The organism is Geminicoccus harenae (assembly GCF_019800005.1).
GTDB lineage: Bacteria > Pseudomonadota > Alphaproteobacteria > Geminicoccales > Geminicoccaceae > Geminicoccus > Geminicoccus harenae.
On sequence record NZ_JABGCL010000012.1, the window covers coordinates 1 to 113,269 of the forward strand.

Below are 113,269 nucleotides of genomic sequence, written 5' to 3' on the forward strand. Positions count from 1 at the left end.
CAGGGCGAACGCGACGGGCCGGCCACGATCATCGGCCAGGCAATGAACCTTCGACGTGCGGCCGCCGCGCGCGCGGCCGATCGCCTGGCACCATTCACCCCCTTGCCGCCAGAAGCGGAGCGATGGGCTTTGACGTAGGTGCTGTCGAGCGCAAGCTCGGCCGGGATGGTTCCCGTGCTGGCCATGCGCTGGAACAGGCGCTGCCACAGGCCACGCCGCGACCATCGGTTGTAGCGGTTGTAGATGGTCGTGGCGGGGCCGTAGTCTGGCGGCACATCCCGCCAACGGCAGCCAGTCTTGAGCACGTGCAGGATCCCGCTGATCACCCGCCGGTCGTCGACCCTGGGCCGTCCCGGCCGGCCATGGGGCAGATGCGGCTCGATCCGCGCCCAGGCCGCGTCCGACAGCCAGTACAGATGTGCCATCCGCCATACCCTCCTCAGCCTGCGTCCCTGATCAGCCGACTAAAAGCCATGAAGCTGCAGAAGGTTGTTTGAGTTCCCTACCTATGGGCCCATGCCTGCATGACGGTAGGTACGAACTCCGCCAGGCTCGGGACCGGGCCGAGATCGCCGCCGCCCAGACGCTGCGCTACCGGGTATTCATGGAAGAAGGCGGGGCCATGGCCGATATGGCGAGGCGGTCGCTGCGGCGGGACATCGACCGGCTCGAGGCGTATTGCGACCACCTGATCGTGATCGACCGTGCCGCATCCGGCCAGATCGGTCCGCCGTGCTCGGCAACTATTGGCTCCTGAGAACAGGGCACCCAGCCCCGGGGATCAGCTGCGGCCAAGCGGTAGGGCGACGCCTGCGTCGCCCATTGCAGAATGGGCAGCATGGCATCCAGCGGCGTCGCCGAGCGGCTCAGGAGGTTCATGACCACGAAGACCTGGGTGCGAGCAGGCCGAACTCATGTGTCGGAAGATATTGAAGCGGCCGGGCAGCGATGCCTGCCCCGCACCGACGCCGGCTCTGGTATGACATGTGCATGGTGAACGGGTGCCGGACGAGTGGCAGCCAGACCATGGCAGCCTGACGGTCGGAAGCCGGCGCAACTTGCGGCGGACGGGCACAGGCAGGACAGGGAGCAGGTCTCATGCGCATCCGGGTCGGCTACGAGATGGCCTACGACTTCCCGCAGCCCACCCCGATGATCTTGATGCTGCATGTCCACTGGTCGAGGGTTGGAGACCTCGAGATGCCGGACCATCTGATCACGCGGCCATCGATCCCGCTGCACGGCTATCGGGACAGCTTCGGCAACTGGTGCAGCCGGCTGGTGGCGCCCGCCGGCAGCGTCCATTTCTCCACGTCCGCTGTGATCCGTGATCGCGGGCAGGCCGATCCGCTCGACCAGGATGCCATCCAGCACGCGGTGGAGGATCTGCCGGACGACACCATCATGTTCCTGCTGGGCAGCCGCTACTGCGACACCGATCTTCTGTTCGACGAGGCGTGGCGCCTGTTCGGCCAGACCCGGCCCGGCTGGGCGCGCGTGCAGGCGATCTGCGACTTCGTCCACGACCACATCACGTTCGGCTACCCGCACGCACGGCCGACCCGGACCGCCCATGACGCTTTTCGAGAGAAAGTCGGGGTGTGTCGCGATTATGCCCATCTCGCGGTCACCTTCTGCCGCTGCATGAACATCCCGGCCCGCTACTGCACCGGCTACATCAGCGACATCAGCCTGCCGCCACCCCATGCGCCCATGGACTTCGCCGCCTGGATCGAGGTGTTCCTGGGCGGGCGCTGGCACGTGTTCGACCCGCGCAACAATGCGCCCCGGATCGGCCGGATCCTGATCGCGCGGGGCCGCGACGCCGCCGACGTGCCGCTGACCCACACGTTCGGCCCGGGCAGGCTCACCCGCTTCGAAGTGGTGACCGACGAGATCCCGGACTGACCATCGCCGGCCCATCCGCCGGTTGACCGGGGCGCGCGCCAGTGCCTAGTTGCCGCTCAAGACAAGCGGCGAGCGGGGAGGCAGCCGGGCATGGACCGGGATCAGCTCATCCGGCGCCACGTCAGCGTGATGGGGTTCCGCCGGGCCGCGATGCGTGCGCTGCCGCGGCCGATGTTCGACTTCACCGATGGCGGGGCCGAGGACGAGATCACGCTTCGGCGCAACGAGGCGGCGTTCCACGAGCCGGCACTCCTGCCCCGGCCGCTGCAGGGCGTGGCGGACCGGGACTTGTCGGTCGAGCTGTTCGGCAAGACGCTCGCCATGCCGGTCATGATCGGCCCGACCGGGCTCTCTGGGATGCTGTGGCCGGACGGCGAGCTCGAATCGCATCGCGCTGCCACCGCCGCCGGCACCGCGTTCTGCCTGAGCCATGCCTCGACCGTGCCGCTCGAGGCGCTGCCGAAGACCGGCAACCGCTGGATGCAGGTGTTCGTCTACAAGGACCGCGGCTTCACCCGCTCGCTGGCCGACCGGGCGCAGGAGGCCGGCTACGACGCGCTGGTGCTCACGATCGACAACCAGACGCTCGGCCAGCGCGAGCGTGACGTACGCAACGGCTTCTCGATCCCGCCCAAGCTGCTGGTCAAGGTGATGGCGGCGATGGCGATCCGGCCGAGCTGGCTGTGGCGGATGCGCGAGCGGCGCGACTTCACCTTCGCCAACTACACCGGGATCGAGGGCGGGGCGGACCGCAACACGCTGGCCGGGCGGATGAACGCGCTGCTCGACCCGACCATGTCCTGGGCTGATGTCGCGATGCTGCGCCGGCACTGGCCGGGCCCGCTGATCCTCAAGGGCATCCTCCACCCCGCCGACATCCAGCTCGCGGTGGATCACGGCGTGGACGGGGTGATCGTGTCCAACCATGGCGGCCGCCAGCTCGACCGCGCCGCGGCCGGGCTGGATGCGCTGCCGGCGATCGCTGCGGCCGCCAAGGGTCGGCTCAAGGTACTGCTGGACGGTGGGATACGCCGCGGCGTGGACGTGCTGATCGCCAAGGCGATGGGGGCGGATGCCTGCCTGATCGCCCGGCCGCAGCTCTGGGGGCTGGCGGTGGCCGGCGAGACCGGGGTGGCGGCGGTGCTGGAGATCCTGCGCCGCGACCTCGACCGCGCCTTGTGCCTGTGCGGCGTCACCCGGTTCGTCGATGCCGACGCCGACCTCCTGGCCCCCGGCATTGTTCCTCCCAACCTGCCCAAGGCGATTGCCGCATGATCGACGAAGCCCCGATCCTCACCGTGGCCAGGAGCTTCGAGCGCCCGCCAGCCGAACTGGTGGAGCAGCTCTCCGGGATGCTGACCAGCCAGATCGTGGACGCCATGGGCGGCAGCGGCGCGCTGGACTGGCGGATCAAGCCGATCGTGCCGGGCCAGGACCGGTTCTGCGGCGTGGCCCGCACCTCCGACTGCGGCCCGTGCGACAACTTGGCCCTGATGGCGTCGATCGCTGACTGCCGGCCGGGCGACGTGCTGGTGACCGCCACCGCCGGCTACGAGAAGGCGGCGGTGACCGGCGACCTGACCCTCGGCATGGCCCACAACCAGGGCGTGGTCGGCTTCGTCACCGACGGGATGGTGCGCGACCTGGAAGGCATCCGCGACGTCGGCCTGCCCTGCTTCGCCAGGGGCCTGGTACCCAACTCGCCGGCGCGCAGCGGCCCCGGCACGGTGGACCTGCCGATCGTGCTGGGCGACGTGGTGGTGCGCTCCGGCGACGTGATCGTGGGCGACCCGGACGGGGTGGTGATCGTGCCGCGGGAACGGCTGGCCCAAGTGGTCGAGGCGCTGGCCCAGGTGCGCGCGGCGGAGGCCGAGACCCTGCAGAAGGTGCAAGGCGGCCTGACCGTGTTCCCGTTCATGGCGGAATTGCTGGCGAGCGGACGGGTGCGCCGGGTCTGATCCCGGCACCCTTTCAGCCGACGAGCAGCACCACGGCCGGCAGGACCAGCAGGGCCAGCACCGACTGCGCCACGATCAGGCCGGCCATCAGCTCCGCATCGGCGCCCAGCTGCCTTGCCAGGAGGTAAGAGGCGGGTGCCGTGGGCAGGGCGAAGAACAAGGTGATCGCCCCGGTCACCACCGGCTCCAGGCCGAACAGCCTGGCCTGCCCGTAGGCCAGGGCCGGCAGCAGCAGGAACTTGGCGAACGCGGTGGACGCGAGCGCTGCCGGGCGGGGCAGGGCGCTCGGGGCGAGTGCCAGGGCGGCGCCCACCACGATCAGCCCGCAGACGATGCCGGCCTGGCCCAGCATCGCCAGGGTGCGCTCAACCGGCGCGAACAGGTCCAGGCCGCTCGCCTTCCAGGCCAAGCCCGCGGCCGATGCCTGGATCAGCGGGTTGCGGGCCAGCTCGGTGCCGAGCTGGCGCAGGCTCGGCCGCGCCTTGCCGGCATGGGCCAGCAGCACGACCACGCTCACCGTGTTGGCGACGATCACCGCGAAGGTGGACACCATCGCACCGGCAGCGAGGCCGATCGGGCCGAACAGCGGCAGGAGCAGCGAGAAGCCCAGGAAGTTGTTGAAGCGCATCGATGCCTGGACATGCGGCCCCACCTCGGCCGCCGGCACGGCCGCATGGCGGCACCATGCGAGCATGGCGAAGGTAGTGAGCAGGATCGAGCTCGCGGTGAGCAGGAGCAGCGGCAGGACCGCGGCGCCGGGCACGGCCGAGGATGCGAGGTTCTGGAACAGGAGGGCCGGCAGGAACACGTGATAGGCGATCCGTTCCAGGCCGCTGCGCAGGCCAGCATCGATCCGCCCGCTGCGCTGGCCGAGATAGCCGCCCAGGATCAGCAGCAGCACCGGCACGAACGCGTACAGGACCTCGCCGGTCCGCCCCACGCCGGTCAGCCCTGGGCCTGCATCCCCTTCAGCTTCTGCTCCCAGGCCCAAGCATGGGCGATGATCGTCTCCAGGTCGTCGAACTGCGGCCGGAAGCCCAACACCTCGCGAATCTTCCGCCCGTCCGCCACCAGCCGGGCCGGATCGCCTGGCCGCCGCGGCCCCTCGCCCACCGGGAAGTCGACCCCGGTCACCCGCTGGCAGGTGTCCAGCACTTCCTGAACGCTGAAGCCCCGGCCATAGCCGCAATTGAGCGCCATCGACGCCCCGCCGTCCAACAGGTGGCGCAGGGCATCGACATGCGCCCGGGCCAGGTCGGTCACATGAACATAGTCGCGGATGCAGGTGCCATCCGGGGTCGGATAGTCCCGCCCGTGGATCGCCATCTTCTCGCGCAGCCCCGCCGCGGTCATGCAGGCGAGCTTGACCAGATGGCCGTTGTCCGGGGTCGCCTCGCCGATCTCGCCCTCAGGATCGGCCCCGGCCACGTTGAAGTAGCGCAAGGCCAGCCAGTTCCCGCCGGACGCCGCCATCAGGTCGGCCAGCATTCGCTCGGCCATCAGCTTGGAGGCGCCGTAGGGGTTGATGGGGCTGAGCGGTGCCGTCTCGGGGATCGGGTGGAGGTCCGGCTCGCCATAGACCGCGGCGGTGGAGGAGAACACCACCTTGCGGATGCCGTGGCGGACCGCGCACTCGAACAGGTTGAGCGCCGCCAGCGTGTTGTTGCGGTAATACTTGGCTGGATCGCGAACGCTCTCGCCCACCCAGATATGGGCGGCCATGTGCACGATCGCGGCGAACTTCCCGTCCGCCAGCAGACCCTCTACCGCCACCCGGTCGCCGACATCGGCCACCACCAGCTCGTCCGGCCGCACCGCCCAACGGTGTCCGGCATAGAGATTGTCCAGCGCCACCGGCGCGAAGCCCGCCCGGCGCAACTCCTTGACCACGTGGCTGCCGATATAGCCGGCACCGCCGGTCACCAGGACGCGCGTTACCTCGGTCGTCACCCGAACCCCCCCAAGCCTCACAGGCCACAGCCTCACGTTCCATAGTGCAGCGCCGGCCGCTCCGCGAGGGGCAGCGCCCGCCGCGGTTGCGGTTCAGCCCATCGATGCTCCGGCTGCGGCGAATCGCAGCCGGCAGGACATGGACGGCTGTCGAGGCTGGCCGCTATCATCGAAGGAGCCGAACCCGCGAGTCGATGGAGCCGGAGAGCCCGCAGCCGATGACCACGCCGATCCTGTCCGTCGCGAACCTGTCGACCTCGTTCCGGATGGAGCATGAATGGCGCACCGTGGTGCGTCAGGCCTCGTTCGACGTGGCGCCGGGCGAGACGGTGGCGATCGTGGGCGAATCCGGCTCGGGCAAGAGCGTCACCGCGCTCTCGATCATGCGGCTGATCCCGAAGATCGCCGGACGGATCGAGGGCAGCGTGAAGCTGGCTGGGCGCGAACTCCTGACCCTGCCCGAGCGGGAGATGCGGCAGATCCGCGGCGACGAGATCGCCATGATCTTCCAGGAGCCGATGACCAGCCTGAACCCGGTGCTGACCATCGGCTTCCAGATCGCCGAGGCGCTGGTCCAGCACCGCGGCATGTCGCGCGCCCAGGCCGAGGCGGAAACCGTGCGGCTCCTGGAGAAGGTCCGGATCCCCGCGGCCAGGTCGCGCTTCCACGAATACCCGCACCGCTTCTCCGGCGGGATGCGCCAGCGGGCGATGATCGCGATGGCGCTGGCCTGCCAGCCCAAGCTGCTGATCGCCGACGAGCCCACCACCGCCCTGGACGTCACCATCCAGGCGCAGATCCTGCAGCTCATCAAGGAGCTGCAGGACGAGAACGGCATGGCGGTCCTGTTCATCACCCATGACATGGGCGTGGTGGCCGAGATCGCCGACCGCACGGTGGTGATGTTCCGCGGCGAGATGGTGGAGGCGGGGCCGACCACCGAGATCTTCGCCCGCCCGCAACGGCCCTATACCCGTGCCCTCCTGTCGGCCGTGCCCAAGCTCGGTTCGATGGAAGGGCGGCCCCGGCCGATGCGCTTTCCCACGGTCGACATCACGACCGGCGAGTCGGACGTGCCGGGCGAGGCCGCCGACACGGTGGCGGCCGGCGCGCGCCCGGTGCTCGAGGTGGGCGGCCTGGTTACCCGCTTCGACATCCGCACCGGCCTGTTCGGCAGGGTCACCGGCCGGGTGCATGCGGTCGAGAACGTGTCCTTCGACCTGAAGGCGGGGGAGACCCTGGCGCTGGTCGGCGAATCGGGCTGCGGCAAGTCCACCACCGGCCGCTCGATCATGCGCCTGATCGAGCCGCTGGAAGGCTCGATCCTGGTGGACGGGCAAGACGTGCGCCGGATGGACAGGAGCGGGCTGCGCCTGATGCGCCGCTCGATGCAGATGATCTTCCAGGACCCGTTTTCCAGCCTGAACCCGCGCCGCAGCGTCGGCGCCTCGATCGCAGCACCACTGCTGGCGCACGGGTTGGCGAGCCGCGCGCAGGCCGAGGCGAAGGTCGCGGACCTGCTGCGCCAGGTGGGGCTGACCCCCGACATGGCGAGCCGCCTGCCGCACGAGTTCTCGGGCGGCCAGCGGCAGCGGGTCTGCATCGCCCGGGCGCTGGCGCTGGAGCCCAAGGTGATCGTAGCCGACGAATCGGTTTCCGCGCTGGACGTCTCGATCAAGGCGCAGGTGATCAACCTGATGCTCGACCTGCAGGCCCGCTACGGCCTGGCCTACCTGTTCATCTCCCACGACATGGCGGTGGTGGAGCGGGTGAGCCATCGCGTGGCCGTGATGTATCTGGGCGAGATCGTCGAGATCGGCCCGCGCGCCGCGGTGTTCGGCGACCCGCGCCATCCCTACACGCGCAAGCTCCTGGCGGCCGTGCCGGTGGCGGACCCGGCCAGGCGCGGCGAGCGGCGCGAGGTCTCCCAGGACGAGATCAAGAGCCCGGTCCGCCCGCCGGACTACGAGCCGCCGCACCGGACCTATCAGGAAGTGTCGCCCGGCCACGTCGTCCAGGTCTGGGGCGAGGAATGGGAGCAGCCGGCGGCGGCACGCCGGGCCGCGTGATCCGGGACTTGCCTTGCCGCCTCGCTGTCGCGACATCAGGACGGTTGCGACGGGCTTTGGCGAGGAGGTCGGCCGGTGAATATCGGGCAGGCGGCGGAGCGGTCGGGGCTGCCGGCCAAGACGATCCGCTACTACGAGCAGATCGGGCTGATCGATCCGCCGGCCAGGCGGAGCAGCAACTATCGCGATTATGACGAGACCGACGTCCAGACGCTGCTGTTCATCCAGCGCGCCCGCTCGCTGGGCTTCTCGATCGACGACTGCCGTGACCTGCTGGCCCTTTACCGCGCCCGCGACCGCAGTGCCGCCGAGGTGAAGGCGCTGGCGCTGACCAGGATCGGCCAGATTGACAGCAAGATCGGCGAGCTCATGTCGATCCGGGCCACCCTGTCGGCCCTGGCCGACCGCTGCGCCGGCGACGACCGCCAGGAATGCGCGATCCTGGCGGATCTCTCGCGGGCCGGCTGATCCGGCCAGGCATTCCGGTCGGACGATCCGGGTGCGCCTGGCGAGGGTGCGCAAGTAACATATCAAGCGAAGTTCGATATCCGGAAAGATGATCCCCTTGCAAATGCACAGAATATTCTGTGCAATTACATAAGTTAATCAGTGATAATATTGCAGCATTCGCTCGGCCGAGTTCTGCGGCTGAGTGGAAAGTCTATCATGGGGAAGAAATCTCATGTGGAGTCGCTGAACAACGCCTCCAAAGGGAGCAATGCCATGGTCCGCGCAGCAGGAATCCGCACCGCAGGTGTCTGCCTGATGCTGAGCATGATCGCGCCGGCCGCCTATGCGCAGTCAGGCTCCGCGGCCCAGCCCATGACTGAGGGCGGTGGCGGGATCACGGCGGAGCAGAGCGTCTATCAGGTCTTCTTCCCGCTCGGCAGCGCCGAGCTCGACAGCGAGGCGATGTCGACGATCGCCGCCGCCGCAAACTGGTACAAGCTGGGCGGAGCACCCAGCATCTCCGTGACCGGCCATACCGACACGACCGGCGGTGCTGCGATCAACGAGGAAGTGTCCCAGCGCCGCGCGCAGGCCGTCGCCGATGCGCTGGTCGGCTTCGGCGTGTCCGAAGCCGCGATCACCCAGAATGCCGTTGGCCAGAACGACCTGCTCGTGCCGACGGGCGAGGGCGTCGCCGAGCGGGAGAACCGTCGCGTCGAGATCAGGCTGGAGCCGGCGCAGCCGGAGGAGCAGCCGGTAGCCGAGGCTTCCCCACCCATGGCCGAGACCGGACCGGTCGAGGAAGTCGCCGATGTCGTCCGCCGCGGCAAGTTCGGCATCGGGTTCTACTACGGCGCCAACCTGCTCGACGAGGGTGACGCTTCCGGCCAGGACACGCGCCATGTCACGCATCTGCTCGGCCTGAACCTCACCTTCGACTACCTGCTGCTCGACTGGCTGAACCTGTCGCTGGAGCAGGCCGGCTTCTACAATGTCGACACGGACGACGACGGTATCGGCGGCCGGACCGCGGCGGGCCTCGACTTCGTGTTCCCCGTGAGCGAAGGCGGCTTCGGCACGATCACGAGCTTCCTGCCCTATGTCGGCGTGAATCTGGGCGGCATCTACGGCAAGGGCCTGGAAGACGATTTCTTCTGGGGGCCGGAGATCGGCCTGAACCTCGGCCCGATCCAGGCGAAGATCGCCTATGACGTGCCCTTCGACCGCGACTTCGACGAGGGCATCATCTCCACGACGATCGGCGTCGGCATCCCGTTCTAGCTAAATCCTGGCTGGAGGCCGGCGGCGGACGATCCCCGCCGGCTGTCCCGTCACGGGCCGAAGCGGAGCTTCAGGCCGCCCAGTGCCCCGAAGTCGACCTCGACCTCGTCGCCGGGCTCGATCGGCACCGGCACCATGCAGGTGCCGGTGGTGACCATCTGCCCGGCCTTGAGCGTGATCCCCTGCCGGGACAATTCATTGGCGAGCCAGGTGAGGGCTGCGAGCGGGTCGCCCAGCACGTTGGCGCCGAGCCCGGTGCGCTCCAGGCGGACCTCCCCGTCGCGCCGGACCGTGGCAGTGGGCGCGAATGCGACGAGGTCCAGCCTGCGCCAGTCGGCAGAGGCCGCGGCGCCATGGGCGAACTGGTGGGCGCAGGCATTGTCGGCGAGCAACTGGGCCTCGCCCGCGGTGGCGAAATCCTCGAAGCGCGAATCGGGGACCTCGATCGCCGGATGAAGGCTGCCGATCGCCGCCAGCACCTCGTCCGGCCGGTAGTCGGCCGGGCGGGGCGGCAGGTCCTCGGCCATGCGGAAGGCGAACTCGGGCTCGGCCACCTTCATCTCGTTGCCGAGGAGCGAGACGGTCGTGCCGGGCGCCAGCACGCGCTCCTGAAGGATGCGCCCGGCCAGCGGCCCGTCCACCCCGATATGGGCCTGGCCGGCCAAGCTGGTGGCGGCGATCTTCCAGCCGAACAGCGGCGACGCGCTGCGCTCCTCCAGATGGGCCTGTACCGCATAGCCGTCCGCCCGGGTCTTGGGCAGCATCTCGTCCGGGATCGCGGGCAGCTTCCAGCCCTCCTGCCAGCAGCGGAACAGGAGGTCGGATGCGGCCCTGGTGCTGGCATCGGCGGTCATGAGCGCTTCCTTGCTGTTGTCGCCGCTGGCGGCTTGCGCGGCCGAACCTACGTGCTTTCCTGCCCGAGGTGGAGCGCCCGCGGCGGGAAGGACATGGCGATGTGGATCGGCCCGGCCCGGCCGGAGCAGCGGCAGGCGGTGGTGGAGCTGTGGCAGGCAGCCGGGCTCACCGTCCCGCACAACGACCCGGTGGCCGATTTCGACCAGGCGCGTGGCCGTGAAGGCTCCGACGTCCTGGTGGGCATGTTGGGCGCGCGGCTGGCGGGGGCGGTGATGGTCGGCCATGACGGCCACCGCGGCTGGCTCTATTACCTGGCGGTAGCGCCGGAACTGCGCGGCCGGGGCCATGGCCGTGCCCTGGTCGCCGCGGCCGAGGCCTGGCTCGCCGGGCACGGGATCCGCAAGGTCCAGCTCATGGTCCGCGCGGATAACCGGGCGGTCTGCGGCTTCTATGCCCGGATCGGCTATGCCGAAGCGCCGGTGACGACCCTGGCGAAGTGGCTCGATCCGCCCGGCTGAGCAGGGCATGGGTGCAGGCCGCGCTTGCGCCCACGGGACCCGTTGTGCCATCGCCGCATCTCGCGGTGCCGCTGGCGCATCGCATGCGGTTATCGAAGGACAAGCGAGGCGATGAGGACGGATGGTCGGCTGGCGGATGCGCTGCGGCCGGTGGTGATCGAGATGGGCGTGAACCGGCACGCGGAAGGCTCCTGCATCGTGTCGTTCGGCCATACGCGGGTGCTGTGCACGGCCACCGTGGAGGAGCGCGTTCCGCCCTTCCTGCGCAATACCGGCAAGGGCTGGGTGACCGCCGAGTACGCGATGCTGCCGCGCTCGACCCATTCCCGCTCCCAGCGCGAGGTCGCCAAGGGCCGGCAGAGCGGGCGGACCATGGAGATCCAGCGGCTGATCGGCCGCTCGCTGCGCGCCGTCACCCTGCTGGACCATCTGGGCGAGCGGCAGATCGTGGTCGACTGCGATGTGCTGCAGGCCGATGGCGGCACCCGCACCGCCTCCATCACCGGCGCCTATGTCGCCCTGCACGAGGCGCTGCAGAAGCTGGTCGCGAAGGGCGACCTGAAGCGGCTGCCGCTGCGCGAGCCGGTGGCCGCCGTGTCCTGCGGCCTGGTCAAGGGCGAGGCCCTGCTCGACCTCGACTACAGCGAGGACAACGGTGCCGAGGCCGATGCCAATTTCGTGCTCACCCGCTCGGGCAAGATCGTCGAGATGCAGGTGACCGCCGAGGAGGCACCCCTGGAGCCGGCCCAGATCCAGGCCATGCAGCGCTTGGCCGAGAGCGGGGTGACGCGGCTGGTCGAGCGGCAGCTGGCCGCCCTGGCCGAGGCCGGCTTCGCATGAGCCGGCGCCTCCTCGAGCCCAAGCTGGTAGTGGCGACCCACAACCAGGGCAAGCTGAAGGAGCTGCGCAGCCTCCTGGGCGACCATCCGGTGGAGCTGGTGAGTGCGGGCGAGCTCGGCCTGCCGGAGCCGGCCGAGACGGAGACGAGCTTTGCCGGCAATGCCCGGATCAAGGCGCACGCCGCGGCCAAGGCCAGCGGCCTGCCGGCCCTGGCTGACGACAGCGGTATCGCCTGTCGCGGCCTGGACGGTGCGCCCGGCGTCTGGTCGGCAGACTGGGCAGCCCCGGACAAGGACTTCACCCAGGCGATGGCGCGGGTCGTGCGTGAGCTGGAAGCACGCTTCGGCAGCTGGGACGCAGCCGACCGGCAGGCCGCCTTCGTGAGCTGCCTCTGCCTTGCCTGGCCGGATGGCCATGAGGAACTGGTCCAGGCCGAGGTCGCCGGCACGCTAGTAGCCAGCCCGCGCGGCACTGGCGGCTTCGGCTACGATCCCATCTTCGTACCCGACGGCGAGAGCCGGACGTTCGGCGAGATGACACCTGCCGAGAAGAATGCGCTCAGCCACCGCACCCGTGCCTTCCGCCTGCTGAAGGAGCGCTGCTTCTAGCGCGCCGGTGACCAGTCCGCCCGCCGGGCTGTTCCTCCGCCCGGCCCCTGCCGACCCGGGCCTCGTGCGCCTGCGTACCGCACTCGGCCGAGCACTCGCCACCGTGCCCGGGGCGCGCTTTGCCAGCCTGTTCCTGGATGCGCCGGCCGCCATCGCCGCGCCCGCGGTGGCGGCGCTGCGGGCGCAACTGAACGGGGGCGGCTGGCTCGTACCCGATGTCGAGGTGACCTGGCATGGCCCGACGGCCTCCCCGGCAGCGCTGAGGGCCCTGGGCGTCACCCGCCGATCCCTGCCGGGGCCGCCGAGCCTGCGGGGCGCCAGGCCCGTCATGAAGCTCGCAATCGAGCTCAGCCAGGCGGATCTCCGGCACCCGCCTGACGATGCCTGGATGCGGCGGATGCTGGCGGCCGGTGTGGTCCATCTGGGACTGAGCGGCAGCGGGCTCCCGGCTGCCTCCGTGGCGCTTCTGGACCGGCTCCTGCGCGCCCACGGGTTCTGCCGCTACGAGACCCTGCACTGGGCGCGGCCCGGCCACGAGGCACGCTGGCTCCTGGATGCACGACAGGGCCGGGCGATCATGGGGCTTGGGCCGGGCGCCTATGGCCGTTGGCCGGATGCGGTCGGCTGGCGCTGGTGGCGCTCGAGCGGGGCCGCAGCCTGGTGCCGCGCGGTGGATCGGGGCGGGGACGGGCGCGGCCGCCTGCACCGGCTGACGGCAGAGGAGCGGGCGCAGGAAAGATTGATCGACGGGTTGCGCCTGGCCGAGGGCATCATGCCTGCCGCAATCGAGGCGGAGACCGGCCTCCTGCGCTCCGCCTGGCTGGACGAGGATGCGCTGGCCCGGCTGCGTGCCTCAGGCCGGCTTCATGACCTGGACGGCCGGCTGATTGCCGCCGATCCGAGCGACGCCGACGCGCTGGCCCTGGACCTGCTGCGCTGACCCGCCGGATCGGCGCGAAGCAACTCTTGCCCGATCGCGCTCGTCCCGGCATACAGGCCTCGGAACGGGGCCGTAGCTCAGCTGGGAGAGCGCGACGTTTGCACCGTCGAGGTCGTCGGTTCGATCCCGATCGGCTCCACCAGTTCCTCCGCCAGGCCCGCAGGGCTGGCCTCACTGCATCGTCAGGTTCGTGATCGCGAACATAGCCTTGCTGGCCGGTCGTGCGCCGCCCAGATGCTCCGGTAAGCCCGGTCGATCCGGACCGGGGCAGAGGAGGGCAGTCATGGCGGACACCATCAGCACCGAAGCCATCCGCAGGGAGCTGGAGCAGCAGATCGGCGAGTTGCGCCGCGAGGTCGGCCGGCTTGCCCGGTCGGTGTCGAGCCGTGGCGAGACGGCGCTCGACGAGCTGCGCGGCTCGGCCGAGGACGCCTATGAGGAGGCGTCGGAGCGGGCGCGCAAGGCGGCACGCCGGGTGCGGAAGGAGGCCCGGTTCGTGGGCGAGACGGCGCGCGAGCATCCCGGTGCCGCCGCCACCGTCCTGTCGTCGGCAGGCTTGGTGGGCTTCGTCCTGGGCTTCATCGCGAGCCAGATCCTGGCCGGCGAATCCCGCCGCTGAAGGCAAAGGCGGCGGTTCAGGCCGCCTCCAGCAGCCGTGCGGCGCGGACGGTGGCCGGGCCCGGCTGGCCGGTCCCGATCGGCTGGCCGTCCAGGGACAGGAGCGGGCGGACACCGATCAGGCAGTTGGTCAGGAAGGCCTCGTCCGCGGCCAGGAGCTCGTCGCGGCGCAGCGGCCGCTCCTCGACCGGCAGGGCGGCCAGCAGCCGACCGCGGGTGATACCCGGCAGCACGCCGCTGGCGAGGTCGGGGGTGCGAAACGTCCCGTCCTTCACGAGAAACAGGTTGGCGCTGGTGGCGCAGGCGAGATCGCCCTGCGTGTTGAGCAGGATCGCCTCGTTGGCGCCGGCGGCCAGAGCCGCCCGCAGGCATAGGATCTGGTCGAGGCAGCCCAGCGTCTTCATGCGTGACAAGGGTGAGCGCTCGTTGCGCGGGATGGCGGCAGTCGCGGCGTTGGCGGGAGCTGGCGCGGCGCCGGCCATGGGGAGGGCGCGTAGCAGGAGCATCGGCCGGCAGGGCTCGGGCGGAAGCAGGCCGCGCGGGCCGGCTCCGCGGGTCAGGGTCAGGCGGACGGCGCCATCGGCCAGCCCGGCTCTTGCCAGCACATCACGGGCCGCCCGGTCCAGTTCTGCCAGATCATAGGGCAGCGGGATGCCCAGCTCACCGGCACTGGCCGCGAGCCGTGCCGCGTGAAGGTGGAGCAGGGGGACCTTGCCGCCGCTCGCCCGCATCGTCTCGAACAGGCCGTCGCCCAGCAGCAGGCCCCGGTCCGCTGGGTCGATCCACGCTTCCTGCACCGGGCGGAGCCGGCCGTCCTGCCAAAGCCAGTCCATGGCCGGCTCCCTCCTGTCGCTTCCCGCATCTAGCCGCTCCCGGCCGGCAAAAAAAGAACCCCGGGTCCGAGGACCCGGGGCGAACGCGCGCTAGTCGAACGGGAAAGGGTTCAGGCGCCGAACCAGTTGGACGAGATCCCGGTCTGGTTCAGGACCGTCAGCAGATGGTTCTGCCCGAGGTCGATCACGGTGTTGCCGTCGATCACGGTCGCGTTGGCGACCGCACTGGCGACGGTGGCGCCACCGCGCAGGATGATCTGGTCGGCGCCGACCTGGAAGTCGGTGATGACGTCACGCTCGCCGCCGACGCGCAGGACGATGAACTGGTCGGCACCAGCGCCGCCGGTCATGGTGTCGTTGCCCCACTGGCCCCAGATCATGTCGTCGCCTTCGCCACCGTTCAGGATGTCGTCACCGACCCCGCTCGTCAGGCGATCATTGCCGGCACCGCCAAGGAGCGTGTCGTTGCCGGTCTTGCCGTCCACGATGTCGTTGCCGTTGCCGCCCTCGACCGTGTCGTCGCCCAGGCCGCCATAGAGCCGGTCGTCGCCGTCGCCGCCGAAGAGCTGGTCGTTGCCGAGTGCGCCGAACACGAGGTCGTTGCCGAACTCGCCGCGGACGATGTCGTCGCCGGCACCGCCGGTGATGGTGTCGTCGCCGGTGGCGGTGCCGAAGCTGTCGTCGCCCCAGATGATGTCGTTGCCGGTGCCGCCGTCGATATTGTCGTTGTCGGCACCGCCACGGATCAGGTCGTCGCCGTCGCCGCCGGTCAGCCGGTCGTTGCCGGCATCGCCATAGAGCTTGTCGTGGCCGGCCGCCCCGGCCAGCACGTCGTTGCCGTCGCCGCCGCGCATGAAGTCGTGGCCGTTGCCGCCCATCAGCACGTCGTTGCCGAGTTGGCCGCTCAGCACGTCGTTGCCGTCCATGCCGCGCAGGATGTCGTCGCCGTCGAAGCCGTAGAGGGTGTCGTTGCCGGCACCACCCTCGATCGTGTCCCGGCCCGACCCGCCGAACAGCCGATCATTGCCGATCCCACCGCTGATGAAATCGTCGCCGGTGCCGCCGTTGATGACGTCGTCGCCGTCCTCGCCATAGAGGAAGTCGAAACCGTCGTGACCCCAAATCTGGTCGTTGCCGAGCCCGCCACGGATCTCGTCGCTGCCGTTCGTGCCATGCAGCTCGTCGTCGAGGTCGGAGCCGGGAATGAGATTCGCCATGAAAATGTCCTCGGAGCGTCTTGGTGCTCACGAGGTTACTAAAACATTAAAAAACGGCAACTTCAAGCAACGGTTCTGCGAATATCATGATACGTCGATCAACCAAAAAGCAACCAATTCAAGAGGGTTAACGCCTGGGAGCCCGCCGGCCGCGCCGGCCACATCGTGCGGCTACGTCATGAACCTGTCATGTCGTCGGCCGCCGCACCACCCGCCTTCAGCCGCGCCAGCAGGCTGGCCACCGTCTGGCCCAGCACAGGATGGCGCCAGTTGGGCCTGATGCGGGCCAGCGGCCCCAGCACGAAGTCGCGCTCGTGCATGCGTGGATGGGGAAGGGTCAGGCCCGGCAGGTCCACCACCTCCTCGCCCAGTAGGATCAGGTCCAGGTCGATCACCCGCGGCTGCCAGGGCAGGGCTCCGGGATCGCGCACCCGGCCGAGCGCCCGCTCGATCTCCAGGAGCCTGGCCAGGATCTCCTCGGCCGGCAGCTCGGTCGCGGCGACCAGGACCCCATTCAGGTAGGGCGGGTGCTCCCGCACCGGGTCGTCGGGATGGACCAGTGCCGGCGTCTCGATCCAGCCGGAAGCCGCCAGGATCGGCCCGATCCGTACGGCGATCCGATCCAGCGCCTGGTCCAGCGCGCGGCGGCTGCCGCCGAGATTGCCGCCAAGCGCGATTGCTGCTTCCACGAAAGGCTCTCCGGCAGGGGATGCCGCCACCTGCCGGCAGCGGCGGCCGGCGTCAACGGCCGGGCCGTCGGTCACGCAAGCACAGCAGTACCGTTTCCGGCACCTTGCGCGGCGAATTCATCATGCCGCCCATGGTTCATCCTCCGCATCCCGCTACATCCCCTCCATCCGATCACGACGCCGAGAGCGCCATGGACTTTCTGGCCATCCTTTCCGATCCCGCCGCCTGGGCATCGCTCGCAGCGCTGACCGCGCTGGAGATCGTGCTGGGCATCGACAACCTGATCTTCCTGTCGATCGTCGCCAGCCGACTGCCGGTGCACCAGCAGAACGCCGCACGGCGGATCGGCCTGTCGCTCGCCCTGCTGATGCGCCTGGCGCTGCTCGCCAGCATCGCCTGGATCGTCAGCCTGACCCAGCCGATCTTCTCGGTCGGCGAGTTCGACGTCTCCTGGCGGGACATCATCATGCTGGTCGGCGGCCTGTTCCTGCTGGCCAAGGGCACGCTCGAGATCCATCACACCATGGAGGAGCAGCACAAGGAGGGCACCAAGGCCGGCAGCACCTTCACGGCCGCCATCATCCAGATCGTGCTGCTGGACATCGTGTTCTCCCTGGATTCCGTCATCACCGCCGTGGGCATGGCGGAACACCTCTCCGTCATGGTCACCGCCGTGATCATCTCGATGATCGTGATGCTGGTCGCCGCCCAGCCGGTGGGCGACTTCGTCAACCGCCACCCGACCGTGAAGATGCTGGCACTGGCCTTCCTGGTGCTGGTCGGGACCATGCTGGTCGCCGAGGGTTTCCACTTCCACGTGCCCAAGGGCTACATCTACTTCGCGATCGCCTTCTCGGCGGGCGTCGAGGCATTGAACCTGCTGGCGCGCAGGAGGCGGCTGGCCAAGGCGCACTGACGCCGCAACAGCACCGACCGTTCAGGAGCGGGCCCGCACAGGTCTTGCTCCTGAACGAATCATGTAGGATAGTTTACCCTTCTTTCATTCGTGCTCAGGTGCGACCGAAAGAAGGGATGCTTCCATGGCCAGCATCAACGGTACCGGCCGCGCCGACATCCTGTCCGGCACGCCGCAAGCGGACGTCATCTGGGCCGGGAGCGGCGACGACCAGGTGAGCGGCCGGGCCGGCCATGACCGGCTCTACGGTCAGGCCGGCGCCGATCGTATTCGTGGCGGCGACGGCAACGACCGGATCGGCGGCGGCTTCGGTGACGACCGGCTGTTCGGCGATGGCGGCGACGGCAACGATCTCCTGAACGGCAATTCCGGCGACGACGTGCTGCGCGGCGGCGCTGGTGCCGACGTCCTGGACGGTGGTGCCGGCAACGACCTGGTCTATGGCGGGCCCGGGCTCGACCGGCTGCTCGGTGGTCCCGGGATCGACACCGTGTCGTTCGCGGAAGAAACGCACGGGATGCACATCAATGTCTGCTACCGGTTCGCGGCCGACGGCAATCCGGAGGCAGGGTCGGTCCATTCCGAGGAAATGGTCGGCTTCGAGCGGATCCGGGGCAGCGCCTTCGACGATACGATCTCGGTCCTCATGAACGAGGAGCTCGACCGGGTGTTCACCCCGTTCGCCCTGTTCGGCCTCGACGGGGACGACGTCATCAACGGCGCGCATGGCGGCGACGAGATCGAGGGAAATGGCGGCAATGACTCGCTCAGCGGCTATGTCGGCAACGACCGGGTCGATGGCGGTGCCGGCGACGATCATGTCAATGGCGGTGCCGGGGCCGGTGACGACCGGCTGACAGGCGGTGCGGGAAGCGACGTGCTGTACTACGGCGCGATCTGGGCCCAGGAGGGGAGCCGGACCGGCTCGGACATCGTCACCGATTTCACCAAGGGGCCGGATCGCCTCTATCTCACCGTCGACGTCGAGGACATCTGGGGCGAAGGCACGGCTCCCGGGATCCATTGGCAGAACCGCGAACTGTTCGACGTGCTGGATACCAACCAGGACGACCGGCTGAACGGGCTGGACCAGTTCCTGGACAGCAGGATCGTCGAGGGTGTGCGCAGTCTCCAGATCGACGTCGCCGGTCTCATCGATGCCAACCTCGACGATGCGCACGTGATGAAGGGCATGTCCGACAACGACCGGCTGACGCTCCTGGGCGTGGACCATCTCGTCCTGCAGGATATGTGGAGCCGATAGACCGGCGGCGGACGGCCGTGCCAGGACACTGCCGGCACTGCCCGGATCCATGGGCGATGCAGTGGTAGCCTAATCTCGTTGACAGCGAGATTGAGAGAAAAGAGCATCATCAATTCCCTGCGCTACTTGACGAGGCGAGTCGATGAAGCTCAGTTCCGGAAACAGTATTTCACCTTACTTCATTGCTCTGGTGGGCGTAGTCTTTGCCTTGTTTCTCAGCACGCCGGCCTGGAGCGTCGGAGAGGACCCGCGCCACAACCCGCTGATGCAGGACCGGCCGTCCGCCTACGTCACTGAAGCCGACGTCCATCACGTCTTCGTCCGGGGGCGCAGCAACCATCTGCTGCACTGGTGGCGCACCGCCGGGAAATGGCAGCGCGAGGACCTGGGCGGCGACATCATCTCCGGCCCCACCGCCTATGACACCGGCAACAACAACGCCAACGCCTATGCGTTCGGGCGCAACGGTGATCTCATGCACTGGCGGCGCTCGGGCGGCCGCTGGCTGGTCCGCAACCTGGGCGGCGACCCGGGCGGACCGCCGACCTCCTACGGCACCCCCAACCACAACGTGTATGTCCACACCCGCCAGGGGCGACTCTGGCACTGGTGGTTCACCAATGGCGGTTGGCACCAGGAGGACCTGGGCAAGCAACTGGTCAGCGCCCCGTCCGCCTATGCCGTGGGCAATGTCCACCATGTCTACGGGCGAGCGTCCACCAGCAACATCCTGCACTGGTGGAAGTCCGGCGGGACATGGCGCCGCGAGGACCTGGGCGGTGCGATCGTCAATCCTCCGTCCGCCTATTCCGATGGCGCCAGCCATCACGTCTATGCCCAGACGCTGAACGGCCGTCTCTGGCACTGGTGGAACAGCGGCGGCGGCTGGCGGCATGAGGAGATCGGCAAGGGCGTCATCGGTGGCCCGGCCGCCTATCTCGTCGGCAGCACCCCGCATGTCCTCGTGCGTGGCTCCGGCAACCGCCTGGTGCACTGGTGGAAGTCGGGCAATAGCTGGCGCAAGGAGGATGCCGGCAGCGGCCTGATCGGCAACCTGACCGCCTATGCCGGCCGGGACGGCGCCGCCCATGTCTATGCGCGCGGGCCCAAGGACCATCTCTGGCACTGGACCAACGAGACGGGGCGCTGGCGCCAGGAAGACCTGGGCCCCGGCCCGGGCTGCCGGTTCGTTGGCTGCGGCCTGCTCCTGCCGGCACTGTCGAACGGCAAGATCCCGCCATAGCCCCCGCCCCGGCGAAGGGTGCTTCACCGTCCATCCCGGCTCCCCTATGGTTCCACCCATTCGGGCGAAGGCCGGATCGGGAGGCGGGAACGATGAAGACGGTGCGTCTGACCATGGCGCAGGCCCTGGTGCGCTGGCTGACCAGCCAGCACACGGAGATCGACGGCAAGACCGAGCCCTTGTTTCCCGGCCTGTTCGCCATTTTCGGTCATGGCAACGTCACCTGCCTGTCCGAGGCGCTGCAGGAGGTGCAGGACGTCCTGCCGACCTGGCGCGGCCAGAACGAGCAGGCCATGGCGCTGGCCGCGATCGGCTTCAACAAGGCGAGAAAGCGCCGGCAGATCATGATCGCCGCCAGCTCGATCGGGCCGGGTGCGACCAACATGGTCACCGCCGCCGCGGTGGCGCACACCAACCGCCTGCCGCTCCTGCTGCTGTCCGGCGACTATTATGTCAGCCGCCTGCCCGACCCGGTCCTCCAGCAGGTCGAGCATTTCGGCGACCCGACCCTGTCGGTGAACGACGCCTTCAAGCCGGTGGTGCGCTACTGGGACCGGATCACCCGGCCGGAGCAGATCATCCAGTCCCTGCCGCAGGCGCTCGGCATGATGCTGGACCCCGCCGATTGCGGTCCGGCCTTCCTGGGCCTGTGCCAGGACACCCAGGGCGAGGCGTTCGACTACCCCGAGCGGTTCTTCGAGCCGACCCTCCACCACATCCCGAAGCCGCGCGCCGACCTCCGGCAGATCGAGGCGGCGGTAGCACTGCTGAAGACCGCCAAGAAGCCGATGATCATCGCGGGCGGCGGGGTCCGCTATGCCGATGCCGAGGAGCTGCTCGCGGCGTTCGCGCAGCGGCACGGCATCCCGGTCACCGAGACCCTGAACGGCCGCACCGTGCTCCTGCACGACGACCCGGTGAACTGCGGCCCGGTCGGGATCATGGGCTCCTCCTCGGCCAACCATCTGGCCGCGGAAGCGGACGTAGTGCTGGCGATCGGCACCCGGCTCCAGGACTTCACCACCGGCTCCTGGACGCTGTTCCCGCATGATGCCCGGTTCATCGGGATCAACACCGCGCGCTTCGACGCGCGCAAGCATATGAGCCTGCCGGTGGTGGGCGACGCCGCGGTGACGCTCGAGGAGATGGGCCGGGCACTGGGCGACTGGCGGGCACCGGAGAGCTGGCTGCAGCAGGGCAAGGCCTGGTACAGCGAATGGAACAGCTATATCGACCGCCGCTCCGGGCCGACCAATGCCGAGACCACCACCTATGCCCAGGTCGTGGGTGCGGTGAACCGGCTGGCCGACGAGCGCGACCTGGCGCTGACCGCGGCAGGCGGGATGCCGGGCGAGCTGGAGATGAACTGGCGCGCCAAGGGCATCGGCACCTTCGACTGCGAGTTCGGCTTTTCCTGCATGGGCTACGAGGTGGCGGGCGGCTGGGGTGCCGCCATGGCCGACCCGTCGCGCGACGTGTTCGTGATGGTGGGCGACGGCTCCTACCTGCTCATGAACTCCGACATCTATTCGTCGGTGCTGACCGGCCACAAGCTGATCGTGGTGGTCTGCGACAATGGCGGGTTTGCCGTGATCGACCGGCTGCAGACCAGCAAGGGCCAGCCCAGCTTCAACAACCTGATCGAGCAGGGCACCCGGGTGAAGGAGGCGTTCCGGGTGGATTTCGCCAAGCATGCGGAATCGATGGGGGCGATCGGTATCCGGGCGAGGTCGATGGGCGAGTTCGAGGACGCGGTGCGCCGGGCCAAGGCCGCAGACCGCACCACCGTCATCCATATCGACGTCCACCCCACCGACTGGACCGGCGAGAACGGCTCCTGGTGGGAATGCGGCATCCCGGAAGTGTCGGCGAGCCAGCGGGTCGAGGAGGCCTTCCGTGCCCATGTCGAGGGCAAGAAGCGCCAGCGTCTCGGCGTATGACCAGCCACGTCCGTCGGACCGATGACAGGTCGCCAGCCGCCATGCTAGGCTTCCGGCATCCGCTTGGCCGGAGGTGGGGCAATCCCCATATCCGGCAGGACGGATGGAAGTCGAGGAGCCGGGTGCCGTGACCGAATTCGTGGCGCCGAAGCCATGCGGTCTTTCCGCCGAGCAGATCGAGCGGCGGGCGGCCGCGTTCGCGGCGGAGCATCGCTTCGTCGCCGGGCGTGACCGCCTGCGTGACCTGGTGGGGTCGATGGGCGGCCGGATCGTGACCGTCGACGTGCCGCATCTGCGCGAGCTGGATGGCGGCTCGCTCGAGGTCTATGGGCCGGGCGACTTCCTGATCCGGCTCTCGCCCATCACCGGCCCGATGCGCGACAATTTCACGATCGGCCACGAGCTCGGCCACTACGTCCTGCATTCGGGCGAGCCGCTGGGCAGCCTTCGCATCCGGGTCGGGCGCTGGGGCTGCGAGCCGGTCGAGCGCGAGGCCAACCGCTTCGCCGCGGCCCTGCTGATGCCCAGGGACCTGTTCTGCAGCACCGCCAGTTGCTGCGGGAACGAGCCGACCAAGCTGGCAGCGCAGTTCTATGTTTCTTGCACCGCTGCCGCCTACCGGCTGATCTCGCTCCAGATGGCAACCCGCGAAGAGCTCGGTCTGGCAAGGTGAGCTTGAAGCCGGAGGTCCGGCTGTTCCTTTCCGCCGACATCGTGGGCAGCTCGGTCTACAAGGCCGAGATGATCGCCGGCGACGTCGCGCGGGCGGTCGAGTGGTCGAGCTCGATCTCGGGCTTCTTCCGCGACTTTCCCGCCCTGTTCCAGCGCCATGCCGGACTGCGCGGGCTGGGGCCCGGCCATGATCCGGTGGACGCGGTGTGGAAGCTCTTAGGCGACGAGGTGCTGTTCACCTTCGACGTCGCGGACTTCGCCAAGACGACCTCGCTGTGCGCCGCTTTCTTCGATGCGCTGGTCGAGTACGATCGCGATCTGGCGGCCGGACCCTTGCGGCTCAAGGGGCTGGGCTGGCTGGCCCAGTTCCCCTTCCCGAACGTCGAGGTGGTGGCCGGTGCGCGCTCCGGCCAGCGCGCCGACTATATCGGCCCGGACATGGATATCGGCTTCCGCCTGGCCGATTCCACCAGGGCCGGCCGCCTGCTGGTCTCGATCGAGCTGGCCGAGCAGATCGCCGAACAGGCCGGGGCCTGCAACCTGCTGGTCCATCATGTCGGCTGGTCCAACCTGCGCGGCATCAATGGCGGCAAGCCCTACCCGGTGTTCTGGACGCGCAGCCCCGACCAGCCGGCGGTGCCGTTCAACCCCTGGGACACCCATACCTGCGAGCTGACCCGCCGCTTCGTGAGCGAGCCGCCGATCAGCCCGGACGCCATCCTGGATCTCGGCCGGCGCTTCCGCACCGCCGTGCGGCCATGGCGGCCGGTGCGGCCCTATCTCGACATCGCGCACGCGCCGGACGAGCATCGCGAGGCGATCGCCCTGCTGAACGCGCAACTGCCGGATGCAGGCAATGAAGGGGAGGAAGAACTGCGATGACCACGGTCCGCCTGGGCACCCAGCCGATCGCCTGGGCCAATGACGACCTGCCCGAGCTCGGCGGCGACACGCCGGTCGAACAGATCCTGAGCGAGGCGAAGCAGGCCGGCTACAGCGGCATCGAGAAGGGCGGCCGGTTCCCGAGTGATCCGAAGGAGCTGAAGCCGCTCATGGCGCGGCACGGCCTCCAGCTCATCACCGGCTGGTTCTCGGGCGAGCTGCGCCAGCGCTCGCTCGAGGCGGAGCAGCAGGCGGTCCGGGCCCATCTCGACCTGCTGGTGGCGATGGGCTCCCCCGTGCTGGTCTATGCCGAGACCACCGGCACGGCGCAGGGCCAGCTCGACACCCCGCTGGCGGACCGTCCGCGCATGCCCGAGGCGGAGTTCGCCGCCTATGGCGAGAAGCTCACCCGGCTGGCCGAGTGGATGCGCGGCGAGGGCATCGCCATGGCCTTCCACCACCACATGGGCACGGTGATCGAGACCGAGCGTGAGATCGACCTGCTCATGGCGAACACCGGCGAGGCGGTGGGCCTGCTGTTCGACACCGGCCATCTGCGCTTCGCCGGCGGCGATGTGATCGGCACGCTGCGCCGCCACGGATCGCGGGTGAACCACTTCCATGCCAAGAACATCCGCCCGGTGATCCACGCCCAGCTGCGCAACAACCGCTGGAGCTTCCTGAAGGGCGTGATCGAGGGGGTGTTCACTGTGCCGGGCGACCCGGAGGGCTCGGTGCCGTTCCGCGACATCGTTCCGGTGCTGGCCGAGATCGGCTATTCCGGGTGGATGGTAGTGGAGGCCGAGCAGGACCCGGCCAAGGCCCACCCGCTCACCTATGCGCGGATGGGCCATGCCGAGCTGGTCGCCTGCTGCCAGGCTGCCGGATTGACCATCGTGGAGTGACTGGATGCTTTGTCCCTGCTGCCAGGCAGGTCTCCTGCGCGCCGACAGCGTCACCATGGCCATCCGGCGCGATGGCCAGTTGGTGACGCACGTGCAGGTGCCCGCCTGGCGCTGCCGGAACTGCGGCGAGCAGAGCTTTGCCGACGAGGTGATCGAGGAAGCGGTCGCCGCCCTGGAAGAGCATAGCGAGGCGGGCGACGAGATCGTGCTGATCGATGAGGGCAGGGCGGCGGGCTCGGCCTAGCGGGCGCCCACCGAAACGTTGGCCAGCGCACCGCGTGACGTGAGCTTCGGGTTGAGGCTGATCGCGTTGGTGACGTTCCAGCGATTGGGCGACGTTCTGACGACCGCGTCGTGGATCTGCTCGAACTGCTCCCGCGTGAAGTCACCATCCATGATGACGTCATAGTCGATGGTGTCATAGCCGGGCTTCGCTTCATCCCCGATGCCGAGGAACCCGCGGAGATCGAGGGCACCTGACGTGCGGATCGTAAGTGATCTGATCGGCACGCCCATCGCCGCTGCCGTCGCGACGATCCCGACGGTCATGCACGCATTCAGCGCCGCGAGGAGCAGTTCCTGAGGGTTGGGCGCGGAATTCGAGCCGAGCAGTTCGGCCGGTTCATCCGCCGCGATCTGAAACGCGCGATCGATCCGCGTCCCGGCGAGTTCGTAGCCCGCAACCTTCGTGACGGATTTCGTACCGCCCCGCCACTCGGTCGCGACCTCGAAGCGAACGGCGCCCTTGTCCGGCGCGGCCTCTATCTCCTGGGCGAACTCGGCAAGAGCCGCCGTGTCGATGCCGTTCAACACTGACGCAGTCATATCGTCTTTCCTTGGCTATCCAGCAGCTCGTTCAAGCTGGTCATTCGTGCTTCTTCGCCTCGGGTGTCCGTTTCTGCCTGGCCCCTGCCGGCGCCGGCCACCCCAAGAGCGACCGGCGCCGGCAGGATCTGACGACCAGCAGGCCGGATGAAACCGAGCTATGCGAATGAAGTCTGCAGGGACTGCACGACGGCATCCTGCAGGAACGGGTAGTCCGTGTAGCCCTGCCGCTCACCGCCATAGAAGGTCGCGCGCACATGCTGATTGAGGGGCGCGTTGCGCCGCAGGCGCTCGGGCAGATCCGGATTGGCAATGAAGGATCGGCCGAAGGCGATCGCGTCGGCCTTGCCCGACCTCAGGGCTTCACGCGCCGAGCGAGGGGTGAAGCCACCTGCCGACAAGACGTGGCCGCCAAACCAGTCTTTGAACAGCGCGGCAACGTCCGGGGCGTCCATGTTGAGCGGCTTTTCGTCGTCGGTGAAATCCGCTCTCGGTTCAATGAGATGGAGATAGGCGAGATCGAGCTTTCCGAGCTCCGAGATCAAGTACGTCCAGAGGCGGATCCCGTCGTCATCGAACATGCCCAGAATGTTGCTCCACGGCGAGAGGCGCACGCCCACACGCTCGGCGCCGATCGCATCGGCAACGGCGCGAACGACCTCGAGGGGGAACCGAGCCCGGTTCTCCATTGATCCGCCATACCGGTCGGCTCGCCGGTTGCTCCCGCTGTGCAGGAACTGATCGAGCAGGTAGCCATTGGCGCCATGGACTTCGACGCCATCGAATCCTGCGGTTCGGGCATTCAGGGCGGCTTGCACGAAGTCGGCCTGAACGGCCCTCATTTCATCGATGCTCAGGGCGCGGGGCGTCTCGAAGAGTACGTTGTTCCCGGCCGCATCCACGTGCTCCCCGGGAGCGGCGATCGCTGAAGGCGCAACAGGGAGGCCATGCCCTGGCTGAAAGGACGAGTGCGACACCCGGCCGACATGCCAGATCTGATTGACGATCACGCCGCCCTTGGCATGGACGGCATCGGTGACGCCGTTCCAGCCTTCGATCTGGGCTGCCGTGAAGATGCCAGGAACCCGGTGATAGCCATGCGCCTGCGGGTTGATGTCCGTCGCTTCGGTGATCTGGAGCCCGCCCTCGCTGGCACGTTGCGCATAATATTCGGCGTTCAGGGCGCCTGGGACATTCCCGGGCAGTTGCGCACGCATCCGCGTCAGAGGCGCCATCACGACCCGGTGCTTCAGCTTCAGAGCGCCCAGGGTGAGCGGATGGAACAAGGGATCTTCCGTGAACATGTCGAACGTCTCCGGTTCAAGTTCACAGAAAAACTATGGTGTAACGCCAGCCGTTGATATATGCGCCAGTAGTGAAGCTAGATAACGTTATTCGTTAGAAAAGCATGGATACGGATTGCTTGCAGGTATTCCTGAGCGCAGCACGCCGGGGCAGCCTGTCTGGCGCGGCACGGCATCTCAAGCTCACCCCCATGTCCGCGAGCCGACGCCTGGCCGCACTGGAACAAGAGTTGGGCGTGCGCCTGTTCAACCGGACGTCACGCGCCATCGCCCTGACGCCGGAGGGGGAAGCTTTCTTGCCATTCGCGGCGGAAATGATCGAGATGAGCGAGGAAGCGCGTGCCACCCTCGCACCATCGGCCAAGGGCGCTGCTGGACTCCTGCGCATCACCGCGCCGATCACGGTCGGCCGAAAATTGATCATGCCTGTCGTGGAGGAACTGCTGCAGTCCAATCCAAATCTTCGCATCGACCTAGAAATGACTGATGCCATAGTCGATATCGTGGCTGCTGGCATCGATGTCGCGATCAGGATCGCACCATTGAAAGACAGTACGCTCGTCGCCAGGAAGATTATGGACAATCCGAAGTTCGTCTACGCATCGCCATCATATCTGGCGAGCATGGGAACGCCGAAGACGATAGATGATCTCGAACATCATGAGTGCCTGACGTTCACGGACTTCACTCATTGGCATTTTGTCGTCGATGGGCAGGAACGGTCGGTACGGGTTGCCGGTCGCTTCTCATCGAGCGGCGTTGATGGCTTTCTCTCGGCCTGCGTCGCAGGGCTCGGCCTGGCGCAACTGTCGGCATGGGACGTGAAGGAGGAACTGGCGAGCGGCCGGCTGGTGACTGTCCCCTTGGATGGTGCGCAACCGCGCGATCTCTCCCTCTGGGCGGTGTTTCCTTCGAAGCGGATGATGCTGCCAAAGCTTCGGCTATTTCTCCGAAAGTTCGAGCAAAGCGTGGAAAAGCGGCCGGCCAGCAGGCAATAGCCTGTATCGTCAGGGACGCCGGGGCCTGCCCTGGGCGAGACTGAAGGCGACGGCCCGACCGGCACCATCTGCAATCACACAGGCCTTGGTGGAGTCGGGCTGAAGCCCGATCCTCGGAGAGATGTCAGCAAAGCTGACAGGAGCCGCCACGGGGGCCAGCCAAGAGCTTCACCCGTTGCGCGTCGGATTCCCTCGTCCCGGGAGCTAACGGACCCTGGCCGGCCCCGACTCAGCGCAGCGTATAGCCGCCGTCCACCACCATCTCCTCGCCGGTGGTGAAGGTCGAGGCGTCCGAGGCGAGGTAGACGGTGGCCGCCCCCAGCTCCTCGACCGTGCCGAACCGGTTCTGCACCGACGGGCCGATCCAGTGCTGCTTCACCATCTCGCCGTGCTTCTCGATGATGGGGTCGACCAGCTCGGTGTGGATGTAGCCCGGCACCAGCACGTTGACCCGGATGTTGTGCGGCGCCCATTCCACCGCCAGGCACTTGGTCAGCAGGTGCACGCCGGCCTTGGCGGCGTTGTAGTGCGCCTGCTTTTGCGGGAAGTTGACGATCTTGGCCGAGAGCGAGCCGACATTCACGATGACGCCGCGTTTCTGCCGGATCATCCGCCGGCCCACCGCCTGGCAGCACAGGAACACCGAGGTGAGGTTCATGCGGATCATCCGCTCCCACTCGGCCTCGGTCATGTCCTCGGCGGCGGCGTTGTGCGCGATCCCGGCGTTGTTGATCAGGATGTCGATCTCGCCGAAGCGCCGCTCCGCTTCCTCGGCCATGCGCTGCACGTCGGCGCTGACGCTGACATCGGCCTGCTGGACATAGGAGCCGGTGCGGCCCATCGCCTGCACCTCGGCCAGCACCTGCTCGGCGCGGTCCTTCGCCTTCTCGTAGACGATCGCCACGTCCGCACCCGCTTCGGCCAGCGCCAGCACGATGCCGCGGCCGATCCCGCGGCCACCGCCGGTCACGATCGCCTTCTTCCCGTCGAGCCTGAAACGGTCGAGAACCGGTTTGCCGCTGGCCATGGACAAGGCACCTCCCCCTGGTGATCGTTGCGGCGGCATCTTGGCGACGCTTTCCATCCCAGGCGAGCCCCGAAGCGCGGTCCGTGACGGAGCCTCCGGTGCCCGAGGCCGTTGGGAAGGCGATCGCCTGAGCGGAGACCCTAGGTGTTTGACTGGACCACCGGCCTGATCGAGCAGAGCGGCTATGCCGGCATCGCATTCCTGATGCTCCTGGAGAACCTGTTTCCGCCGATCCCGTCGGAACTGATCATGCCGATGGCCGGCTACATGGCGGGCCAGGGCCGGCTGAGCCTAGTCGGCGTGATCCTCGCCGGCTGCGTGGGTTCCGTGCTGGGCGCCCTGTTCTGGTATTATGTCGGTCGTTGGGTCGGCCTCGAGCGGCTCAAGCGCTGGGCCGGCACGCATGGCCGCTGGCTGACGATCAGCCCGGACGAGGTCGACCAAGCCAAGCACTGGTTCGACCGCTATGCCGGCGTGTCCGTGTTCATCGGCCGGCTGATCCCGGCGATCCGTACCCTGATCTCGGTCCCGGCCGGCATCAGCGGCATGAACCTCGCAGCCTTTCTCGCCTGGTCGACGGTCGGCACCGCGCTGTGGACCACGTTCCTGGCCGGTGCCGGCTATTTCCTGGGCAGCCAGTTCGACCAGGTCGAGGCCTGGCTCAACCCGGTGTCGAACCTGGTGATCGCAGCACTGGTGCTGATCTATGCCTACCGGGTGATCACGTTCAAGCAGCCGGACACGCATTAGAGCATGGCCTGGACGAGTGCCCGCATGCCGGAGCCGGGCTTCCTCGCGAGGCTCGGCCGCTATGAATTCGCGCTGCTGGGCTCGCTGTGCGCCATCGCGGCGATCTTGTTGCTGTTCGGCCTGGTCACTGAGGAGGCCCTGGAGGGCGATGCCGCGGCGTTCGACCGGGGCATTCTCCTGGCGCTGCGCAATCCGGCCGACCCCGCCGACCCGATCGGGCCGGCCTGGCTCGAGCGGGCCGCTGCCGACATCACCGCGCTGGGCGGTGTTCCCGTGCTGGCCCTGGTCACGCTCGTCGCCACCGGCTTCCTCCTGATCATCCGGCGCCGGGCGATCGCGCTTCTGGTGCTGCTCTCGGCCGCCGGCGGCACGGCGGTCTCGTTCGGGCTGAAACTGTTCTTTTCCCGGGTGCGCCCGGACCTGGTGCCGCATCAGGTCGACGTGTTCACCTCCAGCTTCCCCAGCAGCCATGCGATGATGTCGGCGATGATCTACCTGACCCTGGGCGCGCTGCTGGCGCGGGTGCAGAAGCAGCGCCGGATCAAGGCCTACATCATGATGGTGTCGGTGCTGCTCGCGGTCCTGATCGGCTCCAGTCGGGTCTATTTGGGCGTCCACTGGCCCACCGACGTGCTGGCGGGCTGGATGGTGGGCTCCGCCTGGGCGATGCTGTGCGGCACGGTGGCCTGGTGGCTGCACCGCCGTGGCCATGATGTGGCGGGTCCCGCCCACGACTGACAGCGACAGCAGACAGGAGACCGCCGGTGCGCGTCGCCGTGTTCAGCACCAAACCCTATGACCGCCGCTTCTTGTCAGCCGCCAATCGCGACGAAGGCCACGAGCTGATCTTCCTGGAAGCTCGGCTGTCGCCCGAGACCGCGCGGCTGGCGGCCGGAGCGGAGGTCGTGTGCGCCTTCGTGAACGACGATCTCGGCCGACCGGTGATCGAGGCGCTCGGCCAGCACGGGATCCGGCTGGTCGCGTTGCGCTCCGCGGGCTTCAACCATGTCGATCTCGCCGCGGCTGCCGGCCACGGGATCAGGGTCGGCCGCGTGCCGGCCTACTCGCCCCATGCGGTGGCCGAGCATACCGTGGCCCTGATCCTGACGCTGAACCGCAAGACCCACCGCGCCTATAACCGCGTCCGCGAGGGCAACTTCACCCTGGACGGGCTGATGGGCTTCGATCTCGTCGGCAAGACGGTGGGCATCGTCGGCAGCGGCAAGATCGGCGTGGCGCTGGCCCGGATCATGGCCGGGTTCGGCTGCACGATCCTGGCGCACGATCCCTACCCGTCCGCCGAATGCGAGGCACTGGGCGTCCGCTTCGTCGGGACCGAGGAACTGCTCGGCAGCAGCGACATCATCAGCCTGCACTGCCCGCTCACGCCGCAGACCCACCACCTGATCGACGCCCGGGCGATCGCCGCCATGAAGCCTGGCGTCATGCTGATCAACACCAGCCGGGGTGCCGTGATCGACACCCGGGCGGTGATCCAGGGGCTGAAATCCGGGGCGATCGGCAGCCTCGGCCTCGACGTGTACGAGGAGGAGGAGCAGCTGTTCTTCGAGGACCGCTCGGACCGGATCATCCCGGACGACCAGTTCGCCCGGCTGCTCACCTTCCCCAACGTCCTGATCACCGGCCATCAGGCCTTCTTCACCGAGGAGGCGCTTTCGGCCATCGCCGAGACCACGATCGGCAACATCACGGCGTTCGAGACGACGGGTGCTCCGCTCCACGAGGTGCCCTAGCCGCGACGATCCTGCCGCAGCGGTCGTTTTGGCAAGCGATCCAGATCACTGGTCGCATTCGGTCGGCCCGTGGCATGCTCCGCGTCATGATTTTTCGGGAAGCCGACATGGATGGCCGGGACACGGGATTTTCGGGCCTGCCCAGGCGGGGCTTGGTGGCAGGCATGCTGGCGGTTGCCGCCACCGGCGCGGATCCGGCCCGCGCACAGGTGGGGGGCATCGGCCATGTGCAGAGCCTGCGCGGCCAGGCCTTCGCCCAGAGCGGCCGGGTCCGCCGCCCGCTCGCTGTCCAGGCGCCGCTCTACCTGGGTGATCTCGTGCTGACCGGTGCGGATGCCCGGCTGCGCCTGCGCCTCGGCCGCCGCACCACCCTGGCGCTCGGCGCCAATGCCCGCCTGCGGATCGACCGCTTCGCGCTCGCCAGCGAGGCCGGCGGCTTCGACCTGCAGGCCGGCCCTCTGCTGCTCGAGCATGACGAGAACGGGCCCAGCATCGGGTCGACCGTGCAGAGCCCCTATGCCCTGATCGCGGTTCGCGGCACCCGGTTCTTCGCCGGCCCCAGCAACGACGTGTTCGGCGTGTTCGTCGCCACCGGCCGGGTTTCCGTGCAGGCGGCCGGGCAGAGCGTGCTGCTCGACCCAGGGGAGGGCACCAACATCCCCAGGCCCGGTGCGCCGCCGAGCCCGCCCATCCCGTGGGGCGCCGCCCGGATCCAGGCAGCGCTCGCCAGCGTCGAATGACCGGCGCCGCCCCAGCGCCTGGATCATGACGGAGCGGCTGCCGGCGCTGGCGGGCCTGCTCTGCGCCCTGCTCCTGGCGTCTGTGCAGGTGCTGGATCCCTCGGTCTGGCGGGTCCGGGCGCTCGACCTGCTCCAGTTCGTCATGAGCCCGCTCGAAGCAGCCGCAGGCCGCCCGGAGCCGGCCTTCGCCGTCACCGTGGTCGATATCGACCGGGACTCCCTGGAGGCGATCGGCCCCTGGCCCTGGCCGCGCGCCACGATGGCCGAGCTGGTGGCAGCGGTGGCCGAGGCGGGGCCGGCGGCGATCGGGATCGACATCCTGTTCGCCGAGCCGGACCGGCGCTCGCCCGCGGCCCTGGCCCGTGAGCTGGCGGCGGCTGCACCGCACCCGGAACTGGCCGAGCTCGCCCGGCGGCTGCCGGATGGCGACCTCCTGCTGGCGGATGCGGTGGCGTCGGCGGCGACTGTGCTGGGCTTCGTGCTCGACCCGGACGGCACGCCCGACCTGCCCGGCCCGCCCTTCCTGGTGGCCGGCCGCCCGGATCTGCGCGGCCTGTGGCGAAGTGACGGCGGAACCGGGCCGGCACCGGCCCTGGCGGCGGCCGCGTTGGGACTCGGCGCCCTGTCCCTGCCGGGCGATCCGGACGGAAGGGTGCGCCGCGTGCCGCTCCTGGTGGCGGCCGGGCCGGCGGTGCTGCCGGGACTCGCCCTGGAGACGCTGCGCCTGGCCTATGGCTCGGCCGGGTACCGGCTCCTGGCTCCGCCGGATGGCTCGCTCCACCTGGAGGTGGGAGGGCGCGAGCTGCCGCTGCCCGCCGACGGCTTCCTCCCCCTCGGGCCGAAGGCCCTGCCCGAGCCACGCTGGCTGCCCGCCCGGGCCGTGCTCGGCGGGGAGACGGACGGGCTGCAGGGCGGCATCGTGCTGATCGGCAGCTCCGCGCCCGAATCGGGCGGCCTACGGACCACCGCGTTCGCACCGCTCAGCCCCTCGGTCGGCATCCATGCCGACGCGATCGGGCAGCTCATGCGCGGCCGCGTGCTGCTGGACGTGCCGCTCGCCCGCTGGCTGGAGCCGGCAGCCGGGCTGATCCTGGCCGGGCTCGTGATCCTGGCGGCGCTGCGGTTGGGGCCGATCGCGGGCCTGGTCCTGCTCACGGGCCTGGGTCTCGCCTGGCTGGGCCTGGCCGGCGCCATGCTGCACTGGGCGGACCGGCTGCTCGACCCGGCGGGGCCGGTGCTGGTGGCGGCCGCGGCCTTCGCCGTCACCACGGTGGGTGCACTCTCCCTGACCCGCCGGCGCGAGCTCCACTTACGCGAAAGCTTCGGCCGCCGCCTTCATCCGGCGGTGGTCGAGCGCTTGGCGCGCAGCCCTGAGCGGCTGAAGCTCGCGGGCGAGCGGCGCGAGGTGACGGTGCTGGCGACCGACCTCGAGGACTTCACCGCACTGACCCGCCGCCTGGCGCCGGCGGAGCTGATCGCACTGCTCGACCGCTACCTGGAGGGCATCGGCCGGATCGTGGTCGACCATGGCGGCATGATCGACAAGCTGGTAGGCGACGCGGTCCATGCGATCTTCAACGCGCCGTTGGACCTGCCGGGCCATCCCGAGCGGGCGCTGGCGGCGGCCTCCGCCATCCTGGCCTGGACCGAGCGCTTCCGGGCCGAGCCGGCGGTGCTGGCGGTGGGCTTCGGCCGGACCCGGATCGGCCTGGAAAGCGGCATCGTGGTGGTGGGCGATGTCGGGCTCGGCACGCGGCTGGACTACACCGCCTATGGCGAGGCCATGAACCTGGCGGTCCGCCTCGAGGGCCAGAACAAGCTGCTCGGCACCTCGATCCTGGTGGGGCCGGCGGCCGCGGCGGTCCTGGGGCCGGGCCGGCTGCGGCCGCTGGGTGCCCATCCCGTCCGGGGCATCGAGCGGCCGCTCCTGCTGTTCACCCCAGCCGAGGCCGGGGTGCCTGATCAGACCGCGGTGTAGCCGCCATCGATCATGATGTCGTCGCCGGTGATCAGGTCCGAGGCCGGGGAGGCCAGGAACAGGATCAGGTCGGCGACCTCGATCGGCTGGCCCACCCGGCCGAGCGGCACCTTGGCGACGAACGGGTCGTAGCGCGCCGGATCGCCCCAGTAGGCCTGGCCCAGCGGGGTCATGATCACGGTCGGGCAGATCGTGTTGACCTGGATGTTGTGCGGCGAGAGCTCGGCCACCATTACCTTGGTCATCGCGTTGAGCCCGCCCTTGGACGCGGAATAGGTAGCGTGGCCCAAGAGGCCAATCATCGCCGCCTGCGAGCTGATGTTGATGATCTTGCCGCGCCGTTGCGCGATCATGCCGGGGGCCAGCAACTGGGTGAGCAGCAGCGGGGCGCGCAGGTTGATGGCGATCACCCGGTCGAAGCTCTCCATGCTCGCTTCCAGGATCGGCTCGCCGCAGCCGACCCCGGCATTGTTGACCAGGATGTCCATGGTGCCCCAGGCATCCAGGGCCTCCTGCGCGGCACGCCGGCCCTCCTCGACCGAGCCCAGGTCCGCCTGGATCACGAGGCAGCGCCGGCCCTTGGCCTCGACATCGGCCTTGATCTCCGCGAGCCCGCCCGCGTCACGGGCGACCGCGACGATGTCGGCACCGGCATCGGCCAGCACCCGGCAGGCCTCGGCACCGATGCCCTTGGATGCGCCCGTCACGAACGCCTTCTGCCCGGTGACGGAAAAACGGTTCACGAAATCAGCCATGCTCAACCCTCCCTGTCGACGCCGCCAGGACCTTTGGCCCCGGCGGCGCGGAAGGTGGGCAGGTGCCGCCAGCCGCGTCAAGCGCGGCCGCCGGACGACGAGTCAGCCTCGTGCGACCGTATCCGCCATGACCGCACCACGGCTGCCCATCGGCTGCTCGCGGCCACTGGTCGAATCCCGTTCGGTCTGGTGCTCCAGCTCGGCATTGAGCTGGCCGCCCACCAGCACCACCGTTGCCGAGAGCCAGATCCAGGTGAGGAAGCCGATCACCGCGCCCAGCGAGCCATAGGTGGCGTCGTAATTGCCGAACCTGCTCACGTACCAGGAGAACAGCATCGAACCGATCACCCAGACGACGGCGGCCAGGATGCTGCCGGGCGTTACCCAGCGCCACTGGGCCTTCTGCCGGCTGGGGCCGTAGCGGTAGAGGGCGGCCAGCAGCACGATGATCATCAGGATCAGGATCGGCCAGCGCGCCAGCCGGATCAGGAGGTCGCCCACCTGACCCAGGCCCACGAAGTTCAGGACGATGGGCAGGATCACGACGGCGGCGAGCGTCACCATCACGAACACGAGCGAGCACAGGGTGAACAGCAAGGTGACGATCGTGCGCCAGATGAAGCCGCGCTTCTCCTTCTCCTCGTAGACGACGTTCAGGGCGTCGAACATCGCCTTGGTGCCCTGGTTCGAGGTCCAGAGTGCCGTGAGGATACCGATCACCGCGCCGAAGCTCAGCGCGCTGCTCTGCGCCGACGCCAGGCTCTGGAGCTGCTGGTTCAGGAGCTCCATCCCGCCACCCGGGATGATCCCTTCCAGCATCGAGATCTGGTCGGTGACGGTGGCCGGGTCGGCGAACAGGCCATAGATCGAGATCGCCGCCGCCAGGCCGGGAAAGATCGACAGGATCACGAAGAAGGTGACGGCGGCGGCTTCGGTGGTCAGCCGGTCCTCGCTCGCCTGGCTGACGACGCGCTTGAGAGTCTGCCACCAGCCGCGCGCCGGGATCTCCGTCGGCTTGCTGGCATGCCGGCCGTCGGGGTGCTGGCTGGCTTGCGTGTCGTTGGTCTCGCCCCGGGCGCTCGTGGACATGGTCGGCCGCACTCGTCTGGTTCCGGACAGGGTCGGACGGCCGGTTCCGCCAGTGGCGGCCCGCCCGACCGATCTAGAACAGGCGAAGACGGCTCCGGTTCTGCCCGCCCGGTGCTGCCGATCAGCTCCCGGCCATCGCCCGGGCGAGCTGCCGGGCGTTCCAGGCGAACATCCGCTCGTAGGTGGGCGCATCGCCATCCGGCCCGGAGAGCGCGTCGGAATAAAGGGCGCCGCCGATGACGGCACCGGTCTCCTGCGCGATCTGCCCGATCATCTTCGTGTTGGCGCTGCTCTCCATGAACACCGCGCTGATGCCCTCCTGCCGGATCTGGTCGATGATCCTGGCGACGTCGAAGGCGGAAGGCTCGGCCTCGGTCGAGCGGCCGACCGGGGCGATGAAGGTGATGCCGTAGGCGTCGCCGAAATAGCCGAACGCGTCATGCGCGGTGACCACCTTGCGCCGCTCGGCCGGAATAGCGGCGATCTCGGCCCGCACCCCCGCGTCCAGCTCCTGCAGCCTCGAGGCATAGGCCTCCGCGGCGCGCCGGTAGTCCTCGGCATGGGCGGGATCGGCCTTCGCCAGTGCCTGGCCGATGTTGCGGGCATAGATCACGCCGTTGGCCAGGTCCTGCCAGGCATGGGGATCGTGATGGCCGTGATGGTGCCCGTCATGGGCATGGTCATGCTCCTCCGCCTCGTCCAGGCTGCGCAGCCGGGCCCCATCGGACGCGACGACGGTCCTGCCGGCAAAGCCCGAGGCCTCCACCAGGCGTGGCAGCCAGCTCTCGAAGCCCAGCCCGTTCACCACCAGGACCCGGGCGCTCGCCAGCTTCTCCGCATCGGCCGGCGTGGGCTCGAACATGTGCGCGTCACCGTCCGGCCCCACCAGGGTCGCGAGCTCGACATGCGCACCGCCGATCTGGCGCACCATGTCGCCGAGGATCGAGAAGCTCGCCACCACCTTCAGGGGCGCATCGGCGGCCCGTCCGGGCAGAGCCGCGCCGGCAAGGGCGAGGGAGCTCAGGAGCAGCAGGGTCGTACGACGCACGAGCATCGGTCGTCTTCCTTGGCTGGCAGGGTCAGTGCTGGAGATGGCGGAGCCGCAGCGCCGAGGCCAAAAGGCTGCCATGGCGGCCGAGCAGGACCGAGGCGCCGTAGATGGCGCCGGCTGCCAGGATGATCGCCGGCGAGGCCGGCAGGCTGTGGTGGTAGGAGAAGAGAAGCCCGGTGACGCAGGCGGCAAAGCCCAGAAGGCTCGCGACCGCCATCTGCCCAGCCACGTTCTCCGACCAGAAGCGGGCGGAAGCAGCCGGCAGCATCATGATGCCCACGACCATCAGCGTGCCCAGCGCATGGAAGCCGCCCACCAGGTTCAGCACGACCAGGGCCAGGAACAGCATGTGCACGAGCATGCCGTGGCCGCCCACCGCGCGCAGGAAGCCCGGGTCCAGGCATTCCACGATCAGGGCGCGATGGAGGACCGCCAGCGTCAGCATGGTCACCGAGGCGATGGCGGCGATCAGGACCAGCGCGGCATTGTCCAGCGCCAGGACCGTGCCGAACAGGACGTGGAGCAGGTCGACGCTGGAGCCGCGCATCGAGACGAGCAGCACGCCCAGGCCCAGCGAGACCAGGTAGAAGGCCGCGAAGCTCGCATCCTCGCGCAATGGGGTGAGCCGCGACACCAGGCCAGCCAGCAGGGCCACGGTCAGGCCGGTGACGACACCGCCGATCGTCATGGCGACGACCGACAGGCCGGCGACGAGAAAGCCGATCGCGGCGCCGGGCAGGATGGCGTGGGCCATGGCATCGCCCACCAGGCTCATCCGGCGCAGGACCAGGAGCACGCCCAAGGGGCAGGCACCCAGCGACAAGGCCAGGCAGCCCACCAGGGCTCGGCGCATGAAGCCGTAGTCGAGGAACGGCCCGGCCAGCAGGTCCAGCATCACGCGGCCTGCGCGCAGGGTGGTGCCGCTTCGTCCCAGGCCTCGCTCATCCGGCGTGCCGCCAGGAGGTTGGCCGGGCTCAGCACGGCAGCGGTGGCACCCCAGGCCACCGGCTCGCGGGCGATCAGCAGCGCCTCGGGGAAATGGGCGCGCACGAGTTCCAGGTCGTGCAGGACCGCGACGATGGTGCGGCCCTCGCCGTGCCAGCGCGCGATCAGGGCCAGCAGGTCCCGGGTGGTGCGCGCGTCCACCGCGGCAAACGGCTCGTCCAGAAGGAGGAGCCGGGCGTCCTGCAGGAGCATCCGGGCGAACAGGGCGCGCTGGAGCTGGCCGCCGGACAGGGTGCCGATCACCCGCCGCTCGAAGCCGGCGAGCCCCACCGCGGCGATCGCCTCGCGCGCCTGCTCGACATGGCTGCCGGCCAGCCGGCCGAACATGCCGACCCGCCGCCAGGCGCCCAGCGCCACCAGGTCCAGCACGTTGATCGGGAAGCTGCGGTCCAGTTCGGCGAGCTGCGGCAGGTAGGCGATGTCCTGGCGGTCGATGCCGTCCAGCTCCAGCCGGCCGGCATGGGGGCGCATGGCGCCCATGATCGCCTTGAGCAGGGTCGACTTGCCGGCACCGTTGGGGCCGACCAGGGCGGTCAGCGAGCCGGGCGCGAAGCGGCCCGACAGATGGTGCACGGCCGGGTGGCGCCGATAGGTGAGGGTCAGGTCGTGCAGCCGCACGGCCGGTCCGGCGGCGCTCACCATTGGTCGGTGGCCCAGCCGACCAGGACCCACAGGGCCGCCACCACCAGCGCCACCGGGATCAGCCGGTCGAGTGCCGAGCTCTGCAGCCAGGATCGGTGCGGCAGATGACGAAAGGGCGGCAAGCTTGGTTCTCCGGGCGGCGGCTACCGGCATCGGCCGGGTCGGAACTTTTTATGTTATAACATCTCATTCGACAAGTCGTGTGCATGGCAGGGGGACCGCTCGCACCGTCAGATGTTGAACAGCAGGACCTGGCGCGGAGGAGGATGCGGAGGAATGAGCCAGAAGGGCCTGCTGTCGACCTTGCGCCGCGGCACCTCCCGGATGCTGCGGGTGCTCGGCCGGCCTGCGCGGCACGCCCAGGGCGAGCGTGGCGTCGTGCTCGAGCCCTATCGCGGCTATGGCTCCTGCAAGGAGATCTTCCTGATCGGCCGTGCGTTCTGGCAGTCGCCGCCGGAACGGGCCGCCAGGCGCAGCGAGCTGGGCGGGGATCTGCACGACATCCTGCGCCGGATCGTGCGGCGCGCCGTGCCGGATGCCACCGTGACCGCCAGCTTCGCCGGTACGCAACTGCAGACGCAGACCGACCGCGACGGCTACTTCCGGATCCATCTGCGCCCCGAGCGGCCCCCGCCGCGCCGGGACGAGTGGCACGAGGTCGAACTGCGCATGGACGAACCGCGCCCGGTGCGGGCCACCGGCCAGGTGTTCATCCCGCCCGAGCAGTGCCGCTACGTGGTGATCAGCGACATCGACGACACGGTGATGCACACCGGTGTCGCCAACAAGCTGAAGATGCTCTGGCGCCTGTTCGTCGAGGATGCCGGCCACCGGGTGGCCTTCCCGGGCGTGGCCGCCCTGTACCGGGCGTTCCACCGGGGCCGGGCCGGCAACGAGGGCAACCCGATGCTCTACGTGTCCCGGGCGCCCTGGGGCATCTACGACGTGCTTGAGGAGTTCTTCGACCGTAACCGTATTCCGATCGGGCCGATCCTGTTCCTGCGCGAGTGGGGGGTAAGCTGGAAGTCACCCCTGCCGCGCAAGGCCGAACACCACAAGCACGAGCTGATCAGCAACATGCTGGCCCTGTATGACGAGCTGCCGTTCATCCTGATTGGCGACAGCGGCCAGCACGACCCGGAAGTGTACCGGCAGATCGTGGCCGAGCATCCGGGCCGGGTGCTGGCCGTCTATATCCGCAATGTATCCTGCGACGAGCGGCGCATCGCCGAGATCAACGGCCTGGCGGCGGCGATGGCGGAGGCCGGCAGCACCCTCCTGCTGGCCTCCGACAGCATGGCGTTCGCCCGGCACGCGGTGGAGCACGGCCTGCTCCATGCCGATGCGCTGGCGGAGGTGGCGGCCGAGAGCGAGGCGGTGCAGGCACCGGCGCCGTCAGGGAGCCCGCGGCGGGTGCAGCATCGGAGCCCGCAGGCGACCGCGCGGGCGGTGGAGGAGGGCGAGCTCGAGCGGATCCTGGAGGAGACGGACGACCGAGGCGCACCCCCCGATGTCGTGGTCGAGCCGGATCGGCAGCAGGAGGCGCACCGTGGCTGAGCTGCCCGCAGGTTCGCCATTTCGCCGGGTGAAGCTGGCACTCGGCGGCAAGCACACGGCCGGCCGTGCCGACAAGGCGCGCTCCGACCTGTCGGCGGTGGCCTTTGGCGGCGGCTATCTGTGGCTCGCCACCGACGAGGGGGCCAAGATCGAGCGGCTGCGCCGGATCGACGAGCAGGAGTTCGGCGACCACCGCGTCTTCGATCTGACCCGGCTGCTGAAGCTGCCGGTGGGCGAGGCGGATCCCGAGATCGACATCGAGGGCCTGGCCGTGGACGACGGCCACCTCTGGATCGCCGGCTCGCACTCTTTCACCCGCGACAAGCCCGAGTTGGGCGAGAACGGCCAGGAGGAAGCGCTGGACGAACTCGCCGATATCGACCGCAACCCCAACCGGCGGATCCTGGCCCGCATTCCCCTGGCCCTGCTCGAAGCGGTCGAGCAAGCCGGCGCGCCGGTATGCGCGGCCCGGCTGCGCGCCGGGCGCAAGCGCAGCGCCCTGCTCGACGTGCTGCGCGACGATCGTCATCTCGCTCCGTTCATGGCGGTTCCGGCCAAGGAGAACGGCTTCGACATCGAGGGCGTGGCCGTCGAGGGCGAGCGGGTCATGCTCGGGCTGCGCGGACCGGTCCTGCGCGGCTGGGCCATCATCCTGGAGATCCGGGTGAAGCCGCACGGTGACCGGCTGAAGCTCGGCAGGTTGGGCCCGGGCGGGCTGCGCTACCGCAAGCACTTCCTGGACCTGGACGGCTGCGGCATCCGCGAGCTGTGCCTGCTGGACGGCGACCTCCTGGTGCTGGCGGGCCCGACCATGGACCTGGACGGCCCCGTCCGGCTGCATCGCTGGACTCCGCCGGGCGGCGAGGCGGCCGAGACCATCACCGGGCGGGATGGCTGCCCGGTGCTGCTGGAACTGCCGGCCGGGCACGGCTGCGATCATGCCGAAGGGGCGGCGGTGCTGGAGGGACCGGACGGGCCGCAACTGCTGGTGGTCTACGACTCGCCGGCCAAAGACCGCCTGTTCGGCACGCGCGGCGTGCAGGCCGACCTGATGCCCCTGCCCGGGTTTGGCTAGCCCGCGCTGACCGGCCGGGCCGCCAGCACCAGCGTGACGTGGCCCAGGAGCGACCAGCCGGTCCCGTTCTCGACCGGCGGCGTGCCGCCGCCGTCATAGTCGGGCGATTCGCTGGACCAGAGCAGCCGCCAGGCCCGCCCGGCCGGTGGTGCGAGCAGGGGCTCCGGCAGGCTGGCGCGCTCCAGGTCCGCGCCGAGATTGACCAGCACCAGCCGGTCGTCGCCCGCCTCGCCGAAGAAACGCAGGAGGAACGCCTCCGGCCCGAGCACGGCACCGTCCAGGCCGTGCCTGCCCTGTGCGGCGAACACCGGGTCCTCGCGGCGCAGCCGCAGGAGGTCGCGGTGCAATGCGCAGACATGGCCGTGGCGTCCGGCTTCCGCCCAGTCGAGCTTGCAGCGCTGGAACAGTTCAGGGGAGGCGGGATCGGTGAGGCGGGCCTGCATCTCCGGCGTGGCCATGGCGGGGAACTGGCCGAGGAAGTCCTGCCGGCCCTCCCGCACGGTGGCGGCCAGTTCCGGCTCATGGTCGGCGAAGTAGAAGAACGGGGCGGAGGCCGTGAATTCCTGGCCCTGGAACAGCATGGGCGTGGCCGGCAGGAGCAGCATGAGCCCGGTCAGCGCACGCAGCCGGGCGGGATCGGTGCGCTGGTGCAGGCGCAGGCCGTGGGCGCTGTTGGCGATCTGGTCGTGGTTCTGGGTGAAGCTCACCATCGTCCAGGGTGGCAGGTCCAGGCCAGGGGTGCCGCGCCGCTTGCCCTGGTGCGCATAGCCCTGGCCCTGGAACAGGTAGCCGTGCTTGGCCGCAGAAACGAACTCTTGCGGGCTGCCGCGATGGTCCCGGTAGTAGGCCGGGCGGCGTCCCGTCACCGCCACCATGGCGGAATGGTGCAGATCGTCGTTCCACAACGCATCCAGCCCGAAGCCTCCCCGTTCCTGCGGGCGCACTAGCCGGGTCTCCTGCGGCTCGTTCTCGCCGATGATCACGATCCGGCGGCCGCCGGCAGCCGCGCGTGCGGCGCGCACGATCTCGGCGATGATGTGGTCGGCCGAATCGTCCTGCATGCTCTGGGTGGCATCCAGGCGCAGGCCGTCGAAGCGATATTCGTCGATCCAGTAGGCGGCGTTGCTCACGAAGAACTCGCGCACTGGCCCTGAGTTCGGGCCGTCGAAATTGATCGCCTCGCCCCACTCGTTGTCATGGCGATCGGTGAAGTAGTCCTTGCTGAACCGGGGCAGGTAATTGCCGTCCGGGCCCAGGTGATTATAGACGACGTCCAGGATCACGCCGATGCCCTGGCCGTGCGCGGCATCGATGAAGCCGCGCAGCTCGTCCGGCGTGCCATAGAGCCGGGTCGGCGCGAACAGGCCGACCCCGTCATAGCCCCAGCCGAACCGGCCCGCGAACTCGTTCACCGGCATCATCTCGATCAGCGTGATGCCGATGTCGCGCAGGAATGGCAGCTTCTCCTGCGCTGCCGCCCAAGTCCCCTCCGGCGTGAAGGTGCCGACATGCAGCTCGTAGATGACTTGGCCCCGGATGCTGGCACCCCGCCATTCGGGATGCCGCCAGCCATAGGTGTGCGGGTCGGCCACCTCGGATGGTCCGTGCGGGCCCTCGGGCTGCCGCCGCGATGCCGGGTCCGGCAGGAGCTGGTCGCTCCCGTCCAGGCGCAGCCGGTAGCGGTCGCCCGCCCCGATCCCGGGCAGGAAGCCGGCGAAATAGCCGTTCCCCTCGGCTGCGAGCGACGTCTCCCGGCCGTCCGCCAGCACCACGGATAGCTCGGCACAGGCCGGTGCCCAGATGCGGAACGAGGTCCCGCCTTCGCCTGGCTCGGCACCGATCGGCATCCGGCGCCGCAGCCCTGGCTCGACCTGGCTCATCACGTTCATCCCAACTGGCTCGGCCGACGTGGTTCAACCCGGGCAGGGCGGTCCCGTTCCATCAACAGGACGGTAGCCGGCCCCGCGGGAACCCGTCGGCCCGCAGCGGGCTTGCCCAACGGTTGGCCCATACGCGCTGGAGATGGCTGATGCCGGAGAACACCTGGTGGAAGCGGGGGATCGTCTACCAGATCTATCCGCGCTCCTTTCAGGATTCGAACGGTGACGGCATCGGCGACCTGGAGGGCATCCGCCGGCGGCTCGACCATCTCGCCTGGCTGGGTGTGGACGCGGTCTGGCTTTCCCCGTTCTATCCCTCGCCCATGGCCGATTTCGGTTACGACGTCGCGGATTATTGCGGGGTCGACCCGATCTTCGGCTCGCTGGACGACTTCGACCGGCTGATCGGCGAGGTGCATGGCCGGGGCCTGAAGCTGATCGTCGACTTCGTGCCCAACCACACGTCCGACCAGCACGAATGGTTCCGGGAAAGCCGGTCGTCGCGCGATAACCCGAAGCGCGACTGGTACATCTGGCACGACCCGGCACCGGGCGGCGGCCCGCCCAACAACTGGAACAGCAATTTCGGCGGGCCGGGCTGGACCTTCGACGAGGCGACCGGCCAGTACTACTACCATGCCTTCTTGAAGGAGCAGCCCGACCTCAACTGGCGCAACCCGAAAGTCCGGGCGGCGATGCACGACGTCTTGCGCTTCTGGCTGCGCCGGGGCGTGGACGGCTTCCGGGTCGACGTGATCTGGCACCTGATGAAGGACGAGGGCTTCCGCGACAACCCGCCGAACCCCGCCTATCAGGCGGACCAGCCGGACATCAACCGGACCCTGCAGATCCATTCCACCGACCAGCCCGAGGTCCACGGCGTCATCGCCGGGATGCGCCGGGTGCTGGACGAGTTCGACGACCGGGTGCTGATCGGCGAGATCTACCTGCCGCTCGACCGGCTGGTCACCTATTACGGCGAGAACCTCTCCGGCGCGCACCTGCCGTTCAACTTCCAGCTCATCCACATGGCCTGGCGTGCCGGGGACATCGCGGCACTGGTCGAGGAGTACGAGGGCGCCATCCCGCCGGGCGGCTGGCCCAACTGGGTGCTGGGCAACCACGACCAGACGCGGATCGCCGCGCGTGTGGGCGAAGCGCAGGCACGGGTCGCCGCCATGCTGCTGCTGACCCTGCGCGGCACGCCGACCATGTATTACGGCGACGAGCTCGGCATCGGCCGGGTGGAGATCCCGCCCGACGCGGTGCAGGACCCCTGGGAGCGCAACGAGCCGGGCCTGGGCTTCGGCCGCGACCCGCAGCGCACGCCGATGCAGTGGGACGACTCGCCGAGTGCGGGCTTCACCACCGGCCGGCCCTGGCTGCCCCTGACGCCGGACCACGGCACCCGCAACGTGGCGGCGATGCGGGAGGACCCGGGCTCGATCCTGACCCTCTACCGCCGGCTGATCGAGCTGCGGCGACGCCACCTGGCCCTGAGCGTGGGCGACTATGTCGGTGCCCATGCCGATGGCCAGGTGTTCGCCTATGAGCGACGCTTTGGCCAAGAACGGCTGCTGGTCGCCCTCAACTTCAGCCACGCGGCGCAGACCGTGCCGCTGCCGGAAGGGGTGGCAGGCGCGCAGGTGCTGCTGTCGACGCTGGCTTCAGGCGAGCCGGCCATTCATGGCCAGGAGCTGGCGCTGCGCCCGGACGAGGGCGTGGTGCTGGCGCTGGACTGAGGAGAGCGGTGGCAACTTTCGCCGGCTGCGCCGGCCTGCCATCGTGGCCGGGCCAACGATCGGGTTCGGAAGGAGTGCAGAATGGCCGGTTTGAACAACAGCATGCTGGAGCGCCTGCCGGCCGGCATCGGCAAGCCGGCCTATGACCGCCGCAAGGTCACCGCCGGCATCGCGCATCTGAGCGTCGGCAATTTCCATCGCGCTCATCAGGCGGTCTATCTCGACCGCTGCCTGAGCATGGAGGGCCAGGAGGGCTGGGGTATCCTCGGCATCGGCCTGGTCGACAGCCCGGCCGAGCGGGCCAAGGCGGCGAGCCTCACCCGGCAGGACGGGCTCTACACGCTGAGCGTATTCCCGCCCGAGGGCGAGCCCGGCAGCGAGGTGATCGGCTCGATCGTCGACTATCTGTTCGCACCGGCCAACCCGGCTCTGGTGCTGGAGCGCCTGAGCGATCCCGCGATCCGGATCGTGACGATGACCATCACCGAAGGCGGCTACAACATCGACGACAAGACCGGCGCGTTCCGGCTGGATGCGCCCGAGATCGTGGCGGACCTGGCGCGGCCGGATGCGCCGGCCACCATGTTCGGTGTCGTCACCGCGGCCCTGGAGCGCCGGCGCAAGGCGGGTGTCCCGCCGTTCACCATGCTCTCCTGCGACAACCTGCAGAACAATGGTGAGGTGGCGAAGAAGGCGATCCTGGCGTTCGCCGGGGCGCGCAGCCGCGAACTCGCCGACTGGATCGCGGCGAATGTCGCCTTTCCGAGCTGCATGGTCGACCGGATCACGCCCGCCGTGCTGCCCGAGGACGTCCGGCGACTGAATGCGCTCACGGGGATCGCCGACGAGGCGCCGGTGTTCGCCGAGGACTTCATCCAGTGGGTGGTCGAGGATCACTTCCCTTCCGGCCGGCCGAAGCTGGAAGCGGTCGGCGTGCAGTTCACCGACGACGTGAAGCCTTACGAGCAGATCAAGCTCAGGATGCTGAACTCCTCGCACCTGATGCTGTCCTACCCGGGCCAGGTCGGCGGCTACCGCTTCGTCCACGAGGCGATGGCCGACGAGCGGATCATGGGCTTGCTTCGCAGCTTCCTGGACAAGGACGTCATCCCGCTGCTCTCGGCACCGGCGGACATGCCGCTCGAGCGCTACCGGGACATCGTGCTGGCCCGCTTCGCCAACCCGGCGATCAACGACCAGAACGCGCGGCTCACCTCGGACAGCACCTCCAAGATCCCGGTGTTCCTGTCCGAGACGATCCGCCAGTGCCTGGAAGGGGGGCGCGACCATCGCCGCCTGGCCTTCCTCCTGGCCGGCTACGCCCATTATCTCGGCGGGGCCGACGACCGGGGCCAGCGCTTCGAGCCGATCGAGCCGAAGCTGGAGGATGCGGACCGGGCACTCGCGAGCGATCCGGACCCGGCCGCACCCTTGCGGATCAGCACGCTCCGCTTCCTGGAGCTGGATGCGCACCCCGGCTTCGTCCAGAGCTTCGTCGGCTACCGCAAGGCGATCGCCGAGAAGGGCATCCTGCCGGCACTGGCCGACCTTCTGGCCGAGCCCGGCTGAACCGTCAGCGGACCTCGGCCATGATCAGGCGGCGACCGGCCAGGAGCTTGCCGGTCGCCTCGCGCAGGATCGGCATGCGCGGATTCTGCTCGTGGCGGGTGACCGCGGCCTCGTCGGCATAGAGCTCGTTCACCATCACCTTGTTGGGGATGGGCGTGCCGTCGCGCTCGATCGGCTTGATCACCTCGAAGCGCAGGCAGCCTTCCTCCTCCTCGAGGGTCAGGCGGGCATGCTCGCTGATGAGCCGGGTGAACTCGGCTTCCTGGCCATCCAGCGTGTCGAATTCGACGATGATCGCGATCTGCGGCAATGGTGGGGCCTCCCTCGGCCGGTTCGGTGTCCACGGAGGCGTCTGGCCGCAAGCCGCCAGAAACCCCGTTGCCCGTCCTGGCTAGTGCTGCGTGCTGCGCCGGTCCAGGGAATGCTCGGCGTGCCAGGCCATCAGGCCGGTGGTGGCCCGCTCCAGCTCCAGGCGCAGGCGCTGGACCTCGGCCGGCCCCCTGGACAGGAGGACCGAGTCGTCCAGGCCGCGCCAGCCGAGCAGCACGTCGAACAGGGCGGTGGCGCCGACATGGGCGGCACTCGAGCGCAGGGCATGGGCGTGGTCGCGCATGGCCGCGACGTCCTCCTGCGCCACCGCCTGCTCGATGCCGTCGACCAGTTCCGCCGCCTCGCTCACGAAGGTGTCGAGCAGCTCGTCGATGAAGCCGTCACCCTGGTCCAGCACCGCCAGCCCCTCCAGCTTGCGCCGGTCCAGCACCGGGCGGGGATCACCGGCGGTCGCCAGCGCCACCACCGGGCGGGGCTTGGGCAGCTCGGTGACCAGCTCGGTGGATCTGGCCGCAGGTGAGGGGACCGGCTGGGGTGGCGGCACCGCACGGACCGGCCTGGCGGCCACCGGATCGGCCGCGGGTGCGCCGCTGGCGCGGTGCAGGGCCACCAGCTGGTCGATCTGGTCGAGCAGGGTCTCGGTCTCGATCGGCTTCATGGCGTAGCCGGAGAACCCGACCTTGCGGCATTCCTCGACCGTGGCATCGGTCACGTCGGCGGTGAGCGCCACCACCGGCGGCAGGTCGTCCTCGGTGAACTTCAGGAGCTTGAGCGCCTCGATCCCGCCCATGCCCGGCATGTTCAGGTCCATCAGCACGAGGTCGAACCGCTCGACCGCGATCCGGTCGACCGCCTCCTGGCCGGAGCCCACGATCACCACCTCGTGCCCGGCACTCTCCAGGATACGGCGGGCGACCTGCTGGTTGGTCAGGTTGTCCTCGGCGATCAGGAGGCGGGCCGGATGCCTGGCGACCGCCGGCTGCTGCCGGGATTCCAGTGCCGGGGCCTGGTGCGGCGCCAGTGCCGCCCGCACCAGGACCGGCAGGTCACGCTCGATCCCGTCGGGCGCCACACTCGCCATCGCATAGTCCGGCCGCGGGACGGCCGCAGGCTGCAACACCACGATGTCGACCTGGACCTCGATCCGCCGGGTCACCAGGTCGAGCAGCTCGACCGCATCCTCATGGCGGGCGCGGCTCAGCACCAGCAGGCGGCGGCCATGGCCGCGGCGCAGGAGCAGGGCGGCAGTGGCCAAGTCGGCGGCCGGCTGGGAGGCGATCCCGGCGCCGCGGATCGCCGCATGGGCGCGCTCGGCCAAGGCTCCCTCGCCCAGCACCACCACCGTGCCATGGCTCGGCAGGGGCGGGAGCGCGTCGGCGGCCACCGGGGCCAGCGGCAGGGCGAAGCCGAACCGGGTCCCCTGGCCGGGCGCGCTGGCGACGGCGAGGCGCCCGCCCATCAGCTCCACCAGCTCCTTGGCGATGGTGAGGCCGAGCCCGGTGCCGCCATAGACGCGGTTGGTGGTGTCCTCGGCCTGGGTGAAGCTCTCGAAGATCCGCGCCTGCACCTCCTGCGGGATGCCGATGCCGGTATCCTCGACGTCGAAGCCGACGCCCGCCTCGCCATTCGGCAGCATCATCCGACTCACCCGGATCGTCACGCCGCCCCGCTCGGTGAACTTCAGGGCGTTGGCGATCAGGTTGGTCAGCACCTGCTGCAGGGCGGACATGTCGCCGGTCAGGCCGGGCGGCACCTGCGGGTCGAGCACCAGGCGCAGCCACAGGCCACGGGCCTGGGCCTGGGGCTCCAGCATGCCGCGCAGGATGCCCAGCAGCAGGTGGACGTCGAACGGCTTGCGCACCACCGCGAACCGGCCGGCCTCGATCTTGGCAGCGTCCAGCACCGCGTCGACCAGGCCCAGGATCGTGCCCGACGCGGTGCGGATGGTGCCCAGCATCTCGCGCCGGTCATCGTCCTTCTCGTCGCGGCGCAGCAGGTCGGACAGGCCGATCACCGCGTTGAGCGGGGTGCGGAACTCGTGGCTCATCACCGCGAGGAAGCGGCTCTTCGCCCGGTTGGCCTCCTCGGCCCGCTGGACCGCCTGCTCCAACTTGCGCAGCAGGACCGAGACGTAGGCCGGCAGCACGACCAGCGCCATGATCAGCGCCACGTCCAGGGCCGGGATCAGGCGCCAGTCCTCGTTGAGGAACACCACCAGGCCGAACAGCACCAGCGACATGCCCGCCGAGGCGAACAGATAGGGCCGGCCGAAGCGGAAGCCGTGGCCGAAGATGATCCAGAGCAGGATCGGGTAGAAGGGCGAGGCGGTCATGCCGCCCACCAGCATCACCGCGTTCACGCCGGTGGTGTCGATCAGCATGCCGAGCAGGCGCCGCACCACGCTGACGCCCGGGTGGAGCAGGATGTGGCCGAACACCAGGAGCGAGAGGCAGAACGCGCCCAGGCTGATCGACAGGCCCTGGACCACGAAGCGTTCCGGCGCCTGCTCGGCGGGCGCGGCGAACACGATGTAGAGGCCGATCAGCACCGAGAAGCCGATGCGGATCAGCGCCTGCTCGTGCTCCGAGTCGGGTCGCCCGGCCAGCCGCCGCCTGATTCACGCGACCGGGCCCTGGCGCTGGCGCGGCGGCGGCGGGTCATCCGTCGCCACGTCCAGGCTTCCCGCTGCTGGTTCCACCGGCCAAGGCCGGCCCGGTGCTCGGCACGGCATGCAGCCGCTCGAACTCCTCGGGCGGCATCGGCATGCCGATCAGGTGCCCCTGGATCTGGTCGCAGCCGATCCGCTGCAGGATCTGGCGCTGGCCCGGCGTTTCCACGCCCTCGGCCAGGACGATCAGGCCGAGCGTGCGCGCCAGCTCCACGATCATGTGGACGATGCGCTGTGACTGCTCGTTGGTTTCCAGGTCGAGCACGAACTGCCGGTCGATCTTGAGCCGCTGCACCGGCAGGCGCTGCAGATAGGCCAGGGAGGAATAGCCGGTGCCGAAATCGTCCAGGGACAAGGACAGGCCCAGGTCGGAGAGGAAGCGCATCGTGCCCATGGCCTGGGTGGTGTTCTCGAACAGCGCGTCCTCGGTGATCTCGATGTCGATCCACCTGGGGTCGATCCCGGTCTCGGCGAGCAGCTGGCCGATCTGCCGCTCCACGCCCTTCTCGCGGAACTGGCCGGGGCTGATGTTCACCGACATGGTGAAGCCGCCGATGCCGCGCTCCTGCCAGGTACGCAACTGCCGGCAGGCCTGCTGCAGCACCCAGTTGGACAAGGGTGCGATCAGCCCGATGTCCTCGGCGACATGGAGGAACTCGCCGGGCCGGACGATCCCGCGGTTGGGGTGGTTCCAGCGCACCAGCGCCTCCACTCCGACCACCCGACCGGTCTGGAGGTCCTGCTGCGGCTGGTAGTGGACGGTGAACTGCCGCGCGGTCAGGGCTTGGCGGAGCTCGCGCTCGAGCTGGATCGTCCGCTTGGCGGTGACGTTCATCTCCTCGGCGAAGAACCGCCAGGTGTCGCGGCCGGACTGCTTGGCGCGGTGCATGGCCAGCTCGGCGTTGCGCAGGAGCTGGTCCTGGTCCTGGGCATCGTTCGGCCAGATGGTGACACCCATGGACGCGCTGACATTGATCTCGCGCTCGTCGATCTGGAACGGCTCGGCGAAGATCTCGCTCAGGCGCCCGCACAATTCGGCCGCCTCGTCGGGCCGGCGCAGGCCCGGGTGGACGACCAGGAACTCATCGGAACGGAGCCGGCCGAGCGTCTCAACCTCCTTCATCCGGCTGCGCATGCGCTGGGCCAGGGCCTGCAGGAGCGCGCTGCCGAACGCGTCGCCATAGGCGTTGTTGAAACTCTTGAACCGGTCGATGTCGATATGGACCAGCGCCATCAAGGCACCTTCGGCCCGGGTGCGGCCGATCTCCTGGCTGATCCGCACCAGCATGGCCTGGAAGGAGGGCAGGCCGGTGAGCGCATCGACCCGTACCGCCGGTGCGGTCGCGGACTGGCTGCGCAGCACCTCCTCGACCTCGTGCCACATCGTCAGCACATGGCCCACCTGGCCCGCGGCATCGGCGAGCGGCGCGCAGGCCAGCAGGACGGGGCGGCCCTGACCGGCGGTACCGATCTGCTCGATCCAGGGCTGGACCGAGCCGTCGCCCGTTTCCAGGATCTTGTCGGCCTGGAGCTGGTGGCGGATCGCGAGCTCCTCGCCCAGCACGTCCCGAAGCGTGGGCGGGTGGCCGTTCGCGGCAGGCCCCGGTGCGGCCTCGCCCATCAGCCGCAGCCAGGACGGGCTGGCGGCGACGATACGCCCGGCCGGGTCGGTGGCAAACGCCGGCATCGCCAGGCGGGCGCACAGGCTGGCCGGGTCCAGGAGGATGGCGCCGGCACCGCCATTGCCGGTCAGGCGCTGCTCCAGGTCGGCGGCGCGCTCGGCCAGCAGGCGCTGCTGGCGGCGCATGGTCAGGAGGTTCTTGATCCGGGCCCGGAACTCCAGATGGTCGACCGGGCTCAGGAGGAAGTCGGTGGCGCCCGCCTCGAGCGCCCGGTAGCAGTAGTCGCGGTCCTCGTAGACGGTGACCACGACGATCGGGATCAGCTCGCAGCCCGGGCGGGAGCGCAGCTGGCGGATCAGCTCGGCACCGTTCATCCCGGGCATGTTGAAGTCGGTGACCACCAGGTCCGGCGCGCTGGAGGCGTCGATCGCGGCAAGGGCGGCGACCGCGGTGCCGTAGGCTTGGACGGTCAGGCCTTCCTCCACCGACTGGGCGAGCCTGGTCAGGATGTTGCGGTTGGTGACCCGGTCATCGATGACGACTATCCTCGCCATCAGCCCTCCCGACGGCGCCGGGCGACGGCACCCGCCACCGGCCTAGGCGAGCCTGGGCGGGCGAGGATGCCCATCCGGGACGTCCGGCTGGCAGACAGGACAGGCGCGGACGTCACGAAGCTCCCCCTTGCTCGCGCCGTCGATGATGGTGTCGGGCGCAGCCAAGTCAATGCGTAGCTCTGAGGTTGAGCCGGTGATCATAACGTTTCACAAAGTGTTGTCATCCGAGCGCACACAAGTCCAGCACCGGCAGGGCCTATGAGCGAGGCGCGGCGTGACTATCCGACCGGCCCGATCGTCGGGGTAGGCGTAGTAGTGCGGCACGAGGGGCGGGTGCTGCTGATCCGGCGCAGCAAGCCGCCGCGAGCCGGGCAGTGGAGCCTGCCGGGCGGGCGGCAGCATCTGGGCGAGACGGTCGAGGCGGCGGCGCGGCGCGAGGTCATGGAAGAGACCGCGCTGCCCTTGTCGAACTGCCGCCTGCTGACCACGGTCGACCTGATCGAGCATGATGCCGATGGCCGGGTGGCGTGGCACTACACGCTGATCGACTTCGTCGCCGATGCCGAGCACGACCGGGCGGTCGCCGGGGATGATGCCGCCGAGGCCGCTTGGTTCACGCTGGAAGAGGCGGTCGCGACGGTGAACTGGGAGGAGACCCGGCGCATCCTGCGCATGGCGATGGCTGGGTGAGGTCGGAGGCGGCCGGCGAGCCGGCCGCTGGGGAGATCAGGCTTCCTCGCGCTCCGTGCCGGCCAGCACGCGCGCCAGGTTGCAGAGCGCGTCCTGGTGCTTGCGGCTGCCGATCGACGAGAAGTTGCGAGCCAGCTCCAGGAGCATGCGCTGCTGCGGCATCAGCTCCTTGTCCTTGGGCTTCGCGTTCTTGTCGGGCTCGACGTCCTCAAAGAAGTAGCTGATGTCGACGCCCAGGGCCTGGGCGATCTGGAACAGCCGGCCGGCCGAGATCCGGTTGATGCCGGTCTCGTACTTGTGCGCCTGCTGGTAGGTGACGCCGATCAGCTCCGCCATCTGCTGCTGGGTCAGGCCCAGCATGATCCGGCGCTGGCGGATCCGCATCGAGACATAATGGTCGACGTCGAGTGCCCGGGACCGGCCGCCGGTACCACGAGAGACGACCTTGCTGGTGGCCATCTGATTCATGAAGTGAGATCTCCAGCCGCGTTCGAGACCCACCGCAATCCGGTTCGTCTCGCGTCCCGATCGATTTCGATAAAATACCAGCTAATTTGTGCGAAGCTAGTACTTCTATAATTTCTCATCAACCATCATAGGTGAACTCTCAAGCCTCGGCAGCCTCACTTCCGGCCACCGCATCCGCCGCCAGCACGCCCAGCACGGGCCGGGCCGCCAAAGCCTCCACCGCGACCGCCGCGTCACCCCCGGACAGGCACAGGAGCGGCAGGTCGGGGCTGGCACCCGGCAGGAGGCGGCCCAGCACGTCCCGGCCATCGGCCAGCCTTACCAGCGCGTCCCGCCCGAGCGCCTGGTCCGGTCGCAGCGGCTCGACAGCCACCAGCAGGAGGTCGCCCGGCCGGTAGCGTGGGCCGTGGGCCGCATCCTCCAGGAGCCAGACCTGGAGCCGCTCCGAGCGCAGCTCCAGGGGCAGGGCGGTCGCATCCAGCGGGCGGGCGAGCCCGCCCGGCCCGATCCGGCCGCCCTGGGCCAGGGTCGGCCGCTTCGGGCTGCGGCCGAACCACAGATATTCCGGGGTCGTTTCGAGCAGTTCCGCGATCCGATCGACCACTTCCCGGGGCGGCGCGTACTCGTCGCGCTCATAGGGCCCGATCGCGGTCGGATGCCGGTGGATCAGGCGGGCCAGCTCCACCTGGGACAGGCCCTTCGCCATCCGGAGCGCACGCAGCCGCGTGCCGAAGCTGTCGCCCTTCATCTGCCCGGCACCCTGGTCTGCATCGTCCACCTCCGGTTCCAGGATATGAGGCAAGGCTAGAGGAGGATATAGGTAAACTATATAACGCCCGAGTTGTTGAATGCCCTCGACACTCCGGGCCGGCCATCACGGGACCAGGGAGAGCAGCTCGATCAGCTCGCTCGCCGGCAGGCGGATGCGGATGTCCCGCTCCCAGCGCCGGGCACCGTCGCTGAACCAGCGCGACAGGGGGTGGCCGCTCTGGCCGCCTGCGGTGACGATCCGGATGCCTTCCGGCTCTGCCAGGTCCGCCACCATGCGCAGGCTCGCCGCATGGGTGACCGTCCGGCGCACCAGGCTCGCGTCCACCCGGGTGCCGGCCACGTCCACGCTGTAGGGATCCCCCGCCTTGGTCAGATCCTGGCTGAACCAGGAACCGAGCAGCGGCACGCCGCCCAGCACCGCATGGGCCAGCTCGGCATGCTGCACCCGCCGGAGCGTCCAGGCCGAAGGTCGGGCGCCGAACGTGCGCACCAGGGCCCGGTGCGCGTCCGCGAGGGCCAGCCCGGCGATATGCGCGCAGTCTTCCACCGGCTCGGTTCGTCGGTCGTCGCACCAGCCTGGCCGGTTGCGCAGCACATCGGCCAGGAAGGCACCGCGCAGGCCACCCACCAGCGCTGCCGCCGGGCCCAGCTCGTCGGCGCGTACCCGCCGCGCAAAGTGCTCCGCCCAGGCCAGGAACAGGCCGGCCTGCCAGCTTTCCTCGGCCATCGTGCCGTCCCAGCCCGCCATGTCCCGCAGCAGCGCCGCCGGCTCCTGCGCCAGCCCGGTGGCACCCAGCAGGGTCGGCAGCAGCTCGACCGCAAAGCCCGAGCGGTGATCGCGCTGGATGCGGATCAGGTCGTCGCCGTCCAGCACCGGCTCTGCCGCGAGCAGGGCGTCGATCCGCCGGCGCCGCCAGTCCGGCTCCCAGCTCGTGGCGACGAGGTGGGGATAGTCGTCGTCCACCACTCGATCATTGCCGTTCGCGATGCTGCCGCTGATCGGGTCGATCCGGGCCGGCAGTTCGTCCGGCGGGATCGTGCCGGTCCAGTCGAACCGGCCGCTGGCGCCGTCCACCGGCATACTGCCGTCGCCCCCGCGGCGCACCGGCACTGCACCGGCCACGACCAGGCCAATCCTCCCGGCTGCATCGGCCAGCATGAAGTTCTGCACCGGGTTGCGGTAGTCGCGCAGGACCTGGCGCGCCTCGGCGACGTTTTGGGCATGGGGCAGGCGGAAGCCGGCGCGGATCGTCCGGTCGTCCGGGTCGAGCACCGTCCAGGCGAGGCTCACCACGCTGCCGGCCGGGTGCGGCACGTCCACCAGGTCGGAGATCACCGGCCCGTGCCGGGTGGTGCGCACCGACAGGACCTGGTCGGCCTCGTCGGCCACCGTGATCCGCTCCGTGCGCACCGAGAAGGGCCGGCTGCCCTCGGGCGTCAGGTAGGCCGCGGGATCGGCCGGATCGAGCGTCTCGACGAACAGGTCCTGCACGTCGGCCCCGGTCGTGGTCAGGCTCCAGGCGAGCTGCCGCGTCCGGCCGATCACCACGAACGGCAGGCCCGGCAGCGTGGCGCCGGTCACCGCCAGGCCCGGCGCCTCCAGATGGGCGAGGTACCAGACTCCGGGCGAGCGCAGCTCCAGATGGGGATCACCTGCCAGGAGCGCGCCGCCGCTCGCACTGCGCCCGGGTGCTACCGCGAACGCGTTGGAGCCCGTGCCCGGGGCGGGCGGCGCCGGCAGGGCCGCCGCCAGCTCTCTCAGGAACCCGTCCGGCAGGTGGCTGCCCACGGTCTGCGGCAGGGCCATGCCCGGCCACAGGTCCTGGATCAGCTCGGGCGGCAGCACGCCGAGGAGCCGCTGGCGCAGGATCTCGGCATTCATGTCGCCGTCCAGGGTCAGCGCCATCATCTTGACCCAGACGGCGCTGTCCGCCGCGGTCCACCGCTCCGGCCGGTGCCAGAAGATCCAGAACTCCGGGGGCAGGAGCCGGTCACGGCCCTCGATCCAGTCGTTCACCCCCTGGACATAGGCATCGAGCAGCGCGCGCGTCGCCGGGTCCAGCCGGGCCACCGCCTGCTCGGCTGTCCGGTAGAGCCCCAGCACGCGCAGGTGCCGGTCGATGGGCAGGGCCGCCGGCCCCACCAGCTCGGCCAGCCGGCCCTGGCCGACGCGGCGCTGGAACTCCATCTGCCAGAGCCGGTCCTGCGCCTGGACGAAGCCCAGGGCGCGATAGGCGTCCCGCTCGCTGGACGCCTGGATGTGCGGCACGCCGAAGCGGTCGCGCCCGATCGCCACCGGGCCGTCCAGCCCGGCCAGGCGGTAGCTGCCGCCGGTGCGCGGAAGCGAGCCGATGCCTGCGGCCAGCACCAGCAGGATCGTCAGGAGAAGCACCAGGGCGACGGCACCGGCCAGGAGGCGCAGCGACCGCCGCATCGCTCAGGCCGCCCTGGCCAGAAGACCCTGCCCGATCAGGAAGTCCCGCAGGGTGCTCGGATCGGTGAAGCGATGCGCGATCCAGCCGCGCGCCGTGGCCGCCGCCACGTTGGCCGGATTGTCGTCGATGAACACGAGCCGATCCGGCGCCTTGCCGAGATCGGTCTCGACATGGGCGAAGATGCGCGGATCGGGCTTGATCAGCCGCAATTCGCCGGAGACGTAGACCTTCTCGAACTGCTCGAAGAACGGGTAGCCCGGGTCGTGGCGCACCAGCGGCAGGGTTTCCACCGACCAGTTGGTCAGCGCCACCAGATGGGTGCCGCGCGCCGCCAGCTCGTCCAGGATCTCGACCGTGCCGTGGATCGGGCCCTTGATCATCTCGATCCAGCGCGTCTTCCAGGCCCGAAGCGGTACGTCCAGATGCGGGTGGAGTGCCAGGAGCTCGGCAATGCCCTCGTCCATCGGCCGGCCGGCATCGAACTTCTCGTTCCACTCGCCGGTGGCCACGTCGGCCAGGAACCGCTCCATCGCGGCCGCGTCGTCGAACATGGTCCGGTAGAGATAACGCGGGTTCCAGTCGATCAGCACGCCGCCCAGGTCGAACACGACCGTCTTCTGGCTGTCATTTCTCGCCAAGCGCTTCGTCCCCGCATGATCGGACCGTCTCGCCGCTACGACCGGCCCATGACTTCGGCAAGCGGCTTCTCGACGTCCATGCGACGGTACGGCATCTTGCGAAAGCTCCAGTCACCTCCGGACCACACCTGCCCGCCCATGCCACTCGTCCCGATCGACCGTGGCCGCCATGAGGTCGAGATCGACCTGCGCTACGCCACGGAGCGCAACTTCACCGGAAAGCCGGTCTATGCTCGCGCTTTGCCGCTCCTGCACCAGGATGCCCTGGCGGCGCTGGAACGCGCCATTGCCCAGGCCAAAGGGCTGGGCCTGCGGCTCAAGCTGCTCGACCTGTACCGGCCGCCCGAGGCGCAGTGGCAGCTCTGGGCACACACGCCCGACCCGGAGTTCCTGGCCGTACCCTGGCGCGGCTCGCCGCACGGCCGCGGCGTGGCGGTCGACCTGACGCTGGTGGACGCCGAGGGCCAGGAGCTCGACATGGGCACCGAGTTCGACGCCTTCACCCCACGCTCCCACCATGGCGATGCCGGCGTCTCGCCCGAGGCGCAGCGCAACCGCCTGCTCCTCCTGGGGCTGATGACCACCGCGGGCTTCGACTTCTATCGCGCCGAATGGTGGCACTATCAGCTGTTCGACGCCCGCGCCCGCTACCCGCTGATCGCCGATGGCGCTGCGGCGCCCCGGATGATGTGATCCTGCCCGCCGCGGCTTGCCAGGACGCGTGCCGCCGACCTATGGCTGCGGTGCCCGCTTGAATGGAGGCGGGCGATGATCTCGGGGCGGGGTGGAAGTCCCCACCGGCGGTGATCGGATCGGTTGCGGCCGGTCTGCGAGCCCGCGAGCGCCTGCCGTTCTTTGGCGGCAGGGTCAGCAGATTCCGGTGCGATCCCGGAGCCGACGGTCACAGTCCGGATGCAAGAGATCGGTGGCGGGCAGATGGATCCTTCGGATCCGGACGCCGGCCCTGCGTCTGCCCTGGTCGGTGCATCGGCAGCCATGGGAGCCGCGTTCGTGGACCAGTCCTCTTCCCGCTTCGCCTTCATCCAGTCCTGCTGGCACAAGGAGATCGTCGACCAGTGCCGCGACGGCTTCCTCGCGCGCATGGCCGATGGCGGGGTACAGGCCGGCTCGATCGACCAGTTCGAGGTGCCCGGCGCCTTCGAGATCCCGCTCCACGCCAAGCTCCTGGCGAAGTCCGGCCGCTACCGGGCCGTGATCGCGGCCGGCATGGTGGTGGATGGCGGCATCTACCGGCACGAGTTCGTGGCCCAGGCCGTGATCTCCGGGCTCATGCAGGTCCAGCTCGAGACGCTGGTGCCGGTGCTCTCGGCGGTGCTCACCCCGCAGCATTTCCACGAGCACGGCACCCACCACGACTTCTTCTTCCAGCACTTCCGCATCAAGGGCCGCGAGGTGGCCGAGGCCTGCCTGGGCGTGACCGCTGCCCTGGCGAAGCTGCCGGGCTGAGGCAGCGCCGCGGCGCTTGAATCCCGCTGCGCGCGCGCGCAGGCTCGCCGTCCACGGCAAGGGCTTGCGATGCGGCGTGGCGGCTTTCTCGCGCTGGGCTACCTCATGGTCGGGCTGGGCTTCGTTGGGATCTTTCTGCCGGTCCTGCCGACCACCCCGTTCCTGATCCTGGCGGCCGGCTGCTTTGCCCGCTCCTCGCCCAGGCTGGAGACGTGGCTCCTCCAGCACCCGCGGTTCGGGCCGCTCCTGCGGCAGTGGCGCGAGCGCGGCGCCATTCCCAGGCGGGCCAAGCTCATGGCCTGCCTGGGCATGACGGCAGGCTTCGCCGTCTTCTGGTTCGCCAGCCGTCCCGGCCTGCCGGTGGCGGGCCTGGTCGCACTGCTGATGCTGACCGGGGCAGCCTACGTGCTGACCCGCCCGAGCTGAGCGGGCCGGCGTTTCAGGGCCGGAAGGGTGTGATCAGCGGCGAGGGCGGCTCGCCCAGCACCTGGTCGGCCAGGAGCCGCGACGAGCCGGGACCGAGCGTCAGGCCGCTCGGTCCCAAACCGTTGCCGACGAACAGGCCGCCGATACCGGGCAGCGCGCCCAGCAACGGGTTGCCCGTCAGGCTCATCGGCCGAAAGCCGATCCGGGTCTCGAGCAGGGTGGCGCTGGCCAGGCCCGGCGCCACGCGCAGCGCCTGGCCCAGCACCTCGTGCAGGCCGCCGGCGGTCACCCGGTGGTCGAAGCCGGAGCCGGTTTCGCGGGTGGCACCCGCCACCACCCGGGAATCGTCGAAGGCCAGGAGATAGTGGTCGGTCTCGGCCGGTAGCAGCACCGGCCAGGCGGAGGTGTCCACGCCCGGCAGGCGCAGATGCACGATCTGGCCGCGCTGGGGTGCCACCGGAAGGTCCACGCCGAAGGGCGCCAGCAGCCGGGAGGCCCAGGCACCCGCGCAGATCACCACCGCATCCGCCTCGATCCGCTCGCCATCGGCGATGATCCCGACCGCCCGGCCACCTTCCACCAGGAGTTCCGCATGGCCGCGCCGCCAGCGGGCGCCGTGCCGGATCGAGGCGCGTTCCAGGGCAGAAGCCAGAAGCCGCCCGTCCAGCCGGGCAGCGCCGCTCACGTGCAGTGCCGAGAGCTGCCGGTCGACCGGCGGGAACAGTTCCTGCACCGTGGCCGGCGCCAGCCGCTCGACGGTGTCGATCTCGGGCGCGGTCTCGGCGCGGCGACGCACCAGCGCCTCGGCCCGATCCAGCACCGCCGGATCCGCCGACAGCAGCAGGGCGCCGACCTTGCGGTAGCCGAGCTCGGTTTCGCCGTCCTCGGCAAGGGCCGGGACGAGCTCGGCGTAATAGGCGGCCGAGGCGCGTGCCAGCGCGTAATAGGCCGGATCGTGGTCCCTGCGGATCCACGGGCAGATGATGCCGGCACCGGCCGAGGTCGCTCGGCCGGGATCGGCACGCTCCACCACGACGACGTCCGCACCCTTGCGGGCCAGGTGGTAGGCGGTGCCGGCACCCATGATGCCGCCGCCCACGACCGCGATCTTCATGCTGACAACTCCCGTCCGCGCCCGTCACGGCCGTGCCGTGCCTCGATCCTCCGGCAGCGGACCTGCTGCACCATAATGGGGTAGTGCCCGCGCGTCGCCGCGCCATGCGGGCGCGGAACATTGTCGCGCAGGCCAGCCTTACCGGCTAGATTGGCAGGATAGTTGGCGCGGAAACGCGTCGCCATTTTAAGTATTGTCGAGAGTTCATGATGTCCTCGGCAGCGGTCGGCGCAGGCAACAAGGCGCCCACGTTCAACCTCGTGCGCTGGTTCGGCCTGGTCAGCGCCTGCGCGATCATCGTGCTGGCCGGCATCGCCGCCTGGTCGATGCAACGGTTCATGACGGAGAACATCCTGGCCCGCGACGCCGAGACCATGATGCTGTTCATCAACAGCATCGTGCAGGACGAGCAGGCCGAGGGCTACTTCCTGGGCGAGGCACCGGCCAGGGGCGACCGCCATGTCGGGGATTTCTATGCCCATCTGGGCAACATGCCGGGCGTGCTGCGGGCCAATGCCTATAATCTCGGCCGGCAGGTCATCTGGTCGACCGACCCCAGCCTGGTCGGCCGTGTGGAGACCCACAATGTCGAGCTGGAGCGGGCGCTGGGCGGCCGGCCGGTAGTCGAGAGCGGCTATGCCGGGTCGCACGACAAGCCGGAGCATGCCGGCCTCGCGGAAAGCGGCACGTTCTTCGTCGAGAACTATCTGCCGATCTGGTCGCGCTCCGGCGGGCCCAGGGTGATCGGGGTGGTCGAGGTGTACCGCACGCCGGAAGCCCTGGCCCATGCGATCCATCGCGGGCGGCAAATGGTGATCGCGGGCGCGGTCGGCGCCGGCCTCGTGCTCTACTGCGCCCTGTTCTGGCTGATCGCCCGCGCGGCACGGCTGATCGAGGCCCAGCAGCGCGAGCTCATCGCGACCCGTACGCTGGCCGCATCCGGCGAGGTCGCGTCTGCCGTGGCCCATGGCCTGCGCAACCCGCTGGCGGCGATCCGTTCGGCCGCGGAACTCTCGCTGGACGGAGATCCGGCCGAGCAGCAGCGGCTCCTGCGCGAGATCATCGCGGATACCGACCGGCTGGAAGAATGGGTGCGTGAATATCTGCACTATGCCCGGGCCGAGGCGGTCGAGCCGGAGCCGCTGCCCCTGGGACCGGCGCTGGAGCGCTGCCTGGCGCAGATCGCCGCCCAGTGCCGCCAGCGCGGCATCGAGGTGGATGTGCGCCTGGCGCCCGACCTGCCGCCCTGCCTGGCCGAGCCTTTGCTGCTCGGCCAGGCAGTCTCGAGCCTCCTGACCAATGCGGTGGAGGCGATGCCGGATGGCGGCAGGCTCAGTGTGGAGGCACGGCTCAAGGGCGAGATCCACATCCTCGTGCGCGTCATGGACACCGGCCCTGGGATGAGCAGCACGGAACTGCAGAGCGCGTTCCTGCCCTATTACAGCCGCAAGCCCGGCGGGCTCGGCCTGGGGCTGCCGCTCGCCCGGCAGATCGCCCAGCGCCTAGGCGGCAGCCTGGATCTCATGAGCCTGCCCGGACAGGGCACCGAGGCGCGTCTCTTGCTGCTGGGAGCCGGTTCGTGAACGGTGCCGCCATCCTGATCATCGACGACGAGGAGCGCCTCGCCCGCAACATGGCGAGCTATCTCGAGCGCGAGGGCCATGCCGTGCGCGTGGCGCTCAGCGCCGAGCAGGGGCTGGCGGAGGTCGCCGATTTCAGGCCCGACCTCGTGCTGCTCGACCTGCGGCTGCCGGGCATGGACGGGATGGAGGCGCTTCGGCGCTTTCGCGAGCTGGATCCGGACCTGCGCGTCGTGATGATGACGGCGCACGGCAACGTCCAGAACGCCGTCGATGCGCTGAAGGCGGGCGCCTACGACTATGTCACCAAGCCCTTGATCCTGCGCGACCTGAAGCGGCTGGTGGACAAGATTTCCACCGACGATCGGATCGCCAGCACGCTCAGCTATTACCAGCATCGCGATGCGCGCGGCAGCGGCCTGGACCGGATCGTCGGCGCCTCGCCGGCGGTGCTGCGGCTCAAGGACGAGATCTCCCGGCTGGCCCACGGCGAGCGGCAGATGGCGGGCGGCCTGCCGCCGCCGCCGGTGCTGGTGGTCGGCGAGACCGGCACCGGCAAGGAGCTGATCGCCCGGGCGATCCATTTCGAGGGGCCGCGTGCCGCCGCACCCTTCATCGAGATCAACTGCGCGGCCCTGCCGGCCGCATTGATCGAGGACGAGCTGTTCGGCCACGAGCGCGGGGCCTTCACCGATGCCAAGGAGCGCAAGCTGGGCCTGGTGGAGGCGGCCGATGGCGGCACGCTGTTCCTGGACGAGATCGGCGACATGGACCTGTCGCTCCAGGCCAAGGTGCTGCGCTTGCTCGAGGACCGCCGCGTGCGGCGGCTGGGGGCGGTGCGCGACCGAGCGATCGACGTCCGGATCGTGGCGGCGACCAACCAGCCCCTGGAGGAACTGGTGCGTGCCGGCCGCTTCCGCACCGACCTGTATTTCCGCCTGCGGATCGTGGCGCTGAGCGTGCCCAGCCTGCGCGAACGCGGCAGCGACGTGCAACTCCTCGCCCGCCATTTCCTGGACCAGGCCAAGGCGCGCTACCGCCGGCCAGAGCTGCATCTGAGCCCGCGGGCGGAGCAGGCACTGGGCAGCCACCACTGGCCGGGCAATGTCCGCGAGCTGCGCAACGTGATGGAGCACGCGGCCCTGCTGGCGCCGGGTCCCGAGATCGGCCCGGAATCGCTGATCCTCTCCTCGCTCGGCAAGGAGGACGCCCGGGCCACGCCGGCCGCCGCGGACGGGTCGATCGGCCTGCCCGAGGCCGGCATCGACCTGGAGGCCATGGAGCGCAGCTTCATGCAGCAGGCGCTGGAGCGCACCAACTGGAACGTGACCGCGGCGGCCAAGCTGCTGGGGCTCGGCCGCGACGCCCTGCGCTACCGGGTGGAGAAGCTGGCGCTCACCAAGCCCGGCTGATCCGGCAGGGCGGCGGGCCGCCGGTGGGTGAGACCACCCGCCGGATTGGGGCATATCACCCACACGGCTCCGCTCCGACGACGGCAGGTTCCGGTAAATCCTTGAGCAGGCTGACTGTTTTCCGGTGGCACACCGATTGCTGCCGGGCATCCACGAAGCCTTCAGGGAAACGCCTCGATGCATGTCTATGCTGGCCCGGGCAGGGCGACTGCCTCCTACTCCCGGATCCGCCCGTCGCCAGCGCCCTCCACCGTGGCGCGACCGGTCCTGGCACGAAGCGGCAGAACTGTCGCCACGGCGCATGGCGGGCTGCTGATCACCTTCGAGGGCGGGGCAGGCATCACCGTGTCGATCAGCCCGCGCAAGGTCGTCTTCACCTGCCATGTCCCGCTGCGGGCACGCCAGAAGCTGAGCGGCTACGTCCTGATGCCACGCACGCCGGAGCGGCCCAGTACCGCCGGCGGCTACCTGGCGAAGGTGACCCGGGTCAGGCCGGTGGCGGGCACCAACGTGTTCGAGGTCACGGCGCGCTTCCTGTGGCCCAGGGCCGACGCCTGAGCGGGTGCTGCCGCATGCCGGCCCTGCCCGGCCGCCGTCTCACTCGCCGGCGGCCGCACCCTCGCGGCGCGGGTCGACGCCGCTCTCCAGCCCGGTGGGGCTAAGCCGGATCGCGTGCAGGCCGCTGTTCAGCGGCTTGACCTGGACCTCCTGGCCGCGTGCCCGCAGCGCCGCCTCGAAATCCGCCGCCTCGGTATCGGCCTCCAGCTCGACCGGGCCGTTGCGGCTGAGCACATGGCCCATCGCCACCGCCGCCTGCGGATCCATGCCCCAGTCCAGGATCGCGACCAGGGCCTGGGCGACATAGCCGATGATCTGGCTGCCGCCGGGTGAGCCGATCAGCAGGACCGGGGCGCCGGCCCGGTCGAACACGATGGTGGGCGCCATCGAGCTGCGTGGCCGCTTGCCCGGCTCCAGCCGGTTGGCGACCGGCCGGCCATTCTCCTCGGGCGCAAAGGCGAAGTCGGTCAGCTCGTTGTTGAGCAGGAAGCCGCCCGCCATCAGCCGGCTGCCGAAGCCGCTCTCGATCGTGGTCGTCATCGACACGGCGTTGCCGGCGGCGTCGACCACCACGAGCTGCGAGGTGCCGGGCAGCTTGTCGCTCTCGTCGGGTGCCAGGAGCGTAGCCTCGCGCCAGGGCGGGTTGCCGGCCTCGGCCTTGGCGATCGAGCGGTCCAGCGCGATCCCTTGCGCGCGGGCGGTCAGATAGGCCTGGTCGAGCAGGCCGCGCACGGGAACCTGGATGAAGTCGCTGTCGGCGAGGTAGAGGTTGCGGTCGGCGAAGGCGAGCTTGGAGGCTTCCACCAGCACCTGCATGCCATCTGCGGTCGGCCCCAGCCCGGCCATGTCGAAATGCTCGAGCAGGCCCAGGATCTGCAGCACGGCAATGCCGCCGGAACTGGGCGGGCCCATGCCGCACACCCGGTACACGCGGTAGGGCCGGCAGACCGGGTCGCGCAGGACCACCCGGTAGTCGGCCAGATCCTGCATGGTCAGGGTCGCGGGGTTGCGCGCGGCGCCGGCGACCGCCGCCACGATCTCCTCGCCGATGGCACCCTGGTAGAACGGTGCAGAGCCCGCCGCCGCGATCCGCCGCAGGGTCCGGGTGAAGGCCGGGTTGCGCAGCACGCTCCCGGCAGCACGCGGCGGGCCGTCCTCCTGGAGGAAATAGGCGCGCGCCTCGGGAAACTCGGCCAGTCCGGTGCGGCTGTCCGCGATGGCGCCGGCAAGGCGCGGGGAGATCGGGAAACCCTTCTCCGCCAGCCGGATCGCCGGTGCCACCAGTTCCGCCCAGGGAAGCCAGCCGTGCAGCCGGTGCGCCAGCTCCAGCAGGGCCAGCGTGCCCGGCACGCCCACCGAGTGGCCGCCCGGCACTGCGTCCGTGAACGGCATGGGCTGGCCGTCCGGCCCGAGGAACCGGTCCGGGATGGCTGCGGCCGGTGCGGTCTCACGGCCATCGAAGCTGGTGAGCTCGCCCGCTTCCGCGTTCCAGTGGAGCAGGAAGGCGCCGCCGCCGATCCCGGACGACTGGGGCTCCACTAGGTTCAGGACGAACTGCGCGGCGATCATGGCGTCCACGGCACTGCCGCCCTTGGCGAGCACGTCCCGGCCGGCCTCGGTCGCCAGCGGATTGGCGGTCACGATCATCTGCCGCCCGGCGGTCACCGCCGGCGTCGCCGCCGAGCGGCCGCTCGGCAGTTCCGGCGGCGGCCGATCATCCGCCAGTGCTGCGCCCGGCAGGAGCAGCAGGCCCAGCGCCGTGAAGCCGGCGGACCGCCATGGCAGGAACGACAGGAACCCGCCGGAAAGGTGGCGGATCCGGCGCTTGAGCAGGAAGGAGACGGCATTCCCGGACAGGGAAAGGAGGAGGCCGCCCAGGCTGGTCGCCAGCGCTGCGAGCCAGCCGCCGGTGGTGAGCCAGGCCCGCTTGCCGGCGCGGTAGACGCGGAAGGCCTGCCGGGTCTGCTTGCCGAGCGTGGCCAGTACCGGCTCGGTGTTCTTGCCGAGCGCCTGGGCCACCCGCCGGTAGAATGGCAGGTCGGCCAGCCGGTCGGCCTGCCCGAGCACGCCTAGGGCAGCACCGGTGCCGGCGGCGCGCTGGATCCGGTAGAGCTCGGTGCCGACCTGGCCCAGCTCGCCTGCCACCTCGGTGCGGATCAGGCGCGCGGCCGTCGCAGGCGCCAGGTCGAGATTTGCGGCGGCACGCTTGGCCGCCGGCAGGTCGACCAGCCGGGCGGCGAGCCGGCGGATGTCGGCGCCGACCCCGGCGCTCACCCTGGCAAAACGGGCACCCGTCTTGAGCACGGCCTTGCCGAACCGTGCCGGGATTGCCTGGGCCGGTGCCAGGAAGGCAGCCGCGGTGAGCCCGAGCCCTGCCACGGACAGGCCCAGTACCAGCTCGTCCGGCTGCTCGGCCATTCCGAGCTGATAGACGATGTCGCGCAGGTCCCCGGCCGGCGTGAGGTCGACGGCCAGGGCGCCGGCCAGGCCGCTCAGCGATTCGCCCTGCCCGGTCACTCCGCCGCGCAGGGCATCCCAGGAGTTGCGCAGGAGCGTGGCCTGCCAGCCGGTAGCCTCGGCCAGCGCCTCACGAGTGGCGGGCAGCAGCGGCCGCCCCGCCAGATCGGCGGCGGCGGCATGGATCCGGGCATGCTCGACATCGCCGCGCGCCAGCGCCTCCCCGATCACCTGGTCGAACTCGGTGCCGGCCGCCACCCGGGCGAACTGGCCCAGGAGCGTGTCGGCGATCGCCCGGTCGTCGGCGGGCAGCTCCACCAGCGGATGGGCCACGACCTGGTCCACCACCTGGGCCAGCCGTTCGGCCGCGACGAGGCACAGGGCGAGCGAGGCCAATGCCAGGCCCAGCCGCAGGCCGATGACGCGGAGCGAGCAGCGCCGGTCAGCGGCGTGGAGCCGCCGGCACCGCAGCCAGGCAAGCGCGCTCGCCATGAAGGAGAGCAGCAGCGGTACGCGGTACCAGACGTCCCAGTGCCGGATCAGGCGCCAGCCATCCGGCACCGTTCCCTGGAGCAGCGCCTGCGCTCCGGGCCACGACCAGTCCGCCAGAGAATAGGCGGCCAGGAGCCAGGGCAGGGCCAGCAGCACCAGGAACAGGCTCGACCACGCCCTGAACCACCAAGTCGCTGCGCGTTCGCGAGCCTGCTCGTCAGGGTGCGCGGCCACCGCCTTCATCTTCCCGTCCCATCAACGGAAACCCCGGCCGGCACGCGGGCGTTGCACGAAGCATCCCCGAGGAAAGGCGACGATGGCGGCGCACGCCGGCTCGAACAAGGTGATCTATGCGGCGCTGCTCGGCAACCTCCTGATCGCGATCACCAAGTTCGGGGCGGCGGGCTTCACCGGCAGCTCGGCGATGCTGAGCGAGGGGGTGCATTCGCTGGTCGACACCGGCAATGAGATCCTGCTGCTCTACGGGCTGCGCCGGGCGCGGCGGCCGCCGGACCGGACCCATCCCCTGGGCCCCGGGCGCGAGATCTATTTCTGGAGCTTCATCGTGGCGCTCCTGGTCTTCGCGCTGGGTGCGGGCGTCTCGATCTACGAGGGCATCTCCCACGTCCTGGCGCCGCATCCGGTCGAGAACGTCCATGTGAACTACGTGGTGCTGCTGCTCTCCATCCTGTTCGAGGGGTATAGCTGGCGCGTGGCGCTCAAGGAGTTCCGGCGGGAGAAGGGGAAGCTCGGCTATCTCGCGGCGGTGCGGCGGAGCAAGGACCCTACCACCTTCACCGTGCTGTTCGAGGACAGCGCGGCCCTGCTCGGCCTGATCATCGCGCTCACCGGCATCACGCTGGCCCAGTTGCTGGCCATGCCGGAACTGGACGGGGTCGCCTCCATCGGGATCGGACTGGTGCTCACCGCCACCGCGGTCTTCCTGGCGCGGGAAAGCAAGGGGCTCCTGATGGGCGAGCCGGCCCTGCCGGAGGTGCAGCGTTCGATCCTGGCGATCGCGAGGCAGGACCCGGCGGTCGAGCGGGCCAATGGCGTGCTCACCGTGCAGATGGGTCCCGACCAAGTGGTGGTGGCGATCAGCGTGGACTTTGCCGACGAACTGCAGGCCACCGCGATCGAGGAATGCGTCGAGCGGCTGGAACAGGCGCTCAAGGCGGCCCATCCGGAGATCGCCGACATCTTCGTCAAGCCGCAGACCGCCGGCCGCTGGCAGGCGGCCCGCCAGAAGCTCGATCAGGTCGGGTGAGGTCAGGTACGGGCGCCGCCATGCGCGGTTGCAGGACCGATGACGGTTCGATGATTGTGGTGCATGGTCGGCCCACCGGGAACGAGGGCGTTCCCGGCGGCACCTGGACCGGCATGGACATCGCGGCAGTCTGGCAGTGGTCGTCGTCGTGCATCCGGCGCTCCGCATCCGCAGCGCCGCGGCGGCCTGCATGATCGGAGCGGATGCGTCGGCGGCGCGACAGGCGCGGCGGCGGCGAGCGTGGCGGCGGGTGCGGCCGCCCAGCATGTCGATCGCGGTGGCGCTCCTGGTCACCACCACGCTCCTGCTGTCGGTGGCGGTGGGCTTCGTGCTGTTCGCGGGCTACCGGATCGCCCAGCTCAATACGACCGAGCTGGTGCGCGCCCGCTCGGAATTCCTGATCAGCTCGGTGGCCGAGCGGATCCGCGCCCATCTCGACCCGGTGCAGGCGCAACTGGAGTTCCTGGCCGCGCAGATGGAGCGCGAGGATCTCGACCTCCGCCACCCGGAAAAGCTGGGCGACCGGCTGCTCGCCTCGCTGGCGGCCGTACCCCAGGAAAGCGTGGTGGCGTTCGCCAGCCCGGAGCTGCAGGTGCTGCGCGCCTTCCGCAACCGGCCGGACACGCCGCTTTCCATCAATGACTGGCGGGAGGATCCGGGCTTCGAGGCGGCCATGGGCCAGGCTGCGGTGGCGACCGGCCCGTTCTGGGGCGAGCTCTACGTCACCGAGGGGCGCGAGATGCCCTTCATCAACCTGTTCGTCCCGGTCCGGCGGGACGGCGAGTTCATCGGCGCCCTGATCGCCGGCGTCACCACGGCCGAGCTGTCCGAGTTCCTCGGCATGCTGGCTGGCAGCCAGATGCGGCCCTTCATCCTCTACGGGCCGAACTCGGTGCTGGCCCACCCGGACCTGACCGAGGGATTCCCCGGGCTCAGCAATGAGCATCCGCTGCCGGACCTGGACGAACTGGGCGACCCGGTGCTGGCGAGGCTGTGGAGCCCGGACCCGGAATTCAAATCCGAGCGGGGGAGCACCTTCACCAACGACGCGGTGAGCGCCCGGATCGTCCAGGTGGACGGCGAGAGCTTCGTGTTCCTGCTCCAGGAGCTGGCGGGCTACGGGCAGCAGCCCTGGATCATCGGCACCTACCTGCCGGTGGAGGTGGCGGCACCCCAGCTCGATCGGCTGACTCACCTGCTCTGGATCGGCGGGCTCGTGCTGCTGGTCGGGCTGGGGCTGGCGCTGCTGATCGGCCGCAGCCTCAGCCAGCCGATCCGCGAGCTGGCGGAGGAGGCGAACCGGCTGCGCGAACTCAATTTCGACGCGCCACCGCCCCGGCTGCGCGGCATGTTCCGCGAGCTGAACGAGGCCGCGGCCGCCTATGACGCCATGGTCGGCGGGCTGCGCCTGTTCGCGACCTACGTGCCGCGCAGCCTCGTGCGCCGGCTGATGCGCCAGGGCTCGCCCAAGGCGATCACCTCGGTGGAGCGCGAGGTGACCGTCATGTTCACCGACATCGCGGGCTTCACCACGCTCTCCGAGCATCTGCCGGCCACCGAGGTGGCGACCTTCCTGAACCACCACTTCACCCTGATCGACCGCTGCGTGGAGGCGACCGAGGGCACCATCGACAAGTATATCGGCGACGCGATGATGGCGTTCTGGGGGGCTCCGGGCTCCCAGCCCGATCATGCCGAGCGAGCCTGCACCACCGCGCTGGAGGTGGCGCGGGTCCTGCGCCTGGACAACGAGGCACGCGGGGCGCAGGGGCTGGCGCCGGTCCAGGTGCGGATCGGGATCTGCAGCGGCCGCGCGGTGGTGGGCGATATCGGCGCGCCCAGCCGGGTCAACTACACGGTGGTGGGCGATGTCGTGAACGTGGCCGAGCGGCTGGAGGAGCACGCGCGTGGCGTGGGCAGGCCGGACGATGCGGTTACCGTCCTGCTGGCCGAGGGCACGGTGGCGCTGATCGGCGACCGCTTCCCGATCCGCTCGCTGGGCCACCAGGAACTGCGCGGCCGCCGCGAGCGGATCGAGATCTTCCACCTCGACACCGGCGACGATGCCAGGTGAGGCTCGCGGCCCGTCAGGCCGGTGCCTCGGCCGCGGTGACGACCCGGTTGCGGCCGCCGTTCTTGGCGAGATAGAGCGCCTGGTCGGCCCGCTCGATCAGAGCTTCGGGCGGCTCGTCGGCCCGGCCGGCGGCCACGCCGAACGATGCGGTGACCTTGCTCAGCGACAGCCCGCCCTTGGTGGTGATCTTGGCCATGCCCTCCAGCATGGTCCGCGCCCGCTCGGCGATGCCGGCGGCCTGGGCGAGCGTGGTATCGGACAGGAGGATCGCGAACTCCTCGCCGCCGTAGCGGGCGGCCAGGCCATGGCTGCCGGCGGCCTGGCGCAGGATCCGGGCAAACGCGACCAGGATCAGGTCGCCGGCCTTGTGCCCGTAGCTGTCGTTGAAGCGCTTGAAATGGTCGATGTCCGCGAGGATCAGGCCGGCTTCGGGATCCCGGCGCATCTCCTCGTCCAGGCAGCGCCGGTTGCCGATCCGGGTGAGCGGGTCGGTCCGTGACCGGACCCGCTCGACCTCGAAGCGCGCGCTGACCCGGGCGATGCTCTCCGTCGAGGCCTCGATGCGCTCGGTCACGCCGGCGCGCAGCCGGCTGTTCTCCTGCGCGAGTGCCGCGAACTCCTGGCAGATCCGCTCCAGCATGGCCCTGGCGGCAGCGTCGGCCGTGCCGGCGGCAGCGGCCAGCTCCGTGCCGATCCGGCGGAACCGGCTGTCATGGCCGGCCGTCGCATGGAGCAGGTCCGCGATCTCGGTGACGCTCCGTCCGAGGCTCCGGATCGTCTCGTCATAGTCCGCCAGCATCGGCTCGCTGCCGAAGTGATGGTGGTAGATCGCCTCGCAACGCGCGGGGCTGGCGGTGGCGGGGTCGGCCAGCATCGCCTGCACCTCCGCGGCGAGCTCGGGGAACTGGCCGGCATGGTAGGCGAACACGATGCTGTAGCTGGCCGGGAGCGGGGCGAGAGCGAGCTCGTCCAGGCTGGCCATGGTCAAGGCAGCGAGCCTGTCCGCGGCTTCCCGATCCAGAACGAGATGGAGCATGCCGAAAATCCAGCGGTGCAATATGTACAAGCGCATTTCCGCCAACGACGCGCTCTCGCGTCAACAAACTTCTACCTTTGGGTGACAAATGCCATCGGCGGAGTCGCGAGAAGCAATGGCGGGGCGGGCGCAACCTCGCCGGGGGCGGGCCGTTCTCCACGCAGCGCAACGCCGCCCCGCGAGGGGCCGAAGGCCAGGAGCAGAGCCGATGATTACCGACCCGAAGAACGACGCGCCCCAGCCGCCCCAGCCCAAGCAGCAGCAGGACATGCCGGGTGAGACCGGCAAGATGACGCCCAAGCCGGACCATGGCGAGGAAAGCTACCAGGGCAGCGGCCGGCTGGCGGGGCGGGCGGCGATCATCACCGGCGCCGATTCCGGCATCGGCCGCGCCGTCGCGATCGCGTTCGCCCGCGAGGGGGCGGATGTCCTGATCTCCTATTACAACGAGCACGAGGACGCGAAGGAGACCGCCCGCTGGGTGGAGCAGGCCGGTCGCAAGGCCGTGGTGGTCACCGGCGACATCAAGGAGGAGAGCCACTGCAAGGAGCTGGTGGCGCGGGCGCAGCAGGAGTTCGGCAAGCTCGACATCCTGGTCAACAACGCGGCGCACCAGGCGACCTTCGAGAAGATCGAGGACATCAGCGCGGAAGAATGGGACGTCACCTTCCGCACCAACCTCTACAGCCAGTTCTATTTGTGCAAGGCAGCGATCCCGCTGATGAAGCCGGGCAGCTCGATCATCAATACCAGCTCGATCAACGCCAAGAACCCGTCGCCGACGCTGCTGGCCTACGCCACCACCAAGGGTGCGATCGCCAATTTCACCGCAGGCCTGGCGGGCCTGGTGGCGGAGCGGGGCATCCGGGTCAACGCGGTGGCGCCGGGGCCGATCTGGACGCCGCTGATCCCCTCGACCATGCCGCCGGAGAAGGTCGAGAGCTTCGGCCAGAACACGCCGCTCGGCCGCGCCGGCCAGCCGGTCGAGCTGGCGCCCGCCTATGTGATGCTGGCCTCGCACGAGAGCAGCTACATCACCGGTGCCGTGATCCCGGTCACCGGCGGGCGGCCGATGCTCTGAGGCTGCGGCGGGCCAAAGGCCGGCCGGATCGGTCGGGAGCCGGCCGATCCGGCACGGCCTCGCAACGCGGCGTGGCGGGTGACCACTGCGCATGGAACCGCGCAGGCCGGTCCTGCGTCTTAAGGAGCATCACGGCGACCTTCGGGTCCGCCGCCACCCTTCGGAGCCTTGCATGGACGTCCTGCGCATCCTGATCGCGATCCTCCTTCCGCCGCTCGGCGTGTTCCTGCAGGTCGGCCTCGGTCTCCAGTTCTGGCTCAACATCCTGCTGACCCTGCTGGGCTACATCCCGGGCATCATCCATGCCGTGTACATCATCGTGAAGCGCTGATCAGCGCTCCGGCCAGGCCCAGGCCGGCGCTTCGGTCCCGGGCAGCACGGTCTCGCCGAGCTCCTTGCAGAGCGAAAGATGCCGGCAGGCGGGCTGGGCCGCGAGCGCGTCCACCAGGGCCGGCGCGTGCGAGACCACCACGAGCTGGCTGCGCTCCGCCGCCCGGCCGATCAGCCGGGCCAGCGGTGCCAGCAGGTCCGGGTGGAGGCTGGTCTCGGGTTCGTTCAGGATCATCAGTGCCGGCGGGCGGGGCGAGAGCAGGGCGGCGGTGAGCAGCAGGTAGCGCAGCGTGCCGTCGGACAGCTCCGCGGCCTTGAGCGGGCGGAGCAGGCCCGGCTGGCGCAGCTCCACCTCCAGATAGCCGTCCGTGCCGCCGATCGCGAGGGCGGCGCCCGGGAAGGCGTCGTCCAGGGTCGTGCGCAGGGCGGCGCGGTCGCCGATCTCGACGATCGTCTGCAGCGCTGCCGCCAGGTCCGCGCCGTCATGCGCCAGGACCGGCGTGAAGGTGCCGACCTGCGGCCGGCGCGACGGCGCGTTCCGGTCGGTCGGCAGGTGGTCGTAGAACCGCCAGGCGGCCATCCGCTCGCGCAGCAGCAGCAGTTCCGGTGCCTGCCTGGGATCGGCGCAATGGGTCATCATGCTGTCGGCGGAAGCGAGGTCGGTCATGGCCTGCCGCCATACGCCCCGGTCGTCGCGCAGCCGCACGGACGGGCCGCGCCGCTCGGCAAAGCAGCTGGCGCGGCGGAGCAGCTCGCCGGTCCAGACACTCTCGGCCTTGATCTCCGGGTCGCGGGCAAAGGCGGAGCTGGAGGGCTTGGGCAGGCCCAGATCGATCGCATAGCCGTAGTCGGGACCGGCGAAGCCCAGCTTGAGGCCGACCGGCTGGCGGCGCAGCGTGCCCTGCACCGGCACGGTGCCGGCCTTCATGCCGCGCGAGAAGGCTTCCGGCCCGGCCCAGAGGGTGGAGGAGAGGCCGCCCTCGGCGGCGAGCGAGGCCACCACCCGGCCCTGCGCCAGATCGGCCAGCAGCCGCAGGGCGCGATACAGGCTGGACTTGCCGCTGCCATTGGCGCCGGTGACCAGGTTGAGCGGCCCGAGGTCCAGGCGCAGGTCGCGCAGGGAGCGGTAGCCGGAAACGGCGAGGCGGCTGATCATGGCTGCTGCACAGCGAAACCGCGACGGAAGGTCAAGCGGCGGATCGAGGGTGAGCCTGCACCCGTTGGCCCGAATGGCGCCGTTCCGGCATCTTGTGGCGATAAAACCCGAGGTGAGGCTTGCGCGATGGCGACCAGGATCTTCGTCAACCTCCCGGTCAAGGACCTCGGCCGGTCGATGGCGTTCTTTCGCGGCCTGGGCTTCGACTTCAACCCGCAGTTCGCCGACGAGACCGCCGCTTGCATGGTCATCGCCCACGACAACCACGGACGGGCGCGGCGTGGACGTCGCGGTCGAGGCGCTGGGCACGCAGGGCACCTTCGAAGCGGCGCTGCGGGTGCGCTCCGGCCGGGCGGCACGCTCTCCAGCCTGAGCGTCTATTCCACCGACCTGCGCATCCCGCTGGATGGCTTGGCCGCGGGCCTGGGCGACCACACCATCGTCACCACTCTCTGCCCGGGCGGCAAGGAGCGGATGCGCCGGCTGATGGGCGTGATCGAGACCGGGCGGGTCGACCTGAAGCCGCTGGTCACCCACCAGTTCAGCCTGGACCGGATCGAGGAGGCCTACGACCTGTTCGGCCACCAGCGCGATGGCGTGCTCAAAGTCGCCATTAAACCGTGAGACTGCGGCATCCGGCTTGAAGATGACGATTTGCCACCGACCTTAATGGGGAAGGAAACAACGGCCTTGGGGGTGCCACAACTGGGAGATGCTCTATGCGCAAACTCGTTACACAACGCCCTGCCTCCGGGCAGCTACGTCAACGGCGCCCGGCCATGCGCACGCGGCCGCAGCCACGGCGCCTGTCGGCCGAGGAACGCGAGCGCCTGCTCGACGAAGCGCTGCTGGAGAGCTTTCCCGCCAGCGACCCGGTATCCTCGCTGGAGTTCAGCTGACCTGGCTTCGGACTGCCGCGTGCTCCCTTGGAGGAACCAGGGCAGGCGCTGCCGGTTGGAATCGCATGAGCCAGGAACCCTTCAAGGACGATCCGGCGGAGCCTCGGAAAGGGGACGTCCGGGTCGAGGTCCGGCTTGCCCCGGACACCATGGCGCTGCTCGACCGTTGGCGGAGCGCGCAACCGGAGCGGCCGAGCCGCTCCGACGTGATCCGGCAGATCGTCGAGGCGGCGCTCAACGAGCGCGGCGAGCCGGTGCTGCCCGGGCCGGAGAAGCTCGAGCAGGTCATGCGCTAACCTGTCGGACCGGCCGGCGCACGCCCCGGTCCATCATTCATGACGGCCGCCATTGGTAGCGGCCATGTCGGCTCCGCTGCCGACGATACTTTCCTGGTGAACATGGCCGGTGCCGGTCGCGCGCCGGCGCTGACGGTCGTTCTCGACCTGCGCATCCCTTCCATACCTGTCCCATCCCCGCATCCACCGCGAGCAGCGGCCGGGATTGGCTCTTGCGCTGCGTGTCGCCATCCTGCTGGTCCGCGGTGATGGGTAAGCATCTGCTGGCTTCCCAGCCCGGATTGTTGGACTAGAAGCCGGGACGGCCCAGGAAGATCCGGCCAAAAAGCGCTAGGGAGGTATATTCAAAATGTTGAAACGACTGGCGGTCGCCCTGACGGTGACCACCGCCCTCTTGGCCTCGGCCGTGGCAAAGGCGGAAACGCTCCGGTTCGGCCATGCCAATGCCCCGGGCGAGGTCTTGAACGACCTGTTCAACGAGTTCGCCGAGAAGGTGAAGGAGCGCAGCGGCGGCGAGCTGGAGATCCAGGTCTTCCCGTCCGAGCAGCTGGGCAAGGAGGTCGACCTCATCCAGCAGGTGAAGTTCGGCGCGCTGGACATCTCCGCACCCAGCATGCCCGCCATGGCGGGGCTGGTCCCGGCGCTGGAGATGGCCAGCACGCCGTTCCTGTGGACGGACTGGGCGGAAGCCGAGCAGGTCCTGCGCGGGCCCGCCTTCGAGCCGCTCTGGGATGAATTGCGCGACCAGCACAACATCGTGCCGCTCACCAAGATCTCCTACTGGGGCTGGCGCAACTTCACCTTCACCGACCGCGAGGTGCGCAAGCCCGAGGACATGGCCGGCCTCAAGATCCGCGTGCCGGAAAGCCCGATCTGGGTGGAGATGATCCGCGCGTTCGGGGCAGCACCCACGCCGATCCCGTTCGGCGAGGTCTATACCGCCCTCCAGCAGAAGACGGTGGACGGGCAGGAGAACCCGATCCCGACCATCTATTCGCGCAAGTACTATGAAGTGCAGGGCGTGCTGACGCTCGACCGGCACATGTTGCAGAACAACACCGTCCTGATCAGCAAGATCACCTGGGACCGGCTCTCCGAGGAGCACCAGAAGATCCTGCGCGAGGAGGCGGAGGCGATCTCCAAGAAGAACTCCGAGCTGCAGCAGGGCCGCGAGCGCGACATGCTGGAGGAGATCCGCAAGTCCGGCCGCACCAAGATCATCGAGGACGTCGACATCGAGGCGTTCAAGGCGGCGATGGAGCCGGTCTACCCGCAGCTCGCCGAGCGCTGGGGCCAGGAGAACTGGCAGCGCCTGCAGGATGCGATCGCCGAGATCCGCAAGCAGTAACGGAAACCATCCATGTCCGCCGCTTGGCTCGTGCGGCTGGACGATGCGCTGGCGCGCGGCGAGGACCTGTTCCTCGCCGTGTCGCACGCGATCGTCGCCGGCCTCGTCATTGCCGCCGTGTTCTTCCGCTACGTGCTGAGCGACCCGCTGATCTGGTCGGAAGAATTCATCGTCATCGTGTTCACCTGGATGCTGTTCGTCGGCCTTTCCAGCGGCTTTCGCGCGCGGATGCATCTGCGGGTCGATGCGCTCCTGGTGGTGCTGCCCGAGCGGTGGCGGAGCCTGCTCGGCACGATCGCGGTGTTCGCCACCATGGTCACGCTCCTGGGCCTGGTCTGGTTCGGCATCCAGCTCACCATGACCATGGCCGGCTCGCCCACGCCGATGATGCGCATCTCCTCGGCCTGGGCGCTCAGCGCCGTGCCGGCGGGTGCGGCACTCTCCTGCATCCACATCCTGCGCCATGCCATCTGCGACGGGCTGAAGCGCACGCTCTGGCCGGACGACCTGATCGGGGCCGCTGAAGAGGAAGCGATCTGATGCTGGTCCTGGTCCTCGCCTTCGCCGTGCTGGTCGCGGTCGGCACACCGGTCGCCATCGCCATGATCGCGTCCTCCGGCCTCGTCATCTGGCAGGAAGGCATCCCGCTCTCGCTGGTGGTCCAGCGGGTCTTCGCCGGGCTGCAGTCCTTCCCGCTGCTGGCCGTGCCGCTGTTCACCCTGGCGGGCTCGCTCATGAACGAGTCCGGGATCAGCGAGCGGCTGTTCGCCTTCACCCGCGCGATCGTCGGCCATATCCGCGGCGGCCTGGCGCAGACCGCGATCGTCGGCAACGTGTTCCTGTCCGGCATCTCCGGCTCGTCGATCGCCGACACTGCCGCCACCACCCGGGTGCTGACCCCGCAGCTCGAGCGCAACGGCTACAGCCGGGCGTTCGGTGCGGCACTCTCCGCCTCGGCCGGCACGCTCGGCCCGATCATCCCGCCCTCGATCCTGATGGTGCTCTACGCCTGGCAGGCCAATGTCTCGCTGGGGGCGCTGTTCATCGCCGGCCTGCTCCCGGGCGTGATCATGGCCGGGGCGATGGCGAGCGTGATCATGGTGCTGGCGCGGGTCCGCAACTACCCGACCTCCGGCGAGTTCCGGGCGAGCGTGCTCTGGACCACCTTCAAGCGCGCCATCTGGGCGCTGCTGATGCCGGTCATCATCATCGTGGGCTTCCGCCTGGGCGCGGTGACCGCCACCGAGATCGCCGGCGTGGCCGCCCTCTACGCGGCCCTGGTGGGCATCTTCGTCTACCGCACCCTCAAATGGTCGAGCCTGCCGCGCATCCTGACCACCACGGCGCGCGAGACCGCGGTGATCCTGATCATCGCCGGTGCCGCTTCGCCGTTCAGCTGGATCCTGGGCATCGAGCAGGCGCCGCAGCTCGTGGTGAACACGCTCACGGCACTCAGCTCCGAGCCCTGGGTGATCCTCTTGATCCTGAACGTGGCGCTGCTGGTCGTCGGCATGTTCGTCGAGACCATCGCGGTCATGATCATCCTGGTGCCGATCCTGATCCCGCTGCTCACCGCCCTGCAGATCGACCTCGTCCATTTCGGGATCGTGCTGCTGGTCAACCTGGTGATCGGCCAGCTCACCCCGCCGGTGGGCGTGCTGCTGTTCGTTTCCATCACCATCGCCAGGGTGACGATGGGGCAGATCCTGCGTGAGGTCTGGCCCTTCTTCCTCGGCCTGCTCGTGGCGCTGGGCCTGATCACCTACCTGCCGGGGCTGAGCCTCTGGCTGCCGCACGTGCTGGGCTTCTGAGGCGAAGCCCTTGCCCCCTTGGGCCAGGCGCCTCGTGCGGCTAGACCGCGCGAGGCGCCGCGGCGCAACGAGCCAGGAGGGGGCAGGACAGCCATGCAGATCAACGCCATCAACCTCGCCGACCGGGTCGCGATCGTCACCGGCGGCGCCCAGGGCATCGGCCAGGTGGTCGGCCGGCGCTTCCTCGAGTCCGGGGCGAAGCTGGTCGTCTGGGAGGTGGTCGCCGATCGGCTGGCCAAGGCGGTGGCGGAGTTCGCCGCCATGGCCGGGGCCGAGCGGGTCCATGGCGAGGTGGTCGACATCGCCGACGAGGCCGGCGTGGCGGCCGCGGTCAGGAACACGGTGGCCCGGTTCGGCCGGATCGACATCCTGGTGAACAACGCGGCATTGGTCGGGCCGAACGCGACGCTCGCCGACTATCCGAGCGATGCCTGGAAGAGCGTCATCGACGTGGACGTGAACGGCACCTTCTACTGCTGCAAGCACGTCGCCCCGGTGATGCTGGCGCAGGACTATGGCCGGATCGTCAACATCGCCTCGATCGCCGGCAAGGAAGGCAACCCGAATGCGGCGGCCTACAGCTCGGCCAAGGCCGCGGTGATCGCGATGACCAAGTCGCTGGGCAAGGAACTGGCCAAGGCGAACATCGCGGTGAACTGCGTGACCCCGGCCGTGGCGCGCACGCCAGGGGCGATGGAGCAGGCGCCCGAGCACATCGAGTACATGCTCGCCAAGATCCCGCGCGGGCGGTTCCTGGAGCTGAGCGAGGCGGCGGCGATGATCGCCTGGCTGGCGAGCGAGGAGAACTCGTTCACGACCGGGGCGGTATTCGACCTGTCCGGCGGCCGGGCCACCTACTGACCGCCGCTTGTCCTTAAGCTATCATCCGGTTGAATTATTATTACATTTCGGGAAATGTAACGGGAACCTCTACGGGGACCGGGTGCATCCTGGATTCACCGCTGTGGCGTCGGATGTTCCTGCCCGGCAGTGCCCTGCATCTTCCGGGTCCGGTTCGTCCGTCCGGGCGGCGGTGCCCGGGCAGCACCCCTCCGGCTGGAGGGTGGGTTCCTTGGCGTGGAGGAGTGATTGCCGGCAGCACCGATACCCGCGGACGAAGACCTGCGCCTGGAATCGCTGCGGGCCGGCCGGATCCTGGACACGCCAGCCGATCCCCGGCTGGACGCGATCACCCGGATGGCGGCGCGGCGGTGCAACGTGCCGATCGCGCTGGTCGGCCTGGTCGACGAGAGCCGGCAATGGCTCAAGTCGGCGGTGGGCCTGCCCGCCGGCAGCCAGACGCCGCCCATGCACTCCATGTGCGCCTATGCGGTGCTCGATCCCGACCAGCCGCTGGTGATCCCGGACACGCAGCTCGACCCGCGCACGGCGACCAACCCGATGGTCACCGGCGCCATGAGCGTGCGCTTCTATGCCGGCATCCCGTTGCGCGCCGAGGACGGCCATGTGCTCGGCGCGCTATGCATCGCCGACACGCGCCCGCGCCAGCTCCGGCCGGAGGAACTGGGCGACCTCGTCGACCTGGCGGCGAGCGTCAGCGGGATCCTCGCCCTGTACCGGAGCATGACCGCGCTTGAGGAAAGCGAGGCGGAGGCACGGCGGCTCGCGGCGGAGGCGGAGGAGGCACGGCGTCTGGCCGAGGCTGCGGCGAGCAGCCGTTCGACGTTCCTGGCGGCGATGAGCCACGAGATCCGCACCCCGCTCACCGGCGTGCTGGGGATGGTCGATCTGCTGGCCGACGAGGCGCTGACCGACCGCCAGGCGCATTATCTGAGTGCGATCCGCACGTCGGGGCGCCACCTGCTCAACGTGGTGAACGAGATCCTGGACTATTCCCGGATCGAGGCCGACGGCCTGGCCCTGGAGGAAGTCGACTTCACCCTCGAGGAGCTGGTGGAGCAGCTCCGCTCCATTCTGGGCCCGCAGGCGGCCGATCGCGGCCTGCGACTGGATTTCGACCTGCCGGACGGGCCTTTGCCGGTGCTGCGGGGCGATCCCACCCGGCTGCGCCAGGTCATGGTCAACCTGATCGGCAACGGGCTGAAGTTCACGAGCGAGGGCGGGGTCCGGCTGGGGGTCCGGCTCGGCCCGGCGGGCGAGGCCGGGTGGCGGGTGAACTTCGTGGTCGCCGACACCGGAATCGGCATTCCCAAGGAACGGCAGGCCGATCTGTTCAAGCCGTTCAGCCAGGCGGAGATCTCGACCAGCCGCCACTATGGCGGCACCGGCCTGGGCCTCGCGATCTGCGGCAGGCTGATCGCCGCGATGGACGGGCAGATCACGCTGGACAGCGTGCCGGGCAAGGGCAGCACCTTTCATGTCTACGTACCGCTCGGTGCCGGCGCCGTGCGGCCGGCGAGTGCCGCACCCGAAGCGGTGCCGGGAGGCAAAGCGCTGGACGTGCTGGTGGCCGAGGACGTGGCGGTCAACCGCGACCTGCTCCAGACCGTGCTGACGCGCCATGGCCACCGGGTCGAGTTCGCCGAGAACGGTGCCGAGGCGGTCGCGAAGCTGAAGGAGCGGGCGTTCGACGTCGTGCTGATGGACGTGCAGATGCCGGTCATGGACGGGATCGAGGCGACCCGCCGGATCCGCGCCAGCCAGGCAGCCGCCAGCCGGGTGCCGATCCTCGGCCTGACCGCCAACGTCATGGCCGAGGAGCGCCAGCGCTGCCTCGCCGCGGGCATGGACCAGGTGCTGAGCAAGCCGTTCGTCTGGCCGGAGCTGCTGGCAGCCCTTGGCGGCATCGGCGGCTCCGTCCAGGGCCCGGCCGAGCTGCCGGTGGACGAGCCTCCAGGCGAGCTGATCGATGCCGTGCTCCTGGCCAAGCTCCAGGCGGCGGTCGGGCCCGAGCGGTTCACGCAGTTCCTCCAGAGCGCAATCCAGACCGCCGTGACCGTCTATGCCGAGATGCTGGACCAGCAGGAGGATCCCGAGCACCTGGCGGGGCTGGCCCATCGCCTGGCCGGCTCGGCACCCAGCTTCGGCCTGACCGGCATCGGCAGGATCGCCCGCGAGCTGGAACGGCGGAGCCGGGAGCGGCTGGACGTCGCGGCCTTGCTCGACCGGCTGGGCGACGCACTGGCCGGCACCCGGCAGGCACTCGTCGACGGCGGCCACCTGCCCGGCTGACCCGGCCTCCAGCGCAGAAAGTCCGCGGCCTTCGGCAACGAGCGGCGCCCTGACGGATTAATGACCAGCGGGTCGTGTCCGAACGGGCGGGCATGGGGCAGCGGAGGCCTGGATGGTCAAGAAGATCCTGATCGGGCTGGCGGTCCTGGTAGTGCTGCTGGTGGGCGGCGCCGCCGTCGCGTTCTGGACGGTCGATCCGAACGTCCTCAAGCCATATGCGGAGCGGGCGGTCAGCTCCGCGCTCGGCCGGCCGTTCCGGATCGCCGGCGACCTGGAGATCGAGCGCGGCTGGATCATCAGGATCCGTGCCCACGACGTCCGTCTCGGCAACGCCGAGTGGAGCGACCGGGGGGACATGGCGACGGTCCAGACCGTCGAGGCGAGCCTGGACCTGTGGGACCTGATCACGGCGCAGCGGATCACCATTCCCGAGCTGACCCTGGATCGCCCGGTCGCCAGCCTCGAGCGCAACGAGCAGGGCGAGGCGAACTGGCAGTTCGGAGGGCAGCAGGATCAGCCCGCTGCCGACGATCAAGCCTCCGGCCCGCCGAGCCTGCCCTATGTCGGCCGGCTGACGGTGCGCGACGCGCAGATTGCCTATCGCGATGCTCAGGCCGACCAGGAGTTCTCCGCGAGCCTCGCCAGCCTGACCGCCAACTCCGAGGGAGGCCCGGACCAGCAGGCCGGCTGGCTCATGCGCACGAATGCCCAGGACCTGAAGGTGACCAACGCCGGCTGGAGCGGCCAGGCCGGGCAGCTCCTCTCGGTGAGCGGCGTCGAGACCAGCCTGGACGTCCAGGATTTCCTGAACGAGGGGCAGATCACGATCCCCGAGGTTACCGTCGACCGGCCGGTGGTCCATCTGGAGCGGGACGAGCAGGGCCGGACGAACTGGCAGGTCGGTCCCGAGCAGCAAGCGGAGGCGGCCGAGGCGGCCGCGGAAGCGGCACCCGATGACCGTGCGGAACTGCCCTTCGTCGGCAAGCTGACGGTGCGGGATGCAGAGGTCACCTACCGCGATGCCCAGTCCGGCCGGGACATCGCGTCGACCTTGAGCCTGGCGGCGGAGTCGCAGGGGGAAGGCGACCGGATGAAGCTGCAGGGGGAGGGGCAGGTCAACGACCTTCCCGTGAAGCTGGACGGCACCTTCGGCTCCTACCGGATGCTCGCCGGGTCCGAGCAGCCGTTCCCGGTCCAGGGCACGCTGACCATCGGGCAGTCGCGGGTGGCCCTGGACGGCACGATCGCCGACCCGGCCAGCCTGGAGGGTGTCGATCTGCAGACCGACATCGCCGCCCAGGACCTTTCCAGGGCCATGGAGATGGTCGGCGTGCCGGTACCGGAAATTCCCCCCTTCGACCTGGACGGCCACCTCACCTACCGCAACGGCGAGGCGAGGCTGGAGAACCTGCACGGCCGGGTCGGCGACAGCGACATCGCGGGCTCAGCCGCGTTCACACCGGGCGAGGAACGCCCGAAGGTCTTTGCCGACCTCACCTCGGAGAGCCTGGATCTGGATGACCTGAGCGGCCTGATCGGCAAGGCACCGGAGGCGGGCCCCGGCGAGACGGCGTCGCCCGAGCAGGAACAGCAGGCGCAGGCCGAGGAGGACGATCCCCATGTCATCCCCGATCCTTCGCTCCATGCGGATGCCTGGGATGCCGTCGACGCGGATGTCCATTTCCGCGGCAAGCGGATCCGCGCCCAGGGCGTGCCGCTCGACGACGTGGACGTACATCTGTTCATGGAGGAAGGGCGCCTGCGCATCGATCCGCTCAAGGCAGGGATCGCGGGCGCTACGGTGGATGGCTATCTCGCGGCGGATGGCCAGCGCAATCCGCCGGCGGTCGAGCTCGACCTCTCCGGCAGCGGCCTGGACCTGCAGCGGTTCCTCGGCGAGTTCGACCTGGAGCAGTATGGCAGCGGCCGGATGTCGGCCCGGGTCGCGCTGAAAGGCGAGGGCGACAGCCTGCGCAGCGTTCTGGACACGAGCCAGGGCCAGATGGCGGTCATCATGGAGAAGGGCGAGATCACCGCATTGCTGATCGAGGCGCTGGGCCTCGATCCGGCCGAGATCCTGCCCGTCCTGTTCGGGGGAACCGAGCCCGGATCGGGCGAGCGCCTGTTCGGCGTGCGCTGCATGGTCGTCGATCTGCAGGTGGCGGATGGTATCGCGCGCAGCCAGAACATCGTGCTGGACACCACCGACAGCGTGATCACCGCGAAAGGCGGCGTGAACCTGTCCACCGAGGCGATCCAGCTGGATTTCGAGCCTCACCCCAAGGACACCAGCATCTTCGCGTCACCTGCACCCGTCTATATCCGCGGCAGCTTCGGCGAGCCCAGCGTCATGCCCGATCCGACGCCCGCGATCGTCCGTGGCGCTGCCGCCGTCGCGGTCGGCATCGTGCTGACGCCACTGGCCTCCTTCCTGCCCTTCATCGACATCGGCACTGCCGAGGATGCGCCATGCGCCGAATTGATCAGCAAGGCCCGGGACGAGAACGCGCCTGAGCCTGAGCCGGCCGAGGGTCAATGAACGCGGATCGGCCGGCCCCGGGAACTCCGGAGCCGGCCAACGTCATGAGGAGCGGAAAGGGCGCAATGCTCAGCCTGGCTGGGCCTGCATCGCGCCATTGCCGCTCTTGCGGATGCTGACCGGCACCGACTTCACCGCCGGCACCTTGCTCTCCTCGGCATGGTGCCAGATCGGGACCAGCCCGTTGCACTCGGGATAATAGGCACCGATGCAGCCCTTCGGGATGTCGTAGCCGACCACCCGCAGCCCGCCGAACTCCCGGTGGACCTGATCGTGCGACTCGCCCACCAGGGTCACCGTCTCGCCCTCGGCCAGACCCAGGCGCGCCATGTCGTCCGGGTTCACGAACACGACCATCCGCGTGCCTTCCACCCCGCGGAACCGGTCGCGATAGCCGTAGATCGTGGTGTTAAACTGGTCGTTGCTGCGCAGGGTGATCAGCCGAAGCATGTCCTCCGTCAGGTCCAGCCCGTGGCTGGTCATGCCCTCGGGCACAGCGAAATTGGCCTTGCCGGTATCGGTGTTCCACTTGCGCTCGCGGGCAGCGAGCGGCCGGGCGAAGCCGCCGGGGTGGAAGAGCCGCTGGTTGAAGTCCTTGAAGTCGTCGGGGTAGGTGGCCTCGATCGCGTCGCGGATCTTGCTGTAGTCGGCGACCCAGGCGTCCCAGTCGACCTTCGGGTTGGGGTCGAGCGTCGCCTTGGCCAGCCCGGCAACGATCGCGGGCTCGGAGCGCAGATGCTCGCTGATCGGCGTCGCGACCGGCCGCGAGCCATGGATGCGCGCGGTGCTGTCCTCCATCGACACGACCTGCGGCCCGGTCGCCTGCTGGTCGGTCTCGGTCCGGCCCAGACAGGGCAGGATGTAGGAGATCTCGCTGGTCACCAGGTGGCTGCGGTTGAGCTTGGTCGAGACCTGGACGTTCAGGCGCATTTTCCGCCAGCCTTCCTCCAGCTGGTCCCGATCGGGTGCCGCGCGGACGAAGTTGCCGCCCAGGCCGATGAAGGCCCGCACGCTGCCCTTCACGATGCCCTCGCAGGCATCCACCGTGCTGAAGCCTTCCCAGCGCGGCGGCTCGAACCCATAGAGTTCCTTCAGCCGGTCGAGCGGCACCAGCTCCGGCTTCTCCGCGATGCCCACGGTGCGCTGGCCCTGCACGTTGGAGTGGCCGCGCACCGGCAGGATGCCTGCCCCCGGCTTACCGATATTGCCCTTGAGCAGGAGCAGGTTGACCAGCATCCGCACGGTCTCGACCCCCTTGCGGTGCTGGGTCAGGCCCATGCCGTACATGGCCATGGTCGCCTGCGAGCGCGCGTAGATCCGGGCGGTCTCCTCGAGGTCGGCTCGCTTCAGGCCGGAATGATGCTCGATCTCCTTCCAGCTGGCCGCCCGCGCCTTGTCGGCAAATGCCTCGAAGCCGTGCGTGTGCTCCCGGATGAAGGCGTGGTCGAGCACCAGAGGCTGGCCCTTGGCCATGGCCTCGTCGTCCAGGGTGATCAGCGCCTTGCAGATCCCCATGATCGCCGCGATGTCGCCGCCCGCTTCCACCTGGAAGTAGTGCGAGCTGATCCGGGTCTCCTGGCCCAGGACCATCTCGGTCGGGCTCTGCGGGTTGGTGAACCGCTCCAGCCCCCGCTCGCGCAAAGGATTGAAGGTGATGATCGGCACGTCGCGCCGGCTCACGCTCTGGAGCTGGTGCAGCATGCGCGGGCTGTTGGTGCCGACGTTCTGGCCGAAGAACAGGAGGCACTCGGTGTCCTCGAAATCCTCCAGGCCCACCGTGCCGACCGGCACGCCGATGCTCTTGGGCAGGGCCACCGAGGTCGATTCGTGGCACATGTTCGAGCTGTCCGGCAGGTTGTTGCTGCCGAACAGCCGGGCGAACAGCTGGTACATGTAGGACGCCTCGAGCGAGGCGCGACCCGAGGTGTAGAACACCGCGGCATGGGGATCGAGGGCGCGCAGCTCGCGCCCGATCTCGACGAAGGCGTCCGGCCAGCCGACCGGGACATATTTGTCGCTGGCACGGTCGTAGCGCAGCGGCTGGGTGAGCCGGCCGGCCTCCTCCAGGTCGTGGTCGGGCCAGGAGAGCAGCTCGGTGACCGTGTGCCTGGCGAAGAATTCGGGGCCGATCGTCTTGGTGGTCAGCTCCCAGGCGGTGGCCTTCGCCCCGTTCTCGCAGAACTCGGCCGGGTGCGGATCGGCGGGCTTCGCCCAGGCGCAGCTCACGCACATGAAGCCGCCGGTCTTGTTCTGGTGCGGCAGGGCCGCGGTGACCCTGGCCACGCCCTCCCGGCCGACATGGCGCATCACCGACTGCGCCGAGCCCCAGCCGCCTGCCGGACTCTCGTAGGGCTTGATGGTGACTTTGCTCATGCGCCGGCCCTTCCTTGTGCGTGCCTGCCGGGCTCGGCCCAGCAGACGGTCCCCTCAAAGGAACCTAACGCGCCGCACGCAGAAGAGTTGCGCTCCTGTTAGCCATTTCAGATTGCAGGCCAAGCCCCGGAACAGGCGTGGCTTCTGCTTCTTCAGCCGGTCAGGACCAGCTTGGTGAACCGGTTCAGATAGGCCTCGTTCAGCTCGATGCCGAGGCCGGGTGCCGTGGGTGCCGCCAGCCGGCCGTTCCTGGCTTTCCGCTCATACGGCTCGGCCACGATGTCGTAGCGGCCGTCCGGCCAGTAGGGAAACCACTCCAGGATGATGAAGTTCGGCATGGCGAACACGGCATGGACGGCGGCCGCGGTCGCCACCGGGGCACCGCAATTATGCGGCTGTACATGGAGATTATAGACCTCGGCCATGGCGGCGATCTTCATCATCTCGCTGATGCCGCCGCACAGGCCGATGTCGGGCTGGAGGATGTCCAGCGCCTGGCGCTCGATGAAGGGGCGGAACTGGTAGCGGGTATAGAGCCGCTCGCCGCCGGCGATCGGGATCGGCACCGCTTCCCCGACCTTGACCATGGAATCGAAATTCCCCGGGTCGACCGGCTCCTCGTAGAAGAACGGCCGGTACTCGGCGAGCATCCGCCCATAGGTGATGGCGTCGGTGGTGCCGAGATTGCCGTGGATGTCCAGGCAGATGTCGAAGTCGGGGCCGGCCGCCTCCCGGATCGCCCGGACCCGGTCCACGGCCAGCAGCGCCCAGTCGCGCGGGATGTGCCGGTCGGGAAACTCGAACTGGCCGGCCTTGTTCATCTCGAACGGGTCGAGCTTGCAGGCGGTATAGCCCTCTTCCTGGATCTGGAGGACCCGCTCGGCCGCCTCTTCGGGCTTGGCCATCCTGGTGAACCAGCCATTGGCATAGAGCCGGATGTCGTCCCACATCCGCCCGCCCAGCAGGTCGCAGACCGGCCGACCCAGGGCCTTGCCCTTGATGTCCCAAAGCGTGTTGTCGATGGCGCTGATCGCCCCGAACAGGACGGGGCCGGGGCTCTGGCCCCAGAAGGTCTTGCGGTAGAGCCGGTCCCAGATGGCACCGATCTGGCGCGCATCCTGGCCCTTGAGGTGCCGCTCGAACAGTTGCGTCAGGGTGTGGATGGCGCCGCGGTTGCCATCGCCATAGGCCAGGCCCACCTCGCCGGCGCCATGGATACCAGCATCGGTGTCGATCCGGATGATCACTGGGTGCTGGCTGACATTGTGCGAGAGGCCGTAGTCGACGTCCCAGATGGTGAGGCCGGTGATCTTCATGCCCGGCCTCCCACCACCAGCCTGTCGAAGCGTGCCAAATAGTCGTCGTTCAGCTCGATGCCGAGCCCCGGCCGTTCGGGGATCCGGTAGCGGCTGTTCCGTTGCCGGTGCTCGAGCGCATCGGTGACGATCGCGTAGCGCTCGTCGGTCCAGTAGGGAAACCATTCCATGATGATGAAGTTCGGGATGGCCGCATCGAGCTGCACGCCGGCCGCGGTCGAGACCGGGCCGCCGCAATTATGCGGCTGGACGTGGAGATTGTAGGTCTCGGCATAAGCCGCGATCTTGCGCGCCTCGGTGATCCCGCCGCACAGGCCCATGTCCGGCTGAAGGATGTCGAGCGCCTGGCTCTCCAGATAGGGGCGGAACTGGTAGCGGGTGTAGAGCCGCTCGCCGGCCGCGATCGGGATCTTCACGTTCGCCGACACCTTCTTCATGCAGGCGACGTTCATGGGGTCGACCGGCTCCTCGTAGAAGAACGGTCGCGACGCTTCGAGCATCCGCCCGTAGGTGATGGCATCCGTGGTGCCGAGATTGCCGTGCAGGTCGAGCAGGATGTCGACGTCGGGGCCCACCGCGTCGCGGACCGCCTCGACGCGCCTGACCGCCATGATTGCCCAGTCCCGCTCGATATGCCGGCGCGGATAGCGCCATTCACCTTCCGGCGTGGTGCCGAACGGGTCGAACTTCAGCGCGTCGTAGCCGTCCGCCACGACCTTGAGTGCCGCCTCGGCATATTCCTCCGGCGCGTTCAGCCCGGTGTACCAGCCGTTCGCATAGACCCGGATCTCGTCGCGGAACTTCCCGCCGAGCAACTCATAGACCGGCACGCCCAGCGCCTTGCCCTTGATGTCCCAAAGGGCCTCGTCGATCGCGGACATCGCGCCATAGATGATCGGCCCGCCGCCCTGGCCCCAGAAGGTGCGGCGGAAGAAGGTCTCCCAGATCGATTCGATCCGGAACGGGTCGGCGCCGATCAGGAAGGTCTCGGCCAGAGTGCGGATCATGTGGATGCCGCCCTTGGTGCCGGTGCCGTAGGCCAGGCCCAGCTCACCGGCACCATAAATGCCCTCGTCCGTGTCGATCCGGACGATCACCGGGTTCCAGAAGGTGTGGAAGTCCCGGCCATAGTCGACGTCGTGGATCGTCACGGCGGTGATCTTCATCGGGATTCCTCAGGGCTTGATCAGGCCGAAGGCTCTGGGCAGGGCGAGGGTCAGGTCGGGCCAGAGCCCGATCAGGACGACGGTGGCGGCACCGCTCAGGATGTAGGGCAGCATCGCCCGGGTGAGCGAGCCCACCCCGATCTTCGCGATGTTGGCCACCGCGAACAGGACGTTGCCGACCGGCGGCGTGATCAGGCCCAGCACGCAGTTCACGATCAGCATGATGCCGAGCTGGACCGGATGGAGGCCGGCGGCCACCGCCAGGGGCGTCACGATCGGCGCGAACAGGATGATCGAGATGCTGGCGTCCAGCCACATCCCGCAGAACAGGAAGAACAGGTTGATCAGCAACACTACGGTGACGAGGTCGGTGCTGACCCCGGCCAGCATGGTCTTCACCACCATGGGCAGGTTCTCCATGGCGAACACCCAGCTCATCGCCGAGGCGCCGGCGATGATGAAGAACAGCCGGGCGGTGTCCATGGACGCCACCGACAGGATCGGCCCGAGGTCGGCGATCTTCAGGGTGCGCAGAAAGAAGAAACCCACCACCAGCGAGTAGACCACGCAGGCCGCGGCCGCCTCGGTGGGGGTGAACCAGCCCATGATGATGCCGCGGATCATGATGATCGGCATGACGATGGCGAAGAAGGCGTCCCGGAAGCCCAGCAGGAGCTTCTTCGGCGTCACCTCCACCTCGACCTTGGGATATTGCTTGCGCCAGGAGATCCACTGGACCTGGGCCATCTGGACCAGGCAGAGTAGGATGCCCGGCAGGATCGCGGCGGAGAACATCGCCCCCACCGAGACGTTGGTGACCGCGCAATAGACGATGATCATGGTGGATGGCGGGATGATGGCGCCCGCCAGCGAGGTCGCCGCCGTGATCGCGGCGGAGAAGGGCCGGTCATAGCCCTGGCGCTCCATGGCGTAGATGAACATCCGCCCCTGGCTGGCGATGTCGCCCAGCGCCACGCCGGTCACGCCGGCGAACAGGAGGCTGGAGACCACGTTGACCTGGGCCAGGCCGCCGCGGATCCGGCCCACGATCAGGTTGCAGAAGTCGAACAGCCGGTCGGTGAGCTGCGCCCGGTTCATGATCTCGCCGGTCAGCAGGAAGAACGGGATCGCCATCAGGACGAACACGTCGATTCCGGCGAACATCTTCTCCGGCAGCATGCGCAGGAACAAAAGGTTGCCCGAGAACAGGAAATAGGCGGTCGAGGAGACCAGCATCACGAGTGCGATCGGCAGTCCCAGTGCCAGGAGCAGCAGGAAGACGACGATGAAGCCGGTGATGTCCATGGGGTCAGGCCGCCCGGTCCGGCATGGGCAGGCGACCGGTGAGCCGGAGCACGTCGCCCCACAGATTGACCAGGGTCGCCAGGATCATCAGCACCGCCGCCACCGGGATGGCGAGATAGGGCCAGAACAGGCTGACCCCCAGCGCAGGGGCATGGGTGACTTGGCGGGCCAGCGCCGCGGTCCAGGACTGCTGGGCCAGGATCAGGAGGAACAGGAGGACCAGGAGGCGCAGCAGGAGGTCCAGGACCAGCCGGCTTCTGGGCGCCAGCCGGTCCTGCAACAGGTTCAGGCTGATATGGTCGTCGCGGCGCAAGAGCACGGCGGCGCCCAGCATGCTGAGCCAGACCAGCAGGAACCGGGTCAGCTCCTCCGACCAGGAGAAGGAGAAGCCCAGCAGGTTGCGGGACAGGACCAGGGCGGCGATGACGAGGGTCATCGTCGCCAGGATCGCGTTGCACAGGAGCTCGATGGCGCGGCTGACCAGGTCCGCCCATCGGCTGGCGCGCTCGTACATGGACCGGATGCCGGTAGCGGAGCTTCGGGACGCAGGCTCAGCGATAGCCGTAGAACTGCTCGGCCTCGGCCACCGCGGCCTGGATCTCGTCCAGCACCTTCGGGTCCATCTGGGTCTTCAGCCACTCGATCGCCGCGGGCTGGGCCCGCTCGCGGAACGCCGCCTTCTCCTCGGCGGTGGGCTCGTAGATCGAGACCCCCTCGCTCTCCAGGAACGCCCGCCCCGACGCCTCGTTGGCGACCGACAGGCCGCGATTGGTTTCCAGCGCCACCTGCGCCGCCTGGCGGATCACGCCCTTCAGGTCGTCCGGCAGGCTCTGGTACCAGGCCTCGTTGATGGCGACCGTGTTGATGCTGTAGACGTGCCCGTCCAGCACCATGTTCTTCTGCACCTCGTAGAGCTTGGGCACCATGAAGGTCGGGATGGAGTTCTCCTGGCCATCCACCACACCGGTCTGCAGCGCGGTATAGAGCTCGCCCCAGGCGATTGGGGTCGGCGACATGCCGAGGCTCTTGGCGATCTCCATGTGCAGCGGATGGTTCATGGTCCGCATCTTGATGCCGGCCATGTCGTCGGGCGACTTCATCTCCTTGCTGGCCGAGCTGTAGTGGCGAAAGCCGCCATTCTCCGACCAGAACAGGGGCCGGAGGCCCACCTCCCTGGCCATGCGCTCGCGCATCTGCTCGCCCACCGGCCCGTCCAGCACCCGCCAGGCGACCTCGCGGTTGACGAACAGATAGGGCACGCCGAAGGCCTGGATGTCGGGGAAGGTCGAGGCGAAATGGCCATCCGCCGGGTCGCAGGCCTGCAGGATGCCGTCCTTCACCTGGTTGACCAGGGATTCGATCCCGCCGAGCTGCGCGCCCGGATACATCTCGACCTCGATCCGCCCGCCGGACCGGCTCTCGATCTCGCGCGCCAGCACCTCCAGGTGGGTCCAGGAGAAATTGTTCTCGATCGGCGGGCTGGCGGTGGCGAACCGCATGGTGAACTCGGCGGCCTGAGCGGCCGGCACACCGGCGAGCAGCGATACCCCGACCACCAGCGCCTTCAGCAAGCGATTGGACATGGTTTCGGCCTTCCTGATCGTCACGGCCGCCCTTCCTGGAGCGACCCACCCAACGGTGCCTTCGCGGCTTGTATGTAAGGTACCGCAGCTTGCCCTGCCGAGCACGGGCCGGTCAATCCGCGCGTTGCCACGCCAGGCGGATGAGCATCGACCCCCGGACGCTCGATTGTCGGGATGAGCGGAACCCGCTTCCAGCGAAACGGCTTAGTTCGCACAGCCGGCCAACGCGCGTCTGCCCCCGCCATCGTGGAGCCGGCAGAGCAGATGGCCGGGTCACCAGCGAGAGGAACGGGCGCTCATGCCGGACAAGCACGAGAACACCCAGAGGATCGGCGGCCCAGGTGCTAGCCACGAGAACCGCAAGCATCCGGAGAAGACCCAGGAGCGTGGACCTCATCCCGCCCAGAAGCGCGGTGAGGAGCGCAGCCGCGTGTCGACCGGCGGCGGGGAACTGGACGTCCACCACCGACACTCCACCGGCGGCAAAGCGGGCGAGAACGCTTGAGCGGGCATGAGCACGTCCGGCACACGCCGGACGCGCTGCCGGGCGATACGAAGGCCGGAGGCACGACCGCAACCGTCATCGACCTCGAGGACCTCGGATGGGAGACCTGGCAGGATCCAGGGCTGAAGGCCGAGAGCGCGGTCCAGTGGAAGCTGGTCTTCTCGGCAGAACGCACGCCCACCGGTGCCATCAGCATGGGACTGGCCGAGATAGCGCCCGACGGCGTCCTGCCCTTGCACCGGCACGAGCCGGGCGAGGTCTATCATGTGCTGGAGGGCCGGGGGCAGGTCGAGATCGGGAGCGCGGTACACGAGCTCTATCCGGGCCGGCTGGTATTCATCCCGCCCGGTGCCTGGCATCGCACGAGCAGTGCTGGCTCATCGCCGCTGCGCTTCCTGTTCATCTTCCCGACGGACAGCTTCGAAGAGGTCGCCTACCAGTTCGAGGATTGAAGAAGCCGCCGGGCCTTGCTCCCGCCGGTTGCTTCCGCCCGGCCTGAAGCGCGAAGCCTCCCATTCCTGCCGGCATGACCCTGCCATGCGGAGCCCGCTGTCTCCCTGGCAGCAATGTGGTCAACCCATCCATGGTGACCCGGGACAGGCAAGGGAGGCGGCCGGGATGAGCGGTGATCCGGGGGGAGGCGGGGCAGCCTCCTGGACAGGGCGGGCCGGCGACAGGATCCGCGCCTGGTACCGGATGGTCATCGACCGGGCCGCGCAATGGCGCCTCGCCGTCCGGCTGATGACGTCGGCGCTCGCAGCGCATGTGCTGGTCCATCTGCTGGGGCTGCCGCAGGGTTTCTGGGCGGTGATCACCGCGATCATCGTGACCCAGAGCAATGTCGGCGGCTCGCTCAAGGCGGCACGCGACCGGTTGCTGGCGACCATGCTGGGCGCCCTGTGCGGCCTGCTGGCGGTGGTGGTGCTGCCGCCCCCCGGACCAGCCGGGATCGGCACCTTCCTCCTGGCGCTGCTGCCCACCACGCTCGCCTCGGCCACCAGTCCGGTCTTCCGGATCGCCCCGGTCACGGCCGCCATGATGCTGATCGGCCCCAACCATCTTCCGCCGCTGGAACTCGGTGCCGAACGGGTGCTGGAGATCGCGCTGGGCGGGCTGATCGGGGTCGGGGTGGCGCTGACCGTGCTGCCGGCGCGGGCGCATCGCGACCTGCGCGATGCGGCCCACGACGTGCTGGACCAGATGGCGCTGATGTTCGAGCCGCTCCTGGACGGCCTGTCGGGCGCCCGTGACGACGCTGCCCTGCGCCCACGCCACCGCAGGATCCGCACCATGATCGCCAAGCTGGAGGGGCTGGCCGAGGAGGCGCGCCGCGAACGGCTGGCCAAGCTCACCGAGGAGCGCGACCCGGACGCGCTGGTGGCAGGCATCCGCCGCCTGCACACCAGCATCTTGCTCCTGGGCCGCGCCACCCTGCGGCCATTGCCCGAAGCCGCCGCCGCTATCCTGGGCGAGCCCCTCCGCGACGCGGCTGCCCGGCTGCGCGACAACCTGACGGCATTGGCAGACGCGGTGGTGCGGCGGGAGCCGCCGCCCGACCCGGCCGGGATCGACACGGCGCTGCGCCTGATCGACGAGAGCCTGGGCGAGCTGCGCGCTGCAGGGGTGATGCGCACGCTCACGATCGAGCAGTTGCAGAGCCTCTATGCGGTGGCCTTCGCGTTCGCCCAGCTCCGCCGCGACCTGATCGAGCTGCACACCCGCGCAGGCGGCGTGGGGGCCGGCGCCGTCTGAGCCTGGGCCGACTCGCCTAGGGCGTCACGTGGTTGACCGCCGTGTGCCGGTCCTTCTCCATCTCGTCGTAGGCGGCGAGGGCGAGATCGAACAGATGGTCGGGGTCGGCGGGACCGACGAGCACGCAACGCAGCGCGTCTTCCGGCCAATAAAAGAGATTCACCTCGCCCGACCGGAAGAAGCGGAACTCGGGCGGTGCCGACCGGTCAGCCCGAAGGAGGTAGAGGGTAAAGGGGGCGCCCGCCAGGTCCTCGTAGACGAGCTGGACAGCCTTATTGTCCCTGCCGCCCACGATCGTCCGCCCACCTAGAAGTTGCAGGCCCACCCCCGACAGATCCGGCACGCGCACCGGATGCCCGAGTTCCTGCGCAAGCCAGGCGAGCAGCCGCGTCTGGCCGTCCGGCCCGGGCTCAAGCGGTGCGGCCTCCGCCAGGTCGCGATGTGCCCGTGCCGCCTCGCGCGCCAGGCCATCTCCCTCCGTGTCGGATAGCGACACGAGGCCGCGGCCGATCCAGCCGGCACCGCCGCCGGCCAGCAGCCCCACCGCCCCAGCCATGGCCAGACGTCGGAGCGCCCGGCGTCGGCCCAGCACCCACATGCTCGGTCGCAACCTCGCCGGCAGGGCCTCGGGCGGCTCACCGTGCAACTCCCTGATCAGCTCGTTCTGGCGCTGCCACAGGGCGACCTGCTCGCGGGCCTCGGGATGGTGTGCCAGCCACTCCGCCACGATCGCCGCGCGCTCCGGTGACAGGCGGCCGTCGGCATGGGCGTGCAGATCCGCCTCGCCGACCGGTTCGGGCGGGGCGCTCACTTGACCCTCCGGAGGGAAGGCCCGGCCTCGCCCGCGAGGCACCTGCGCAGATGCTCACGGCCGCGGGACAGGCGGGACATCACCGTCCCGATGGGCACGCCCAGGGCGTCGGCACATTCCTGGTAGGACAGGCCGGTGAGGGCCACCAGCAGGACGATGTAGCGCTGCTCCTCGGGCAGGAGGTTCAAGGCCCTCTCCATCTCGCGCAGCTCGATGCGGGCATCGTGGCTGCTGCCGCCGGCCGGCAGATCGGCGGCGCTGTCGATCGGCTGAAAGACCGGCCGCGCCCGGCGGCTCCGGATCTCGTTGGCGTAGATGTTGTGCAGGATGCGGAACAGCCACGGCCGCAGGCCCTCTCCACCACGCCAGAGATGCCTGCGGCTGAGCGCCCGTTCCAGGCAGTCCTGCACGAGGTCGTCAGCGCCGTCGCGATCGCGGAGCAATGCCCGGGCGTAGCGGCGCAGGCTCGGCACGCAGCTCTCGAGCTCGGTCAGGAAGTCCATGCGCCACCCGGTCGACCCGGCGGATGAGCGCTACCCCTTGCCGACATCGCCAGCTCCGCCCGAAGCGCCGCTCACGAACGTCCTATCTTCGTCAACACCTGGAGCGGCAGTTTATTCCACGCCTGCCGCTATTCCGTTCGCCGCCGGCCAAAAAAGGCGCATCGTCGGGAAACGGAAATGGAATAAGCGGCAGGCCCAGGTGTTGACGATATCAGAAGGCCCTTCTGCCAGCGGCAAGAAGGGCCAGGGTGACGACAGGGAGGGCTGCGACAAGGTCCATGCTGGCGGTGGCCGGTTGCCCGGCCAGAGCAGTCATGGTGCCGGTTGTTCCAGAAGCGCGGCTTCTGTCGGGACCAGCAACGTCGATGCGGCATCCAAGGGTGTCACCACCGGCCCGGCTCGATCTTCATGGAGGCCGGCGAGGCTGACGCCACGACAAGAAATTGGGGCGGAAAAACATGGAATCACGCCGTGATAGTTGGATCGCCCCAAGCCGAAGCCGCCACGACCGAGGAACTATTTGATACGAGCGATCGATGATTGTCCTCGCGTGGCGGCTTCATCATTCCCGGCGGGATCGGACCGGCGGCATGTCCGGTCCATCCTTCCGGTCGGCCGCGACCGGCTGAGCCCTGGTTCCCCCCACCCGGGCTCAGCCGGCCAGCTGCTCCAGAAGGTCGAGGGCGCGCAGCACGGTTGCCGCGCGTACAGCGGCCCGGTCGCCCGGGAAGACGACCCGTTCGTGGACGACCCTTCCGTCCCTGGCGGCGACTGCCAGATGCACCAGGCCCACGGGCTTGGCCGCGCTGCCGCCGCCCGGCCCGGCGATGCCGGTGACGGCGACCGCGAGGCCGGCAGCCGAATGGGCCAGCGCGCCACTCGCCATTGCGCGTGCCACCGGCTCGCTCACCGCGCCATAGGCGGCCAGCAGCTCGTCCGGCACGCCCACCATCGCCGTCTTGGCCTCGTTGGAATAGGTGACGAAGCCCCGGTCGATTACGTCGGAGCTGCCCGGGACGGCGGTGAGTACGCCCGCGATCAGCCCGCCCGTGCAGCTTTCGGCGGTAACCAAGCTCAGGCCCCGGGCACGGCAGGCCGCGAGCAGCCGCTGTGCCCTGTCCAGCAGGTCCGGATCGATGGTGATCATCTAGAGATAGGCTCCCGCCAGCAGCACCAGGATCCCGGCATAGATGCCGGCCACCAGGTCGTCGGTCATCACGCCCAGCGAGCCGTGCACCTTGCGGTCGATCCAGGATGCCGGCCAGGGCTTGACGATGTCGAGCACCCGAAAGCACAGGAAGGCCATGACCACGCCCGCCACGGTGAGCGGTGCCGCGGCCAGGGTCAGCCACTGTCCCACCACCTCGTCCAGCACGAAGTCGTCCGGGTCGGGGTGCTCCGCGGTGACCAGGTAGACACCGCCCAGCACCACCCCCGCACCGTAAAGCAGCAGCGCCAGCACGCATAAGGAGATCGGGCCGAACGCCCAGTGCAGCGCGATCCCGAACGGCAGGGCCGCCAGCGAGCCCCAGGTGCCCGAGGCGGGCTTGAGATAGCCGCTGCCGAACCAGGTGACGAGCATCTCCACCCCCTTGGCCATCACGACGGGAAGCTGACCGTCACGACCGCCTGTGCAGCGATGCCCTCCTGGCGGCCGACCGCACCCAACCCCTCCATGGTGCCGGCCTTGAGCCCGATCCGCCGGGGCTCCAGGCCCAGGATCTGGCCGAGACTCGCAAGGATCGATTGGCGGTGCGGGCCGATCTTCGGCCGCTCGGCCATGATCGACAGGTCGGCATGCTCCAGCCGGCCGCCCTGCTCGGCCACCAGCGCCAGCGCGTGGCGGACGAACTGGTCCGAGGCGGCACCGCGCCAGCGCTCGTCCGAAGGCGGGAAATGCACGCCGATGTCGCCGGCACCCACCGTGCCGAGCAGGGCGTCGGTCAGGGCATGGAGCACCACGTCGGCATCCGAATGGCCGGCCAGGCCGAACGGGGCCGGGACCTGCACCCCGCCCAGCCAGAGCGGCCGGTCGGCCGCGACCGCGTGGATGTCGAAGCCCAGGCCGGTGGCATAGCGGCGCTGGCCACCACCCAGCAGCCGGGCGGCGAGAACCAGATCGTCGGGATGGGTCACCTTCAGATTTTCCTCCTCGCCCCTGACCCAGGCGACCTTGCCACCGGAGCGCCGGACCAGCTCGACATCGTCGGTGATGCCGCCCGCCCCGGCATGACGGCGATGTGCCGCCAGCACCGTCTCGAAGCGGAAGCCCTGCGGGGTCTGGGCGCGCACCAGCCGGTCGCGCGCCACCTCGCCGGTGACCACGCCGCCCTCGACCGAGCGCAGGGAATCCACCACGGGCAGGGCCGGCAGTACCGCGTCGGCATCGTCCAGACCTGCCAGCACCCGGTCGATCAGTGCCCCCGTCACCAGCGGCCGCGCCGCGTCGTGAACGAGCACCCGGGCCGGCGCCTGCCCCGTGAGGGACTCCAGCCCCGCCAGCACCGAGGCCTGGCGGGTGGCGCCGCCCTCGACCGGCGGCAGCAGCGGCAGGCCGGCCGTGGCCTCACGGTACAGCTCCTCCTGGCCGGGTGCGATCACCACGCGGATGCCGGCGATGGCCGGGTGGGCCAGGAACGGCCGGATGGCGCGGCGCAGGACCGGCTCGCCCGCCAGCTCCAGATATTGCTTGGGTCGGGAGCCGCCGAAGCGCTCGCCCTGGCCGGCGGCGACGACGAGCACGATGCAGTCGGGTTTGGACATGGCCGGAAGGTTACCCGGAGTGAGCCGCTGCGCCCAGGCGCCGCCACATGATTCTTCCGCATCGGCAGGATGCGCCGTCAGGTGTCGGCCTCGCTTGCGCAGCGATAATCGCCCGGATAGGCTGCCTATCGAACGGGCACAGACGCTGGGCTGCTCATACGGTGCGCAACGCAATGGTAATGGAACGGTCGGCGCAGACGGCACAGCCGGTATCGGTCAGCGCCGCGCAACTGCTCGCCAACCTGCCGAGCCCGCTCTTCGTGGTCGGCGGCGACACCCGGCTGGTGACGGTCAATCCCGCCGCGGAGCAGTTGTTTGGCGCCTCCCTGAACGTGCTGGTCGGCCGGCCGCTGTCGGATTTCATGCCGGCGCACGCCACTATCCTGGACCTGATCCGGCACGTCTCGACCGGGGGCGCGTCCGTGTCGGAGTACGGCGTCGAGCTGGCTCTGTCCAAGGGCGAGACGGTCCTGGTGGACAGCCATATGAGCCCGATCGTGGAGAATCCGGGCCATGTGCTGGTCATCCTCCATCCCTGCTCGGTGGCGCGGCGGCTCGACCAGCACCGGGTGCAGCGGGGCTCCGCCCGCTCGGTGGCCACGCTCGCGGCCACGCTCGCCCACGAGGTCAAGAACCCGCTCTCCGGGATCCGCGGCGCCGCCCAGTTGCTGGAACCCGCCATCCCCGAGGAGGACCGGCCGCTGGTCCAGCTCATCTGCGACGAGACCGACCGGATCTGCGCGCTGGTCGACCGGATGGAGGAGTTCAACGCCGGCCGGCCGGTCGAGCGCCGGCCGGTCAACATCCACCAGGTGCTGGAGCATGTCCGCCGCATCGCCGAGCACGGCTTCGCCCGGCGCCACCGGATCGTCGAGCATTACGACCCGTCCTTGCCCCATGTGGAGGGCGACCGCGACAAGCTGATCCAGGTGTTCCTGAACCTGGTCAAGAACGCCGCGGAGGCGGCCCAGCCGGACGGCGGCACCATCACGCTCACCACCACTTACCAGCATGGCTGGCGCATGGCGCTCGGCACCTCGCGCGAGCGGCTGCACCTGCCGATCACGGTGGAGGTGAAGGATGACGGGCCGGGCGTGGCGCCGGACGTGGCCGATCATCTGTTCGAGCCGTTCGTGACCAGCAAGCCGCGCGGCACCGGGCTGGGCCTGGCGCTGGTCGCCAAGATCGTCCACGACCATGGCGGGGTCGTGTCCCATCATCCCGGCGACCCGGGCGCGGTGTTCCGCGTCAGCCTGCCGGCCAACCGCTCCGCCGGCCGGGGCGCACGCGATACCGAAGAGGCCGCTTCCCGATGAACGACACGACGATCCTCCTGGCCGAGGACGACGCCGCCATCCGCACCGTGGTCAGCCGGGCGCTGGCCAAGCAGGGCTGGCGGGTGCAGGCGACCTCGGCCGCCTCGGCCCTGTGGCGCTGGGTCGCTGCCGGCGAGGGCGACCTCGTCATCACCGACGTGATGCTGCCCGACGAGAACTCGCTGGACCTCCTGCCCAGGATCCGCGCGACCCGGCCGGACCTGCCGGTGATCGTGATGAGCGCGCAGAACACGCTGCTGACTGCAGTGCGCGCCACCGAGCGAGGTGCGTTCGAGTACCTGCCCAAGCCTTTCGACCTCGGCAACCTGACCGCCGCGGTGCAGCGCGCACTCGCCCAGCCCAAGCGCCGCAACGGTGCCGCGGCCGACGTCCTGAGCGGCCTGGACGACAACCTGCCGATCATCGGCCGCTCCTCGGCCATGCAGGAGATCTACCGGATCATCGCGCGCCTCACCGGCACCGACCTCACCGTACTGATCGCGGGCGAGAGCGGTACCGGCAAGGAGCTGGTCGCCAAGGCGCTGCACGAGTTCGGCAAGCGCCGCAACGGCCCGTTCGTCGCCGTGAACATGGCGGCGATCCCCCGGGAGCTGATCGAATCGGAGCTGTTCGGCCACGAGAAGGGGGCCTTTACCGGCGCCCATGCCCGCCGGGTCGGCCGGTTCGAGCAGGCCAATGGCGGCACCTTGTTCCTGGACGAGATCGGCGACATGCCGCTGGAAGCTCAGACAAGGCTCTTGCGCGTGCTCCAGCAGGGTGAGTTCCTGCCAGTCGGCGGAACCCACCCGATCAAGACCAACCTGCGCATCGTGGCGGCCTCGCACCGCGACCTGCGCCAGATGGTGGCCCAGGGCTTGTTCCGCGAGGACCTGTTCTATCGCCTCAACGTCGTGCCGATCCGCCTGCCGCCGTTGCGCGAGCGGGCCGACGACATCCCGGCCCTGGTCCAGCACTTCTTCGCCAAGGCGGCGGCCGAGGGGCTGGCGATCAAGAGCCTGACCCCGGAGGCGATGATCCGGCTGAAAGCCCATCCCTGGCCCGGCAACGTGCGCGAGCTGGAGAACCTCGTGCGGCGGCTGGCGGTGCTCTACACCGACGAGATCCTGGCCGAGGACACCATCGCGTCCGAGCTGGAGCAGGCCGGGGACCGGCCCTCCGCGGGCGCCCAGGGCGGCCAGCCGGCCGGCGGCGGCGATGCCCCGGTCGTCGAGGAGACCCTGTCCGCCGCGGTCGAGCGCCACCTGGAGCGCTGGTTCAAGGCCCACGACGGCGGCCTGCCGCCCGACGGGGTGTATGACCGGGTGCTGCGCGAGATCGAGCGGCCGCTGATCGGCAAGGCGCTCTCGGTCACCCGCGGCAACCAGCTCCGCGCCGCCGACCTGCTCGGCATGAACCGCAACACGCTGCGCAAGAAGATTCGCGAACTGGACATCGTCGTCTCCCGCGCGCCATGATCCCGCCATTCTCGGGAAGACGACGGGCCTACCTCTCCTGCTGAGCGGAATCTCCATCACCAAGCCGTCCTTTTGGCGGCGCATCGCGGCCATTGCCCAGGATCCGCGTCTGGCCAAGCTGCTGGTGGCGGTCGCGGTGGTGTGCGGGATCACCACCTGGGCGGTCCTGACCGGCAAGGGGCCGGCCGGGCTCGACACGGGCGGCGTGCTGGTCCTCCTCTGCGTGGACCTCGTGCTCGTGCTGCTGCTGAGCGTGGTGGTGGCGAGGCGCCTGGTCCGGATCTGGGCAGCCCGGCGCAAGGGCAGTGCCGGCTCCGGCCTGGAAGGGCGGCTGGTCGCCCTGTTCGGCCTGCTGGCGGTGACCCCGGCGATCGTGGTGACCCTGTTCTCCGTCTGGTTCCTCCATGTCGGCGTCAATGCCTGGTTCAGCGACCGGGTACGTGAGGCGGTCGACACCTCCCTGCAGGTCGCCCAGGCCTATCTGGAGGAGCACCGGGAGAACATCCGGGCCGATGCGCTGGCGATGGCCGCCGACATCAACCGCGAAGGCCGCTACGGCCGCAGCCTGCAGGACCTGGTCGAGGCGCACGCGATGGTGCGCTCGCTCACTGAGGCGGTGGTGTTCGACACCACCGGTGCCGTGCTGGCGCGCAGCGAGCTGGCCTTCTCCATGGACATCGGCAGCATCGAGCCCGCCGACCTGGAGCGCGCCGCCGCCGGCGAGGTGGTCACGCTCACCGCGGATACCGACGACCGGGTCCGGGCCCTGGTCCGCCTGGATGGGTTCGGCGGCGCCTATCTGTTCGTCGGGCGCTTCGTCGATCCCAGCGTCCTGAACCTGCTGGAGCGGACCCAGGCCGGCGTGAGCGACTACGAGGCCGCCGCCGCCGAGCGCTCGCGCATCCAGATCCTGTCGCTGATCCTGTTCGGCGTAGTAGCGCTGATCATGCTGCTGGCCGCGGTCTGGGCCGGGCTCTACTTCGCCACGCGCTTGAGCGTGCCGCTGGGCCAGCTCATCACCGCGGCGGACCGGGTCAGCACCGGCGACCTGAACGCAAGGGTCGAGGAGCGCATCGACTTCGAGGAGATCGCCTCGCTCGCTCGCGCCTTCAACCGGATGACCCAGCAGCTCGCCTCGCAGCGCCGCGAGCTGGTCGATGCCAACCAGCAGCTCGACCAGCGCCGCCGGTTCACCGAGGCGGTGCTGCGCGGGGTGACCGCGGGCGTGCTGGGCCTGGACAGCCGGCGCCGGGTGGTGCTGCCGAACCGCTCCGCCGTGCGCTTCTTGGAGATGGATCCGGGGGCCATCGTCGGCCGGCCGCTGGACGAGCTCCTGCCCGAGCTGTCGCCTCTGATTGACCGGACCATCGACGGGCGCCGGGGCTTTGCCGAGCAGCAGCTCGTGGTGGCGCGCGGCGTCACCCATCGCACCCTGCTCGTCCGGGCGGCACTCCAGGAGGAGGAGGGGCGGATCCAGGGCTGGGTGGTCACCTTCGACGACGTGACCGACCTCCTGTCCGCCCAGCGGGTCGCCGCCTGGGCCGAGATCGCCCGGCGGCTCGCGCATGAGATCAAGAACCCGCTCACCCCGATCCGCCTGTCGGCGGAACGGCTGCAGCGCCGCTGGCTGAAGCAGATCGAGGACGAGCCCGACACGTTCCGCGGCTGCACCGACACGATCGTCCGCCATGTCGACCAGATCGGCCGGCTGGTGAACGAGTTCTCGGCCTTTGCCCGGATGCCCGAGCCGGTCTTCCAGGACGAGCGGCTGGCGCAGATCGTCCACGACGCGGTGCTGCTGCAGCGCACTGCCCGGCCGGATATCGCCTTCGAGGTGGATCTTGGCCGGCCGGAGCTGATGCTGGCCTGCGACCATGCGAAGGTCGGCCAAGTCCTCACCAACCTGCTACAGAACGCCATCGACGCGATCGATGCCAAGGGCGAAGGCAGCGACGTAAGGGAGGACGGGGAGCCGCGCGGCCATGTGCGGGTCCAGGTCCTGGAGGAGGAGCGGGCGATCATCGTGCAGATCGAGGACGACGGGGTGGGGCTGCCGCCGCAGCACCGCGAGCGGCTGTTCGAGCCCTATGTCACCACCAAGGCGAAAGGCACGGGCTTGGGCCTTGCCATCGTTCGGAAGATCATGGAAGAGCACGAAGGCTCGATCGACCTGGGTGAAGCCGCAGGTGGCGGGACATCAGCACGGCTCGTCTTTCCTCGTCCCAGCGTCGTGCGGCCTGCCGCATGAGCACGAGGTCGCGCAGCGAACGAAGTACCAGCGCCGACGGGCCCGGGCTTTGTGCCCGGAGCACCATGATCGACCGGTTCCAGGGGGCGCTTCGCCGGATGGTTAGAGGATGAGCAAGGACGTTCTGATCGTCGATGACGAGGCCGCGATCCGCGAGGTCGTCGCTGCCCTCCTGCAGGACGAGGGCTACCGGCCCCGCCAGGCCGCCAACAGCGACCAGGCCTTCGCCGAGATCGACCGGCGCGTGCCGGACATCGTCCTCCTCGACATCTGGCTGGAGGGCAGCAAGCTGGACGGGATGGAGATCCTGGACCGGCTGCGCAGCCAGTGGCCGACCATCCCGGTGGTGATCTTCAGCGGGCACGGCACCATCGAGATGGCCGTGCAGGCGATCAAGAACGGCGCCTACGACTTCATCGAGAAGCCGTTCAAGACCGACCGCCTGCTCCTGACCATGCAGCGCGCGCTGGAGATCAGCCGGCTCAAGCGCGAGAACGAGCAGCTCAAGATCAAGGGCGGCGACGAGATCGACCTGCTCGGCACCTCGCCCGGCATCGTGCGCGTCCGCCAGGCGATCGACCGGGTGGCGCCCACCAACAGCCGCGTGCTGATCAGCGGCCCGCCCGGCTCCGGCAAGGAGATCGCGGCCCGGATGATCCACGCCCACTCGCGGCGGGCGGATGCGGCCTTCGTGGTGCTGAACTGCGCGGTGATGGCGCCCGAGCGCCTGGAGGTCGAGCTGTTCGGTGCCGAGGCCACGGGCGACACGCCGCGCTTCGTGGGCATCCTGGAGCGGGCCAGCGGCGGCACCCTGTTCCTGGACGAGGTGGCCGACATGCCGCTTGAGACCCAGGGGCGGATGCTGCGGGTCCTGCAGGAGAACCGCTTCACCCGGCCGGGCCGCACCGAGCGGATCGACCTGGACGTGCGGGTGATCGCCTCCACCAATCGCGACCTGACCCAGCTCATGAGCCAGGGCAAGTTCCGCGAGGAGCTCTACTACCGGCTGAACGTAGTGCCGGTGCAGATCCCGCCGCTCTCGGAGCGGCGCACCGACATCCCGCTGCTCGCCCGGACCTTCATGGACCGCGCCGCGCGCATCGCCAGCGTGCCGCCGCGCGTGATCGGCGACGACGCCATGGCGGTGATGCAGTCCGCCGAGTGGCCGGGCAATGTCCGCCAGCTCCGCAACGCGGTCGAGTGGATGCTGATCATGGCGCCGGGCGACCCCAAGCAGCCGATCGGCGTGGACGGGCTGCCGCCCGACCTCACCAACAGCGCGGTGGGCTCGATGGATCCGACCGCCAATGGCGAGCTGGTGGCGATGCCGCTGCGCGAGGCGCGTGAGCATTTCGAGCGGGCCTATCTCCAGGCCCAGCTCGAGCGCTTCGGCGGCAACATCTCGCGCACCGCCAATTTCGTCGGCATGGAGCGCTCGGCGCTGCACCGCAAGCTGAAGACGCTGGGCCTGCACAGCGGGGACGACTGACCCCTTGCGGGTCATCGTCGCGGGGGCGGGCCGGGTCGGCGAGAGCATCGCCCGCTACCTGGTCCGCGCCAGCCACGAGGTCACGGTCATCGACCAGCGCCCGGAGCTGGTACAAAGGATCGCCGAGACCGTCGACCTGCGCGCGATCACCGGCTCCGCCTCCCATCCCGCCGTGCTGCGCGAGGCGGGGGCCGCCAATGCCGACCTGCTGGTGGCGGTCACCCGCAGCGACGAGGTGAACATCGTCGCCTGCCAGGTGGCGAACGCCCTGTTCAACACGGCGACACGGATCGCCCGGATCCGCCAGCAGGCCTATCTGGACCGGCGCTGGGAGGACCTGTTCCTCCGCCAGCACCTGGCGGTCGACGTGGTGATCTCGCCGGAGATCGAGGTCGCCCGCTCGGTGGCGCGCACCCTGCTGGTGCCGGGCTCGCTGGCGGTGATCCCGTTCGCCTCTGACCGGGTCCGGCTGGTCTCGGTGCGCTGCGACGCGGACTGCCCGATCCTCGACACGCCGCTACGCCAGCTCTCGTTCCTGTTCCCGGACCTCCATGTCGTGGTGGTCGCGATCGAGCGCAACGACCGCCTGTTCGTGCCGCATGCCGAGGACCTCCTGATCGCGGGCGACCGGGCCTGGATCGTGGTCGAGACCAAGCAGCAGGCCCGCGCCATGACCGCGTTCGGCCACGCGCCCTACCAGGGGCGGCGGGTGGTGATCGGCGGGGCGGGCAGCATCGGCAGCTTCCTGGTCCACGAGCTGCGCGTATTGGCCCCGCATCTCCGGCTGGCCGTGGTGGAGAATGCGCCGGAGCGGGCGGGGGCGCTCGCCGAGGGTGCGCCCGGCCTGATCGTGCTGCAGGGCGATGCGCGCGATCCCGACCTGCTGCGCGAGGCGGGCGTGGCCACTGCCGATACCTTCGTCACGGTCACCAACCAGGACGAGGTCAACATCATGTCGGCGCTGATGGCCAAGCGGCTGGGCGCCAACCGGACTCTCGCCCTGATCAACACCGAGAGCTACGCGCCGCTGATCGGCGACATCGGCATCGACGTGATGATCGACCCGCGCGGCACCACGGTGAGCTCGATCCTCCAGCATGTCCGGCGCGGCCGGATCCTGGCCGGCTTCAGCATCAAGGACGGTGCCGCCGAGGCGATCGAGGCCGATTTGCCGGAGAACAGTCCGCTGGTGGGCAAGACCCTGGACAAGGCCAGGATGCCCCAGGGCGTGATCATCGGCGCGGTGCTGCGTGGCGGCCAGTACATGGTGCCGCGGCCCGACACCCAGCTCCGCGCCCGCGACCGGCTGATCGCGATCGCCCGCGGCGACCAGATGCGCAGCCTGGAGCAGGCGGTCGCCGTGCGCTTCGACTATCTCTGATCCTTCCCGCGGAACCCATCATGGCCCGGATTGCCTATGTCGACGGTCGTTACCTGCCGATCCATGCCGCCACCGTGCCGGTGGAGGACCGCGGCTTCCAGTTCGCCGACGGCATTTACGAGGTGGTCAAGCGGATCGGCGGCCGGCTGATCGACGCCGACCGGCACCTGGCGCGGCTGCGCCGCTCCCTTTCGGCCCTGCGCATCGACCTGCCGGTCAGCGACGCCGCCCTGCACCGGATCCTCCAGCAGACGATCGCCCGCAACGCCTTGGCCGACGCGCTGGTCTACCTGCAGGTCAGCCGGGGCACCGCGCCGCGCAACCACCCGTTCCCGGCCGGCACCCGCCCGAGCCTGGTCGTGACCGTGCGCCGGCTCAAGCTACCGACGGCAGCCGAGCAGCGGCAGGGCTGCGGGGTGATCACCCATCCCGACGAGCGCTGGGCCCGCTGCGACATCAAATCCACCGGGCTGCTCGCCAACGTCCTGGCCAAGCAGGCCGCCCAGGAGGCCGGCTGCCGCGAGGCCTGGCTGGTGGCCAGCGGCCCGGACGGCGAGATCATCACCGAGGGATCCAGCACCAATGCCTGGATCGTCGACGAGCACGGCGTGCTGCGCACCCATCCGGCGACCCGGCGCATCCTCGGCGGGGTCACCCGGTCGGTGGTGCTGGAACATGCACGGGAACTGGGCGTCCCGGTGGAGGAACGTGCCTTTTCCCTGGCGGAGCTGGCCCGCGCCCGCGAGGCCTTCCTCACCAGCGCCACCTCGCTGGTCCTGCCGGTGACCAGCGTGGACGGCCGGCCGGTCGCCAACGGCATGCCGGGCGATACGACGAGGCGGCTGATGGATCGCTATGCGGCCCATTGCGGGCTGGCGGCCGGACCGCCCGCCCGGACTTGAGAGGGATCGGTTACTTGATTTGACCATGCAGGGAGGTGTCCCCAGCCCTGCGGATATATTCATCCTGCTTGCAGCGATGGCGCTTGCCGAGCCCGGGGGCGCTGGTTATGTCCTGATCTCCGAAGGAAAAAAATGTGGTCGGATCGCGCACGAGAATGCGGACCGGACCCGGCCGTGATGGCAATGGGGCGCTTGTCGCCCTGCCACCGCGGTGCCTTCCAATTCACCGAGAGGTACTCGGATGGCAGCCGAGAAGCAGCAGAATCTCCAGGACGTCTTTTTGAACCACGTCCGGAAGAACAAGATCCCGGTCACCGTCTTCCTGATCAATGGCGTAAAGCTGCAGGGCGTGATCGGCTCCTTCGACAATTTCTGCCTGCTGCTCCGGCGTGACGGGCACGTGCAGCTGGTCTACAAGCATGCTGTATCGACCGTGATGCCCTCTTCGGCGGTCCGTCTCTATGACGCGCCTCCGGGCTCGGTGCCGGGCCAGGGGCCCGATCGTGGCGGCTATGGCGACCGGAGCCGTGACGAGGAGCAGCGGGAAGAGTAGCGTCAGCCAAGGGCAGAAGCGTCATCGGCAACGAAACGGCAGAAGGCAGCGGGCGCTGCCTGGTCATTCATCCTTACCTGAGCAACGACCGGGAGCGGCTGCGCCCGCCGTCCTCCCGGCTGGACGAGGCGGTGGGGCTGGCGGAAGCGATCTCGCTCGACGTGGTCGACCGCGAGCTCGCACCCCTGCGCCAGGTGACCCCTGCCACACTGCTCGGCGGGGGCAAGGTCAACGAGGTCGCGGAGCGGGTGAAGGCAGACGAGATCGACCTGGTCGTGGTCGACGGCACGCTGACACCCGGCCAGCAGCGCAACCTCGAGAAGAAGTGGCAGTGCAAGGTCATCGACCGGACCGGCCTGATCCTGGAGATCTTCGGCGAACGGGCGCGCACCCGTGAGGGCGTGCTCCAGGTCGACCTCGCGGCCTTGAACTACCAGCGCTCGCGCCTGGTCCGCTCCTGGACTCATCTGGAGCGGCAGCGCGGCGGTGCCGGCTTCCTGGGTGGTCCCGGCGAAAGCCAGCTCGAGCTGGACCGCCGGATCATCGCCGACAAGATCGTCAAGATCGAGCGCGAGCTGGAGGATGTGAAGCGTACCCGCGCCCTGCACCGGAAGGCGCGCGAGCGGGTGCCCTATCCGGTCGTGGCGCTGGTGGGCTACACCAATGCCGGCAAGTCGACCCTGTTCAACAAGCTGACCGGTGCTGAGGTCTTCGCCAAGGACCTCTTGTTCGCCACGCTCGACCCGACTATGCGGCTGATCCGCCTGCCGCAGGGGCGCAAGGTGATCCTGTCGGACACGGTGGGCTTCATCTCCGACCTGCCGACCTCGCTGGTGGCGGCGTTCCGCGCCACGCTGGAGGAGGTGCTCTCGGCCGACGTGATCCTCCATGTGCGCGACGTCGCCCATGAGGATGCCGCGGCCCAGGACGCCGACGTGCGCAAGGTGCTGGACGAGCTCGGCATCGACGACATGGCGCGCTCGCAGCGGCTGATCGAGGTCTGGAACAAGATCGACCTTCTGGACGAGGAGCGCCGGGAGGTGCTTTCCGCCGAGCTCGCCCGGGCCAGTGCCACCGTGACGGTCTCGGCGCGGACCGGCGAGGGCCTGGACGGGCTCCTGCGCGCGATCGAAGCCAAGCTATCCGAGTTCGCCGTACCCATCGAGGTGCAGATCCCGTTCGGCGACGGCGAGACGCTGGCCTGGCTGTTCCGCAACGGCGAGGTGCTGGCCAGGGCCGATGATGGCGATGCCACCCACGTCTCCGTGCTGCTCGCCGAGGACAAGAAGCGCCAGCTGGAAGCGCGGCTCGCCCGCAAGCTCTGAGGGTCAGCGCAGGGCACCCCAGTAGCGCTCATAGTCGTTGCGCAACAGGAACATGGGCGGCTCGTCCTCCTCGATCTCGGCAAAGCGGCCGAGCGGCTCGAAAAAGCGGTTGTCCTGATCGTCGTCATTGACCAGCGAGACCTCGCCGACCAGCACGTCGTCCCGCCAGCCCCAGAACTTGTGATACAGCAGGGGTGGCACGGTCACGCTGCCGCCGGGCGGGATGCGGACCACCTCGCCGGCAGCGACCGTGACCTCGGTGCCGTCCATGCCGAGCGTCACCGGCCGCTCGTCGACGCCGCCGGCTTCGGTCGAGTGGAAGAACTGGACATGGAGGTCGCCGCCGCCACGGTTGATGATGTCCTCCATCTTGTTCCAGTGGAAATGCAGCGGGCAGACCTGATCGTGGCGGATCATCAGGATCTTCTCGCAATAAAGCTTGCCCCGGCCGCGCTGGAGGTCCGCGACCGGGCCGTTGCGCACGGTGAACACCGCGAGCCCGCACTTGCAGAAGCGGCCTTGGGCGAAGTCGGTGATGTCCCAGCCAAGCCGGCGCTCCACGATCTCGCGCACCTCTTCGCCCTTCTTCGCCCAGTCGCTGGGTGACCAGTAGGCGAAGGCCGGCAGGTGGAAGTTCTGCCGGCGGAAGAACGCATCCGCCGCGCGCATGATGGCGTTGATCTCGGAGCGCTTCATCGGCGCCGCCCCCCTGGCATTCGTTCGATGCAGTAGATGGGTGAGGCGGGGGCTTGTCCAGCCAGGGGTGGGGTCAGCCGGCCTTGGTGGCGCGCTCGGCGGCCTTGGCCTCGTCCCACCAGGCGTCCAGCTCGGCCAGCGTACAATCGGCTGGCTCCCGGCCGGCGGCACGGGCGGCTGCCTCCACTGCGCGGAAGCGGCGCTCGAACTTGGCGTTGGTCCGGCGCAGCGCCTCTTCCGGGTCGACCTTGAGGTGGCGGGCGAGGTTGGTGACGGCGAACAGGAGGTCGCCCACCTCCTCGGCCTGGTGCGCCGGGTCGGCAGCGGCCTCGACCTCGGCCAGCTCCTCGCGGATCTTGGCCACCACGGGCCCGAGTTCGCCCCAGTCGAAGCCGACCCTGGCCGCGCGTTTTTGCAGCTTCTCCGCCCGCGCCAGAGCGGGGAAGCCCACCGGCACGTCGTCCAGCACGCTCGCCGGTCGTTCCGGCCGGCCCCTGGCCGCGCGCTCGGCCGCCTTCAGGTCCTCCCACAGGCGGCGCTCGCCGCCTTCGGGCAGGGCTTGGCCCTCGAAGACATGCGGGTGGCGGCGGACCATCTTGTCGACGATCCCGGCCGCCACCGCCTCGAAATCGAACAGGCCCTGCTCGTCCGCGATCTGCGCCTGGTAGACCACCTGGAGCAGCAGGTCGCCGAGTTCCGCCTGGAAGTCGCCGAGATCGCCGCGTTCCAGCGCGTCGCGGACCTCGTAGGCCTCCTCGATCGTGTAGGGGGCGATGGTCTCGAAGGTCTGCTTCTGGTCCCAGGGGCAGCCCACCACCGGGTCGCGCAGGATCCGCATCACCGCGAGCAGCCGGTCGATCGGCCGCTCGTCTTCCGGCACTGGCACGCTCACAGGAGGCTCCCCTGCACCGGTTCGTCCTCCTCCGCACCGCTGCGCCTGGCGCGGCCGCCGGTGGTGACGGCGATCTCGCCGTCGTGGAACACGAGGTTCAGCCGGCTCTCCGCGCGGGCGGCGGCGACGTCGCTGACGACTTCACCGGAGGGTGCCCGCACCAGGGCGTAGCCGCGCGCCAGCACCTGACGGTACCCTAAGCTGTCCAGCAGCTTGCCGAGCGTGTCCAGCCGGGCCTGGCCATCCGTGATCCGGCGCCGCGTCGCCCGTTCCAGCCGCTGGCCGCGATCGGCCAGCATCGGCTCCGCCCGCCCGACCAGGGCCAGGATGTGCGTGGGCACCAGACGGGCGCCGGTGCGCTCCAGGTGGCGCTGCTCGGTGCGCAGCAGGGTCGAGACCAGCTCGTGCAGGCGGCGGCCCAGCATCTCCAGCCGCTCCGCCTTGGCGCGCAGCACATCCGCCGGCCGGCGCAGGCGCAGCCGCTCGGACAGGTCGTCCAGGCGCTGGGTGGCCAGGCCCAGCAGCATGCGCGGGTCGGGCAGGCCGCGGGCCGAGCGCTCCAGCTCAGTGCGGCGGCGCTGGAGCTGGCCGACCGTGGCCGAGCGGATCCGCCCTTCCAGCACGGCCACCCGCTCGATCAGCTCGAGCCGCACCGGCACCGCCATCTCGGCTGCAGCGGTGGGGGTGGGGGCGCGGCGGTCGGCGGCATGGTCGGCCAGTGAGGTGTCGGTCTCGTGGCCGACCGCGCAGATGGTCGGGATCGACGAGGCGGCGATGGCGCGGACCACCATCTCCTCGTTGAACGGCATCAGATCCTCGATGGAACCGCCGCCGCGGGCGACGATCAGCAGGTCCGGCCGAGGTACCGGCCCGCCCGGCTGCATGGCCGAGAAGCCGTTGATGGCATCGGTGATCTGCTGGGCCGCCTGTTCGCCCTGCACCAGAACCGGCCAGAGCAGGACGTGGCGCGGGAAGCGGTCGCTCAGCCGGTGCAGGATGTCGCGGATCACCGCACCGGTGGGCGAGGTCACCACGCCGATCACCCGCGGCAGGAAGGGCAAAGGCCGCTTTCTCGCCTGCTCGAATAGGCCCTCGGCGGCCAGGCGGCGGCGGCGCTCCTCCAACATCGCCATGATGGCACCGGCGCCGGCCGGCTCCAGCTGCTCCACCACCATCTGGTAGGTGGAGCGGCCGGGATAGGTCGTGAGCCGGCCGGTGGCAATCACCTCCAGCCCGTCCTCGACGGCCAGCCGCCAGCGCTGCACCGAGCCGCGCCAGGACACGGCGTCCAGGCGGGACTGCTGGTCCTTGAGGCAGAAATAGGCGTGGCCGGAAGCGGCGCGCTTGAAGCCGGAGACCTCGCCCCGGACCTTAATCAGGCCGAACGTGTTCTCGACGGTGCGCTTGAGCGCGCCGCTGATCTCGGAGACGGTGTATTCGGTGAGGTTCGTCGCCATGGGTGCTGGCTTGCTAGCAGCCACGGACGGTTTCGTCAGCCCGTGCTATGGGATGGGTGGCGAGGAGGTAGGCGATGGTACGGGCTTCCGGTGATCTGCCGCGGATGAGCTTCGAGGAGTTCCTGCGCTTCGAAGGCGAGATGGACGTCCGCTACGAGCTGTACCAGGGCAAGCTCGTCGCGATGGCACCGCCGCATGGGCGGCATGCGCGGATCGCTCAGAGTGTCGGTAACCTGCTGGACCGCCGCTCGTCCGATCCCGGCCGCTGCATGGCCTATCAGGGGGCCGGTCTCCTAATCTCCGAGAGCGACGCAACTTATCTCTTCCCGACGTGGTTTTTTCCTGCATGTCCCCGGATCGTCGCGGGCTCATGCACAGCGCGGCGATCATCGTCGAGATCCTGTCACCATCCACGGCTCTCAATGATTTTAGGATCAAGGTCCCAATTTATCAAGAGATCGATGGCGTACAGGAGATCTGGCTGGTCGATGCCGGCCGGCGGTGGGTGCAGCGCTGGCACCGGCATGGCGCGGACTGGATTGTGGCGTTGCCGGTGACCGGGGAGGACAGCTTCCACAGCGAAGTGCTGGACGCCCGGGTGGCGCTGGACGAACTCTATGCGGGGGTGCGGTTCGACGAGGAAGAAGGTGGCTGAACGATGGCCCGGGCGTTCCATGACCTGCCGAGGCTGAGCCTGGAGGAGTTTCTCCAGTTCGATGATGGCACGGACATCCGCTACGAGCTGCGGGATGGCTGGCTGCATGCCATGAATCCGGCTGGCCCCAGCCATGCCGTGATCAGCGGCAACATCAACGCCTTGTGGCGCGAAGCTTCCCGGGACCTGAAGCGATGCCGGCCGCTCATCACGCCGGGCCTCGTCCTCGACCCGAACAAGCCCAACTACTACATCCCCGATGTCGCCTATACCTGCGAGAGCTTCGGGGACCGGCTCTACATCCGGGAGCCGCTCGCCGTGGCGGAGGTGCTGTCGCCCGGTACCGAGCGTGACGACCTGGGGCTGAAGCTGGCGCGCTACCAACAGGTGCCGTCCATCGCGGAGATCTGGCTGGTGGGCTCGCGGGAGCGCTGGGCGCAGGTGCATCGCCGGGTGGAGGGGCACTGGGTGCCGGCCATCCCGGCGATCGGGCAGGGGCAGGTCGAGAGCGGCCTGCTCGGGCGCATGGTCGACCTGGAGGAGATCTATCTGGGCTCGGACGTGGCGGCCGAGGAGCCGCCACGCCGTCGCCATCGTCTGCCGGACTTCGACTGACCGCTCTAGACGTAGCCGTCCTCGACCAGGGCCTCGGCGATCTGGACGGCGTTCAGCGCCGCACCCTTGCGCAGGTTGTCGGACACGACCCACATGTTCAGGCCGTAGGGCACGGTGTCGTCCAGGCGCAGGCGCGAGACGAAGGTCGCGTACTCGCCGACCACGTCCTTGGGCGTGGCGTATTCGAAGTCGTCCGGGTCATCCAGGACGTTGATGCCCTCGAAGTTCATCAGCGCCTCGCGGGCCTCTTCCAGGTCGATCGGGCTCTCGAACTCGACGTTGATGGCTTCCGAATGGCCGATGAAGACCGGCACGCGGACGCAGGTCGCGACCACCTCGATCGCCGGGTCGAGGATCTTCTTGGTCTCGACCTTCATCTTCCACTCTTCCTTGGTGGAACCATCCTCCATGAACTTGTCGATCTGGGGGATGACGTTGAAGGCGATGGGCTTCTGGAACACCGTCGGCTTCTTGCCGAGGTCGTTCATGTAGACGGCCTTGGTGTGCTCGAAGAGCTCGTCCATGCCCTTCTGGCCGGCACCGGAGACCGACTGGTAGGTGGAGACCACCACCCGCTTGATCTGGGACAGGTCGTGGAGCGGCTTGAGCGCCATCACCATCTGGATGGTGGAGCAGTTGGGATTGGCGATGATGTTGCGGGTGCGGGCGTATTGCAGCGCCTCGCGATTGACCTCCGGCACCACCAGCGGGACGTCCGGGTCCATGCGGAAATGGCTGGTGTTGTCGATGACCATGCAGCCGGCCTGGGCGGCGCGGGGAGCGTGGACGGCGGAGACGGCCCCGCCCGGCGAGAACAAAGCGAGGTCGAAGCCGGAGAAGTCGAAGCTTTCCAGGTCCTTGACCTTCAGCTCCTGGTCCTCGCCGTAGCTGACCTCCTTGCCGACCGACCTGGCGGACGCCAGGGCCACCACCTCGTCGGCGGGGAATTCCCGCTCGGCCAGGATGTTCAGGATCTCGTGGCCGACCGCACCCGTGGCGCCGGCGACTGCTACTCGAAAGCCCATGAGCGTCTCCTTCCTGGAGGTCCGGGCGCCCGCCAGGGCCCCGGGACGCCCATGAAAACTGGAATCAGGTCGAGCGCTTGGTGAGCGCGGTCAGGATCTTGGTGCCCATCTCGGCGGTGCCGACGGTGGTCATGCCGTCCTGCGCGATGTCCGCGGTGCGGTAGCCCTCGTTCAGCACGTCGGCGATGGCGGC

General features: G+C 69.4%; 103 protein-coding genes, 1 tRNA gene, 4 pseudogenes and 1 riboswitch (1 of these 109 cut by a window edge). Of the genes and pseudogenes, 64 read left to right on the top strand and 44 right to left on the bottom strand.

What is annotated here, in order from left to right:
• Positions 1-425 (bottom strand): annotated as a pseudogene (locus HLA95_RS12940) (IS5 family transposase); the annotation flags it as partial.
• A gap of 83 nt (positions 426-508) precedes the next feature.
• On the opposite strand from HLA95_RS12940, the gene HLA95_RS12945 reads away from it, so the two are divergent.
• The 4 genes from HLA95_RS12945 (at position 509) to HLA95_RS12960 (ending at position 3,866) form a co-directional block, all read left to right on the top strand.
• Positions 509-757: a GNAT family N-acyltransferase gene (locus HLA95_RS12945; protein ID WP_222183573.1), complete on the top strand. Its 249-nt coding sequence runs from the start codon at positions 509-511 to the stop codon at positions 755-757.
• A 341-nt stretch (positions 758-1,098) separates the two neighbouring features.
• On the top strand, positions 1,099-1,908 hold the full coding sequence (locus tag HLA95_RS12950) for a transglutaminase-like domain-containing protein (RefSeq protein WP_191058613.1): 810 nt from the start codon (positions 1,099-1,101) through the stop codon (positions 1,906-1,908).
• 90 nt (positions 1,909-1,998) lie between these two features.
• On the top strand, positions 1,999-3,183 hold the full coding sequence (locus tag HLA95_RS12955) for an alpha-hydroxy acid oxidase (RefSeq protein WP_191058612.1): 1,185 nt from the start codon (positions 1,999-2,001) through the stop codon (positions 3,181-3,183).
• Complete coding sequence (locus tag HLA95_RS12960; RefSeq protein ID WP_191058611.1) at positions 3,180-3,866, top strand: RraA family protein; 687 nt, start codon at positions 3,180-3,182, stop codon at positions 3,864-3,866. The genes HLA95_RS12955 and HLA95_RS12960 overlap by 4 nt, the downstream gene beginning before the upstream one ends.
• 13 nt (positions 3,867-3,879) lie before the next feature.
• Here the strand turns inward: HLA95_RS12960 and HLA95_RS12965 are convergent, their stop codons facing one another.
• Entirely contained in the window at positions 3,880-4,806 is a 927-nt protein-coding gene (locus tag HLA95_RS12965; RefSeq protein ID WP_191058610.1) for an AEC family transporter, read from the bottom strand.
• 5 nt (positions 4,807-4,811) lie between these two features.
• Positions 4,812-5,816, bottom strand: coding sequence for a UDP-glucose 4-epimerase GalE (galE, locus tag HLA95_RS12970; RefSeq protein WP_191058609.1), 1,005 nt, complete (start codon positions 5,814-5,816; stop codon positions 4,812-4,814).
• Between the two features lie 218 nt (positions 5,817-6,034).
• Here galE and HLA95_RS12975 point away from each other — a divergent pair, with 218 nt between their 5' ends.
• The 3 genes from HLA95_RS12975 (at position 6,035) to HLA95_RS12985 (ending at position 9,616) form a co-directional block, all read left to right on the top strand.
• Positions 6,035-7,885: an ABC transporter ATP-binding protein gene (locus HLA95_RS12975; protein ID WP_191058608.1), complete on the top strand. Its 1,851-nt coding sequence runs from the start codon at positions 6,035-6,037 to the stop codon at positions 7,883-7,885.
• A gap of 75 nt (positions 7,886-7,960) precedes the next feature.
• A complete protein-coding gene (gene cueR / locus HLA95_RS12980) occupies positions 7,961-8,353 on the top strand; it encodes a Cu(I)-responsive transcriptional regulator (RefSeq protein ID WP_159715501.1) in 393 nt (130 codons plus the stop codon).
• Positions 8,354-8,608: 255 nt separating this feature from the next.
• Positions 8,609-9,616 carry an OmpA family protein gene (locus HLA95_RS12985; protein ID WP_222183575.1) on the top strand — a complete coding sequence of 336 codons (1,008 nt, stop codon included), beginning with the start codon at positions 8,609-8,611 and terminating at the stop codon, positions 9,614-9,616.
• A 50-nt stretch (positions 9,617-9,666) separates the two neighbouring features.
• Here HLA95_RS12985 and HLA95_RS12990 read toward each other — a convergent pair whose 3' ends face one another.
• Positions 9,667-10,470, bottom strand: coding sequence for a 2-keto-4-pentenoate hydratase (locus tag HLA95_RS12990; RefSeq protein WP_191058606.1), 804 nt, complete (start codon positions 10,468-10,470; stop codon positions 9,667-9,669).
• A 93-nt stretch (positions 10,471-10,563) separates the two neighbouring features.
• Between HLA95_RS12990 and HLA95_RS12995 the strand changes: the two genes are divergently transcribed.
• From HLA95_RS12995 to HLA95_RS13020, 6 genes are all read left to right on the top strand, one after another.
• Complete coding sequence (locus HLA95_RS12995; RefSeq protein WP_191058605.1) at positions 10,564-10,989, top strand: GNAT family acetyltransferase; 426 nt, start codon at positions 10,564-10,566, stop codon at positions 10,987-10,989.
• Positions 10,990-11,100: 111 nt separating this feature from the next.
• Complete coding sequence (gene rph, locus HLA95_RS13000; RefSeq protein WP_191058604.1) at positions 11,101-11,829, top strand: ribonuclease PH; 729 nt, start codon at positions 11,101-11,103, stop codon at positions 11,827-11,829.
• The gene (gene rdgB / locus HLA95_RS13005) at positions 11,826-12,437 is read left to right on the top strand and encodes an RdgB/HAM1 family non-canonical purine NTP pyrophosphatase (RefSeq protein WP_191058603.1); all 612 of its coding nucleotides are present in this window, start codon (positions 11,826-11,828) and stop codon (positions 12,435-12,437) included. Before rph ends, rdgB begins: the two co-directional genes overlap by 4 nt.
• A 7-nt stretch (positions 12,438-12,444) precedes the next feature.
• Positions 12,445-13,377, top strand: a complete 933-nt coding sequence (locus HLA95_RS29125) for a hypothetical protein (RefSeq protein ID WP_222183577.1) — start codon at positions 12,445-12,447, stop codon at positions 13,375-13,377.
• A gap of 66 nt (positions 13,378-13,443) precedes the next feature.
• Positions 13,444-13,519: transfer RNA gene (locus HLA95_RS13015), tRNA-Ala, on the top strand.
• Between the two features lie 141 nt (positions 13,520-13,660).
• Complete coding sequence (locus HLA95_RS13020; protein ID WP_191062621.1) at positions 13,661-13,996, top strand: hypothetical protein; 336 nt, start codon at positions 13,661-13,663, stop codon at positions 13,994-13,996.
• Positions 13,997-14,012: 16 nt separating this feature from the next.
• Here the strand turns inward: HLA95_RS13020 and HLA95_RS13025 are convergent, their stop codons facing one another.
• The 3 genes from HLA95_RS13025 to folK all read right to left on the bottom strand — a co-directional run bounded on the left by HLA95_RS13025 (position 14,013) and on the right by folK (position 16,734).
• A complete protein-coding gene (locus tag HLA95_RS13025; RefSeq protein WP_222183579.1) occupies positions 14,013-14,828 on the bottom strand; it encodes an aminotransferase class IV in 816 nt (271 codons plus the stop codon).
• Between the two features lie 110 nt (positions 14,829-14,938).
• Positions 14,939-16,045 (bottom strand): calcium-binding protein, encoded by a 1,107-nt coding sequence (locus HLA95_RS13030; RefSeq protein WP_191061500.1) that lies wholly within the window; start codon positions 16,043-16,045, stop codon positions 14,939-14,941.
• 176 nt (positions 16,046-16,221) lie between these two features.
• Positions 16,222-16,734 carry a 2-amino-4-hydroxy-6-hydroxymethyldihydropteridine diphosphokinase gene (gene folK / locus HLA95_RS13035; RefSeq protein ID WP_191061501.1) on the bottom strand — a complete coding sequence of 171 codons (513 nt, stop codon included), beginning with the start codon at positions 16,732-16,734 and terminating at the stop codon, positions 16,222-16,224.
• A gap of 191 nt (positions 16,735-16,925) precedes the next feature.
• Here folK and HLA95_RS13040 point away from each other — a divergent pair, with 191 nt between their 5' ends.
• The 8 genes from HLA95_RS13040 to HLA95_RS13075 all read left to right on the top strand — a co-directional run bounded on the left by HLA95_RS13040 (position 16,926) and on the right by HLA95_RS13075 (position 24,801).
• Positions 16,926-17,651, top strand: coding sequence for a TerC family protein (locus HLA95_RS13040; protein ID WP_191061502.1), 726 nt, complete (start codon positions 16,926-16,928; stop codon positions 17,649-17,651).
• A 124-nt stretch (positions 17,652-17,775) separates the two neighbouring features.
• The gene (locus HLA95_RS13045; protein WP_191058283.1) at positions 17,776-18,915 is read left to right on the top strand and encodes a calcium-binding protein; all 1,140 of its coding nucleotides are present in this window, start codon (positions 17,776-17,778) and stop codon (positions 18,913-18,915) included.
• A gap of 208 nt (positions 18,916-19,123) precedes the next feature.
• Positions 19,124-20,158, top strand: coding sequence for a DUF8189 domain-containing protein (locus tag HLA95_RS13050; protein WP_191058284.1), 1,035 nt, complete (start codon positions 19,124-19,126; stop codon positions 20,156-20,158).
• Positions 20,159-20,250: 92 nt separating this feature from the next.
• On the top strand, positions 20,251-22,098 hold the full coding sequence (gene iolD / locus HLA95_RS13055) for a 3D-(3,5/4)-trihydroxycyclohexane-1,2-dione acylhydrolase (decyclizing) (protein WP_191058285.1): 1,848 nt from the start codon (positions 20,251-20,253) through the stop codon (positions 22,096-22,098).
• 103 nt (positions 22,099-22,201) lie between these two features.
• Positions 22,202-22,771, top strand: coding sequence for an ImmA/IrrE family metallo-endopeptidase (locus tag HLA95_RS13060; protein ID WP_222183581.1), 570 nt, complete (start codon positions 22,202-22,204; stop codon positions 22,769-22,771).
• 2 nt (positions 22,772-22,773) lie between these two features.
• On the top strand, positions 22,774-23,652 hold the full coding sequence (locus HLA95_RS13065) for a nucleotidyl cyclase domain-containing protein (protein ID WP_191058287.1): 879 nt from the start codon (positions 22,774-22,776) through the stop codon (positions 23,650-23,652).
• Positions 23,649-24,557: a myo-inosose-2 dehydratase gene (gene iolE, locus HLA95_RS13070; protein WP_191058288.1), complete on the top strand. Its 909-nt coding sequence runs from the start codon at positions 23,649-23,651 to the stop codon at positions 24,555-24,557. The genes HLA95_RS13065 and iolE overlap by 4 nt, the downstream gene beginning before the upstream one ends.
• 4 nt (positions 24,558-24,561) lie before the next feature.
• Positions 24,562-24,801 carry a YgiT-type zinc finger protein gene (locus HLA95_RS13075; protein ID WP_191058289.1) on the top strand — a complete coding sequence of 80 codons (240 nt, stop codon included), beginning with the start codon at positions 24,562-24,564 and terminating at the stop codon, positions 24,799-24,801.
• Here HLA95_RS13075 and HLA95_RS13080 read toward each other — a convergent pair.
• Positions 24,798-25,382: an OsmC family protein gene (locus HLA95_RS13080; RefSeq protein WP_191058290.1), complete on the bottom strand. Its 585-nt coding sequence runs from the start codon at positions 25,380-25,382 to the stop codon at positions 24,798-24,800. The genes HLA95_RS13075 and HLA95_RS13080 overlap by 4 nt on opposite strands.
• A gap of 158 nt (positions 25,383-25,540) precedes the next feature.
• Positions 25,541-26,686 (bottom strand): alkene reductase, encoded by a 1,146-nt coding sequence (locus HLA95_RS13085; RefSeq protein ID WP_191058291.1) that lies wholly within the window; start codon positions 26,684-26,686, stop codon positions 25,541-25,543.
• A gap of 119 nt (positions 26,687-26,805) precedes the next feature.
• On the opposite strand from HLA95_RS13085, the gene HLA95_RS13090 reads away from it, so the two are divergent.
• Positions 26,806-27,684: a LysR family transcriptional regulator gene (locus HLA95_RS13090; RefSeq protein ID WP_223861392.1), complete on the top strand. Its 879-nt coding sequence runs from the start codon at positions 26,806-26,808 to the stop codon at positions 27,682-27,684.
• 229 nt (positions 27,685-27,913) lie between these two features.
• Here HLA95_RS13090 and HLA95_RS13095 read toward each other — a convergent pair whose 3' ends face one another.
• Positions 27,914-28,711 (bottom strand): SDR family NAD(P)-dependent oxidoreductase, encoded by a 798-nt coding sequence (locus HLA95_RS13095; protein WP_191058293.1) that lies wholly within the window; start codon positions 28,709-28,711, stop codon positions 27,914-27,916.
• 144 nt (positions 28,712-28,855) lie between these two features.
• On the opposite strand from HLA95_RS13095, the gene HLA95_RS13100 reads away from it, so the two are divergent.
• From HLA95_RS13100 to HLA95_RS13120, 5 genes are all read left to right on the top strand, one after another.
• A complete protein-coding gene (locus HLA95_RS13100; protein WP_191058294.1) occupies positions 28,856-29,461 on the top strand; it encodes a DedA family protein in 606 nt (201 codons plus the stop codon).
• A 3-nt stretch (positions 29,462-29,464) separates the two neighbouring features.
• The gene (locus HLA95_RS13105; protein WP_191058295.1) at positions 29,465-30,199 is read left to right on the top strand and encodes a phosphatase PAP2 family protein; all 735 of its coding nucleotides are present in this window, start codon (positions 29,465-29,467) and stop codon (positions 30,197-30,199) included.
• Positions 30,200-30,225: 26 nt separating this feature from the next.
• Positions 30,226-31,215, top strand: a complete 990-nt coding sequence (locus tag HLA95_RS13110) for a 2-hydroxyacid dehydrogenase (RefSeq protein WP_191058296.1) — start codon at positions 30,226-30,228, stop codon at positions 31,213-31,215.
• A 107-nt stretch (positions 31,216-31,322) separates the two neighbouring features.
• Complete coding sequence (locus tag HLA95_RS13115) at positions 31,323-31,955, top strand: FecR domain-containing protein (RefSeq protein WP_222183583.1); 633 nt, start codon at positions 31,323-31,325, stop codon at positions 31,953-31,955.
• 25 nt (positions 31,956-31,980) lie between these two features.
• Positions 31,981-33,933 (top strand): adenylate/guanylate cyclase domain-containing protein, encoded by a 1,953-nt coding sequence (locus HLA95_RS13120; RefSeq protein ID WP_222183585.1) that lies wholly within the window; start codon positions 31,981-31,983, stop codon positions 33,931-33,933.
• Here the strand turns inward: HLA95_RS13120 and HLA95_RS13125 are convergent.
• The 6 genes from HLA95_RS13125 to HLA95_RS28230 form a co-directional block, all read right to left on the bottom strand.
• Positions 33,918-34,688 (bottom strand): SDR family NAD(P)-dependent oxidoreductase, encoded by a 771-nt coding sequence (locus HLA95_RS13125; protein ID WP_191060741.1) that lies wholly within the window; start codon positions 34,686-34,688, stop codon positions 33,918-33,920. The two genes, HLA95_RS13120 and HLA95_RS13125, sit on opposite strands and share 16 nt — an antisense overlap.
• A gap of 102 nt (positions 34,689-34,790) precedes the next feature.
• Positions 34,791-35,777 (bottom strand): YihY/virulence factor BrkB family protein, encoded by a 987-nt coding sequence (locus tag HLA95_RS13130; protein ID WP_191060742.1) that lies wholly within the window; start codon positions 35,775-35,777, stop codon positions 34,791-34,793.
• A 121-nt stretch (positions 35,778-35,898) separates the two neighbouring features.
• On the bottom strand, positions 35,899-36,831 hold the full coding sequence (locus HLA95_RS13135) for a metal ABC transporter substrate-binding protein (RefSeq protein WP_191060743.1): 933 nt from the start codon (positions 36,829-36,831) through the stop codon (positions 35,899-35,901).
• Positions 36,832-36,856: 25 nt separating this feature from the next.
• Positions 36,857-37,723, bottom strand: coding sequence for a metal ABC transporter permease (locus tag HLA95_RS13140; protein ID WP_191060744.1), 867 nt, complete (start codon positions 37,721-37,723; stop codon positions 36,857-36,859).
• Positions 37,723-38,475 (bottom strand): metal ABC transporter ATP-binding protein, encoded by a 753-nt coding sequence (locus HLA95_RS13145; protein WP_222183587.1) that lies wholly within the window; start codon positions 38,473-38,475, stop codon positions 37,723-37,725. The genes HLA95_RS13140 and HLA95_RS13145 overlap by 1 nt, the downstream gene beginning before the upstream one ends.
• The gene (locus HLA95_RS28230; RefSeq protein ID WP_255513303.1) at positions 38,469-38,597 is read right to left on the bottom strand and encodes a hypothetical protein; all 129 of its coding nucleotides are present in this window, start codon (positions 38,595-38,597) and stop codon (positions 38,469-38,471) included. Before HLA95_RS28230 ends, HLA95_RS13145 begins: the two co-directional genes overlap by 7 nt.
• Before the next feature lie 154 nt (positions 38,598-38,751).
• On the opposite strand from HLA95_RS28230, the gene HLA95_RS13150 reads away from it, so the two are divergent.
• Positions 38,752-40,032, top strand: coding sequence for an App1 family protein phosphatidate phosphatase (locus HLA95_RS13150; RefSeq protein WP_191062080.1), 1,281 nt, complete (start codon positions 38,752-38,754; stop codon positions 40,030-40,032).
• Positions 40,025-41,107, top strand: coding sequence for a DUF3616 domain-containing protein (locus tag HLA95_RS13155; RefSeq protein WP_222183589.1), 1,083 nt, complete (start codon positions 40,025-40,027; stop codon positions 41,105-41,107). The genes HLA95_RS13150 and HLA95_RS13155 overlap by 8 nt, the downstream gene beginning before the upstream one ends.
• Here HLA95_RS13155 and treZ read toward each other — a convergent pair.
• Positions 41,104-42,987, bottom strand: coding sequence for a malto-oligosyltrehalose trehalohydrolase (gene treZ / locus HLA95_RS13160; RefSeq protein ID WP_191060036.1), 1,884 nt, complete (start codon positions 42,985-42,987; stop codon positions 41,104-41,106). The two genes, HLA95_RS13155 and treZ, sit on opposite strands and share 4 nt — an antisense overlap.
• Positions 42,988-43,136: 149 nt before the next feature.
• Between treZ and HLA95_RS13165 the strand changes: the two genes are divergently transcribed.
• The gene (locus HLA95_RS13165; protein ID WP_191060035.1) at positions 43,137-44,729 is read left to right on the top strand and encodes an alpha-amylase family glycosyl hydrolase; all 1,593 of its coding nucleotides are present in this window, start codon (positions 43,137-43,139) and stop codon (positions 44,727-44,729) included.
• A gap of 81 nt (positions 44,730-44,810) precedes the next feature.
• On the top strand, positions 44,811-46,298 hold the full coding sequence (locus HLA95_RS13170) for a mannitol dehydrogenase family protein (RefSeq protein ID WP_191060034.1): 1,488 nt from the start codon (positions 44,811-44,813) through the stop codon (positions 46,296-46,298).
• Between the two features lie 4 nt (positions 46,299-46,302).
• Here the strand turns inward: HLA95_RS13170 and HLA95_RS13175 are convergent, their stop codons facing one another.
• From HLA95_RS13175 to HLA95_RS13185, 3 genes are all read right to left on the bottom strand, one after another.
• Positions 46,303-46,608 carry a putative quinol monooxygenase gene (locus tag HLA95_RS13175; protein WP_191060033.1) on the bottom strand — a complete coding sequence of 102 codons (306 nt, stop codon included), beginning with the start codon at positions 46,606-46,608 and terminating at the stop codon, positions 46,303-46,305.
• A gap of 81 nt (positions 46,609-46,689) precedes the next feature.
• A complete protein-coding gene (locus HLA95_RS13180; protein WP_222183591.1) occupies positions 46,690-49,176 on the bottom strand; it encodes an ATP-binding protein in 2,487 nt (828 codons plus the stop codon).
• 109 nt (positions 49,177-49,285) lie between these two features.
• Positions 49,286-51,472 (bottom strand): GGDEF/EAL domain-containing response regulator, encoded by a 2,187-nt coding sequence (locus HLA95_RS13185; protein WP_222183593.1) that lies wholly within the window; start codon positions 51,470-51,472, stop codon positions 49,286-49,288.
• Between the two features lie 258 nt (positions 51,473-51,730).
• Between HLA95_RS13185 and HLA95_RS13190 the strand changes: the two genes are divergently transcribed.
• On the top strand, positions 51,731-52,162 hold the full coding sequence (locus HLA95_RS13190; RefSeq protein ID WP_191062058.1) for an NUDIX hydrolase: 432 nt from the start codon (positions 51,731-51,733) through the stop codon (positions 52,160-52,162).
• 36 nt (positions 52,163-52,198) lie between these two features.
• Here HLA95_RS13190 and HLA95_RS13195 read toward each other — a convergent pair whose 3' ends face one another.
• The 4 genes from HLA95_RS13195 to HLA95_RS13210 all read right to left on the bottom strand — a co-directional run bounded on the left by HLA95_RS13195 (position 52,199) and on the right by HLA95_RS13210 (position 56,474).
• A complete protein-coding gene (locus HLA95_RS13195) occupies positions 52,199-52,621 on the bottom strand; it encodes a helix-turn-helix domain-containing protein (RefSeq protein ID WP_159715601.1) in 423 nt (140 codons plus the stop codon).
• Between the two features lie 148 nt (positions 52,622-52,769).
• Positions 52,770-53,408, bottom strand: a complete 639-nt coding sequence (locus HLA95_RS13200) for a helix-turn-helix transcriptional regulator (protein WP_222183595.1) — start codon at positions 53,406-53,408, stop codon at positions 52,770-52,772.
• A 96-nt stretch (positions 53,409-53,504) separates the two neighbouring features.
• Positions 53,505-55,835, bottom strand: coding sequence for a penicillin acylase family protein (locus HLA95_RS13205; RefSeq protein ID WP_222183597.1), 2,331 nt, complete (start codon positions 55,833-55,835; stop codon positions 53,505-53,507).
• Positions 55,836-55,838: 3 nt separating this feature from the next.
• Entirely contained in the window at positions 55,839-56,474 is a 636-nt protein-coding gene (locus HLA95_RS13210) for an HAD family hydrolase (protein ID WP_191059895.1), read from the bottom strand.
• Between the two features lie 138 nt (positions 56,475-56,612).
• Between HLA95_RS13210 and ddpX the strand changes: the two genes are divergently transcribed.
• The 3 genes from ddpX to HLA95_RS13225 all read left to right on the top strand — a co-directional run bounded on the left by ddpX (position 56,613) and on the right by HLA95_RS13225 (position 58,367).
• Positions 56,613-57,167: a D-alanyl-D-alanine dipeptidase gene (gene ddpX / locus HLA95_RS13215; protein ID WP_191059894.1), complete on the top strand. Its 555-nt coding sequence runs from the start codon at positions 56,613-56,615 to the stop codon at positions 57,165-57,167.
• A 73-nt stretch (positions 57,168-57,240) separates the two neighbouring features.
• Positions 57,241-57,402, top strand: a riboswitch (FMN riboswitch).
• A 68-nt stretch (positions 57,403-57,470) separates the two neighbouring features.
• Positions 57,471-57,941, top strand: coding sequence for a 6,7-dimethyl-8-ribityllumazine synthase (locus HLA95_RS13220; protein ID WP_191059893.1), 471 nt, complete (start codon positions 57,471-57,473; stop codon positions 57,939-57,941).
• A 69-nt stretch (positions 57,942-58,010) separates the two neighbouring features.
• Complete coding sequence (locus tag HLA95_RS13225) at positions 58,011-58,367, top strand: YbaN family protein (protein WP_191059892.1); 357 nt, start codon at positions 58,011-58,013, stop codon at positions 58,365-58,367.
• A gap of 13 nt (positions 58,368-58,380) precedes the next feature.
• On the opposite strand, the gene HLA95_RS13230 is transcribed toward HLA95_RS13225, so the two are convergent.
• Complete coding sequence (locus HLA95_RS13230; RefSeq protein WP_191059891.1) at positions 58,381-59,481, bottom strand: NAD(P)/FAD-dependent oxidoreductase; 1,101 nt, start codon at positions 59,479-59,481, stop codon at positions 58,381-58,383.
• A 206-nt stretch (positions 59,482-59,687) separates the two neighbouring features.
• Between HLA95_RS13230 and HLA95_RS28840 the strand changes: the two genes are divergently transcribed.
• The 3 genes from HLA95_RS28840 (at position 59,688) to HLA95_RS13245 (ending at position 63,031) form a co-directional block, all read left to right on the top strand.
• A complete protein-coding gene (locus HLA95_RS28840; protein ID WP_191059890.1) occupies positions 59,688-61,064 on the top strand; it encodes a sensor histidine kinase in 1,377 nt (458 codons plus the stop codon).
• Complete coding sequence (locus HLA95_RS13240; protein ID WP_222183599.1) at positions 61,061-62,473, top strand: sigma-54-dependent transcriptional regulator; 1,413 nt, start codon at positions 61,061-61,063, stop codon at positions 62,471-62,473. Before HLA95_RS28840 ends, HLA95_RS13240 begins: the two co-directional genes overlap by 4 nt.
• A gap of 177 nt (positions 62,474-62,650) precedes the next feature.
• On the top strand, positions 62,651-63,031 hold the full coding sequence (locus tag HLA95_RS13245) for a hypothetical protein (protein WP_191059889.1): 381 nt from the start codon (positions 62,651-62,653) through the stop codon (positions 63,029-63,031).
• Positions 63,032-63,070: 39 nt separating this feature from the next.
• Here HLA95_RS13245 and ggt read toward each other — a convergent pair whose 3' ends face one another.
• A complete protein-coding gene (gene ggt, locus HLA95_RS29820; RefSeq protein ID WP_370467489.1) occupies positions 63,071-64,816 on the bottom strand; it encodes a gamma-glutamyltransferase in 1,746 nt (581 codons plus the stop codon).
• Positions 64,817-66,296: 1,480 nt separating this feature from the next.
• Here ggt and HLA95_RS13255 point away from each other — a divergent pair.
• Together HLA95_RS13255 and HLA95_RS29130 are read left to right on the top strand one after the other, a co-directional pair.
• Positions 66,297-67,247 carry a cation diffusion facilitator family transporter gene (locus tag HLA95_RS13255; RefSeq protein WP_191062194.1) on the top strand — a complete coding sequence of 317 codons (951 nt, stop codon included), beginning with the start codon at positions 66,297-66,299 and terminating at the stop codon, positions 67,245-67,247.
• A gap of 136 nt (positions 67,248-67,383) precedes the next feature.
• Entirely contained in the window at positions 67,384-69,321 is a 1,938-nt protein-coding gene (locus HLA95_RS29130) for an adenylate/guanylate cyclase domain-containing protein (RefSeq protein WP_222183601.1), read from the top strand.
• Between the two features lie 13 nt (positions 69,322-69,334).
• Here HLA95_RS29130 and HLA95_RS13265 read toward each other — a convergent pair whose 3' ends face one another.
• On the bottom strand, positions 69,335-70,357 hold the full coding sequence (locus HLA95_RS13265) for a GGDEF domain-containing protein (RefSeq protein ID WP_191060869.1): 1,023 nt from the start codon (positions 70,355-70,357) through the stop codon (positions 69,335-69,337).
• Between the two features lie 208 nt (positions 70,358-70,565).
• Between HLA95_RS13265 and HLA95_RS13270 the strand changes: the two genes are divergently transcribed.
• Positions 70,566-71,438, top strand: coding sequence for an SDR family oxidoreductase (locus tag HLA95_RS13270; protein WP_191060870.1), 873 nt, complete (start codon positions 70,566-70,568; stop codon positions 71,436-71,438).
• Between the two features lie 172 nt (positions 71,439-71,610).
• Positions 71,611-71,769 (top strand): YqaE/Pmp3 family membrane protein, encoded by a 159-nt coding sequence (locus tag HLA95_RS13275; protein ID WP_035485317.1) that lies wholly within the window; start codon positions 71,611-71,613, stop codon positions 71,767-71,769.
• Here the strand turns inward: HLA95_RS13275 and HLA95_RS13280 are convergent, their stop codons facing one another.
• Positions 71,770-72,924, bottom strand: coding sequence for an AAA family ATPase (locus HLA95_RS13280; protein WP_222183603.1), 1,155 nt, complete (start codon positions 72,922-72,924; stop codon positions 71,770-71,772).
• A gap of 126 nt (positions 72,925-73,050) precedes the next feature.
• Here HLA95_RS13280 and HLA95_RS29895 point away from each other — a divergent pair.
• From HLA95_RS29895 to HLA95_RS13320, 9 genes and pseudogenes are all read left to right on the top strand, one after another.
• Positions 73,051-73,164, top strand: a pseudogene (locus HLA95_RS29895) (VOC family protein); the annotation flags it as partial.
• A 25-nt stretch (positions 73,165-73,189) separates the two neighbouring features.
• Positions 73,190-73,548, top strand: a pseudogene (locus tag HLA95_RS13285) (zinc-binding dehydrogenase); the annotation flags it as partial.
• 340 nt (positions 73,549-73,888) lie between these two features.
• Positions 73,889-74,119: a hypothetical protein gene (locus HLA95_RS13290; protein ID WP_191059909.1), complete on the top strand. Its 231-nt coding sequence runs from the start codon at positions 73,889-73,891 to the stop codon at positions 74,117-74,119.
• A 349-nt stretch (positions 74,120-74,468) separates the two neighbouring features.
• Positions 74,469-75,467 (top strand): TRAP transporter substrate-binding protein, encoded by a 999-nt coding sequence (locus HLA95_RS13295; protein WP_191059910.1) that lies wholly within the window; start codon positions 74,469-74,471, stop codon positions 75,465-75,467.
• A 12-nt stretch (positions 75,468-75,479) separates the two neighbouring features.
• On the top strand, positions 75,480-76,007 hold the full coding sequence (locus tag HLA95_RS13300; RefSeq protein WP_191059911.1) for a TRAP transporter small permease: 528 nt from the start codon (positions 75,480-75,482) through the stop codon (positions 76,005-76,007).
• Complete coding sequence (locus HLA95_RS13305; RefSeq protein ID WP_191059912.1) at positions 76,007-77,278, top strand: TRAP transporter large permease; 1,272 nt, start codon at positions 76,007-76,009, stop codon at positions 77,276-77,278. Before HLA95_RS13300 ends, HLA95_RS13305 begins: the two co-directional genes overlap by 1 nt.
• 93 nt (positions 77,279-77,371) lie before the next feature.
• Positions 77,372-78,139 carry an SDR family NAD(P)-dependent oxidoreductase gene (locus tag HLA95_RS13310; protein WP_191059913.1) on the top strand — a complete coding sequence of 256 codons (768 nt, stop codon included), beginning with the start codon at positions 77,372-77,374 and terminating at the stop codon, positions 78,137-78,139.
• A 228-nt stretch (positions 78,140-78,367) separates the two neighbouring features.
• On the top strand, positions 78,368-80,431 hold the full coding sequence (locus HLA95_RS13315; protein ID WP_222183605.1) for a GAF domain-containing hybrid sensor histidine kinase/response regulator: 2,064 nt from the start codon (positions 78,368-78,370) through the stop codon (positions 80,429-80,431).
• A gap of 112 nt (positions 80,432-80,543) precedes the next feature.
• On the top strand, positions 80,544-82,970 hold the full coding sequence (locus tag HLA95_RS13320; protein ID WP_191058400.1) for an AsmA family protein: 2,427 nt from the start codon (positions 80,544-80,546) through the stop codon (positions 82,968-82,970).
• Positions 82,971-83,039: 69 nt separating this feature from the next.
• Here the strand turns inward: HLA95_RS13320 and HLA95_RS13325 are convergent, their stop codons facing one another.
• The 6 genes from HLA95_RS13325 to HLA95_RS13350 form a co-directional block, all read right to left on the bottom strand.
• A complete protein-coding gene (locus HLA95_RS13325; protein WP_191058401.1) occupies positions 83,040-85,343 on the bottom strand; it encodes an FdhF/YdeP family oxidoreductase in 2,304 nt (767 codons plus the stop codon).
• Between the two features lie 152 nt (positions 85,344-85,495).
• Positions 85,496-86,659, bottom strand: a complete 1,164-nt coding sequence (locus tag HLA95_RS13330; protein WP_191058402.1) for a mandelate racemase/muconate lactonizing enzyme family protein — start codon at positions 86,657-86,659, stop codon at positions 85,496-85,498.
• Positions 86,656-87,825, bottom strand: coding sequence for a mandelate racemase/muconate lactonizing enzyme family protein (locus HLA95_RS13335; RefSeq protein WP_191058403.1), 1,170 nt, complete (start codon positions 87,823-87,825; stop codon positions 86,656-86,658). The genes HLA95_RS13330 and HLA95_RS13335 overlap by 4 nt, the downstream gene beginning before the upstream one ends.
• 9 nt (positions 87,826-87,834) lie before the next feature.
• Complete coding sequence (locus tag HLA95_RS13340; protein WP_191058404.1) at positions 87,835-89,130, bottom strand: TRAP transporter large permease; 1,296 nt, start codon at positions 89,128-89,130, stop codon at positions 87,835-87,837.
• Between the two features lie 4 nt (positions 89,131-89,134).
• Positions 89,135-89,644 carry a TRAP transporter small permease gene (locus tag HLA95_RS13345; RefSeq protein ID WP_191058405.1) on the bottom strand — a complete coding sequence of 170 codons (510 nt, stop codon included), beginning with the start codon at positions 89,642-89,644 and terminating at the stop codon, positions 89,135-89,137.
• 37 nt (positions 89,645-89,681) lie between these two features.
• Entirely contained in the window at positions 89,682-90,713 is a 1,032-nt protein-coding gene (locus HLA95_RS13350) for a TRAP transporter substrate-binding protein (RefSeq protein ID WP_191058406.1), read from the bottom strand.
• 298 nt (positions 90,714-91,011) lie between these two features.
• On the opposite strand from HLA95_RS13350, the gene HLA95_RS13355 reads away from it, so the two are divergent.
• The 3 genes from HLA95_RS13355 (at position 91,012) to HLA95_RS13365 (ending at position 92,970) form a co-directional block, all read left to right on the top strand.
• On the top strand, positions 91,012-91,218 hold the full coding sequence (locus HLA95_RS13355) for a hypothetical protein (RefSeq protein WP_191058407.1): 207 nt from the start codon (positions 91,012-91,014) through the stop codon (positions 91,216-91,218).
• A complete protein-coding gene (locus HLA95_RS13360) occupies positions 91,215-91,670 on the top strand; it encodes a cupin domain-containing protein (RefSeq protein ID WP_191058408.1) in 456 nt (151 codons plus the stop codon). The genes HLA95_RS13355 and HLA95_RS13360 overlap by 4 nt, the downstream gene beginning before the upstream one ends.
• A gap of 166 nt (positions 91,671-91,836) precedes the next feature.
• Positions 91,837-92,970 (top strand): FUSC family protein, encoded by a 1,134-nt coding sequence (locus HLA95_RS13365; protein WP_222183607.1) that lies wholly within the window; start codon positions 91,837-91,839, stop codon positions 92,968-92,970.
• Positions 92,971-92,986: 16 nt separating this feature from the next.
• On the opposite strand, the gene HLA95_RS13370 is transcribed toward HLA95_RS13365, so the two are convergent.
• From HLA95_RS13370 to HLA95_RS13390, 5 genes are all read right to left on the bottom strand, one after another.
• Positions 92,987-93,781 (bottom strand): anti-sigma factor family protein, encoded by a 795-nt coding sequence (locus HLA95_RS13370; protein ID WP_222183608.1) that lies wholly within the window; start codon positions 93,779-93,781, stop codon positions 92,987-92,989.
• Positions 93,778-94,284, bottom strand: coding sequence for a sigma-70 family RNA polymerase sigma factor (locus tag HLA95_RS13375; protein WP_191062258.1), 507 nt, complete (start codon positions 94,282-94,284; stop codon positions 93,778-93,780). Before HLA95_RS13375 ends, HLA95_RS13370 begins: the two co-directional genes overlap by 4 nt.
• A gap of 652 nt (positions 94,285-94,936) precedes the next feature.
• A complete protein-coding gene (locus tag HLA95_RS13380; RefSeq protein WP_222183610.1) occupies positions 94,937-95,431 on the bottom strand; it encodes a CinA family protein in 495 nt (164 codons plus the stop codon).
• Positions 95,432-95,884: a phosphatidylglycerophosphatase A family protein gene (locus HLA95_RS13385; RefSeq protein WP_222183612.1), complete on the bottom strand. Its 453-nt coding sequence runs from the start codon at positions 95,882-95,884 to the stop codon at positions 95,432-95,434.
• Positions 95,884-97,047 carry a bifunctional 2-C-methyl-D-erythritol 4-phosphate cytidylyltransferase/2-C-methyl-D-erythritol 2,4-cyclodiphosphate synthase gene (locus HLA95_RS13390; RefSeq protein ID WP_222183614.1) on the bottom strand — a complete coding sequence of 388 codons (1,164 nt, stop codon included), beginning with the start codon at positions 97,045-97,047 and terminating at the stop codon, positions 95,884-95,886. Before HLA95_RS13390 ends, HLA95_RS13385 begins: the two co-directional genes overlap by 1 nt.
• Positions 97,048-97,226: 179 nt before the next feature.
• On the opposite strand from HLA95_RS13390, the gene HLA95_RS13395 reads away from it, so the two are divergent.
• The 8 genes from HLA95_RS13395 to hflX all read left to right on the top strand — a co-directional run bounded on the left by HLA95_RS13395 (position 97,227) and on the right by hflX (position 107,736).
• The gene (locus tag HLA95_RS13395; RefSeq protein ID WP_222183616.1) at positions 97,227-98,363 is read left to right on the top strand and encodes a two-component system sensor histidine kinase NtrB; all 1,137 of its coding nucleotides are present in this window, start codon (positions 97,227-97,229) and stop codon (positions 98,361-98,363) included.
• A complete protein-coding gene (ntrC, locus tag HLA95_RS13400; RefSeq protein ID WP_222183618.1) occupies positions 98,360-99,838 on the top strand; it encodes a nitrogen regulation protein NR(I) in 1,479 nt (492 codons plus the stop codon). Before HLA95_RS13395 ends, ntrC begins: the two co-directional genes overlap by 4 nt.
• A 124-nt stretch (positions 99,839-99,962) precedes the next feature.
• The gene (locus tag HLA95_RS13405; RefSeq protein ID WP_191059058.1) at positions 99,963-102,086 is read left to right on the top strand and encodes a sensor histidine kinase NtrY-like; all 2,124 of its coding nucleotides are present in this window, start codon (positions 99,963-99,965) and stop codon (positions 102,084-102,086) included.
• Positions 102,087-102,195: 109 nt separating this feature from the next.
• Entirely contained in the window at positions 102,196-103,575 is a 1,380-nt protein-coding gene (gene ntrX, locus HLA95_RS13410) for a nitrogen assimilation response regulator NtrX (protein WP_191059059.1), read from the top strand.
• A 4-nt stretch (positions 103,576-103,579) separates the two neighbouring features.
• Positions 103,580-104,956: a Trk system potassium transporter TrkA gene (trkA, locus tag HLA95_RS13415; protein ID WP_191059060.1), complete on the top strand. Its 1,377-nt coding sequence runs from the start codon at positions 103,580-103,582 to the stop codon at positions 104,954-104,956.
• Positions 104,957-104,976: 20 nt separating this feature from the next.
• The gene (locus HLA95_RS13420) at positions 104,977-105,858 is read left to right on the top strand and encodes a D-amino-acid transaminase (RefSeq protein ID WP_191059061.1); all 882 of its coding nucleotides are present in this window, start codon (positions 104,977-104,979) and stop codon (positions 105,856-105,858) included.
• Positions 105,859-106,099: 241 nt separating this feature from the next.
• Entirely contained in the window at positions 106,100-106,411 is a 312-nt protein-coding gene (gene hfq / locus HLA95_RS13425) for an RNA chaperone Hfq (protein ID WP_191059062.1), read from the top strand.
• Between the two features lie 23 nt (positions 106,412-106,434).
• Positions 106,435-107,736, top strand: a complete 1,302-nt coding sequence (gene hflX / locus HLA95_RS13430) for a GTPase HflX (RefSeq protein ID WP_191059065.1) — start codon at positions 106,435-106,437, stop codon at positions 107,734-107,736.
• Between the two features lie 3 nt (positions 107,737-107,739).
• Here hflX and HLA95_RS13435 read toward each other — a convergent pair whose 3' ends face one another.
• The 3 genes from HLA95_RS13435 to xseA all read right to left on the bottom strand — a co-directional run bounded on the left by HLA95_RS13435 (position 107,740) and on the right by xseA (position 110,781).
• On the bottom strand, positions 107,740-108,432 hold the full coding sequence (locus tag HLA95_RS13435) for a D-lyxose/D-mannose family sugar isomerase (protein ID WP_191059063.1): 693 nt from the start codon (positions 108,430-108,432) through the stop codon (positions 107,740-107,742).
• A gap of 73 nt (positions 108,433-108,505) precedes the next feature.
• Positions 108,506-109,324, bottom strand: coding sequence for a nucleoside triphosphate pyrophosphohydrolase (gene mazG / locus HLA95_RS13440; protein WP_191059064.1), 819 nt, complete (start codon positions 109,322-109,324; stop codon positions 108,506-108,508).
• Positions 109,321-110,781, bottom strand: coding sequence for an exodeoxyribonuclease VII large subunit (xseA, locus tag HLA95_RS13445; protein WP_222183620.1), 1,461 nt, complete (start codon positions 110,779-110,781; stop codon positions 109,321-109,323). The genes mazG and xseA overlap by 4 nt, the downstream gene beginning before the upstream one ends.
• A gap of 140 nt (positions 110,782-110,921) precedes the next feature.
• On the opposite strand from xseA, the pseudogene HLA95_RS13450 reads away from it, so the two are divergent.
• Both HLA95_RS13450 and HLA95_RS13455 read left to right on the top strand, forming a co-directional pair.
• Positions 110,922-111,436, top strand: a pseudogene (locus HLA95_RS13450) (Uma2 family endonuclease).
• 3 nt (positions 111,437-111,439) lie between these two features.
• Complete coding sequence (locus HLA95_RS13455) at positions 111,440-112,051, top strand: Uma2 family endonuclease (protein ID WP_191058514.1); 612 nt, start codon at positions 111,440-111,442, stop codon at positions 112,049-112,051.
• A 5-nt stretch (positions 112,052-112,056) separates the two neighbouring features.
• Here HLA95_RS13455 and HLA95_RS13460 read toward each other — a convergent pair whose 3' ends face one another.
• Positions 112,057-113,076: an aspartate-semialdehyde dehydrogenase gene (locus tag HLA95_RS13460; protein WP_191058513.1), complete on the bottom strand. Its 1,020-nt coding sequence runs from the start codon at positions 113,074-113,076 to the stop codon at positions 112,057-112,059.
• A gap of 64 nt (positions 113,077-113,140) precedes the next feature.
• Positions 113,141-113,269: the 3' end of a 3-isopropylmalate dehydrogenase gene (leuB, locus tag HLA95_RS13465; protein ID WP_370467490.1), read on the bottom strand. It continues 984 nt past the right edge of the window; only the last 129 of its 1,113 coding nucleotides appear in the window; its start codon lies off the right edge, out of view — the gene reads right to left on this strand; it ends in the stop codon at positions 113,141-113,143.

What these genes read in the sequence shown, in the direction of transcription:
- HLA95_RS12945 (WP_222183573.1), top strand. Translation starts at nt 509, where the DNA reads ATGGGCCCATGCCTGCATGACGGTAGGTACGAACTCCGCCAGGCTCGG.
- HLA95_RS12950 (WP_191058613.1), top strand. Translation starts at nt 1,099, where the DNA reads ATGCGCATCCGGGTCGGCTACGAGATGGCCTACGACTTCCCGCAGCCC.
- HLA95_RS12955 (WP_191058612.1), top strand. Translation starts at nt 1,999, where the DNA reads ATGGACCGGGATCAGCTCATCCGGCGCCACGTCAGCGTGATGGGGTTC.
- HLA95_RS12960 (WP_191058611.1), top strand. Translation starts at nt 3,180, where the DNA reads ATGATCGACGAAGCCCCGATCCTCACCGTGGCCAGGAGCTTCGAGCGC.
- HLA95_RS12975 (WP_191058608.1), top strand. Translation starts at nt 6,035, where the DNA reads ATGACCACGCCGATCCTGTCCGTCGCGAACCTGTCGACCTCGTTCCGG.
- HLA95_RS12985 (WP_222183575.1), top strand. Translation starts at nt 8,609, where the DNA reads ATGGTCCGCGCAGCAGGAATCCGCACCGCAGGTGTCTGCCTGATGCTG.
- HLA95_RS12990 (WP_191058606.1), bottom strand. Translation starts at nt 10,470, where the DNA reads ATGACCGCCGATGCCAGCACCAGGGCCGCATCCGACCTCCTGTTCCGC.
- HLA95_RS12995 (WP_191058605.1), top strand. Translation starts at nt 10,564, where the DNA reads ATGGCGATGTGGATCGGCCCGGCCCGGCCGGAGCAGCGGCAGGCGGTG.
- rph (WP_191058604.1), top strand. Translation starts at nt 11,101, where the DNA reads ATGAGGACGGATGGTCGGCTGGCGGATGCGCTGCGGCCGGTGGTGATC.
- rdgB (WP_191058603.1), top strand. Translation starts at nt 11,826, where the DNA reads ATGAGCCGGCGCCTCCTCGAGCCCAAGCTGGTAGTGGCGACCCACAAC.
- HLA95_RS13020 (WP_191062621.1), top strand. Translation starts at nt 13,661, where the DNA reads ATGGCGGACACCATCAGCACCGAAGCCATCCGCAGGGAGCTGGAGCAG.
- HLA95_RS13025 (WP_222183579.1), bottom strand. Translation starts at nt 14,828, where the DNA reads ATGGACTGGCTTTGGCAGGACGGCCGGCTCCGCCCGGTGCAGGAAGCG.
- HLA95_RS13030 (WP_191061500.1), bottom strand. Translation starts at nt 16,045, where the DNA reads ATGGCGAATCTCATTCCCGGCTCCGACCTCGACGACGAGCTGCATGGC.
- HLA95_RS13040 (WP_191061502.1), top strand. Translation starts at nt 16,926, where the DNA reads ATGGACTTTCTGGCCATCCTTTCCGATCCCGCCGCCTGGGCATCGCTC.
- HLA95_RS13045 (WP_191058283.1), top strand. Translation starts at nt 17,776, where the DNA reads ATGGCCAGCATCAACGGTACCGGCCGCGCCGACATCCTGTCCGGCACG.
- iolD (WP_191058285.1), top strand. Translation starts at nt 20,251, where the DNA reads ATGAAGACGGTGCGTCTGACCATGGCGCAGGCCCTGGTGCGCTGGCTG.
- HLA95_RS13060 (WP_222183581.1), top strand. Translation starts at nt 22,202, where the DNA reads ATGGAAGTCGAGGAGCCGGGTGCCGTGACCGAATTCGTGGCGCCGAAG.
- iolE (WP_191058288.1), top strand. Translation starts at nt 23,649, where the DNA reads ATGACCACGGTCCGCCTGGGCACCCAGCCGATCGCCTGGGCCAATGAC.
- HLA95_RS13075 (WP_191058289.1), top strand. Translation starts at nt 24,562, where the DNA reads ATGCTTTGTCCCTGCTGCCAGGCAGGTCTCCTGCGCGCCGACAGCGTC.
- HLA95_RS13080 (WP_191058290.1), bottom strand. Translation starts at nt 25,382, where the DNA reads ATGACTGCGTCAGTGTTGAACGGCATCGACACGGCGGCTCTTGCCGAG.
- HLA95_RS13085 (WP_191058291.1), bottom strand. Translation starts at nt 26,686, where the DNA reads ATGTTCACGGAAGATCCCTTGTTCCATCCGCTCACCCTGGGCGCTCTG.
- HLA95_RS13095 (WP_191058293.1), bottom strand. Translation starts at nt 28,711, where the DNA reads ATGGCCAGCGGCAAACCGGTTCTCGACCGTTTCAGGCTCGACGGGAAG.
- HLA95_RS13105 (WP_191058295.1), top strand. Translation starts at nt 29,465, where the DNA reads ATGGCCTGGACGAGTGCCCGCATGCCGGAGCCGGGCTTCCTCGCGAGG.
- HLA95_RS13115 (WP_222183583.1), top strand. Translation starts at nt 31,323, where the DNA reads ATGGATGGCCGGGACACGGGATTTTCGGGCCTGCCCAGGCGGGGCTTG.
- HLA95_RS13120 (WP_222183585.1), top strand. Translation starts at nt 31,981, where the DNA reads ATGACGGAGCGGCTGCCGGCGCTGGCGGGCCTGCTCTGCGCCCTGCTC.
- HLA95_RS13125 (WP_191060741.1), bottom strand. Translation starts at nt 34,688, where the DNA reads ATGGCTGATTTCGTGAACCGTTTTTCCGTCACCGGGCAGAAGGCGTTC.
- HLA95_RS13130 (WP_191060742.1), bottom strand. Translation starts at nt 35,777, where the DNA reads ATGTCCACGAGCGCCCGGGGCGAGACCAACGACACGCAAGCCAGCCAG.
- HLA95_RS13135 (WP_191060743.1), bottom strand. Translation starts at nt 36,831, where the DNA reads ATGCTCGTGCGTCGTACGACCCTGCTGCTCCTGAGCTCCCTCGCCCTT.
- HLA95_RS13140 (WP_191060744.1), bottom strand. Translation starts at nt 37,723, where the DNA reads ATGCTGGACCTGCTGGCCGGGCCGTTCCTCGACTACGGCTTCATGCGC.
- HLA95_RS13145 (WP_222183587.1), bottom strand. Translation starts at nt 38,475, where the DNA reads ATGGTGAGCGCCGCCGGACCGGCCGTGCGGCTGCACGACCTGACCCTC.
- HLA95_RS13150 (WP_191062080.1), top strand. Translation starts at nt 38,752, where the DNA reads ATGAGCCAGAAGGGCCTGCTGTCGACCTTGCGCCGCGGCACCTCCCGG.
- treZ (WP_191060036.1), bottom strand. Translation starts at nt 42,987, where the DNA reads ATGAGCCAGGTCGAGCCAGGGCTGCGGCGCCGGATGCCGATCGGTGCC.
- HLA95_RS13165 (WP_191060035.1), top strand. Translation starts at nt 43,137, where the DNA reads ATGCCGGAGAACACCTGGTGGAAGCGGGGGATCGTCTACCAGATCTAT.
- HLA95_RS13170 (WP_191060034.1), top strand. Translation starts at nt 44,811, where the DNA reads ATGGCCGGTTTGAACAACAGCATGCTGGAGCGCCTGCCGGCCGGCATC.
- HLA95_RS13185 (WP_222183593.1), bottom strand. Translation starts at nt 51,472, where the DNA reads ATGGCGAGGATAGTCGTCATCGATGACCGGGTCACCAACCGCAACATC.
- HLA95_RS13190 (WP_191062058.1), top strand. Translation starts at nt 51,731, where the DNA reads ATGAGCGAGGCGCGGCGTGACTATCCGACCGGCCCGATCGTCGGGGTA.
- HLA95_RS13195 (WP_159715601.1), bottom strand. Translation starts at nt 52,621, where the DNA reads ATGGCCACCAGCAAGGTCGTCTCTCGTGGTACCGGCGGCCGGTCCCGG.
- HLA95_RS13205 (WP_222183597.1), bottom strand. Translation starts at nt 55,835, where the DNA reads ATGCGGCGGTCGCTGCGCCTCCTGGCCGGTGCCGTCGCCCTGGTGCTT.
- ddpX (WP_191059894.1), top strand. Translation starts at nt 56,613, where the DNA reads ATGCCACTCGTCCCGATCGACCGTGGCCGCCATGAGGTCGAGATCGAC.
- HLA95_RS13220 (WP_191059893.1), top strand. Translation starts at nt 57,471, where the DNA reads ATGGGAGCCGCGTTCGTGGACCAGTCCTCTTCCCGCTTCGCCTTCATC.
- HLA95_RS13225 (WP_191059892.1), top strand. Translation starts at nt 58,011, where the DNA reads ATGCGGCGTGGCGGCTTTCTCGCGCTGGGCTACCTCATGGTCGGGCTG.
- HLA95_RS13230 (WP_191059891.1), bottom strand. Translation starts at nt 59,481, where the DNA reads ATGAAGATCGCGGTCGTGGGCGGCGGCATCATGGGTGCCGGCACCGCC.
- HLA95_RS28840 (WP_191059890.1), top strand. Translation starts at nt 59,688, where the DNA reads ATGATGTCCTCGGCAGCGGTCGGCGCAGGCAACAAGGCGCCCACGTTC.
- HLA95_RS13245 (WP_191059889.1), top strand. Translation starts at nt 62,651, where the DNA reads ATGCATGTCTATGCTGGCCCGGGCAGGGCGACTGCCTCCTACTCCCGG.
- HLA95_RS13255 (WP_191062194.1), top strand. Translation starts at nt 66,297, where the DNA reads ATGGCGGCGCACGCCGGCTCGAACAAGGTGATCTATGCGGCGCTGCTC.
- HLA95_RS13265 (WP_191060869.1), bottom strand. Translation starts at nt 70,357, where the DNA reads ATGCTCCATCTCGTTCTGGATCGGGAAGCCGCGGACAGGCTCGCTGCC.
- HLA95_RS13270 (WP_191060870.1), top strand. Translation starts at nt 70,566, where the DNA reads ATGATTACCGACCCGAAGAACGACGCGCCCCAGCCGCCCCAGCCCAAG.
- HLA95_RS13275 (WP_035485317.1), top strand. Translation starts at nt 71,611, where the DNA reads ATGGACGTCCTGCGCATCCTGATCGCGATCCTCCTTCCGCCGCTCGGC.
- HLA95_RS13280 (WP_222183603.1), bottom strand. Translation starts at nt 72,924, where the DNA reads ATGATCAGCCGCCTCGCCGTTTCCGGCTACCGCTCCCTGCGCGACCTG.
- HLA95_RS13290 (WP_191059909.1), top strand. Translation starts at nt 73,889, where the DNA reads ATGAGCCAGGAACCCTTCAAGGACGATCCGGCGGAGCCTCGGAAAGGG.
- HLA95_RS13295 (WP_191059910.1), top strand. Translation starts at nt 74,469, where the DNA reads ATGTTGAAACGACTGGCGGTCGCCCTGACGGTGACCACCGCCCTCTTG.
- HLA95_RS13300 (WP_191059911.1), top strand. Translation starts at nt 75,480, where the DNA reads ATGTCCGCCGCTTGGCTCGTGCGGCTGGACGATGCGCTGGCGCGCGGC.
- HLA95_RS13305 (WP_191059912.1), top strand. Translation starts at nt 76,007, where the DNA reads ATGCTGGTCCTGGTCCTCGCCTTCGCCGTGCTGGTCGCGGTCGGCACA.
- HLA95_RS13310 (WP_191059913.1), top strand. Translation starts at nt 77,372, where the DNA reads ATGCAGATCAACGCCATCAACCTCGCCGACCGGGTCGCGATCGTCACC.
- HLA95_RS13320 (WP_191058400.1), top strand. Translation starts at nt 80,544, where the DNA reads ATGGTCAAGAAGATCCTGATCGGGCTGGCGGTCCTGGTAGTGCTGCTG.
- HLA95_RS13325 (WP_191058401.1), bottom strand. Translation starts at nt 85,343, where the DNA reads ATGAGCAAAGTCACCATCAAGCCCTACGAGAGTCCGGCAGGCGGCTGG.
- HLA95_RS13330 (WP_191058402.1), bottom strand. Translation starts at nt 86,659, where the DNA reads ATGAAGATCACCGGCCTCACCATCTGGGACGTCGACTACGGCCTCTCG.
- HLA95_RS13335 (WP_191058403.1), bottom strand. Translation starts at nt 87,825, where the DNA reads ATGAAGATCACCGCCGTGACGATCCACGACGTCGACTATGGCCGGGAC.
- HLA95_RS13340 (WP_191058404.1), bottom strand. Translation starts at nt 89,130, where the DNA reads ATGGACATCACCGGCTTCATCGTCGTCTTCCTGCTGCTCCTGGCACTG.
- HLA95_RS13345 (WP_191058405.1), bottom strand. Translation starts at nt 89,644, where the DNA reads ATGTACGAGCGCGCCAGCCGATGGGCGGACCTGGTCAGCCGCGCCATC.
- HLA95_RS13350 (WP_191058406.1), bottom strand. Translation starts at nt 90,713, where the DNA reads ATGTCCAATCGCTTGCTGAAGGCGCTGGTGGTCGGGGTATCGCTGCTC.
- HLA95_RS13355 (WP_191058407.1), top strand. Translation starts at nt 91,012, where the DNA reads ATGCCGGACAAGCACGAGAACACCCAGAGGATCGGCGGCCCAGGTGCT.
- HLA95_RS13365 (WP_222183607.1), top strand. Translation starts at nt 91,837, where the DNA reads ATGAGCGGTGATCCGGGGGGAGGCGGGGCAGCCTCCTGGACAGGGCGG.
- HLA95_RS13375 (WP_191062258.1), bottom strand. Translation starts at nt 94,284, where the DNA reads ATGGACTTCCTGACCGAGCTCGAGAGCTGCGTGCCGAGCCTGCGCCGC.
- HLA95_RS13380 (WP_222183610.1), bottom strand. Translation starts at nt 95,431, where the DNA reads ATGATCACCATCGATCCGGACCTGCTGGACAGGGCACAGCGGCTGCTC.
- HLA95_RS13385 (WP_222183612.1), bottom strand. Translation starts at nt 95,884, where the DNA reads ATGGCCAAGGGGGTGGAGATGCTCGTCACCTGGTTCGGCAGCGGCTAT.
- HLA95_RS13390 (WP_222183614.1), bottom strand. Translation starts at nt 97,047, where the DNA reads ATGTCCAAACCCGACTGCATCGTGCTCGTCGTCGCCGCCGGCCAGGGC.
- HLA95_RS13395 (WP_222183616.1), top strand. Translation starts at nt 97,227, where the DNA reads ATGGAACGGTCGGCGCAGACGGCACAGCCGGTATCGGTCAGCGCCGCG.
- ntrC (WP_222183618.1), top strand. Translation starts at nt 98,360, where the DNA reads ATGAACGACACGACGATCCTCCTGGCCGAGGACGACGCCGCCATCCGC.
- ntrX (WP_191059059.1), top strand. Translation starts at nt 102,196, where the DNA reads ATGAGCAAGGACGTTCTGATCGTCGATGACGAGGCCGCGATCCGCGAG.
- HLA95_RS13420 (WP_191059061.1), top strand. Translation starts at nt 104,977, where the DNA reads ATGGCCCGGATTGCCTATGTCGACGGTCGTTACCTGCCGATCCATGCC.
- hfq (WP_191059062.1), top strand. Translation starts at nt 106,100, where the DNA reads ATGGCAGCCGAGAAGCAGCAGAATCTCCAGGACGTCTTTTTGAACCAC.
- HLA95_RS13435 (WP_191059063.1), bottom strand. Translation starts at nt 108,432, where the DNA reads ATGAAGCGCTCCGAGATCAACGCCATCATGCGCGCGGCGGATGCGTTC.
- xseA (WP_222183620.1), bottom strand. Translation starts at nt 110,781, where the DNA reads ATGGCGACGAACCTCACCGAATACACCGTCTCCGAGATCAGCGGCGCG.
- HLA95_RS13455 (WP_191058514.1), top strand. Translation starts at nt 111,440, where the DNA reads ATGGCCCGGGCGTTCCATGACCTGCCGAGGCTGAGCCTGGAGGAGTTT.
- HLA95_RS13460 (WP_191058513.1), bottom strand. Translation starts at nt 113,076, where the DNA reads ATGGGCTTTCGAGTAGCAGTCGCCGGCGCCACGGGTGCGGTCGGCCAC.